The organism is Vibrio sp. La 4.2.2, assembly GCF_027586995.1.
In the GTDB taxonomy this organism is placed as follows: domain Bacteria; phylum Pseudomonadota; class Gammaproteobacteria; order Enterobacterales; family Vibrionaceae; genus Vibrio; species Vibrio mediterranei.
On the sequence record NZ_JAPPTJ010000010.1, the window covers coordinates 1 to 115343 of the forward strand.

The 115343-nt window shown below is 43.8% G+C and carries 101 protein-coding genes, 1 tRNA gene and 1 pseudogene (1 of these 103 running past the window's edge); 35 read left to right on the forward strand and 68 right to left on the reverse strand.

The genetic code is table 11. From position 1 onward, the window contains the following. Positions 1–458: 458 nt before the first annotated feature. From OH456_RS20010 to OH456_RS20025, 4 genes are all read right to left on the reverse strand, one after another. Positions 459–1709 carry an HD-GYP domain-containing protein gene (locus OH456_RS20010; protein ID WP_270034102.1) on the reverse strand — a complete coding sequence of 417 codons (1251 nt, stop codon included), beginning with the start codon at positions 1707–1709 and terminating at the stop codon, positions 459–461. Positions 1710–1838: 129 nt separating this feature from the next. Continuing rightward, positions 1839–2615, reverse strand: coding sequence for a hypothetical protein (locus OH456_RS20015; RefSeq protein WP_062463000.1), 777 nt, complete (start codon positions 2613–2615; stop codon positions 1839–1841). 36 nt (positions 2616–2651) lie between these two features. Beyond that, on the reverse strand, positions 2652–3608 hold the full coding sequence (locus tag OH456_RS20020) for a hypothetical protein (protein ID WP_006074913.1): 957 nt from the start codon (positions 3606–3608) through the stop codon (positions 2652–2654). 249 nt (positions 3609–3857) lie between these two features. Beyond that, positions 3858–3942 (reverse strand) — tRNA-Leu (locus tag OH456_RS20025). 192 nt (positions 3943–4134) lie between these two features. On the opposite strand from OH456_RS20025, the gene OH456_RS20030 reads away from it, so the two are divergent. Next, complete coding sequence (locus tag OH456_RS20030) at positions 4135–4608, forward strand: RDD family protein (RefSeq protein WP_006074938.1); 474 nt, start codon at positions 4135–4137, stop codon at positions 4606–4608. Positions 4609–4676: 68 nt separating this feature from the next. On the opposite strand, the gene pgi is transcribed toward OH456_RS20030, so the two are convergent. Further along, complete coding sequence (pgi, locus tag OH456_RS20035) at positions 4677–6329, reverse strand: glucose-6-phosphate isomerase (RefSeq protein WP_062463009.1); 1653 nt, start codon at positions 6327–6329, stop codon at positions 4677–4679. Positions 6330–6634: 305 nt separating this feature from the next. On the opposite strand from pgi, the gene OH456_RS20040 reads away from it, so the two are divergent. Next, on the forward strand, positions 6635–7057 hold the full coding sequence (locus tag OH456_RS20040; protein WP_031493579.1) for a secondary thiamine-phosphate synthase enzyme YjbQ: 423 nt from the start codon (positions 6635–6637) through the stop codon (positions 7055–7057). A 164-nt stretch (positions 7058–7221) separates the two neighbouring features. Here OH456_RS20040 and alr read toward each other — a convergent pair whose 3' ends face one another. Both alr and OH456_RS20050 read right to left on the reverse strand, forming a co-directional pair. Next, the gene (gene alr, locus OH456_RS20045) at positions 7222–8304 is read right to left on the reverse strand and encodes an alanine racemase (protein WP_236112025.1); all 1083 of its coding nucleotides are present in this window, start codon (positions 8302–8304) and stop codon (positions 7222–7224) included. Between the two features lie 21 nt (positions 8305–8325). Continuing rightward, entirely contained in the window at positions 8326–9720 is a 1395-nt protein-coding gene (locus tag OH456_RS20050) for a replicative DNA helicase (protein WP_006075652.1), read from the reverse strand. Between the two features lie 177 nt (positions 9721–9897). Between OH456_RS20050 and OH456_RS20055 the strand changes: the two genes are divergently transcribed. Continuing rightward, entirely contained in the window at positions 9898–10668 is a 771-nt protein-coding gene (locus OH456_RS20055; RefSeq protein ID WP_062463012.1) for a DUF481 domain-containing protein, read from the forward strand. A gap of 68 nt (positions 10669–10736) precedes the next feature. Here OH456_RS20055 and rplI read toward each other — a convergent pair whose 3' ends face one another. From rplI to kefG, 8 genes are all read right to left on the reverse strand, one after another. Continuing rightward, positions 10737–11189, reverse strand: a complete 453-nt coding sequence (gene rplI, locus OH456_RS20060; RefSeq protein WP_031493946.1) for a 50S ribosomal protein L9 — start codon at positions 11187–11189, stop codon at positions 10737–10739. A gap of 33 nt (positions 11190–11222) precedes the next feature. Further along, positions 11223–11450: a 30S ribosomal protein S18 gene (rpsR, locus tag OH456_RS20065; protein WP_000090472.1), complete on the reverse strand. Its 228-nt coding sequence runs from the start codon at positions 11448–11450 to the stop codon at positions 11223–11225. Positions 11451–11526: 76 nt separating this feature from the next. After that, positions 11527–11907, reverse strand: coding sequence for a 30S ribosomal protein S6 (gene rpsF, locus OH456_RS20070; protein WP_006074804.1), 381 nt, complete (start codon positions 11905–11907; stop codon positions 11527–11529). A gap of 189 nt (positions 11908–12096) precedes the next feature. Further along, positions 12097–13038, reverse strand: a complete 942-nt coding sequence (locus OH456_RS20075; RefSeq protein WP_270034103.1) for an isoaspartyl peptidase/L-asparaginase family protein — start codon at positions 13036–13038, stop codon at positions 12097–12099. 74 nt (positions 13039–13112) lie between these two features. Further along, positions 13113–13694 carry a peptidylprolyl isomerase gene (gene slyD, locus OH456_RS20080; protein ID WP_038223079.1) on the reverse strand — a complete coding sequence of 194 codons (582 nt, stop codon included), beginning with the start codon at positions 13692–13694 and terminating at the stop codon, positions 13113–13115. A gap of 148 nt (positions 13695–13842) precedes the next feature. Beyond that, entirely contained in the window at positions 13843–14046 is a 204-nt protein-coding gene (locus OH456_RS20085; protein ID WP_006074807.1) for a YheV family putative zinc ribbon protein, read from the reverse strand. 48 nt (positions 14047–14094) lie between these two features. Continuing rightward, positions 14095–15891, reverse strand: a complete 1797-nt coding sequence (gene kefB, locus OH456_RS20090) for a glutathione-regulated potassium-efflux system protein KefB (RefSeq protein WP_006074808.1) — start codon at positions 15889–15891, stop codon at positions 14095–14097. Beyond that, positions 15878–16489: a glutathione-regulated potassium-efflux system ancillary protein KefG gene (gene kefG, locus OH456_RS20095; RefSeq protein ID WP_124940354.1), complete on the reverse strand. Its 612-nt coding sequence runs from the start codon at positions 16487–16489 to the stop codon at positions 15878–15880. Before kefG ends, kefB begins: the two co-directional genes overlap by 14 nt. 233 nt (positions 16490–16722) lie before the next feature. Between kefG and OH456_RS20100 the strand changes: the two genes are divergently transcribed. Continuing rightward, positions 16723–18642: an ABC transporter ATP-binding protein gene (locus OH456_RS20100; protein WP_270034104.1), complete on the forward strand. Its 1920-nt coding sequence runs from the start codon at positions 16723–16725 to the stop codon at positions 18640–18642. Then, positions 18642–19121 carry a TIGR02444 family protein gene (locus tag OH456_RS20105; RefSeq protein ID WP_038230928.1) on the forward strand — a complete coding sequence of 160 codons (480 nt, stop codon included), beginning with the start codon at positions 18642–18644 and terminating at the stop codon, positions 19119–19121. The genes OH456_RS20100 and OH456_RS20105 overlap by 1 nt, the downstream gene beginning before the upstream one ends. Here the strand turns inward: OH456_RS20105 and OH456_RS20110 are convergent. After that, positions 19111–19707, reverse strand: a complete 597-nt coding sequence (locus OH456_RS20110; RefSeq protein WP_270034105.1) for a LysE family translocator — start codon at positions 19705–19707, stop codon at positions 19111–19113. The two genes, OH456_RS20105 and OH456_RS20110, sit on opposite strands and share 11 nt — an antisense overlap. A 118-nt stretch (positions 19708–19825) precedes the next feature. Here OH456_RS20110 and OH456_RS20115 point away from each other — a divergent pair, with 118 nt between their 5' ends. The 5 genes from OH456_RS20115 (at position 19826) to crp (ending at position 24319) form a co-directional block, all read left to right on the forward strand. Continuing rightward, on the forward strand, positions 19826–21214 hold the full coding sequence (locus tag OH456_RS20115) for an aminotransferase-like domain-containing protein (protein WP_270034106.1): 1389 nt from the start codon (positions 19826–19828) through the stop codon (positions 21212–21214). Then, positions 21211–22197, forward strand: a complete 987-nt coding sequence (locus OH456_RS20120) for a hydrolase (protein ID WP_107307212.1) — start codon at positions 21211–21213, stop codon at positions 22195–22197. The genes OH456_RS20115 and OH456_RS20120 overlap by 4 nt, the downstream gene beginning before the upstream one ends. Before the next feature lie 38 nt (positions 22198–22235). Beyond that, complete coding sequence (locus OH456_RS20125) at positions 22236–22448, forward strand: YheU family protein (RefSeq protein ID WP_031493588.1); 213 nt, start codon at positions 22236–22238, stop codon at positions 22446–22448. Positions 22449–22573: 125 nt separating this feature from the next. Next, a complete protein-coding gene (locus tag OH456_RS20130; RefSeq protein WP_006074816.1) occupies positions 22574–23443 on the forward strand; it encodes a phosphoribulokinase in 870 nt (289 codons plus the stop codon). A gap of 243 nt (positions 23444–23686) precedes the next feature. Beyond that, positions 23687–24319, forward strand: a complete 633-nt coding sequence (gene crp / locus OH456_RS20135) for a cAMP-activated global transcriptional regulator CRP (protein ID WP_004410522.1) — start codon at positions 23687–23689, stop codon at positions 24317–24319. 68 nt (positions 24320–24387) lie between these two features. Here the strand turns inward: crp and OH456_RS20140 are convergent, their stop codons facing one another. From OH456_RS20140 to pilM, 18 genes are all read right to left on the reverse strand, one after another. Further along, a complete protein-coding gene (locus OH456_RS20140; RefSeq protein WP_006074818.1) occupies positions 24388–25179 on the reverse strand; it encodes a DUF1338 domain-containing protein in 792 nt (263 codons plus the stop codon). Between the two features lie 12 nt (positions 25180–25191). After that, on the reverse strand, positions 25192–26649 hold the full coding sequence (gene astD / locus OH456_RS20145; RefSeq protein ID WP_270034107.1) for a succinylglutamate-semialdehyde dehydrogenase: 1458 nt from the start codon (positions 26647–26649) through the stop codon (positions 25192–25194). Positions 26650–26745: 96 nt separating this feature from the next. After that, the gene (gene astA, locus OH456_RS20150; RefSeq protein ID WP_062463028.1) at positions 26746–27765 is read right to left on the reverse strand and encodes an arginine N-succinyltransferase; all 1020 of its coding nucleotides are present in this window, start codon (positions 27763–27765) and stop codon (positions 26746–26748) included. 73 nt (positions 27766–27838) lie between these two features. Next, positions 27839–29056: an aspartate aminotransferase family protein gene (locus tag OH456_RS20155; RefSeq protein WP_270034108.1), complete on the reverse strand. Its 1218-nt coding sequence runs from the start codon at positions 29054–29056 to the stop codon at positions 27839–27841. A gap of 388 nt (positions 29057–29444) precedes the next feature. Further along, positions 29445–30026: an aminodeoxychorismate/anthranilate synthase component II gene (locus OH456_RS20160; RefSeq protein ID WP_252038449.1), complete on the reverse strand. Its 582-nt coding sequence runs from the start codon at positions 30024–30026 to the stop codon at positions 29445–29447. Between the two features lie 126 nt (positions 30027–30152). Continuing rightward, the gene (locus OH456_RS20165) at positions 30153–32768 is read right to left on the reverse strand and encodes an ExeM/NucH family extracellular endonuclease (protein WP_164491434.1); all 2616 of its coding nucleotides are present in this window, start codon (positions 32766–32768) and stop codon (positions 30153–30155) included. A 278-nt stretch (positions 32769–33046) separates the two neighbouring features. Then, a complete protein-coding gene (gene trpS / locus OH456_RS20170; RefSeq protein ID WP_006074824.1) occupies positions 33047–34063 on the reverse strand; it encodes a tryptophan--tRNA ligase in 1017 nt (338 codons plus the stop codon). Between the two features lie 150 nt (positions 34064–34213). Continuing rightward, complete coding sequence (locus OH456_RS20175) at positions 34214–34894, reverse strand: phosphoglycolate phosphatase (RefSeq protein ID WP_006074825.1); 681 nt, start codon at positions 34892–34894, stop codon at positions 34214–34216. Positions 34895–34911: 17 nt separating this feature from the next. Next, the gene (rpe, locus tag OH456_RS20180; RefSeq protein WP_006074826.1) at positions 34912–35589 is read right to left on the reverse strand and encodes a ribulose-phosphate 3-epimerase; all 678 of its coding nucleotides are present in this window, start codon (positions 35587–35589) and stop codon (positions 34912–34914) included. Positions 35590–35683: 94 nt separating this feature from the next. Further along, a complete protein-coding gene (locus tag OH456_RS20185; RefSeq protein WP_006074827.1) occupies positions 35684–36508 on the reverse strand; it encodes a Dam family site-specific DNA-(adenine-N6)-methyltransferase in 825 nt (274 codons plus the stop codon). A 123-nt stretch (positions 36509–36631) separates the two neighbouring features. After that, positions 36632–38083 carry an SPOR domain-containing protein gene (locus OH456_RS20190; RefSeq protein ID WP_270034109.1) on the reverse strand — a complete coding sequence of 484 codons (1452 nt, stop codon included), beginning with the start codon at positions 38081–38083 and terminating at the stop codon, positions 36632–36634. Between the two features lie 93 nt (positions 38084–38176). Beyond that, positions 38177–39262 carry a 3-dehydroquinate synthase gene (gene aroB / locus OH456_RS20195; protein ID WP_006074829.1) on the reverse strand — a complete coding sequence of 362 codons (1086 nt, stop codon included), beginning with the start codon at positions 39260–39262 and terminating at the stop codon, positions 38177–38179. Between the two features lie 28 nt (positions 39263–39290). Continuing rightward, positions 39291–39815 (reverse strand): shikimate kinase AroK, encoded by a 525-nt coding sequence (gene aroK / locus OH456_RS20200; RefSeq protein ID WP_038231065.1) that lies wholly within the window; start codon positions 39813–39815, stop codon positions 39291–39293. Positions 39816–40009: 194 nt separating this feature from the next. Then, entirely contained in the window at positions 40010–41719 is a 1710-nt protein-coding gene (locus tag OH456_RS20205; protein ID WP_270034110.1) for a type IV pilus secretin PilQ, read from the reverse strand. Beyond that, on the reverse strand, positions 41719–42231 hold the full coding sequence (locus tag OH456_RS20210) for a pilus assembly protein PilP (protein ID WP_270034111.1): 513 nt from the start codon (positions 42229–42231) through the stop codon (positions 41719–41721). The genes OH456_RS20205 and OH456_RS20210 overlap by 1 nt, the downstream gene beginning before the upstream one ends. Then, on the reverse strand, positions 42215–42811 hold the full coding sequence (locus OH456_RS20215; protein ID WP_270034112.1) for a type 4a pilus biogenesis protein PilO: 597 nt from the start codon (positions 42809–42811) through the stop codon (positions 42215–42217). Before OH456_RS20215 ends, OH456_RS20210 begins: the two co-directional genes overlap by 17 nt. A gap of 6 nt (positions 42812–42817) precedes the next feature. Beyond that, positions 42818–43411 (reverse strand): PilN domain-containing protein, encoded by a 594-nt coding sequence (locus tag OH456_RS20220; RefSeq protein ID WP_270034113.1) that lies wholly within the window; start codon positions 43409–43411, stop codon positions 42818–42820. Continuing rightward, on the reverse strand, positions 43412–44395 hold the full coding sequence (gene pilM / locus OH456_RS20225) for a pilus assembly protein PilM (RefSeq protein ID WP_270034114.1): 984 nt from the start codon (positions 44393–44395) through the stop codon (positions 43412–43414). A 146-nt stretch (positions 44396–44541) separates the two neighbouring features. Here pilM and OH456_RS20230 point away from each other — a divergent pair, with 146 nt between their 5' ends. Continuing rightward, positions 44542–47193, forward strand: coding sequence for a penicillin-binding protein 1A (locus tag OH456_RS20230; RefSeq protein ID WP_270034115.1), 2652 nt, complete (start codon positions 44542–44544; stop codon positions 47191–47193). Between the two features lie 93 nt (positions 47194–47286). Here the strand turns inward: OH456_RS20230 and oxyR are convergent, their stop codons facing one another. After that, complete coding sequence (gene oxyR, locus OH456_RS20235) at positions 47287–48171, reverse strand: DNA-binding transcriptional regulator OxyR (RefSeq protein ID WP_270034116.1); 885 nt, start codon at positions 48169–48171, stop codon at positions 47287–47289. Positions 48172–48332: 161 nt separating this feature from the next. On the opposite strand from oxyR, the gene OH456_RS20240 reads away from it, so the two are divergent. Next, on the forward strand, positions 48333–49061 hold the full coding sequence (locus OH456_RS20240; protein ID WP_006071142.1) for a redoxin family protein: 729 nt from the start codon (positions 48333–48335) through the stop codon (positions 49059–49061). Between the two features lie 83 nt (positions 49062–49144). On the opposite strand, the gene OH456_RS20245 is transcribed toward OH456_RS20240, so the two are convergent. The 5 genes from OH456_RS20245 to argC form a co-directional block, all read right to left on the reverse strand. Further along, entirely contained in the window at positions 49145–49501 is a 357-nt protein-coding gene (locus OH456_RS20245) for a RidA family protein (RefSeq protein ID WP_006071144.1), read from the reverse strand. A 307-nt stretch (positions 49502–49808) separates the two neighbouring features. Beyond that, on the reverse strand, positions 49809–51683 hold the full coding sequence (gene argH / locus OH456_RS20250) for an argininosuccinate lyase (RefSeq protein WP_006071145.1): 1875 nt from the start codon (positions 51681–51683) through the stop codon (positions 49809–49811). A 265-nt stretch (positions 51684–51948) separates the two neighbouring features. After that, a complete protein-coding gene (locus OH456_RS20255; RefSeq protein ID WP_006071150.1) occupies positions 51949–53166 on the reverse strand; it encodes an argininosuccinate synthase in 1218 nt (405 codons plus the stop codon). 81 nt (positions 53167–53247) lie between these two features. Beyond that, positions 53248–54036, reverse strand: a complete 789-nt coding sequence (argB, locus tag OH456_RS20260) for an acetylglutamate kinase (protein ID WP_063603938.1) — start codon at positions 54034–54036, stop codon at positions 53248–53250. 15 nt (positions 54037–54051) lie between these two features. Next, positions 54052–55056, reverse strand: coding sequence for an N-acetyl-gamma-glutamyl-phosphate reductase (argC, locus tag OH456_RS20265; RefSeq protein ID WP_038230967.1), 1005 nt, complete (start codon positions 55054–55056; stop codon positions 54052–54054). Between the two features lie 181 nt (positions 55057–55237). Between argC and argE the strand changes: the two genes are divergently transcribed. The 3 genes from argE to OH456_RS20280 all read left to right on the forward strand — a co-directional run bounded on the left by argE (position 55238) and on the right by OH456_RS20280 (position 60118). Then, positions 55238–56377, forward strand: coding sequence for an acetylornithine deacetylase (gene argE, locus OH456_RS20270; protein ID WP_006071156.1), 1140 nt, complete (start codon positions 55238–55240; stop codon positions 56375–56377). A gap of 182 nt (positions 56378–56559) precedes the next feature. After that, positions 56560–59193 carry a phosphoenolpyruvate carboxylase gene (ppc, locus tag OH456_RS20275; RefSeq protein WP_038222284.1) on the forward strand — a complete coding sequence of 878 codons (2634 nt, stop codon included), beginning with the start codon at positions 56560–56562 and terminating at the stop codon, positions 59191–59193. A 385-nt stretch (positions 59194–59578) separates the two neighbouring features. Further along, entirely contained in the window at positions 59579–60118 is a 540-nt protein-coding gene (locus OH456_RS20280) for a PadR family transcriptional regulator (RefSeq protein WP_006071159.1), read from the forward strand. A 122-nt stretch (positions 60119–60240) separates the two neighbouring features. On the opposite strand, the gene metF is transcribed toward OH456_RS20280, so the two are convergent. From metF to OH456_RS20295, 3 genes are all read right to left on the reverse strand, one after another. After that, the gene (gene metF, locus OH456_RS20285; RefSeq protein WP_006071160.1) at positions 60241–61131 is read right to left on the reverse strand and encodes a methylenetetrahydrofolate reductase; all 891 of its coding nucleotides are present in this window, start codon (positions 61129–61131) and stop codon (positions 60241–60243) included. Positions 61132–61468: 337 nt separating this feature from the next. After that, positions 61469–63895, reverse strand: coding sequence for a bifunctional aspartate kinase/homoserine dehydrogenase II (locus OH456_RS20290; RefSeq protein ID WP_270034117.1), 2427 nt, complete (start codon positions 63893–63895; stop codon positions 61469–61471). Between the two features lie 8 nt (positions 63896–63903). Beyond that, complete coding sequence (locus OH456_RS20295; protein ID WP_270034118.1) at positions 63904–65073, reverse strand: O-succinylhomoserine (thiol)-lyase; 1170 nt, start codon at positions 65071–65073, stop codon at positions 63904–63906. A gap of 259 nt (positions 65074–65332) precedes the next feature. On the opposite strand from OH456_RS20295, the gene metJ reads away from it, so the two are divergent. Then, positions 65333–65653 carry a met regulon transcriptional regulator MetJ gene (metJ, locus tag OH456_RS20300; RefSeq protein ID WP_006071165.1) on the forward strand — a complete coding sequence of 107 codons (321 nt, stop codon included), beginning with the start codon at positions 65333–65335 and terminating at the stop codon, positions 65651–65653. Between the two features lie 66 nt (positions 65654–65719). Here metJ and OH456_RS20305 read toward each other — a convergent pair whose 3' ends face one another. Both OH456_RS20305 and rpmE read right to left on the reverse strand, forming a co-directional pair. After that, the gene (locus OH456_RS20305) at positions 65720–66979 is read right to left on the reverse strand and encodes a malic enzyme-like NAD(P)-binding protein (protein ID WP_006071167.1); all 1260 of its coding nucleotides are present in this window, start codon (positions 66977–66979) and stop codon (positions 65720–65722) included. A gap of 286 nt (positions 66980–67265) precedes the next feature. After that, positions 67266–67484, reverse strand: a complete 219-nt coding sequence (gene rpmE / locus OH456_RS20310; protein WP_006071169.1) for a 50S ribosomal protein L31 — start codon at positions 67482–67484, stop codon at positions 67266–67268. A gap of 283 nt (positions 67485–67767) precedes the next feature. On the opposite strand from rpmE, the gene priA reads away from it, so the two are divergent. The 7 genes from priA (at position 67768) to rraA (ending at position 75639) form a co-directional block, all read left to right on the forward strand. Next, complete coding sequence (priA, locus tag OH456_RS20315; RefSeq protein WP_270034174.1) at positions 67768–69969, forward strand: primosomal protein N'; 2202 nt, start codon at positions 67768–67770, stop codon at positions 69967–69969. Between the two features lie 271 nt (positions 69970–70240). After that, on the forward strand, positions 70241–71248 hold the full coding sequence (gene cytR, locus OH456_RS20320) for a DNA-binding transcriptional regulator CytR (RefSeq protein ID WP_006071173.1): 1008 nt from the start codon (positions 70241–70243) through the stop codon (positions 71246–71248). A gap of 82 nt (positions 71249–71330) precedes the next feature. Further along, the gene (locus OH456_RS20325; protein ID WP_236111005.1) at positions 71331–71879 is read left to right on the forward strand and encodes an SPOR domain-containing protein; all 549 of its coding nucleotides are present in this window, start codon (positions 71331–71333) and stop codon (positions 71877–71879) included. A gap of 227 nt (positions 71880–72106) precedes the next feature. Continuing rightward, entirely contained in the window at positions 72107–72640 is a 534-nt protein-coding gene (hslV, locus tag OH456_RS20330; RefSeq protein ID WP_006071177.1) for an ATP-dependent protease subunit HslV, read from the forward strand. Positions 72641–72686: 46 nt separating this feature from the next. Beyond that, positions 72687–74021, forward strand: coding sequence for an HslU--HslV peptidase ATPase subunit (gene hslU, locus OH456_RS20335; RefSeq protein WP_006071179.1), 1335 nt, complete (start codon positions 72687–72689; stop codon positions 74019–74021). Between the two features lie 111 nt (positions 74022–74132). Further along, positions 74133–75050, forward strand: a complete 918-nt coding sequence (locus OH456_RS20340; RefSeq protein WP_198558388.1) for a 1,4-dihydroxy-2-naphthoate polyprenyltransferase — start codon at positions 74133–74135, stop codon at positions 75048–75050. A gap of 79 nt (positions 75051–75129) precedes the next feature. After that, positions 75130–75639 (forward strand): ribonuclease E activity regulator RraA, encoded by a 510-nt coding sequence (gene rraA, locus OH456_RS20345; protein WP_198558389.1) that lies wholly within the window; start codon positions 75130–75132, stop codon positions 75637–75639. 154 nt (positions 75640–75793) lie between these two features. On the opposite strand, the gene OH456_RS20350 is transcribed toward rraA, so the two are convergent. The 3 genes from OH456_RS20350 to OH456_RS20360 all read right to left on the reverse strand — a co-directional run bounded on the left by OH456_RS20350 (position 75794) and on the right by OH456_RS20360 (position 78644). After that, complete coding sequence (locus tag OH456_RS20350) at positions 75794–76960, reverse strand: nucleotide sugar dehydrogenase (protein ID WP_270034120.1); 1167 nt, start codon at positions 76958–76960, stop codon at positions 75794–75796. Between the two features lie 167 nt (positions 76961–77127). Next, positions 77128–77688 (reverse strand): sugar transferase, encoded by a 561-nt coding sequence (locus OH456_RS20355; protein ID WP_270034121.1) that lies wholly within the window; start codon positions 77686–77688, stop codon positions 77128–77130. Next, complete coding sequence (locus OH456_RS20360; protein ID WP_270034122.1) at positions 77685–78644, reverse strand: NAD-dependent epimerase/dehydratase family protein; 960 nt, start codon at positions 78642–78644, stop codon at positions 77685–77687. The genes OH456_RS20355 and OH456_RS20360 overlap by 4 nt, the downstream gene beginning before the upstream one ends. A gap of 198 nt (positions 78645–78842) precedes the next feature. Here OH456_RS20360 and OH456_RS20365 point away from each other — a divergent pair, with 198 nt between their 5' ends. Further along, positions 78843–80711, forward strand: coding sequence for a polysaccharide biosynthesis protein (locus OH456_RS20365; protein WP_270034123.1), 1869 nt, complete (start codon positions 78843–78845; stop codon positions 80709–80711). A 114-nt stretch (positions 80712–80825) separates the two neighbouring features. On the opposite strand, the gene OH456_RS20370 is transcribed toward OH456_RS20365, so the two are convergent. Beyond that, positions 80826–82229, reverse strand: coding sequence for a mannose-1-phosphate guanylyltransferase/mannose-6-phosphate isomerase (locus OH456_RS20370; RefSeq protein WP_270034124.1), 1404 nt, complete (start codon positions 82227–82229; stop codon positions 80826–80828). A 216-nt stretch (positions 82230–82445) separates the two neighbouring features. Here OH456_RS20370 and OH456_RS20375 point away from each other — a divergent pair, with 216 nt between their 5' ends. Next, a complete protein-coding gene (locus OH456_RS20375; RefSeq protein WP_270034125.1) occupies positions 82446–83558 on the forward strand; it encodes a glycosyltransferase in 1113 nt (370 codons plus the stop codon). Beyond that, positions 83539–84624 carry a glycosyltransferase family 4 protein gene (locus OH456_RS20380; RefSeq protein ID WP_270034126.1) on the forward strand — a complete coding sequence of 362 codons (1086 nt, stop codon included), beginning with the start codon at positions 83539–83541 and terminating at the stop codon, positions 84622–84624. The genes OH456_RS20375 and OH456_RS20380 overlap by 20 nt, the downstream gene beginning before the upstream one ends. Positions 84625–84715: 91 nt before the next feature. Here OH456_RS20380 and OH456_RS20385 read toward each other — a convergent pair whose 3' ends face one another. From OH456_RS20385 to OH456_RS20475, 19 genes and pseudogenes are all read right to left on the reverse strand, one after another. Then, positions 84716–85690: an NAD-dependent epimerase/dehydratase family protein gene (locus OH456_RS20385; protein ID WP_270034127.1), complete on the reverse strand. Its 975-nt coding sequence runs from the start codon at positions 85688–85690 to the stop codon at positions 84716–84718. A gap of 31 nt (positions 85691–85721) precedes the next feature. Continuing rightward, on the reverse strand, positions 85722–87653 hold the full coding sequence (locus OH456_RS20390; RefSeq protein WP_270034128.1) for a hypothetical protein: 1932 nt from the start codon (positions 87651–87653) through the stop codon (positions 85722–85724). Between the two features lie 96 nt (positions 87654–87749). Further along, a complete protein-coding gene (locus tag OH456_RS20395) occupies positions 87750–88970 on the reverse strand; it encodes a hypothetical protein (protein ID WP_270034129.1) in 1221 nt (406 codons plus the stop codon). Positions 88971–89113: 143 nt separating this feature from the next. Further along, on the reverse strand, positions 89114–89977 hold the full coding sequence (locus OH456_RS20400) for a sugar nucleotide-binding protein (RefSeq protein WP_270034130.1): 864 nt from the start codon (positions 89975–89977) through the stop codon (positions 89114–89116). Next, positions 89974–91902 carry a glycosyltransferase family protein gene (locus OH456_RS20405; protein WP_270034132.1) on the reverse strand — a complete coding sequence of 643 codons (1929 nt, stop codon included), beginning with the start codon at positions 91900–91902 and terminating at the stop codon, positions 89974–89976. Before OH456_RS20405 ends, OH456_RS20400 begins: the two co-directional genes overlap by 4 nt. A gap of 3 nt (positions 91903–91905) precedes the next feature. Then, the gene (locus OH456_RS20410) at positions 91906–92271 is read right to left on the reverse strand and encodes a polysaccharide biosynthesis C-terminal domain-containing protein (RefSeq protein WP_270034133.1); all 366 of its coding nucleotides are present in this window, start codon (positions 92269–92271) and stop codon (positions 91906–91908) included. Beyond that, positions 92258–92941 (reverse strand): nucleotidyltransferase family protein, encoded by a 684-nt coding sequence (locus OH456_RS20415; RefSeq protein ID WP_270034134.1) that lies wholly within the window; start codon positions 92939–92941, stop codon positions 92258–92260. Before OH456_RS20415 ends, OH456_RS20410 begins: the two co-directional genes overlap by 14 nt. Positions 92942–92944: 3 nt before the next feature. Next, positions 92945–93517 (reverse strand): D-sedoheptulose-7-phosphate isomerase, encoded by a 573-nt coding sequence (locus OH456_RS20420; protein ID WP_270034136.1) that lies wholly within the window; start codon positions 93515–93517, stop codon positions 92945–92947. Further along, positions 93499–94533, reverse strand: a complete 1035-nt coding sequence (locus OH456_RS20425) for a GHMP family kinase ATP-binding protein (RefSeq protein ID WP_270034137.1) — start codon at positions 94531–94533, stop codon at positions 93499–93501. Before OH456_RS20425 ends, OH456_RS20420 begins: the two co-directional genes overlap by 19 nt. A 14-nt stretch (positions 94534–94547) precedes the next feature. Next, positions 94548–95576 carry a GDP-mannose 4,6-dehydratase gene (locus tag OH456_RS20430; RefSeq protein ID WP_270034138.1) on the reverse strand — a complete coding sequence of 343 codons (1029 nt, stop codon included), beginning with the start codon at positions 95574–95576 and terminating at the stop codon, positions 94548–94550. Further along, on the reverse strand, positions 95573–96139 hold the full coding sequence (gmhB, locus tag OH456_RS20435; protein WP_270034139.1) for a D-glycero-beta-D-manno-heptose 1,7-bisphosphate 7-phosphatase: 567 nt from the start codon (positions 96137–96139) through the stop codon (positions 95573–95575). The genes OH456_RS20430 and gmhB overlap by 4 nt, the downstream gene beginning before the upstream one ends. Next, positions 96132–97196 carry an ABC transporter ATP-binding protein gene (locus OH456_RS20440; RefSeq protein WP_270034140.1) on the reverse strand — a complete coding sequence of 355 codons (1065 nt, stop codon included), beginning with the start codon at positions 97194–97196 and terminating at the stop codon, positions 96132–96134. The genes gmhB and OH456_RS20440 overlap by 8 nt, the downstream gene beginning before the upstream one ends. Then, positions 97196–97972, reverse strand: coding sequence for an ABC transporter permease (locus OH456_RS20445; protein WP_270034141.1), 777 nt, complete (start codon positions 97970–97972; stop codon positions 97196–97198). The genes OH456_RS20440 and OH456_RS20445 overlap by 1 nt, the downstream gene beginning before the upstream one ends. 111 nt (positions 97973–98083) lie before the next feature. After that, the gene (cysN, locus tag OH456_RS20450) at positions 98084–99499 is read right to left on the reverse strand and encodes a sulfate adenylyltransferase subunit CysN (RefSeq protein ID WP_270034142.1); all 1416 of its coding nucleotides are present in this window, start codon (positions 99497–99499) and stop codon (positions 98084–98086) included. A gap of 10 nt (positions 99500–99509) precedes the next feature. Further along, on the reverse strand, positions 99510–100475 hold the full coding sequence (locus tag OH456_RS20455; RefSeq protein WP_270034143.1) for a DHH family phosphoesterase: 966 nt from the start codon (positions 100473–100475) through the stop codon (positions 99510–99512). Positions 100476–100480: 5 nt separating this feature from the next. Then, complete coding sequence (gene cysC, locus OH456_RS20460; RefSeq protein WP_270034144.1) at positions 100481–101128, reverse strand: adenylyl-sulfate kinase; 648 nt, start codon at positions 101126–101128, stop codon at positions 100481–100483. Positions 101129–101219: 91 nt separating this feature from the next. Continuing rightward, complete coding sequence (locus OH456_RS20465; protein WP_270034145.1) at positions 101220–102935, reverse strand: SLC13 family permease; 1716 nt, start codon at positions 102933–102935, stop codon at positions 101220–101222. Between the two features lie 86 nt (positions 102936–103021). Continuing rightward, on the reverse strand, positions 103022–103936 hold the full coding sequence (gene cysD, locus OH456_RS20470; RefSeq protein ID WP_443088642.1) for a sulfate adenylyltransferase subunit CysD: 915 nt from the start codon (positions 103934–103936) through the stop codon (positions 103022–103024). Positions 103937–104650: 714 nt separating this feature from the next. Next, a pseudogene (locus tag OH456_RS20475) lies at positions 104651–106002 on the reverse strand (MBL fold metallo-hydrolase RNA specificity domain-containing protein). Positions 106003–106264: 262 nt separating this feature from the next. On the opposite strand from OH456_RS20475, the gene rfaD reads away from it, so the two are divergent. The 9 genes from rfaD to pseI all read left to right on the forward strand — a co-directional run. Then, entirely contained in the window at positions 106265–107206 is a 942-nt protein-coding gene (gene rfaD, locus OH456_RS20480) for an ADP-glyceromanno-heptose 6-epimerase (protein ID WP_198558408.1), read from the forward strand. A gap of 134 nt (positions 107207–107340) precedes the next feature. Continuing rightward, a complete protein-coding gene (locus tag OH456_RS20485) occupies positions 107341–109110 on the forward strand; it encodes a polysaccharide deacetylase family protein (RefSeq protein WP_270034146.1) in 1770 nt (589 codons plus the stop codon). Beyond that, on the forward strand, positions 109110–110135 hold the full coding sequence (locus OH456_RS20490; protein ID WP_270034147.1) for a hypothetical protein: 1026 nt from the start codon (positions 109110–109112) through the stop codon (positions 110133–110135). The genes OH456_RS20485 and OH456_RS20490 overlap by 1 nt, the downstream gene beginning before the upstream one ends. 135 nt (positions 110136–110270) lie before the next feature. Continuing rightward, on the forward strand, positions 110271–111284 hold the full coding sequence (gene pseB, locus OH456_RS20495; protein ID WP_198558411.1) for a UDP-N-acetylglucosamine 4,6-dehydratase (inverting): 1014 nt from the start codon (positions 110271–110273) through the stop codon (positions 111282–111284). After that, positions 111281–112453: a UDP-4-amino-4,6-dideoxy-N-acetyl-beta-L-altrosamine transaminase gene (gene pseC, locus OH456_RS20500; protein ID WP_270034149.1), complete on the forward strand. Its 1173-nt coding sequence runs from the start codon at positions 111281–111283 to the stop codon at positions 112451–112453. The genes pseB and pseC overlap by 4 nt, the downstream gene beginning before the upstream one ends. 3 nt (positions 112454–112456) lie before the next feature. Then, positions 112457–113149, forward strand: a complete 693-nt coding sequence (pseF, locus tag OH456_RS20505) for a pseudaminic acid cytidylyltransferase (protein ID WP_270034150.1) — start codon at positions 112457–112459, stop codon at positions 113147–113149. Then, complete coding sequence (pseG, locus tag OH456_RS20510; protein WP_270034151.1) at positions 113149–114222, forward strand: UDP-2,4-diacetamido-2,4,6-trideoxy-beta-L-altropyranose hydrolase; 1074 nt, start codon at positions 113149–113151, stop codon at positions 114220–114222. Before pseF ends, pseG begins: the two co-directional genes overlap by 1 nt. Then, positions 114200–114850 carry a formyltransferase family protein gene (locus tag OH456_RS20515; protein ID WP_270034152.1) on the forward strand — a complete coding sequence of 217 codons (651 nt, stop codon included), beginning with the start codon at positions 114200–114202 and terminating at the stop codon, positions 114848–114850. Before pseG ends, OH456_RS20515 begins: the two co-directional genes overlap by 23 nt. Beyond that, positions 114840–115343, forward strand: partial view of a pseudaminic acid synthase gene (gene pseI / locus OH456_RS20520; RefSeq protein WP_198558416.1) — the 5' end (the start) only. It continues 555 nt past the right edge of the window; 504 of the gene's 1059 nt are visible here — the first part of the coding sequence; the start codon lies at positions 114840–114842; its stop codon lies off the right edge, out of view. Before OH456_RS20515 ends, pseI begins: the two co-directional genes overlap by 11 nt.

The window sequence follows — 115343 nt, forward strand, 5'->3', positions numbered from 1 at the left end:
GATACCGAAGTATCTAATTTGATTATCATCAACGAGTGCCCACACAGATTGATAGGTTTATATTGTTAAAGAACATTCTCTTCAGAACTCTGCGTTTCGCTTTCCGTTTGAAGAGGCGGCTATTCTAGCGAGATGATTCTCAGTGTCAAACACTTTTTTCTAATTATTTTTGATTTTTTCAAACTTAACTAGAAGACCATCTTGTCAGCTGAACGCCTTACTGACTCTTGCCTTGAACCCTTGTGGGCTCTGCCGTGTCAGTGAGGACGCATTATAGAGATCCGGATCACATTGGCAAGCGTTTTTTAAAGAAAATCTTTAAAAATAGGTCATTTGTAACTTTATTGACCAATAATGGCTAAAACAGAACGTTTTTCACTCATTAATCCTTTAACTTACCCCATATTGCATCTTGGTAAAGCCTCAGATGTCTGTTACACATACGAATTCTATAGTAACTAAAGAGCGTTATTGTCTTCAAAGTAGTAAGAAATTCGAGCTCGTGGGTTTAAGTATTCCCGAATCTCTTCTGGCAGCCTATCAGGGTGAATCACTGACTCCACTTTCAGCTCCTTCTCTTCAAGTGGAACGATGGGAGCTTGCAGTTTGGGTACGGTAGGATCGTAGATGAGTACATTCGGGCACAGTAAATTACCACTATTAATAGAAACGACGAGACCGACCATCTCATTAGAGAGTTTGACTACCGTACCAGGAGGATACACCCCCATATACTTAATAAGAATGTTTAGGTTTTCTTGGTTATACAACGCCTTTGTATGCTTATATAGATAAGACAAGGCGGTAAAAGGAATCTTTTTCTCACTCGGTATTTGGTGATGACATAGGTTATCAAACGCATTGGCAACAGAGATTATTTGTGCGAACGCATCAATTTCATCGCCTTTGAGACCCAACGGATAGCCACTGCCATCCAACAACTCGTGATGTTGTTCGATGACGGTAATGACTTCTTGAGGCAGTGTATCCATCATACCAGCGATGTTGCTACCATACTTGGTGTGAAGTTTTAGGTAGTTAGCTTCTGGCTCCGTGAGCGGCGTAGTTTTTCTCAAAATTGCCGGTGGAATCTTCACTTTACCAATATCATGAAACAGTGCAGAAAGCGCTACTAGTTTGATCTCCTCGGCCTCTAATCCCCTTGCTTTAGCAATCATCATAGACAGCACCGAAACATTTAAACTGTGAAAGTAGATGTCTTCAAATTCACTTTTACTGCCCATTAAATGCAAGGTCACTTCATCTTCAGATAAGAGAGTATCGACAATATCATCTACTAACAAACGTGCTTCTTTCGTCGCTTGTTCTGGCCGACTTCTGAGTTTGGCCATGACATTTCTAATTCGAGCCAAAGAGCGATCAAACTCTTTTTCGCAACGAGAAACTCTTCTTCGATAAGCGCTTAGTTGTTCTATACGCCTTTGCTTTTCTTCCCAGAGTAGATCCGAGCTTGCTTGAACATAAGCATTAGGTTCTTGAGAGGCTTGTTGAATAGGGAGCGGTAAAACATCACTTAAATCAGGGTTAACGTGGACGTACTTCACCCCTAACTGCTTAATAATGTGTACCTGCTCTTCTGATTTAATCTTAAAAACATTAAATAGAAACGGGTGGTCATTCCATTTGAGGGGAAGCCGGACATGAAGCCCAGGCTGAATTCGGTCCACTGAAATCTTGATACTTGCCACAATCCAACTGCAACTGACTGTAAAACACTCAGCGAGTTTAAAGAACTTCGTGCGCTAATTCATCTAATTATTATTAAAGTGTGACCAAATAATAAATTTGTAAACTAGCGCCTTTTCTATTGAGGGACGCTACTCTTGCTCTTTTTCGCGATTACTAAGAATAGCCGCAATTCTAGGATCTAGCGATTTACCATGTTGCTGCTCAAACTCTTCTCGCTTGAGATCAACGAGGTTTTTCACAGAGTGCTGAGCAAGGCCTTTTGGCACTTCTGTCACTAACTTGCCCTTCTCTTGCAAGCTCATCGCCTCACGATAAAACTCTTTAAAGCGACGGACAATCAGAGATTGTGGCAATCGACGAAGCTCATAGCCTTTGTTTTGCATAATCCACTTTTCCAGTTGATTATTGGGCTCTTTATTAACAACACGATTCAAAGCTTCCAAAGACTCTGATTCTGTAAGCTGAGTCTTGAGCAATGTCAATTCACCCATAATAGGTGGCCATTTTTCGCCAGCTTGAAGTCTCTCTCGGCAATGCTGCATGACACGCATTAACTCCGCTTCCGTTAAGCTATCTGCAAAATCGAGAAAACGTCCTGTTGGGCGTCGCCCGTAAGACTTAATCCACGTCGACTCATAAATACTCAGTAATGTACCGAATATATAGTTACACCAGTCACTAGGTTGACGTTCTTGTTCGACCTCGTTGATGCTTAAAGCCTGAGACGATGGCGAAGTTGTCGTTGAGACTTGAGTCGACTGCGGCTCACGGCGACCCTTATCAACTTTTGGAGTAACAGCATTAGAAGCCTTTAAATGCTCAAGGCTACCATTGACCCCCATTTCTCTGAGTTTCTTTTCCATTGTGCCAAAATCAACGTTTTTTGGCTTATTGCTGTTACTCATGTCTATTACCTATGTAAAGTGCGCACGTTGCGAGTCTTAAAAATTCGGATTCTTACCTTGTCCTCGTAAGTACTCACGAAACTCTTCTGAAGGACTCACATCACCAGACTTATTTGACGTTTGGTAAGATTGGCGACGTCTTTCTTCTGCTTGCTTACGTCGATCTTCCGCTTGTTTCTCGTTAACAATCCACAATCGAAGTTTATTAAGCATTTGAGTGACATTGGTGTACTCATTTGCTCGGGTTTTGTAGTAAACCACAAACTTTTCCCAGAACAAGTTAGGATCAATCTCAAGTCGAGAAAAAGCGATCGTCTGCGACGCCCAGTCTGGTATTTCAAACTCATTGAGATCATGAGTTGATAAATATTGGCTGTTGGTGGCAGGCTGCGACTCTTTCTTACTAGAAGAAAACCCACTACTTTTATCCTTACGATAATTGGGTTGCTGCTCGCCAATCACCGCTTGTAAACTTCCCGAGCGTTTCGAGTATTCTAGCCAATCTTCTAGCTGACGCGCCAAACGAGTGATGTTCGTGGTGTTCGTCCCATGTTCACGTACAAAGTTTTGCCATACGCTGTCTCTGCTATTCGGCGGTACTTTATAGAGATCAAAGGAGGGTACCGCCCAACCTGGAGCACTCGATTCTTGCATCGTCGTAACGCGAGATGGCTGACGGACAACTGGAGCGGCACTTGAGGTTTCAATCACTGGCAATCGATTTGGTTCAGAACTCGCTAAAGTAAAGTGGTGCCTTTGCCCTTGGGGGGTAGATTCAACCTGACCTTTGGTCAACAACCCTTTATTCGCAAGCGCAGTGAGCACATCTGCTAGTCCAAACTCTCCAAGTAAGCACTCTTTAGCAACATCTGACAGTGCAAAAGCCACATTCCCATCATTGCCAGAAATATCCGCTAACTTTAATAGTACTAACTTCTCACTAGCTGTGATGTCAGTTTGTTGCCAAGCAATATGGGTAAATTTTGCACTCACAGTAATTCTCCTATCTGTTACCTAGATTCTAGCGCTTCGACTGTTCATAAACAAACAGAGAAAAAGTGACCTTTGAGATTGGAACAGTATCAACGCTTATAAACGAGATCTATCGTCAATAGTTGGTAAGAGTTCGAAAAGAATAGGCTGCTGGATATGAGTCATCTTGCCGCAACGTGTTGGACGTATCACAAGGTTTACATCTCGCAAAACGACGAAAGGCCGCTTAAATAAGCGACCTTTCTAATATGGTACCGGTGGGCGGACTTGAACCGCCACGCCCGAAGGCAACGGATTTTGAATCCGTCGTGTATACCAATTTCACCACACCGGCATCTTGGACTGATGTCCTTTGATGTTTGGCATTATACGTAAGCTCTCGTTGCGTGCAACAACAAAACGCTGAATATTCTATTGTTTGCTGATATTTTCGCCACAATGTGATGCTATTCGGGCAAAGAGGCTTTCTTCACGTCGATAGAATCGCTATCCTGTGGCCAGTTTTGGTTATTAAATGATGTATTCAATGGAAACTCAATCTCTTCCACCAGCGGGCTTTTTCAGACGACTTGGGGCGCTGTTTTATGACAGCTTAATTATACTTGCGGTTGTGATGATGGCCGGTGGCGTTGTTGTGGCAATCATGGAAGCGTTGGTCGCGGCAGGGCTAATGAGCTATGCACCGTATGCCGATGCCAGTGACTTTCTCGGCAGCCATCCCTTTTGGAGTCCTGTTTACACCGCTTACCTAGCGTTCGCGTGGATTTACTTCCTTGTGTTCTTCTGGACTCGCGCCGGACAAACATTGGGAATGCGAGCTTGGAAGATTGAGCTTCAAAACTTAGATGGTGGACGTATTACCGTGACTCAAGCGCTAATCCGTATCGCTACATCCGCGTTTGGTTTGGCAAACTTGTCAGTCCCTATCGACCCTCAAAAGCGAGGGTTTCATGATATTTGGGCGAAGACCAAGGTAGTTGTCTTACCTAAAGCAAAATAAATAGCGACGAATATAAAAAAGGTGCCGAAAGGCACCTTTTTTATTACAAACGGCTAAGCAGACAAAAGTTAAGCTTTGTATGCTTTAAACGCGTTGATTAGACCATTAGTCGAGCTGTCGTGAGAAGTGACTTCACTGTCGTCAGCTAGTTCAGGTAGGATTTGGTTAGCCAGTTGCTTACCAAGTTCTACACCCCATTGGTCAAAGCTGAAGATGTTCCAAATAATACCTTGAGTGAAGATCTTGTGCTCGTACATCGCGATTAGGTTACCTAGAGTACGAGGTGTGATCTGCTTCACTAGGATTGAGTTCGTTGGACGGTTACCTTCAAAAATCTTAAATGGTACAAGATCTTTGACTTCTTCCGCTGTCTTACCTGCTTTTGCAAACTCAGCTTCAACCGTCTCTTTAGACTTACCGAATGCAAGTGCTTCAGTTTGAGCAAAGAAGTTAGACATTAGTTTCTGGTGATGATCACTCACTTGGTTGTGAGAGATAGCAGGCGCGATGAAATCACATGGGATCAGCTTAGTACCTTGGTGAATTAGCTGATAGAACGCGTGTTGGCCATTTGTGCCTGGCTCACCCCAAATAATAGGACCAGTTTGGTAATCAACGGCTTCACCATTGCGGTCAGTGAACTTACCGTTAGACTCCATGTTGCCTTGCTGGAAGTATGCAGCAAAACGGTGCATGTATTGGTCGTAAGGCAGAATCGCTTCAGATTCAGCACCGTGGAAGTTGTTGTACCAAATACCGATAAGTGCAAGTAGTACTGGAATGTTGCTTTCTAGATCAGTTTCAGCAAAGTGCTTATCCATCTCATGAGCACCAGCAAGAAGCTCAACGAAATTGTCGAAGCCTACAGCTAGAACGATAGATAGACCGATTGCAGACCAAAGTGAGTAACGACCGCCGACCCAATCCCAGAATTCGAACATGTTGTCAGTATCGATACCAAACTCAGAAACGGCAGTTGCGTTAGTCGATAGCGCCGCAAAGTGCTTAGCCACGTGAGCGTCATCTTGAGCCGAAGCTAGGAACCAATCGCGAGCAGAGTGCGCGTTAGTCATCGTTTCTTGAGTAGTAAATGTCTTAGAAGCAACCAAGAATAGCGTTGTTTCTGGATTTACTTTCTTAAGAGTTTCAGCGATATGTGTACCATCTACGTTTGACACAAAGTGCATGTTCAGATGGTTCGTGTAAGGCGCTAGCGCTTCAGTCACCATGTAAGGACCAAGGTCAGAACCACCGATACCGATGTTTACTACGTCAGTGATCGCTTTACCTGTGTAACCTTTCCAATCACCAGAAATAATGCGCTCAGAGAAACCTTTCATCTTCTCTAATACTGCGTTTACCGCTGGCATAACGTCTTCGCCGTTAACCATGATTGGCGTGTTGCTGCGGTTACGTAGTGCAACGTGAAGAACAGAACGACCTTCTGTTTGGTTGATTGTGTCACCAGCAAACATGGCTTTGATTGCGCCTTTAAGCTCAGTCTCGTTCGCTAGAGCAAATAGGTTCTTCATTGTTTCATCGTTGATTAGGTTCTTAGAGTAATCAACAAGAATGTCAGAGCCGAAGCGCGTAGAGAATTTGCCAAAACGGTCAGCGTCTTGTGCAAATAACTCTGCTAAGTCCATATCTTGCGCAGATTCGAAATGCGCAGTCAGTGCTTTCCAAGCTTCAGTTTGCGTTGGATTGATGTTTTTCAACATGGTCTCTATCCCAATTTTTAGTCGGTTTTATTCCCAATCCCCCCAAGGAAAAGGAACCCCCAGTTTAGCGAATAATAAACAGTATATTCTAAATACAGCCCAGTGCCTTTTTAGGTTCACTAGACGTTACAAACTTGTCTGTGGTTTACAAAGTGTAGACTTTGTTTTCGTAATAATTTTTCAGGCGTAATTATGAACCAGAGCCATTGCACTCACCTTGAGTTAGGTCACGTAACGGTTCACAATATAAACAAAATAGGTAAACACCCTACCATTAAGCAGCACTATAATACATAGGAGTGATTATGTGGCAACAAAAGACATTGTACCTCAGCGCTAAGGCGCGCGGTTTTCATCTGATTACTGATGAAATTGAACAACAACTGCCACAGTTAAAAGACTACTCTGTAGGTTTACTACATCTCTTTATTCAACATACTTCGGCTAGTTTAACGTTGAATGAAAACGCGGATCCGACGGTACGTAGTGATATGGAAAGTCACTTCAATCGCTATGTCCCAGAGAATGCACCTTATTACAAACATACGTACGAAGGCAGCGACGACATGCCTGCTCATATTAAGAGCTCTCTTCTTGGAGCGAGCGTGACCATTCCAATTAGCCAAGGACAGTTAGCTTTGGGGACATGGCAGGGCATTTACTTAGGTGAACATCGAGACTTTGGTGGGGAGCGACGAATTATTGCAACGTTGCAAGGGCAGATTTGAGGTAAAAACCCTTGCGATGCCTTTGATGGTTTACACCTTGCCTGCCTGTTGTGACGAGGCAGACAAAGGTTGGTTTGAAAGGCGCAGTAAGTAGATCCCTGCCTGCGCAGGAATGACAATACTTGGGTCTGGTATTGAAGTTCGGTATCAAATAGAGACCGACGTCACTTCGTACTGCTATAGCTCATTTCAACGCGGGAAGTGAGCTTAGTCACCAGCTCATAAGCAATAGTACCAATGTGCTCGGCGACTTCTTCAGATGGGAGCGCTTCCCCCCATAAGATGGCTTCATCGCCCACTTGATCTAGGGCATCAGGACCCAAGTCAACAGTAAGCATATCCATCGATACTCGACCGGCTATTGGGACTTTACGACCATTAACTAGTACTGGTGTACCATTGGGTGCTGTTCGAGGATAGCCATCACCATAACCAATCGCAATCACCCCTACTTTGGTGTCCCTTTGACTAGTCCAAGTCGCCCCATAACCCACACTTTCGCCTTTCTTTACATCGCGCACAGCAATCAAGTGAGACTTTAAAGTCATAACTGGCTTAAAGCCCATATCGGCTGCGGTCTTATCTCCAAAAGGAGACACTCCATACATAATGATACCTGGACGCACCCAATCTAAGCGACTTTGCTGCCACTCAAGTAGGCCAGCAGAGGCAGCCATAGAACGCTCCCCATTACAGCCTTCTGTTAGTGACAGAAATAGTTCGATTTGCTGTTGAGTCATGGTGTTATCAAGCTCATCGGCACAACCGAAATGGCTCATATAACGTAGCGGCTTAGCCACGTTATCACAGCGATGTAAACGCTCGACGAACTCTTGGTATTGTTCTTCTCGAACGCCTAGACGGTGCATGCCGCTATCCACTTTAAGCCAAACAACGACCGGAGTTTCTAGCTCTGCCTGCTCTAGTGCATCGAGCTGTTCATAACAATGCACCACCGTTTGAATATTATTGGTCACCAACACAGGGAGATCATTGGGTGAGTAGAAACCCTCAAGCAGTAATATGGGTTTCACCACACCGCTTGCTCTTAGCTGCAGCGCCTCTTCGATGCGAGCTACACCAAATGCATCCGCACCCGTGGCATTTTTAGCAATGTGTCTCAAACCATGACCATAACCATTAGCTTTGACTACCGCCATGACTTTGCTATTCGGCGCTTTCTGTTTAATGCATGCTAGATTGTGCGCCAGCGCATCCAAATTAATGTGCGCTGTCGCTGCTTTCATATAACTCATACGTCTGCCCTACTACTCTTCGTCAAACGCAGGACCTGCGTAGTTATCAAAGCGAGAATATTGACCTTGGAAGGTTAAGCGAACCGAACCGATAGGACCGTTACGCTGCTTACCGATAATGATTTCTGCAATCCCTTTTAATGCACTGTCAGGGTGATAAACCTCATCACGATAAATGAACATAATTAAGTCGGCATCCTGCTCAATAGAGCCCGATTCACGAAGGTCTGAGTTAACTGGACGTTTATCGGCACGCTGCTCCAAGGAACGGTTAAGCTGCGACAAAGCAACAACAGGAACATTCAACTCCTTCGCCAATGCTTTAAGTGAGCGTGAAATCTCAGCGATCTCAAGGGTACGGTTATCAGAGAGTGACGGTACGCGCATCAACTGAAGGTAGTCCACCATGATAAGGCTAAGGCCACCGTGTTCCCGAGCAATGCGTCGAGCACGAGAACGCACCTCGGTTGGGGTCAAACCAGAACTGTCATCAATGTACATATTCTTTTTCTCCATGAGCATGCCCATGGTCGTTGAAATCTTCGCCCAATCCTCATCATCTAATTGACCAGTACGGATCTTAGTTTGGTCAACACGAGACAGCGACGCCAACATACGCATCATGATCTGTTCGGCAGGCATCTCCAAGGAGAAGATAAGTACTGGCTTATCATCCGACATCGCCGCATTTTCACATAAGTTCATCGCAAATGTCGTCTTACCCATCGATGGACGTGCTGCGACAATGATAAGATCCGAACCTTGAAGGCCAGCCGTTTTCTTATTTAAGTCATTAAAGCCCGTAGTCACCCCTGTTACACCATCTTGTGGCGTTTTATACAGGATTTCGATTCGTTCTAGTGTTTTTTCAAGTATGTTATCGACATTTTGAGGGCCTTCATTCTCGCTGGTTCTTTCTTCCGCGATTTTAAAGACCTTACTCTCAGCCATATCAAGCAGATCTTCTGAGGAGCGACCTTGTGGGTCATAACCCGCATCAGCGATCTCGTTAGCCACACCAATTAGATTTCGTACCAGAGCACGCTCAGCAACAATATCCGCATAAGCATTGATGTTTGCTGCACTTGGGGTGTTTTTCGCTAGATCGGCAAGGTAGGCAAACCCACCAACATCGTCCAACTGCTCTCGCAGTTCAAGGAATTCAGATAAGGTAATCAAGTCAAGCGGCTTGCTCTCTTCTAACAGAGCTTGAATGCCTTCAAAGATTAGACGGTGAGGACGACTATAGAAATCACTGCTGATCACCTTCTCGGCAACGGTATCCCATCGTTGATTGTCTAACAACAGACCACCCAGTACAGACTGCTCCGCTTCCAATGAATGAGGAGGGACCTTCACTGATTCCACTTGAGCATCTTTTACTTTTTGATTTCGGATATCCGCCATGACTCTACTCGATAACACATTATGACCAGACATTATATACTCAACTAAGTGTGGGCTAAAGCAAAGAAAACGCGACTAAAACGAGGATTACTCCTTCAAAATTTGACCTATTGCTGACGATGGTCGAATATGCCACACATATAATCCCGAACCCCGTATCCGCTCCGAGAGGTTTTTGTGTCAAAGAAGGTACTTTTTGGTCTAGTATTGCTTGCTTCGCCTGCGATCTATGCTGAAGAATTTCTCCCGCCAAGCGACACGGAAGACTCGCCGCCCTCACCACTTCAATCCGAAGTGGAATTTGGCTATCAAGCACACTCAGGCAATACCGACTCTCAATCACTTAATGCGCGTGTTGCTGCGGAATATACCGAGGGACGCCATCGTACCAGTGGGGAATGGAAATATTACCAACTCTATAAAGACGGTGATGAAGATAAAAATCAGCAGAACTATTTATTGCAAACTGACTACAAGTTAGGCCCTAAAGCGTATTTGTACGGAAACTATAACGGCTTCTCTTCACTTTATAGCTCATATTATGAAGATCATACCGTTTCAGGTGGTTTAGGTTATCAGCTCGCCAATCGAGACAATTTCCTGTTTGAAGTCGAAGTCGGTCCGGGTTTTCGTTATCAAGAACCTAATCTTGATGAGATAGACGATAAAGACATTATTTTTAAGAACGTGGTTAAAGAAGCTATTATTCGAGGCAACATCAATTTGATTTGGAAGCCTTTGGATACTCTCACCGTCGGTACCAAGCTAACCGCTACATCTGGTAAAAGTAACACCCGTTTTGATACAGAATTAAATGTCACCAACGCCATTACTGAAACCATCGCGTTAAAGCTATCTTATGACAGCCAATACCACAGTAAAGTCCCTAGCCCTACTCTAAGCAAGCGCGACTCTATTTTCACCGTCAACCTGCTGTTCAGCTTCTAACCTTATAAAAATTGTAAAAAAAAAACACCAGCCGAAGCTGGTGTTTTTCATTGTTCTTCTGACTGAGATTACTCAGCAGCAACAACTTGTAGGTTGATAGCAGCGAAAACTTCAGAGTGAAGTTGGATGCTGATTTCGAACTCACCAGTTGTGCGTAGAGCACCTTCAGGTAGGCGAACTTCGCTCTTAACTACTTCAACGCCAGCTGCAGTGATTGCATCAGCGATGTCGCGAGTACCGATAGAACCGAATAGTTTGCCTTCGTCACCAGCTTTAGAAGCGATAACAACAGCTTCTAGAGCGTTAACTTTCTCAGCACGAGCTTCAGCAGCAGTTAGTTGCTCAGCAACTTTAGCTTCTAGTTCAGCGCGACGAGCTTCGAACATTTCAACGTTACCTTTAGTAGCCATTACTGCCTTACCTTGTGGGATAAGGAAGTTACGTGCGTAACCAGATTTAACGTTAACTGTATCGCCAAGACCACCTAGGTTACCGATTTTATCAAGTAGAATAACTTGCATTGTTTAATCCTCTATCTAAATAAACGGTGCCGATTACTGATGCTTATCAGTGTATGGCAGTAGAGCTAGGTAGCGTGAACGCTTGATAGCGCGCGCTAGCTGACGCTGATATTTAGCGCTTGTACCAGTGATACGGCTAGGTACGATTTTACCAGCTTCAGTGATGTAGTTTTTAAGAGTTGCTACGTCTTTGTAATCAATCTCTTGTACGCCTTCTGCAGTGAAACGGCAGAATTTACGACGACGGAAGAAACGAGCCATGGGCTATCTCCTGATCTAAATTAAAGTCTTGTTGTCGGCAATTGAATCAATTACCAAGTACTAAATGAGTAACGAATTACTCTGCAGCTGCTTCTGGCTTAGCTTCAGTACGCTCTTCGCGACGTGGAGCACGCTCTTCTTTCTGCTTAAGCATGATAGAAGGCTCAGTGATTGCTGCTTTAGTACGCATAATCATGTTACGTAGAACTGCATCGTTGAAACGGAAAGCAGTCTCTAGCTCATCAATAGCTTCTTGTGGAGCTTCAACGTTCATTAGAACGTAGTGAGCTTTGTGAAGCTTGTTGATTGGGTAAGCCAGTTGACGACGACCCCAGTCTTCTAGACGGTGAACAGTACCGTTAGCTTCAGTGATAGAACCAGTGTAACGCTCGATCATGCCAGCAACTTGCTCGCTTTGATCAGGGTGCACCATGAATACGATTTCGTAATGACGCATTGGTTGCTCCTTACGGATTATTAGCTTCCACGTTTGGCTCGGTCGTCCAGAGGAAGCAAGGAACGAATAAAAAAGACCGAGAATTAAGGACCGCGAATGTTACAGAAAGGACGGAAAATAAGCAAGCAATTTTAGAGGTTTAAGAGGCTAAGCAATACTCCTCAATGCTTAGCCATCCAAAAAGCCTTGTTATTCATCAGCATAGATCTTTACAGTTAATTCACCATGGCAATCTACCGAGGCGCGGTACATGCCTGAGCTATTCATACCAAAATGAACATCACCTTGAGCATCCACTGCAATTAAGCCACCCTCGCCACCCATGGTTTTCAGTTCACCTTGAATTACCGCTTCACACGCCGTATGAACGTCTTCTTTTAGATAGCGCATTCGCGCCGCGACATCACCTGCAACGGTTTTACGGATAAAGTACTCACCCATTCCGGTAGTTGAAACCGCAACATTGCCGTTTTCAGCGAAGGTACCTGCGCCGATAATCGCAGTATCGCCAACACGGCCGTACTTTTTATTGGTTACACCACCAGTACTTGTCGCAGCAGCCAAGTTTCCATGGCGGTCCAGTGCCACCGCCCCTACCGTGCCGTACTTTTTGTCATCTGGATATTTCGATTCAGACAGGGCAAACAATCCTTTCTCTTTCATCGAAAGTAATTGTTCGTAGCGACGCTCAGTAAAGAAGTAATCTTGCTCGGTATATTCGTGTTGATGTTCAAACGCAAACTTCTCCGCGCCTTCTCCGATTAATAACACATGATCGCTATCGCGCATCACATCTCGCGCCAGCTCAATCGGGTTACGAATATGACGAACGCCAGCGACCGCGCCTGCATCCATAGCCGCGCCATGCATCACAGAGGCATCCATCTCAACCATTTCATCATGAGTTAATACCGAGCCTTTTCCCGCATTAAAATGTGGCGAGTCTTCCATCACTTTAACCGCTGCTACTGTTGCATCTAGAGCGTCACCACCCGCTTCCAATATCGCAGCGCCCGCCTGAACTGATTGAGTCAGTGCTGCCAATATCTCTTGCTTCAACGTCTCGGTCATCTGTTCACGCAATATGGTTCCAGCGCCACCATGAATCGCAATTGCAAAAGGCTTAGTCATACCGTTCGTTCCTACTTCCCTACTGTTTAAAACCAAAAAGACCTCCCATAGGGAGGCCTTTCAAAACTCAACGATTAGTGAGAACCACAACCACCGCCACCGCAGCAACCGTCTTCTTTTTTCTCACCGTGGTCGTCACCACCGCAACAGCCACCTTCTTCACCGTGACCTTCGCCGCCACAACAGCCGCCACCTTGGTGAATATGACCATGTTCAATTTCTTCTGCCTTAGCTTCGCGAATCGCAACCACTTCAACATCAAACGTTAGTGTTTGGCCTGCAAGCATGTGGTTACCGTCAACCACAACTTCGTCACCGTCTACTTCGGTTACTTCAACAGGGATTGGACCTTGGTCTGTATCCGCTAGAAAACGCATGCCGACTTCGATAGTGTCAACGCCTTGGAATACATTCGCTGGTACACGTTGTACTAATGCATCATTGTGTTCACCGTAAGCATCCTCTGGAGAAACAGTAGCTGTGAATTTATCACCCGCTTCTTTGCCTTCAAGTTCCTTTTCTAGACCAACGATTAGGTTGTTGTGACCGTGTAGGTAATCTAGAGGTGCTTCTACTGTTGATTGATCAACGACAACACCGTCTTCTGTTTTTACTTGGTACGCTAGGCTAACTACTGCGTTCTGAGTAACTTTCATGTGAGCTCCAAAGGATTGGCCTTGAGAGATCATTAAAGCAAAGCCTTTTTGCGAACAGCAAACCGACTCAAATGATCATCTCATCAAAAATTAATCCGCCTTTAAGCGGCGTGTTCGCATATTATGGGGTCAGAAATAAGAAACTCAATCATTCAGGCTTAAAAATTCCGATTAATTCCTCATCACTGCGTTCAGTTTTCTCTACAGCTTTTGGCGTGCGTTGTTCCTTGAACTCACACTCTACACACTCCACCCACTCAACATTGTTGTCTATCCACCAGCGCAAACTGTCTTGCTGGCTACACTTAGGGCAGCTTGCCCCCGCAATAAAACGTTTCTTGGTACTGCTCATGTTACTTCCTAATTCCGACCTTCAACCGCAATAGCTTTAACTTCAACGTTAATCCCAGAAATTACGCGATTGGCGATCATTTTCCATTTCACGGCCAAAGATTTCTTCGAGTTCTTTACGAGCTTCTTTCGATCTTTGTGCCAATTCTTTATCTTCACTGTGTTGAGGCAACAACTCTTTAAGCATGGCATTATCCAGCTTTCTAAAGTGCGCTTCTGCGCGCTTTGCCTCATAAGGATGAAATCCTAGCTCCACTAATGCCTGTCGACCTAAATCTAGGGCGCCCAAAAATGTCTCTCGCGAATAACATTGCACGCCATGATTCATAAGCTGATAGGCCTCTACTCGACTTCGAGCCCTCGCTAAGACTCTAAGCTTAGGAAAATGGTTATGACAAAGGTCCACCACTTCCATGATCTCCTCAGGAGAATCGGTACAGATAATGATAGCCTCGGCTTTATCGGCGCCCGCCGCTCTTAACAAATCCACCTGAGTCGCATCACCATAAAACACCTTATAACCGTATTTTCTTAACAGGTGAATTTGGCTCGCATCACTTTCTAATACGGTAACTTTGACCTTATTGGCGTACATCAAACGACCGACAATTTGTCCAAATCGTCCGAAGCCAGCAATGATCACTCTAGGCTGTCGATCCTCAACATCGGTTTTAATGGTGGTTTCTTCTACATGATTGAGTGATTTCTCAAACCATTTTTTCTGTCCCATAAGCAGCAATGGTGTGGTTACCATGGACAAACTCACCACAACTAGCAGAAAGGCAGACTCTTCGGCAGGCAATAGCCCTTGCGCACTCGCCGCCGTAAAGATGACAAAGGCAAACTCACCGCCTTGGCTTAAAATCGCCGCCATTTTACTGCGCGATTTCGGTCCGATACCAAACAAACGGGCCAGTACGTACAAGATAAGCCCTTTGATAATGACCAAAGACACCACAGCAAACAGCACAGCGAGTGGTTCAGAAATCAGTAATCCAAGGTTTACCGCCATACCCACCGCGATAAAGAATAACCCTAGCAGCAGACCTTTGAATGGCTCAATGGCGATTTCCAACTCATGCCGGTACTCACTTTCGGCCAGTAACACCCCTGCTAAAAACGTACCTAAAGCCATGGATAACCCAAGCTTTTGCATAAAGGCAGCAATACCAATCACTAGCAGCAATGCGGCCACGGTAAACAACTCACGCACACCGCTCATGACGACATAACGAAACAGAGGACGAATCAGAAAGTGGCCGCCCACCAGCAAGCCTAAAACACCCGCTAACATCCAAATAATGTCTGCCCAGTTGCCCGCTGTGTTGCCTGCTAATAATGGCAGTAATGCCAACATTGGAATAACCGCAATATCTTGAAACAGCAGAACGGCAAAGCCGGACTGTCCGGTCTCGCCGCCTCCTAGCCCTTGTTCTTCAATAACTCGAAGGGCTATCGCGGTAGATGAAAGCGCGAGGCCCATTCCTATCGCTAAACTGGTTTGCCAAGAGAGATTAAATAAAGAAGCAATCGCAGAAAGAATCAAAGTAGTGACGACAACCTGTGCGCCACCTAAACCAAGGATGGGAACTCGCATCTGCCACAGCTTCTTAGGATTCAGTTCCAAGCCAATTAAAAACAGCAGCAGTACGACACCAAATTCGGAGAAATGAAGTATTTCATCCACATCGCTAATAAGCCCTAGTCCCCATGGGCCAATGGCAACACCAGCCAACAGATAGCCGAGAACACTGCCCAATCCAAGGCGCTGGGCAATGGGAACCGCAACCACAGCAGCAGAGAGGAAAATAACACCGCTTTGCAAGAAATCGTTAGTCATCGCCATGTTCCACCTCCGCACCTTGCAGTGTGGACATCATCAAAGATTCATCAAACGGATGCATTAACCATTGGCGGTACAATTCCGCATGTTGATATCGCTCCATATCACCGACACGTCGTGACCAATAGAGCACCAGCGGCTCCATCCACTGCATTTTACATAAGGCAGCCGTCAGCTCGAATGGCTGCAAAATCTGCTCTAACGGGTACTTATTGTAGCCCGATTGACTAAAGGCAGACTCTTTACCACCAGTGGTAATGACGCTGCGCCAGTACTTACCTTCCAATGCGCAATCATCACCAAATGCAAAGCCTTTACCCAGCACACGGTCAATCCACTCCTTTAATAAAGAGGGGCAGGAATACATATAAAGTGGATGCTGAAGCACAATCACATCATGCTCGAGCAAAAGCTGGTGCTCAGCTTTAACGTCAATAAAGAAGTCAGGATACAGAGCGTACAGATCTCTTAGGGTGACATTATCAAGAGATTGAATCTTCTTGAGCATAACCTGATTGGCAATCGAGTTTTGCGGCTCTGGATGGGCATAGATGACCAGAACCTTGGGGGATGTGTTGGTGCTTTCGAGTATGGAAGTCATTCCTAGACGTCTATCCTTAAACCTAGCGATACCCTTAAAGCTTAAGGGTAGATAGATATGATTGTTATTTAAATCATTCTATTTTTGTTATCAGTTTGTTCCATCATAACCCAAACTTACGCCAAGGTGCAGGTTAGTTTGCGATGAGTAGGATCGGATAATGATCGACATTTAAACACTTTGCCCCTAGTATTCGTTGGTCAAAAACTCAATAACAAGCTAGCTGTATTCATATGATCACCTTCTCTGATATTCAATTGCTTCGAGGTGGTAAACCACTCCTCGATCAAGCCTCTGCAACCATTCACCCAGGTGATAAAGTAGGTTTAGTAGGTAAAAATGGCTGTGGTAAATCCACGCTCTTTGCTCTGCTAAAAGATGAGCTTTCCATCGACGCTGGCTCGTTTAGCCAACCTGCGCATTGGGAGTTAGCTTGGGTAGCACAGGAAACCCCTGCGTTAGACCGCAGTGCTATCGAATATGTCATTGATGGTGATAGAGAATATCGTGCACTAGAACAAGATCTGGTTGAAGCCGAGAAACAAGACAACGGCACACTAGTGGCAGAGCTTCACGGTAAGATTGAAGTGATTGGTGGCTACAGCATCCGTGCACGTGCCGCTGAACTGCTTGATGGCCTTGGCTTTAGTCAAGCACAAATGAGTTGGAGCCTAACGCAGTTCTCAGGTGGTTGGCGCATGCGTTTAAACCTCGCACAAGCTCTACTATGCCGCTCTGATCTATTGCTACTCGACGAACCAACCAACCACTTAGATCTAGACGCCGTCATGTGGCTAGAGCGTTGGCTGCAAAACTATCCGGGTACCTTGGTTCTGATCTCGCACGACCGAGACTTTTTGGATCCGATCGTTGGTCGCATTATTCATATCGAAAACCAACTGCTAAATGAGTACACGGGGAACTATTCTTCGTTCGAAGATCAGCGTGCGCAAAAACTGATCTTGCAACAAGCGCAGTATCAGAAGCAACAAAAGCAGATGGCTCACATGCAAAGCTATATTGACCGCTTCCGTTATAAGGCGTCTAAAGCTCGCCAAGCACAAAGCCGTATTAAAGCGTTAGAACGCATGGAGAAGGTACTTCCCGCTCAGTTTGATAATCCATTCAGTTTCGAATTTAGAGAGCCAGCCGCGCTTCCTAACCCTATCATTATGATGGATGATGTCTCGGCCGGTTACGACGATAACGTCATATTAGAGAAGATTCGTTTAAATCTCGTTCCCGGTAGCCGCATTGGTCTGCTAGGTCGTAATGGCGCAGGTAAATCGACACTGATTAAGCTGCTTTCTGGAGAGCTCAACGCAAAGGGTGGCGATCTCAACTACTCGCAAGGCGTGAAAATCGGTTACTTTGCTCAGCATCAATTAGAGACACTTCATCCGGAAGAAACACCTTTACAGCACATGATGCAAATTGCGCCTCAACATACCGAGCAGCAGCTTCGTGACTACTTAGGTAGTTTTGGTTTCCAAGGCGAAAAAGCGCTGGAGAAAGTCGCGCCTTTTTCTGGCGGTGAAAAAGCACGTCTGGTGTTGGCTCTGATCGTGTGGCAAAAACCAAACTTACTACTACTCGATGAACCGACCAACCACTTAGATCTTGATATGCGCCAAGCGCTAACTTTGGCACTGCAAACCTTTGAAGGTGCGATGGTTATCGTCAGTCACGACCGCTATTTATTGCGCGCGACCACCGATGATCTTTATCTTGTGCACGATCGCCAAGTGGCACCATTTAATGGTGATTTGGTGGACTACTATAAGTGGCTCACCGACCAGCAGCGACTAGAGCGCAAAGAAGCCCAAGAGAACGAGCCAGAGAAAAGCTCTAACAATAGCGCAGCAGCGAAGAAAGAACAGAAACGTAAAGAAGCTGAGTTTAGAAAGCAAACTGCACCAATTCGCAAAACACTGACAAAACTTGAAGAAAAAATGGATAAGTTATCCGCCCTTGTCGCTGAGGCAGAAAAGCAATTGTCCGATACTTCTCTGTATGATGCGGAAAATAAAGCTAAACTCAATGAAGTACTTGCCAAACAGGCTTCTAGCAAATCCGAGCTCGAAGACGTAGAAATGGAGTGGATGGTCCAGCAAGAAGTTCTTGAGCAAATGGAACAGGAATTTAATCAGTAATGACAACAGAGCACGTATCTTCCACACTCACCCTAGAACACCTTTGGCAGTTTAGCCTGCAATATTACGGTGTGCGTGAAGTGAAAGAAGCGTGCTTAAATTTGCAAAATCAATTTCATGGTAATGTGAATCTGCTGCTGTTGCTGAAATGGCTCGATGAACAATCGGTTCGCTTTCAATCTGAAGACTGGCATCTAGTCCAGTCTTGCTTAGGGCGAACCGAACAGCTCCTGCACCAATATCGCGATATCCGTCGCCAACTCAAACATAACGTAGTTGATAGCCTTTATCGTGAAGCCCTAGAATTTGAGCTCAGTCTGGAAAAACAACAGCAGTCCGATCTCGTTGACTGCATCAATAGCCTTGCACTGATCCCCCACGATCACGAGCCACTAGTATTGATCTACTGTCGACAACTTGGCGCCGAACATCTGGGATTGATCTTTGCTAAGCCTATCAGCGAACTCCCTACCAGATAAACACCACACAAGAAGCCGTCAGCGCCGCCATGCTAGAGTTAAAGCGTCGCCACGCAGTGGGAGTCGACAACCAACGACGAATAAAGGTGCCAAAACCAACCCACACAGACGAAGTTTGTAGCTGAACCACTAGAAAAATCACCGAAATGCCAATCAAGGACCACCAATAATACTCACCAGTAATGGCAAATGAACTGACCGCCGTAACTGACATAACCCACGCCTTAGGATTCAGATATTGAAACAACATGGCTTCCAAGCATGTCATAGGCTTTGCCTGCTGAGCACCCTCTCCTTTGTTAATGCCAGCGGTTAGAATGCGCCAAGCCAAATACAACAAGTATGCACTACCAAGCCATTTCAAAACTTCTTGCACCACTGGGTAAGTCTTAAACACCACACCTAAACCCACCCCATTGAGCAAGATGAGGCTAATCAAGCCAAATCCAATACCGAAAAAATGAGGTATCGAGCGCATGTAGCCAAAGTTCGCGCCTGAAGCTGTCAGCATGACATTATTTGGGCCTGGGGTCCCAGTCATGACAACGGCAAAAAGTGCCACAGACAAGAAAAATGACCAATCCATATGATTCCTCCAAAATTGTACCGATACAATTACAAAAATTACGTTGCTTTATTGTTAATTAGCGACCAAAATAACCCTAACAAACGATCAAAACAGACGCAAAAGGTTTATTGTCACCATGACAATCGAAACAATTACGGTATACAAGCAGGATCCAACACCGATCTACAAACAGATCGCCGATCAGATCGCACATCAAATTGAGTCAGGAGAATTGGCAAGCAACAGCAAGTTGCCGACCCATCGTTGGCTTGCTGATCAGCTGCATGTCACGGTTGGCACCATTACTCGCGCCTATTCTGAAATTGAGCGTCGTGGCTTAGTTGAAGCTCGAGTAGGTGCCGGCACTTATGTGGCTGATAGCAATAAACCCAGCTGGGCGTTTGAAGAAAGCAGTGTCGATCCAAATGAATACAATTTTGGTTATAACATTCCACCGCAGCTGGATCGCAGTGACATGCTGAAGCAAGCGATGCAGAGGATCTCCACCTCTCCGGCTCATTTGAACCAACTAATGATCTATCAGCCTCCTTCTGGTCTGGATGCACATCGTTCAATTGTCACTAAGTGGTTAAACAGCAAAGGCATCAAACTGCACGCCCACAAGTTACTATTTAGCTCAGGGGCTCAACATGCCATTCAAATGGTTTTAGATACTTTCACCAGAGCAGGTGATACGGTGTTGGTTGAAAAGTACACTTATCCAGGCGTCATTAGCCTAGCGCGCCAGAACCAATTGACCCTAAAAGGGGTTGAGATGGATGAGTTTGGTGTCACTCCAGAATCGCTTGAAGTCTGTTGTCAGCGCTATTCACCACGATTTATTTATCTCACGCCGACACTACAAAACCCGACCACGGCAATCATGCCTGAAGATCGTCGACTCGATATTATTCGTGTGTGTGAGCAGTACAATGTTTACATCATTGAAGATGAAATCAACGGATTGCTACTCGAATCTCCACCCGCCCCTATGGTGAATTACGCCCCAGAACGAGTGGTTCATATTGGCGCTTTCTCAAAATGTCTCGCTCCCGGGTTAAGGGTGGGCTATATCCATGCACCAGAAAAACTGTATCAAAAGCTATTGGTGACGCTACAAACTCATAGCTGGATGATTAGCCCTCTACTCACTGCACTAACCTGTGAAATGCTCACCTCTGGTGACGCAGAACGTAACTTAACGCTCATACACAGAGAGATGAAAGCGCGTATTGATATTGCGACACGTGCCCTCGATGGTTTTGAGCTAGGCTATCAAACAGGTGGGTTTCATATTTGGTTAACCCTCCCAGAAAACTGGCGCCTTAGTGAGTTCGTAAGCAAAGCCCAAGACATGGGTATTATCGTTAAATCCGGTGAATTATTTGCCCCACCCGGTGGATCGGTAGCACCAGCAGTGCGTTTGTCGTTAAGCTCACCACAAACGATCGAACAACTTCAAATCGGCGTAGACAAATTAAAAGCCCTGTTATTATCCAACACAGTCGATGAATTCACCTTATGAGTACCGCTAAATTTATTGCCGCCAAAGGACTTGGTAACCCACACATACAAACCTTGATTCCTCGCTTCGTAAGAAGAAAGCCTCTGTTTGAACCAATTTGGGAGACGTTGGACACGCCAGATGGTGACTTTGTTGAGCTTGCATGGAGTGAAGACCCTCATTCATCAAGCGCAAAAAGCAAACCTGTTTTTGTTCTGTTTCATGGGCTAGAAGGTTGTTTCAATAGCCCTTATGCCAATGGCTTGATGCACGCTTTTGCTCAGCAAGGCTGGCTCTCTGTTATGATGCACTTTCGCGGCTGCGGTCCCAACCCGAACCGGCTAGCTCGTGCCTATCACTCTGGTGAAATTGGTGACGCTAGGCAGTTCATCGAGCTTTTGGATCATCGTTACCCAAATGCCAAAAAGGCTGCTGTGGGCATTTCGTTAGGGGGCAACATGCTGACGAATTATCTTGCTCACTACCAGAATGACAGCAAGCTGGATGGTGCGACGATTGTCTCTGCACCATTGGACCTTGGTGCATGTGCTCGACGAATTGAACAGGGCTTTTCCAAGCTATATCGCTCATACCTACTCAGCTCAATGAAAAAGAACGCGCTAAACAAACTGCACCTTCTCAGTGATGTATTAGGTCTTACGGCAGAAAAAATCCAAAACATGCGCAAACTGTACGAGTTTGATGACCTAATCACCGCACCACTGCATGGTTTTCGGGATGCTGAAGACTATTACAATCAATGCTCTGGATTACAAAGAATGTGTGATATTACTGTTCCCACTCAATTTATCCACGCAAAGGATGACCCATTTATGAGCCATGAAGTCATTCCAAACTTCGCCCTCCCTGCTCATATTGACTATCGCTTACACGAACGTGGCGGCCATGTGGGTTTTATGTCTGGCAGTCTGCGTCAACCTAAGTTTTGGCTAGAAGAAACCTTACCAAACTACTATCGCCACCTACTCCACTCGTCCACATGACGGTATACTCTCCCGTATCATAGAGTGATGAGGTATTTATGATTATTCCATGGCAACAAATCGCAGCAGAAACGCTGGATAATTTGATCAAAGAATTCGTATTGCGTGAAGGTACTGACTACGGCGACACTGAGTGGTCGTTGGACGATAAGGTATCGCACGTCAAAGCTCAACTAGAGAGCGGAGAGGCTGTAATTGTCTTCTCCGAATTACATGAAACCGTCGATATTCAGCTACGTCGTTCGATGTAAATGACGTGAGCATGACAATCTAGTGCTATAGTAAAACGCTATTGAACCTAAATGAACAAACAACGTCTAAATAGTTCATAGGATTAGCAAAACAAAATTATAACTATCATTACACAGGAAGTGTTATGTCTGCAAAACACCCCATTATTGCGGTGACCGGCTCTTCTGGAGCAGGTACAACAACAACATCAGAAGCGTTTCGCAAAATGTTCAACATGATGAGCGTGAAGCCCGCTTTTATTGAAGGTGACAGCTTTCACCGCTTTACTCGTCCAGAAATGGATATCGAGATCCGCAAAGCCAAAGAGCAAGGAAAACACATCAGTTACTTTGGCCCGCAAGCAAATGACTTCCCTGCGTTAGAAGAATTCTTCCGCAACTACGGACAAAATGGCACAGGTCAGTTCCGTCGTTACCTGCATACGTTTGATGAAGCTGTACCATACAATCAAATGCCTGGCACATTCACGCCTTGGCAAGATCTGCCTGAAAATTCCGATGTACTGTTTTATGAAGGCTTACACGGTGGTGTTGTCGACGGAGAGGTAAACGCAGCTCAACATGTCGACTTACTTATCGGCATGGTGCCGATAGTCAACTTGGAGTGGATTCAGAAATTTGTTCGTGATACTCGCGATAGAGGGCATTCCAGAGAAGCGGTTACCGACTCTATTGTCCGTTCAATGGATGATTACCTTAGTTATATTACCCCGCAATTCTCACGCACTCATATTAACTTTCAACGCGTCCCTACGGTGGATACCTCCAACCCACTCAACGCCAAAGGCATTCCAAGCTTAGATGAAAGCTTCGTGGTGATTCGTCTACGTGGTATCAAAAATGTCGATTTCCCTTATCTATTGGCAATGATAGATGGCTCGTTCATGTCGCGACATGACACCATAGTGGTACCGGGCGGTAAGATGAGTTTTGCGATGGAATTAATCGTCAGACCAATACTTCAACAGCTCATAGAAACTGGAAAAATAGGTTAGCTTTCACGCTTTAACCGTAGATGATTTTTTATACCGTGATCATGTGCACAGTTTTGTATAGAAAAATGGTCTGATGACACGATTAAAATCAAGAAAAATGGCGCAAAAAAGGATACTATTTCTAGGAAACAGAAGATCGCTTGCGCCATCTTCAAAGTGCTTTTATGCTAGTAAGTCTTAACCAACGGGCTTGCTAACAAATATGGAAAGCAGCAAGCATACCCTGCAGAGGAAGTAAGATATATGGTTCTAGGTAAACCTCAAACCGACCCAACGTTAGAGTGGTTCCTTTCACACTGCCACATTCACAAGTATCCTTCTAAAAGCACGCTAATCCATGCGGGCGAGAAAGCGGAAACTCTTTACTACATCGTAAAAGGTTCTGTAGCGGTACTGATCAAAGATGAAGAAGGCAAAGAGATGATCTTGTCTTACCTTAACCAAGGTGACTTCATTGGTGAACTTGGCTTGTTCGAAGAAGACCAAGAACGTACGGCATGGGTACGTGCAAAATCTCCTTGTGAAGTTGCGGAAATCTCATTCAAGAAATTCCGTCAGCTGATTCAAGTTAACCCTGATATTCTAATGCGCTTATCTGCTCAAATGGCAAGCCGTCTACAAGTGACTAGCCAAAAAGTAGGTGACTTAGCGTTCCTAGACGTAACAGGCCGCATTGCTCAAACGCTACTAAACCTAGCGAAGCAACCAGACGCAATGACTCACCCAGATGGCATGCAAATCAAGATCACTCGTCAAGAGATCGGCCAAATTGTTGGCTGTTCACGTGAGACAGTGGGACGCATTCTTAAGATGCTAGAAGAGCAGAACCTAATCTCTGCTCACGGTAAGACTATTGTTGTTTACGGTACTCGTTAATTTCTAGCGACGTTACTTTTACAAAAGCTAATAGCTAAAAAGCCACCGCAAGGTGGCTTTTTTATTATTTATTGGTGCGTACTCTCAAAAATCTTATCCGCAGATGCTGCGACGAAGCCTTGATAGTAACTGCCGTCCGCCATTTGATATCGCTTAGCAAACTCATAGAAGCCGCCAGGGATAGCCTGTTCACCATCGGTGAACATCACCGGCACTTTATCCGCCATTGTTGAAGACTGCTCAAGTAACACCTCAGGAGAACCTTTCACTTCGCCGCCAGATTCATTGATAGCAAAACCGGCCTCACGAAGGTGTTGGTTTACTTCTACGACTTCCTGAAAACGATCCAGCTGATTTACGCTCACCGTAAAGTGGTTCGCGCCATAACCGTGGGCAGCCAACCACGATGCATACTCGCTCTCTTCGGCTAGCGTCTGAAAATCAGCGTAACTCAAGTCCCATAGACGCCCACCATAAAGGAAGTCTGCGCTATCCAACTTCGCTGCTTCAACTTGAGCCACCAGCTTAGCGACAATATCTTGCAGCTGCTGCGAACACAGTTCGACTCTAAGCTCACTAATAAACACTTTTGGTAATAGAGCATTACTATGCTCTAAATGAATCGCAGAGAGCTTCTTAGCCTCAAACACATAATCACCAGAGACTTTGTAGCCAAGAGCGATAAAGTGCTTTGCCAACGAATCGATGCCCAGAGGGCCGACATTAAAAGTACGTAGCGCAATGTGGTCGTTAATCAGCGCTTCATCCTCTTTGAGCAGAGCGTGGACTTTATCAGCAGAAGGGCAAAGACGGCGAATATAGTCTTGCCATAAATGGTTAAATAGAGCGTCTACAGTCATAACAGAAGTTCCTTAGAGTTCAATACCAGGGCTTAGCGTTGCAGGAAGCACGGTATTGTCTCCTTCCATGGACGCCATAGGGTATGCACAGTAATCGGCCGCATAGAAAGCACTTGGTCTTAGGTTACCTGATGCACCAGGTCCTCCGAATGGCGCATCACCACTCGCTCCAGTAAGCTGACGGTTACGGTTTACAATGCCTGCACGAATATGGTCAACGAAGTACTGCCACTCTTCATCGCTTTGCGAAATCAAACCTGCCGACAAACCAAAGCGAGTATCGTTTGCGAGTTCTACTGCTTGTGGTAGCGTTTCATAGCGTACTAGCTGTAACAAGGGACCAAAGTACTCTTCATCTGGTAGCTGCTCGATATTCGTTGCATCAATCAACGCAGGCGTAACGAAAGCGGCTTGTAGGCGTTTCGCTTCCACTAAGCTCTTGCCACCTAGTTTCAGGAGCTCAGCTTGCGCCGCAATAATATGATCAGCTGCTTGTTCAGAGATTTGTGGCCCCATAAATGGTGCTGGTTCGGCGAAAGGCTCATCGATACGAATCTTACCAATTGCAGAAACTAAGTGTTCAACCAGTTGATCACCTCTTTGCCCAAATGGTACATAAAGGCGTCTTGCACAGGTACAGCGTTGTCCAGCACTGATGTATGCCGATTGCAAAATGGTATAAACCGCAGCATCAATATCCCCAAAGTCTTCACTGATCACCAGCGGGTTATTGCCGCCCATTTCTAGCGCTAACATCTTGCCCGGTTGCCCCGCGAATTGCCTATGCAGAATGTGTCCCGTATTGGCGCTACCTGTGAACAGTACGCCATCAATGCCTTTTGAATCAGCAAGCGCAATACCCGTCTCCTTGCCGCCCTGAACAAGATTAATGACACCAGAAGGAAGACCAACCTCTTCCCAAAGTTTCATGGCTAACTCACCAACTAGCGGCGTCTGCTCAGACGGTTTAAAGACCACTGTGTTCCCTGCTAGTAACGCAGGCACAATGTGACCGTTAGGTAGGTGACCAGGGAAATTATAAGGCCCAAAGACAGCCATGACACCAAGAGGCCTGTGACGGAGGACGATTTGGTTGCCAGCGGCTTCGCGTTGGGTCTCGCCGGTACGCTGATGATAAGCACGAATAGAAATCGCAATTTTGCCAGCCATCGCTCCCGCTTCAGTGCGCGTTTCCCATAACGGTTTACCCGTTTCTTTGGCGATGGCGATGGCAATATCTTCACTACGTTCTTTCACTTTCTCTGCGAAAGACAAAACGATGGCTTCACGCTCTTCAAATGGACACTTCTTCCACTCGACAAATGCCTGACGAGCAGCAGAGACGGCGCTTTCAACCTGTTGAGCAGTGGCTGACTGACCTTCCCAAATAGTTTGATTGTTGTATGGGGATAGTGACTGAAAAGTGTCACCTTGGCCTGCAACCCAGTTACCTGCGATCCATTGAGTCATAGTGAAGTTCCTTAAATTGAATGAGCTAAGAGCAAGCGGAACTTCCGCTTCTCTTAAACCGTGGTGGTAATCGACCACCATCTTATTATTTGACTGTTATTGAGCCAGCATACGCACCATATCGCCCTCGGCGACATTCAGTGCTTGAGCTGCTTCTGCTGTAAGTAATACCTTGCCACTTTCTGGGTCGTATGCCGCTTTGGCGGCGACCGCTCGGAAGTTCTCAAACGAGGTATTTGCCACCAAATAATCTTGAGAGCTCGAATGCTCTGCAATCGCTACTTGAGCTCGGAAAGAGTCACGAACCGCTTGAATATTGCGAAGGTCACATTCAACCGTTGGGCCAGCATCGAAAATGTCGACATAGTTACGGCAAGTAAAGCCTTCGTTTTCAAGCAGCTTCAAAGCCGGACGCGTATTCTCATGCACCTGCCCAATCACCTCTTGCGCTTCTTTGCTGAGCAAGTTGATATAGATAGGAAGCTTTGGCATTAGATCTGCGATAAAACCTTTTTTACCAATTCCGGTCAGATAATCTGCCAAGGTAAAATCGATAGAAAAGAAATGCTCTTGTAACCACTTCCAAAATGGAGAATTGCCTTCCGCATCGGACACACCGCGCATTTCAGCAAAAATCGTTTTAGAGAAACGTTCTGGGTGCTCTGCCATCATCAAAAAGCGGCATTTAGACATCAATCGACCATTCAATCCGCCACGGAATTCAGGGCGTAAGAACAGGGTACAAATCTCACTGCATCCAGTGTAATTATTCCCAAAAGTCAGAAGCTTAACAACATTGTTGACGTTGAGTTTTGGTGACGAGTGCACCACCGTACTAATGTGATAAGAATAGAAAGGGACATCCCAGCCAATCGCACCTTCTATACCTGTGGTACCCGCCACTTCACCAGTTTCTGTATCAACACCCACCATCAAATAACCTTCATCGGTCGGCGTCGTCACGTCTTGCTTGGCAAAACTGTATTCAGAATGGGTAATTCGGTTAGTAAGAAGCTCTTCATTCACAGGAAGAGAAGTAAAACCGTGTCCTGATTCTACCGCGCAAGTATGCAGCGCGTCGTAATCAGACATAGAGATAGGACGAACAACAAGCATCAATAATCCCTCCTGACGCAAACTCTCCCGGCACATCCAAACATCCGAGAGAGTATTTAATTGCTAACTAAGTTTACGACGCCACTAAGGTGCTGATCGCTTTATCTAGTTTAGCTAATCCTTCTTCAACTTCTTGTTTGGTAATCACCAATGATGGGGTAAAACGAACCACATTTGCACCCGCAACCAAGACCATTAGGCCTTGTTGGCCTGCAGCTACTAGAACATCACGAGCACGACCTTGCCACTCTTCATTCAGCGCAGCACCAAGAAGTAGGCCTTTTCCACGAATTTCGCTGAAAATACCGTATTTTGCGTTTATTTTTTGTAGACCATCGCGGAACCACGCTTCGCGCTCAGCGACACCAGCCAGAACATCTGGGCTCGACACCACATCTACAACCGCTTCTGCTACCGCACACGCTAACGGGTTACCGCCATAAGTAGAACCGTGCGTCCCCACTTTCATGTGTGCAGCAAGTTTCTCAGTCGTTAGCATAGCGCCAATCGGGAAACCACCACCAAGAGATTTCGCAGTGCTCAAAATATCGGGCGTTACACCTAGACCTTGATAGGCATAAAAGTGACCAGTACGGCCATTACCCGTTTGCACTTCATCAAAAATAAGCAGTGCATTATATTTATCACATAACTCACGAACTGCTTGAACAAACTCAGGCTGAGGAGAAACAATACCACCCTCACCTTGTAGCGGCTCCATCATCACTGCACAGGTTTTCTCTGACATCTGAGCTTCAAGCGCAGCGATATCATTATAAGGAATGTGTGATACGTCGCCCGGCTTAGGACCAAAACCGTCAGAATAAGCGGCTTGACCACCAACAGTGACCGTAAAGAAAGTACGACCGTGGAAACCTTGGTTAAAAGCAATGATTTCTGACTTTTCAGTACCATGAACATCTGCCGCCCAGCGGCGTGCTAGTTTCAGCGCCGCTTCATTGGCTTCCGCACCTGAGTTAGCGAAGAAAACTCGTTCAGCAAAGCTAACTTCCGTGAGTTTTTTCGCCAAGCGCAGTGCTGGCTCGTTGGTCATGACATTACTCAGATGCCAAATCTTGTTAGCTTGTTCAGTAACTGCAGTTACCATCGCCGGATGGCAGTGGCCTAAACAACTCACGGCAATACCACCCGCGAAGTCGATATATTCATTCCCCTGCTGGTCCCAAACGCGAGCACCCTCGCCTTTTACTGGAATCATTTCCATTGGGTTGTAGCAAGGTACCATTACCTCATCAAACCACTCGCGAGTTACCGCTTTTTCCGTTGTCATAACACATTCCTTCTCATTACAGCATGTTGGAGAAAGGCGCTTCACTCTTCCATTTTAAGTTACGGACCAAGAGCGATCCCTCGAACTCATAAAGAAAGAAAAGATTTTCTATCGCTTTTCCACAGATGCAGCATTGTATTTACAATTATTTAACCATAGCAATAGTGAAAAATACTTTTTAAGTAGCTAAAGAACAAAATTCACCGCTGCCTCATGAGTATTTATGCATCAAAATTGAATGGGAATGAAGCGTTTTTTCCTGCATCAACCAAGAAAGTCAGCAAATAAGGTTTTGCTCACTTTGATATCAGTAAAGACGAATAATCTTTCAATTTAATAAGTAAAACTTATGATGGATAAGAAAACAGAAAAGAGTGATCAAGATCGACTATTTTTGAGACAGGAAATTGTTAAGAAGCTCGTGACCTTGTTCAGTTTTGATAGATTCTGGGTGAAATTGAACCGCATGTAGACAAAGCGACTTGTGCTGGTAACCCATAATTTCGTCGAAATCGCCACTCTCTAACTCAGTCCAAGCCGTTACTTCAAAGCAATCAGGAAGCGACTCTTTTTCGACGATTAATGAGTGATAACGGGTAACAATTAATGGGTTATTGAGGCCAGCAAACACACTTTTGTTGTTATGACGAATTGGTGAGGTTTTGCCATGCATCACTTCACGAGCACGAATCACCTTACCACCAAAGACCTGAGCGATCGCCTGATGACCTAAACAAACACCGAGTAGTGGCAATTTACCAGCAAAGTGCTTGATCACCTCTAAGGAGATCCCTGCCTCATTAGGTGTACAAGGTCCTGGAGAGATAACTATATGAGAAGGGTTTAACGCTTCAATACCAGCAATATCAATTTCATCATTGCGCACCACTTTTACTTCGGCACCCAGTTCAGAAAAATACTGAAACAGGTTAAAAGTAAAGGAGTCGTAATTATCAATGATGAGTAGCATAGCGCTCGCTGTGGTATTGAGTTTGCGAAAAATAAGGCGGTATTTTGCAACAAGATGGCAGAAAGGCAAGTAAAAATGGGGAGAAAAAAAGCAGCAAGGCTGTAAACACCTTGCTGCAGAGGATAATTATCCTTGTTTACGTCGACGTAGACCTAACAGCAGCATCGCTGATAAACCCACTAAGCCAACCGAACCACCACGCATATTCAGATCAATTACCGCAGGATCATGGTCAGAAGAACGGTAATGGTCTTGATACTTAGGCAAATCACCTTTGTACTCATCGTTATAGTCAAACAGCGTCGACTCCGCCGCATTGATGTGCCACTCAGTGGCATCAACGACACGCTTCGACAAGCTTGGACTAATAAGGATATGGTCGAGCGCGCCGACTTCATCATTGTATGAGTAACTCCAACCTTGTGGATGCATCTCTCCGAGTACGTTGACGTAACCATAGCTGTGGTCAATGACCGCACCGTCATCACCAAATTGCTCTTGCTCACCAATAAAGGTATTGCGAGCAGCACGAATGGTTTTGCCATACTTCTCTTGACTGTAGTCAGTCAGAATTAGCAGTGGATCTTCTTTTCCATACGCATTGAAGTCACCCAAGACAATTTTATGTCCTTTAATCGCTTCCAACGCATCACCTAACGCAACAGCCGCTGCGACACGGAAGTTTTCACATGACCCTTGCTGATCAGTATCTTTGCCTGCTTGACCACCTTCAGCAACAGGAGCTGCATCTTCCCAACATTTAGAGCCTTTTGATTTGAAGTGATTGACCGCTACCGTCAGCTTCTCCTTCGCCCCTTTCACCTTAAAGGTTGGTGCCAGAGTATTACGTTGATAGTTCTTACCGTCTTCAATGACTTTGCCATCGTCATCCAGCACTTCAGGCGCAACCTGACGAGGCATTTCCAGTACATTAACTTGTTTTAGTTTCACTTGCTTAGGACGATAAATAACGCCAGTTGTAATGGCATCGGTACCCACTGCATCAAGCTTATCAATGACACCATCTTGATTGCTGTCTACCGAAACGAAGTCATAGTGCAATTTCTTGTTATCTATACGAGCGTTAAGCTCTCTGACTAACTGAGCAATGGCTCCATTGTCACCAAAGCCGTTGTTCTCTATTTCCATCAAACCAACAATGTCGGCATCAAGCTTGATAAGCGCATTGAGTATTTTCTCTTGCTGAACTTCAAACTCAGCAAAGTTGCTAGCACCTCGATTGCTGCCGAAGCGGTTTTCATCACCACCGAATGGCGAGGTAAAGTAGTTAAGAACGTTAAAGGTCGCAACACGTAGGTCTTTCTTGTTCCATGGCTGCTCAGCAAGCTCAGGAGCTTCAGTGCGCGGTGTATTACGAACGAAGTTATCAGCAGAAATAGTATTCGTCACAAACAGGCGGTAATCACCGTAGCTGTACCCAATGACCCCTTCAATATCGAACAAGGTATCGTTGATACGAATATAATCTTCCGTGCTGCCATCTTGGTCCACATCGGTACGACCAAATTCAGGGTAGTACGGCACTTTGCCATTTGGTGCTGCCGTTGGTGACTCAACAAATAGTCGACGTAAGCCGTTATCTTCGCTTTGCGCTTTAGCTTCATCAGAACCTGCGGCAAACTGCTGATTTGGATGCAGATTCACGCGTTCATGCGCCAACACCATATTGTTGCGACGTGCGCCATAGTCATAACCAAAGGTGCGACTAATACGCATATCAAGCGCTTTTGGTAGGCGCACTAGCATGCCTTCGTAACGCTCTAATGTCTGCTCAAAGTTCTCATCAGACTCAAGCACTTCAATTGCTGTTGCTTGTGGGGCTGCCTGTTCTCCTTGCTTAAACCAATCTTGTTCATTGAGCTTAAGCTGAGTCTGTCCATAGAACTCTTGGATTTGACCACGAACACAAACCACATCGCCAGCAGCTAGGCTTGGATTTGCTTGAGTGTAAACATACAAACCATTAGACGTTAACGGGTTATGATCATCCTGCAATGCCTCTAAATAGAAGCCTTGATTAATGCCCGTGCTTACCGCCGAGACCACGCCTTGAACAAAATACTGTTCACTAGTGATATATGGGTAGCCATTGATATAAGGAGAACTGCTGCCTTCACCCTGAATCGCTTGAATGTCAGTAAAGGTTGGTGCAGAACCGTTGTCGAGACATTGGAAAGGTGCTGGTGGTGTTAGGTCCTCCAACTGACCTAAACCGGTAACATCGTTCTTACTCAATGTTGCCCATTGTTCTGGTTGGTAAGTCACCGATGGTTGATGATAAGGCGTGTAACGCACTAAGGTTTTATCTGCACCAAAGTTGTCGCCCATCGTGCCAATCATATCGATGATTTGACCATTGCTATCCATCAGTGCAATCGGGTCGTCACCATTAAAATTCAATACTTGATCAGAGGTTGAAAGCGTTGCGACACCCAGAATGGCATCGTCTGCGCGAGAGTTTGCGAACACAAGTACTGACTTAGCTGGAATGACATAACTAGAGAGATCTAGTGTGCTCCAACTGCCGTTCCCATTTGGCGATTTAGCCAGTTGGTAACCCACCAACTGAACTTCTGAGTCACCAGAGTTGGCTATCTCAACTGCCTTGTTATAACCACTTCCCTCCACATATTGCGAAAGAAAGATCTCTGCGTTGGCACCTCCGGCTAATGCGGACGCTATCGCTAACGCTAACCACTGCTTTTTATTTGTGCGTGTCATCATTCACCTCGAATTAACTGGCAATGTTATCCCTTGCCTTTATTGCACTTTGTTGAATATAAAAATGATTATTTTCGAGACGAGTGTTGTCATTTAGAGTGCAAATGAACAATGAATATTCAGTTAACTGAGATACAGCTCTCATTCAAAGTTTGAACAATTTAGCCTGTGCCAAAAATTCAACAGGAAACGTTAGTAAGAGAATGCAGTGCGATAACACAAAAAAAAAGCCCTTTGGCGAACCAAAGGGCTTTTCAATATCTGGAGTATAACTTGTGCTATGGGCGAGTCACAAAACCTACCGCTTTGTAGGCTTCAGCCAGTGTCACTGCTGCACGAGCAGAGGCCTTTTCAGCGCCTTGGCGCATGACTTCATCCATATAAGTACGGTCGGCACGAATACGGTGGTATTCCGCTTGAATTGGCTCAAGCATAGCAACCAGCGCTTCACCTACATCTTTCTTAAACGGACCGTACATCTCCACACCAGCATATTGCGCTTCAATTTCTTCAAACGTTTTGCCCGTTGCTGCAGAGTAAAGGCCCATTAGGTTAGAGATGCCCGCTTTGTTTTCCCAATCGTTGGCAATGCGTGGCGGTGTCTCGGCATCGGTTTGCGCTTTATTGATCTTCTTGATGATCGACTTAGGCTCCTCGAGCAGAGTAATCACGTTCTTGCGGTTATCATCCGACTTAGACATCTTCTTAGTCGCATCTTGTAAGCTCATAACACGAGCGTTCACCGTTGGGATATAAGGCTCAGGAATAGTGAAAATCGGTGCTTCAGGGCTGTAGATATTGTTGAAACGAGTCGCGATATCACGCGCTAACTCTAAGTGCTGCTTCTGGTCACTACCCACTGGTACTTGGTGTGCACCGTAAAGCAGAATATCTGCAGCCATTAGCACTGGATAATCATAAAGACCAACGTTAACGTCATTAGCGTAACGCTGTGATTTGTCTTTAAACTGAGTCATGCGATTCAGTTCGCCCATTTGGGTATAACAGTTAAGAAGCCAACCAAGTTGAGCATGCTCAGGTACGTGTGACTGTACAAATAACGTGCTCTTCTTCGGATCAACACCAACTGCAAGGCAGATTGCGAGTGCGTCTAGTGTCGCTTCATGCAGTGCTTTTGGATCTTGACGAACCGTAATCGCATGAAGGTCAACAACGCAGTACTGGCAATCGTAATCATCTTGCATCTGTTGCCATTGACGTAGAGCACCCAAGTAGTTTCCGATACTTAGTTCACCTGACGGCTGAACACCACTCAATACGATGGGTTTGCTCATGATAATGATTCCTTCGACTTCTTAACGAGATAATTAGGATAATGAAAAACCGCGTAATTCCTTACGCGGTTCTAGCAGTGTACTCATTGGCGAGTATATTTCTAGTACTTTACTTGGCTTTTCACTCAGCAACGCACTTTTTGTCGAGATTTAGCCGTCAATTCCCACGGCTTCAAGCACGTCCGACACGATATCAGCAACAAAGTCAGGATTCGCATTGGCAATAGGTTCACCGTGGTTGTAACCATAAGTGAGTCCGAACGCTTGGCAACCTGCGTTACGCGCCGCCAAGATATCGTTTTTAGAATCCCCGACCATCAACACTTGTTCGGCAGATAACTGCTCTTGTTCCATCAACCAATGTAATGCAATTGGATCCGGTTTGCGTTTCGGGAACGCATCGCCGCCCAGTACATGCTTAAAGTACTTATCGAGCTTATGTTGCTCTAGCAATTCTGGAACAAACTTCGATGGTTTGTTGGTGAGCAGAGCTAAAGTAAAGCCATTCGCTACCAAGGTATCCAAGGTTTGATGTACAGCTGGATATAAGTGACTTAGCTTATGCCCACTGGCTTTATAAAAGTCATCAAACAAAGTACGAGCCTTCGCGAGCAACTCCGGCGACAGCTCAGGGTCAACAGTGATGCTTTGGCTTAATGAGCGACCAATTAAAATATCGGCACCGTTACCTACATAGTCACGAACTTGTTCTTCGGTGACACTCGGATAACCTAACTCTTGAACCGCCTGATCAGCCGCTAATGCCAAATCAGGTACGCTGTCGAGTAACGTCCCATCTAAATCAAAAACAACGAGTTTAATTGCGCTCATTTCTACTAATTCCAAATCTATTTGCTGTTTACTTTTGCCAGTTCAGCACGCATCTCGTCGATAACTTCTTTGTAATCTGGACGATTAAAGATAGCGCTACCGGCAACAAACATGTCTGCGCCCGCTTCGGCAATTTCTCGAATATTATCGACTTTCACGCCACCATCAATTTCTAAGCGAATGTTACGACCAGAAGCATCAATGCGTTTACGAACTTCACGTAACTTGTCTAGTGTCGACGGAATGAAAGATTGACCACCAAAGCCTGGGTTCACTGACATCAGTAGAATCAAGTCCACTTTGTCCATAATGTAATCAAGGCAAGAAAGAGGTGTGGCTGGGTTGAGTACTACACCAGCCTGACAACCGTGTTCTTTGATAAGTTGCAGTGTACGATCTACGTGCTCAGACGCTTCAACGTGGAAAGTAATCATACTCGCACCTGCTTTAGCAAAATCAGGAACAATGCTATCGACAGGTTTAACCATTAAGTGGACATCGATTGGAGCGGTAATGCCGTAGTCGCGTAGTGCTTTACAGATTGGTGCACCAAACGTCAGGTTAGGAACATAGTGATTGTCCATCACATCAAAGTGAACCACGTCAGCACCCGCAGCGAGTACTTTTTCAACGTCCTCACCTAGGCGAGCAAAATCTGCAGAGAGAATGGATGGAGCAATTAAAAAGTCTTTCATACCTAACCTCAGTTGAATTCAAAGCAAGCGAGTATCGCCAAGTTCGCGCAATTCTACCGAAGCGGTTGATTAAATCCTAGCCCTTACCAAGCAGTTATTGATCTTGCGGCTCAAATAACGCCAATAATTCGTCAACCTTATTACGACCTGCACCATTACGGCTGATGGTTCGCTTAACCTTGACCACATTCAGTTGCGCACCGTGATACAGGCGACGTGTCAAAGTGGTGTCGTGGTTAGAAATCAGCACCGGAATACCACGATCAAACGCGGCGTGCTCAGCCACGTCAGCAAGCGCTGCTTGGTCATCAAGACTAAACCCATTACCTGCATAAGAGGTAAAGTTGGCTGTGTTCGATAGTGGTGCGTATGGCGGATCGCAATATATTACGCTGCCTTTGCGCGCTCGTTTAAAGGTGTCGTGATATCCTTCGCAAACAAACGTGGCTTTCTTCGCTTTCTCAGCAAAGAAAATCAGCTCATTTTCTGGGAAATACGGTTTTTTATAAGAGCCGAAGGGCACGTTAAAGCCACCTTTTTTGTTGTAACGGCACAAGCCGTTAAAACCAAAACGGTTCATATAAAGAAAGGCGACGGAGCGAAACAAGACGTCGTCAGTCTGATTAAACTGGGCGCGAATATCCAAATACACTTCTTTGCGATTGTGTTCAGCAGTGAATAGGCGCTTTGCTTCAGCGACGTAGGTCTCGGGATCTGTTTTTAACAGATTATAGAGGTTAATTAAATCGGGATTGATATCGGCAAGTAAATACTGATCGTAGTCCGTATTTAGGAAGATAGACCCAGCACCAACGAAAGGCTCTACCAGCTTTCTTGCGTCTGGCAAATGCTTTTGAATGTCTTCAACCAAGCCATATTTTCCACCAGCCCACTTAAGAAAGGCGCGTTGCTTTTTCATTACTTGCTCTATCTACTGCCACCCCAAAAATTAAGGCTGGGGAATATATCATAATTCAATTTGTTATGTTGACCTTTCTAGCAGAAAGGTCAGCGAAAATCACCCACAGTGTTCACTGGAAGGTTACTCTTTCCAACGAGTAATTTCTCGCTGTACTTGGCTAAGAGATTTTGGCCAAGGTCCAAGAGACTGGATTTCTTCCGGTAACGCTTCCGCTGCATCACGTGCCGTTTGAATACTTGGATACACATCGTAAGTCACGATGTACCACTTCTCATCTCCACGCAACGTTGGATAAACACGGACTGGTTTGTCAAACGTGTGTTGGTTCAAAAACAACTGAACGTCTTTTAGCTCAGTCATCGCGGCGATTTGCAACGTGTAGTTATTTGCAGGCAAGGCATTGAGTTCTTCACGCGCGAAGGAAAACGTAATTGGAGTCTGCAGTTTCTGCGTACTATCCACATCAACTACTTCCACTTTTGGTGTGACCACATTTTGAACCTCAGCCGCTTTTGCCACTGCGACAGCAGTATTGTCATCTAATAAGGCATCTACAACGTCCGAGGTAATTACTACGCGCTCACCAGATTCTGCTACACCGACACTCGCGGTTTCTGATGTTACCGAAGGCGGTAGCGAAGCGGTATCATCCGTGGGCTCTAACTGGGACGGCATTTCTTTGTTAGCCCCTTCCGCTTGTTCTTCAGTAGCGGCATCGACTGGCCCATCTAAGGTAGGAATCACCGTTTGCTCAATCGTTACTTCGCTAGGCTCTGTGCTCTGCGGCGTTGGCGATTTTAGTAGCCAGCTGTAACCTAAAAATAGCAGCAAAACGATAACTGCCACTGTTGCTGCAATCTTGGCAGGTGAACCAACCAATGAACGAATAATCACCTTCTTTTCCATTTTTTGCTCTCCTAACGCCAAAATTTCACCCGGAAGCGGTTTAATGCTAGTAAACGCGCTTTTGACTCTTTTTTCAACGCTTTCATCAATATAGCGCAACACAAGAGTATCAAAAAAACGCTCAGCCTCCGCGTCGGTCAGTTCATCAACATCCAACTCTACCGGTTTACTATCAAGGCCATGACTCAATCGCGCTAGTCGGGAACTGAGCGAATCGCTAGCACTGAATAATACGATACTGATGTTCTGTTTAGTGACATGCAAAGAGGCGGTATACAGCAGCCATAGCTCGGCAAGTAAGGCTTGTGAGATGTGCTGAGCATCATCGACAACAATCACAATATTGCTCGCCTCACCCTCCAGAATACGCTCAACGCTGTCATGCAGTGAGTCGGTAGCGCTGTACATTGAATGAGGAAAGAGTTGACGAAGAATATTACTGCGGTTCACTTCATCATCTTGATTCGCGAAACAGGTAATCAGTGATTGGTTTTTGCCATGTGCCCAGGCTTCGAGATAGCGGTGTGCAAGCCAAGTTTTTCCGGCGCCAGACTCACCTTTGATAACGACAAAACTCGACGCAAATTGAGTCAGTAGCTGCACACGCTCTAGTAGTTGGGTCTGCGAATCTAATTCCAATACTCGCAGCTCATACGACAAACTCATTCTGATCCTATCTACCTAGTCATTAAACCTAAAAAAGGCCCCATTACGGAGCCTCACATCTAACTTACCTTCAATAGCATCGACAATATCGAACTACTGTCGGCACAAGTCGATAGCTTGTTTGATGATGTCACTCGGAACGTCAGAAACCACCTGAGCAGTACCAACAGACGTTGGTAGCACGAGACGTAACTTACCCGATAAGACTTTTTTATCACGCATCATATGCTTGATAAAGTCTTCAAAACTCATTGATTCCGGAGTGTGTACAGGCAATTTAGCGCGCTCTAGCAAAGTGATAATACGTGTCACTTGCTCTGCGGTTATATCACCAAGCAAATGCGCGGTATGGGCGGCCATAGCTGTACCGGAAGAGACTGCCTCTCCATGTAACCATTTACCATACCCTAGTTCTGCTTCAATCGCATGACCAAATGTATGACCTAGATTCAATAACGCGCGAATACCCGACTCTTTCTCATCTTGAGCCACAACCTCAGCTTTAATCTGACAGCAGCGAGCAATAGCATAAGTCAGGGCTTGTTGATCCAATGCATAAAGCTTATCGAGGTTTTGCTCTAGCCATTCAAAGAAGGCTTCATCATAGATGATGCCATACTTGATCACCTCAGCAACACCCGCGGCGAATTCACGCGCTGGTAAGGTCTTAAGACAGTTGGTATCAATGATGACAGATTGAGGCTGATAGAAAGCACCAATCATGTTTTTGCCAAGCTCGTGGTTAACGGCGGTTTTGCCGCCCACAGATGAGTCGACTTGGGATAATAGCGTGGTTGGGATTTGAACAAAATCCACGCCACGTTGATAGCAAGCGGCAGAAAAACCGACAAGATCGCCAATCACACCACCACCAAGGGCAACAACTACTACATCACGACCATAGTTACCTGACAGTAAATGTGTCATAACCGTATTGAAGGTGTCTAGTGTCTTGTATTGCTCACCATCAGGCAGTTCGAGTAATGAGGTTTTGCAACCTTTATTATCAAGCTGCTTCAGAATAGCATCAGCGTAGAGGGGGGAAACGGTGGTGTTAGTGATAACAACCACTGATTTTCCATCTGGAATTTGGGCAAATTGAGCCGAGTCATTAAATAACCCGGCACCAATTGAAATTGGGTAGCTACGCTCACCAAGTTCGACCGTAATCCGTTCCATGGTTTGCTCTCCTATTGAAGAAAGAAAGTTAGACTTGACCTTCTTCTAGCATTTTTACGATCTGGTTGGCTACCACTTTTGCACTTTGATCATCAGTACGAACCACATAGTCCGCCACATCTTTGTAAAGATCATTGCGCTCGTCCGCTAAAGACTCAAGTACTTCGCGCGGGTTGTCCGTTTGAAGCAGCGGTCGTTTTTTGTCGCGATTTGTGCGAGCAAGCTGTTTTTCGATGGTTGTTTCCAGATAGACAACAATACCACGCGCAGAAAGGCGATTACGGTTGTCTTTACTTTTAACTGAACCACCACCTGTAGCAAGTACAATACCTTGCTGTTCGGTTAGATCGTTAATAACGGTTTCTTCGCGTTTGCGGAAACCTTCTTCACCTTCAACGTCAAACACCCATGCGATGTCTGCGCCTGTACGCTCTTCAATTACTGTATCAGAGTCAACAAACTCCATGTGTAGTTGTTGAGCTAGGTGTCTACCGATTGTACTTTTGCCGGCACCCATAGGGCCAACAAGAAAAATATTACGTTTCTCAGCCATGTTTAGCATTAATTTACAACGTTAATTCAATGACATCGCCACAAGAAAAGACCGAAAAGGAGCCTCGGAAAAAGGGCTTGTGGCACCAATTCCTCACAGATAAGTCGTGATAAGACCCGAAATTATCAAGGTAAGGTGCCTTGAATGCAACTTTATTTTTAGTCCTTTTGAATTATTTGATACTTTACAGATAGTTACTGAGTAATAATCTTAGGAGTTACGAAGATCAGTAACTCATTCTTACCGATGTTTTCATAGGTTCGTCTAAATAATGCCCCTAACCCCGGAATATCACCAAGAACTGGCACTTTATCTACCTTGCTGGTCATGGCATGTTGAAAAATACCGCCTAGCACCACAGTTTCGCCATCATTAACCAGAACTTGAGTCCCTATCCTTTGAGTATCAATCGCCACAGTTTCACCCTCTAGGGTTTTCAGCACTTCACCAACCCTGTCTTGAGTCACATCTAAGTCGAGAATAAGTCGATTGTCGGGCGTGATCTGCGGAGTCACCGTCAAGGAAAGCACCGCTTTTTTGAACTCAACTGCTGTCGCTCCACTCGATGTCGATTTCAAATATGGAATTTCTGTTCCCTGCTCTATATAAGCAGACTTTTTATTGGTAGTGATAAGACGTGGACTGGATATGATTTCGGCTTTCGATTCACTTTGTAATGCGGACAACTCTAGATCAAGTAACGTATTTGAGCCGAGGCTTGCTACTTGAAATGCGATACTGGCGGCATTGTCAGACAGCGCCCCCAAGTTAACATTAAGGAAGTCATCAATGTCCACTTCTCCCCCACCGATGCCAGACGAAGCAAGGTTGCCTTCTATCGTACTGCCGATCGTGGTGTCACCATTTATCGATGTATAACCCCACCGTATCCCCAACTCTTCAATATTACCCTCTTTGATAGTGACCACTCGCGCTTCAATTTGTACCTGTTTCACGGGTATATCGAGTGAGGCAATAATCTCTTTAATCACGCGAAGATTTTCAGGCAGTTCTCGCACCAATAAGGCGTTGGTGCGCTCATCGATAGCCACTGAACCTCGTTCAGATAACATACTGACATCACTATCTCCACCAATCATGGCCGCTACATCCGCCGCTTTAGCATAGTTAATATTAATGATTTCCGATTTTAGTTGACCGATTTGCTCGGCCAAGCGACTCTTTTCTAACGCCTGCTTCTCTTGTAAATCTAACTCTGTTTTAGGGGCCACCATGATGATGTTGCCCTTGACCCGTTTGTCTAACCCTTTTACTCGCAGGATAATGTCGAGGACTTCCGTCCATGGCACGCCATCTAAACGCAAGGTTAAGTTACCTTGGACACTATCGGATACCACTAAATTAAAGTGGTTATAGTCAGCCAGAAGCTGTAATACACTGCGCACAGGAATGTCTTGGAAATTGATTGAAGTGAGCTTGCCACTATGACTACCAAACAATTTTTGTTCATCACTTTGTTGCTGAGACAGAGGTAAAATTGTCACTTTCAGTTGTTTACCATGCATCGTATATTGATATTGAACTGCCATAGCGGTCTCGACAAAGATCCGAACATCGGGACTATCATCAAATAGTTCTATCTGATTCACTGCGGTAGAAAAATCCGTGACATCCAAAATCGCCAGCTTGTCTGACGCTATTTGGGTTTGCTTTACCACAATCTTTATTCCTTGCGACTCTGCGCTAATATCTACGACACTGCCAACATGAGAAAGCTCAACAACGACTACTGCGCGCTTCTGTTTATCCAGTTCAAATGAGACATCAACAAGTTGATTAGTTTGGGGCGTGGCGATCAAATCAGTACTGATGATTAACACCCACAAATAGACAGTCCCCCTCCAAGTGGACAACTTTTTTCTCGTCACTGTTTGTATCTCCATTACTTCAGTGCCAATGTAATTTGCCTTTGACGCCAACACCCTAATCCATCGGGAAGCGTCTCATGAATAATTAGCTTATCTGCTGTTATCTGTTTAATTAGGCCGCTGTTTTCACCTATGTATTGTCCCGCGCTAACTGTCACTATTCGATTTATAGGTAAAGCCACTAGTCCTCTGCGCTGCTCCCCTTTCCCCATCACTCCTTTCAATTGCATGTCATTAAGCGAGTAACGCTCTAAAGGCACTTTGCTACGGATCTTAGGCTGCCAGCAAGATAAGTTGGCCACAGATTGAGAGTGATTCTGAATCATTGCAGGCAAGTCAAAAGGCGAGCTCCGATTTGTGGGCGTAAACTTAATAACCTCGATAGTAGAGAAAAGCGGCGTATCGGCTTGTGTTGTTTTCGCCTCTCGCAACACCTGAGTAACGAACTCATTCAATGGGTCCTGTTTTGCTCGACAACCCATTAACACTGAGGTGCTGATAAGCATCAAACTAATTCTTACCAGCATCGCCTTTCTCCCCAAAATCCTCATGCAGTTGATAGGTTGCAGCTTGAACTCGGAAATGTAATACACTGCTTTCCTGACTCACTCGCTGCCACTCAGCATCTTCGATAAGCACCATTCGAGACAACTCGGCAATGGCCTGACTAAAGTGACCAATGTCGTTGTAATTTCCGGTGAGTTCTATATTTATTGGCAGCTTATAGAGAAAGTGCTCCGAAGCGCGCTTGCCCCAGTCAATTCGAGTGAAAGTGAGTTGGTTGTGCAGCCCTTCTTGGTTGACACCGGCAAGTAGTGTCGCGAGTTCTTGTTGAACTGGTAGTAAATGAAGTAACCGTTGATAGCGACTTCTCACCAGCTCAAGTTGCTGCTTTTTATTAGGCAGGTTCGCCGTTTGCGCAACTACTGTTTTTAGCTCTAGTTTTAACCGTTGTTCCAACTGCACAGCTCGTTCTAACTCATCAGAATTAGACTTTGTTGAAAACCAAAACCATGCATAAGTCGATGACATGAAAACCAATAGGCCGATAACAAGCTGGTAGTTAAATGGCCAATCTTTTATGTCATCCAGTTCAAAGTCCAACACTTGTCGTTACCCTACTTCTTTCGACTGAAATATCTTTAGTGCTGGCGGCAACAAAGTACTCAGAGATACTTGAAACGAGAGTTCAAATGCTTGGTAGCTTTTATCAAACCGCTGACGCCCATGAACAATAGAGTGAATTTCGACATAACTAACGGTGGGTTCCTGTTCAAATCGTTCCAACATTTCGGCCAGCAGCGCTGTATTTTCACTGATACCAAACAATTTAAAGCGCTGTCCTCGCATACGAATCCTATCGATGTACACACCTTGAGGAATCAGGGCTGGAATCAGATTCATTACTGCTGTTGTTTTTCCCCGCTCCGCTTGCAGTGTTTGCACCAACTCTAGACGCTGCAGAAGATTTTCGTATTGAGTGGTTACATCCGATAGCTGATTCATCCGCAGCCTTTGCTCAGTGATAGCCTTTTGAAGATAGACAACACGCTGATTCTGAATCGCCACCTCCGACTCGAAATGGTGCAGCGCCAATGTAGAAATAAAGTAGCCACCTAATACAGCAGTGATGATCAATATTACAAAGCGCTGTCGGTGATGATGACGCTGCTGCTCACGCCAAGGCAGTAAATTAATCACTGACATTTAGTGCTCCTGAGTCCAGTGAATCGCGTTAAGCGCGATGCCCAACGCAGTAGCATAAGTACTGCCTAATTTATATTGGTTATCACTCAGCGAGGTGAGATAGTCACTGATGCACTCAACGCTCATATTGGTGCGGGTGGTAATCAAGTCCACCACATCGCTGTCTTGAACATGACCACCGGTAAGGAACAGCCCTCCAACTTGATGTCCTTCAAGCATGGAACGGAATAATTGTAATTGCGCACTCACTTTATGCAGCACGGTCCCAAACTGCGTTGAAATTGCGGAGTTATAAGGCGCTTGAATAGCGAGATGAGCGTCTTGATCGCACGTTATGCTCCAAGCTTTGTGCAGCTCTAAAGGCAGTTGAAGCGGCGGCAGTAATGACACATTTTTCTGTCCTACATCTAGTAACACCCAATTACTGAACTGTGGGTAGGTCGTCAACACTAACTTCTGAACACTGCGCAACGCATGAATATTAGTGCTAATCAGTTGTGGTTTAAAACCAAGTGCTTTCACTACTTGAATCCGATTATCAATGATATTGTGACGCGCTACATGAACTTGATAGGCTGCTGTCTCTTGATTGGGATTTGGCTCGTTTTGGGGTGGCACAGCGACATAGTCAATCGCTAAAGCCTCTGAATCATACGGCGTTTGATAGCTCATTGCTTGGTGAACGGCGTACTCAAGTTCATCATTAACAAGTCTAGCGTCCAGGTTAATCACTTTGCTCACCACGGTACTTTCTGGAATCGCTATGGCTGCCTGTTTACGAAAAATGGGCACGATCTTTCGGAGAATTTTAAGTTTCTTAACAGTTTCTTGATGTTTGAGCGTATAGGGATCAGCGAAAATGGCGGCGCAACCATTAAGCTCTAGTTGGTTTACAATTTTGATGTCAGAACCTTCATACGCCAGCACGACTGCTTTCGTACTGTGATGACCGATATCGATACCTGTAATCCATTTTCTTGCCATTTAAATAACCTCAACGAATGCATTAACAACGTGAAAAGGTTGAGATCGACGCTCAAATAAGCGTTAATTAACCCTAATAGGTAAATTTTTGGTCTAGAGTACAAGTAATTGCCTACCCATAACCTTAATTAATCAGGGAATCTCCGGTGAAGTTCATAAAGAGACTGTTGGTTTTTGCATTGATTTGCATGCTGCTTGGAGTCGGTACCATCTTCGGGTTTTACTACTACGTAAAACCTGAGTTACCCGACGTTGCAACGTTAAAAGATGTACAGCTACAAACTCCAATGCAGGTGTTTAGCCAAGATGGGAAGTTGATCGCACAGTTTGGCGAAAAGCGTCGTATTCCAATATCTTACGATGAGATCCCTCAAGAGCTTATCGATGCGCTGATTGCGACGGAAGACAGTCGCTACTACGACCACTATGGTTTTGACCCAATTGGTATTACACGTGCTGCAGTAGCCGTCATTGCTTCAGGTAGCGCGTCTCAAGGTGCGAGTACCATTACCCAACAGTTAGCTCGTAACTTCTTCTTATCTAACGAGAAGAAGGTCATGCGTAAAATTAAAGAGATCTTTATTGCGGTACACATTGAGCAATTGCTAAGCAAGCAAGAGATCATGGAGTTGTACGTCAATAAAATCTTCCTAGGTTATCGCTCATACGGCTTTGGTGCAGCAGCACAAGCTTATTTTGGACGCGACCTTAAAGATCTAACGCTAAGTGAAATTGCTGTGCTGGCTGGTTTGCCTAAAGCGCCATCAACAATGAACCCGATCTATTCGGTCGAACGTGCAACGCAGCGCCGCAACGTGGTGCTGTCTCGTATGTTGTCAGAGAAGTACATCACTCAAGCGCAATTTGATGAAGCTCGTGCCGAACCTATTATTTCTCAATATCATGGTGCAGAGATCGAACTCAGCGCACCTTATGTAGCAGAAATTGCTCGAGCTTGGATGGTAAATCGCTATGGTGAAGCAGCATATGAATCTGGTATGCGCATCACCACAACAATTGACTCTAAGCTGCAAAAAGCGGCTCATATTGCAGCCATCAAAAACTTGCTTAGCTACGATGAACGTCACGGTTATCGTGGTGCTGAAAAAGTACTTTGGAAACCAGACCAAACAGCAATGAGTCAAGAAGAGATCGCCAAACATCTTCGCAGCCAACCAACGTATGGCGAGCTACGCCCAGCCGTTGTTGAGAAGGTCGAAGGTAAAACAGCTACGGTATACGTTAAGAGCTACGGCGAGCAGACCATTGATTGGGACAACATGAAATGGGCACGTAAGTTTAGAACCGATGACCGTCAGGGCGATGCACCAAAAACAGCGTCAGATATCGTAGCGGTTGGCCAGCAAATTTGGGTGCGCGCTGCCGATTTAGACGGTACGCCAGATGTGGCTCCTGAGGATAAAGAAGTACAAACCGAAGAAGGCGAGACACCAGAACCTGTAGCGATTACATGGCGCTTAAGCCAAGTTCCGAATGCAAATACCGCTTTCGTCGCTATCAACCCTGAAAATGGTGCTGTGCTTTCTTTAGTTGGTGGCTTTAACTTTGTTCACAGCAAGTTTAACCGTGCTACTCAGTCGGTGAGGCAAGTAGGTTCTAGTATCAAACCATTTATCTATGCCGCTGCATTGGATAAAGGGATGACACTGGCAAGCCTAGTCAATGATGCCCCAATCAACAAATGGGACAAGAGTGCAGGTACCGCATGGCGCCCGAAAAACTCACCACCGACCTATACTGGCCCTACTCGTCTAAGAATTGGTCTAGCACAATCTAAAAACGTCATGGCTGTACGCGTACTACGTGAAGTTGGTTTAGATGAAACTCGTGATTACCTGACTCGTTTTGGCTTTGATAAATCGAAGCTACCACGTTCAGAAACGATTGCTTTAGGTGCAGGTAGTTTGACACCTATCCAGATGGCACAAGGTTTCTCAGTGTTTGCCAATGGTGGCTACTATGTAGAGCCCTATTACATCAGTAAGGTTGAAGACCCATTTGGTAAGGTCGAGTTCGAAGCGAATCCAAAAGTAGTGTGTCACCAAAACTGTCCAGAAATGCAAGCACCAGAAATGAACAGTGCAAGCTATGATGACAACAGTGCAGCACCAAGCATTGAAGAAGCGACAAATGCGACAGAGCTAACACCAGTCGACATCGCTCAGTTCAATGAGGAGGACATGAACTCGGACGAACCACGCTATGCGCCAAAAGTTCTATCGGAACAAACTGCGTTCTTAACTCGAGAAATGCTCTACAGCAACGTCTGGGGTGGCGGTAACTGGCGAGAAGGCACTGGCTGGAACGGCACTGGTTGGCGAGCTCAGAAGCTCAAGCGTCGTGATATCGGCGGTAAAACCGGTACGACTAATGACTCGAAAGATGCATGGTACAACGGTTATGGTCCAGGTATTGTTGCCACTGCGTGGGTTGGCTTTGATGACCACCAGCGCAAGCTAGGTCGTACCACAGCAAACCCGAACCTAGGTAAAGACCAAATTACTGGCGCAGAAGCTGGTGCTAAGACTGCGCAACCAGCTTGGGTTGACTTTATGCATGTTGCTTTAGAAGGTCACCCTCAACAAGCGAAGCAAATCCCGAATGACATTACTCGTGTTCGTATTGATCGTGATTCAGGAATGCTAACCAATAAGACCGATGGTTCTACCATGTTTGAATACTTCAAAATTGGTACCGAACCAAAAGAGTATGTCCAAGACAGCCTTACTGACACCTTATATTCAAGCGATGAATCGGGTGGCGATAGTCTGTTCTAAGTTTGAACGATAAATAAGAAAAAAGGGGCGTTTACGCCCCTTTATGATATCTGAGAGTTGCTATTTAGAGCAGTCTCAAAGCTAGCCTGATCGTTAGCTTAAATACTCGCTAATCGCCTTAGCCAACTTTTCAAACCTTGCGCGAAGCGGCGAGCCTGGTCGATAAGCAAGGACAATACTTCGAGAAGGCGTTGGATTAATAGCAGTCACATAACAAACACCATCTTTCACTTTTTCTGTCGGTAAGGAGAGCTCCGGCAATAAAGTAATACCTGCACCAGCTGCCACCATATTTCGTAGAGTCTCAAGGCTCGTCGCTTTAAAACGCTCATCATCCCGAGCGCCAGCAGCAAAACAGAAACCCAACGCTTGGTCGCGTAAACAGTGTCCATCGCCTAATGAGAGTACGGTCTGACCATTCAACTCTGCCATTTCGATCTGGTCCTTGTTAGCCCATTCATGATCACAAGGTACAGCCACACTCATTGGCTCGTTATATACTTCAATTTCTTTAAAAGGTGCCGTTTCGGGTACCGAAGCCAGAACTAAACAGTCCAATTTACCTTCTTCCAACTGTCTTACTAGCTGATGAGTTTGCGCTTCATGCAAATAAAGCTCTAGCTCCGGAAACGCATCTTTCAGTTTAGGGATGATTTTAGGAAGTAAATAAGGTCCAACGGTGGGAATGAAACCAATATGCATAGGTCCAGTCATTTCACCACTCTGCCCTGCCGCCATCTCACGAAAGGTTTTTACTTCTTTTAACACACGCTTAGCCTGCTCCACCAACTGCAAACCCGCATCGGTGAACAACACTCTTCGACTGCTGCGTTCGAGCAGTGACGTGCCAATTTCATCTTCGAGTTTACGAATTTGACCACTTAAGGTCGGTTGACTGACAAAACATGCCTCAGCAGCCTTACGAAAGTGCTTATGTTCCGCTAGAGCGACGAGGTACTCAAAATCGCGAATGTTCATTGCTGACTCCGATAGAATATAGCTATCGATACCATAACAATAAACGATTAGAACTATCAATCCATTTTTTTGATAATGGTCTCAACGAAGCACAGCAGTAAGCGCTAAGCTCACAGAGATTTTCAAGTTAATCGAATTTAAGATTCCATAAGGACAAGATTATGTTTGCATCTAAAGAAGGCCAAGCCGTTCCTCAAGTGACATTTCCAACTCGTCAAGGTGACGCATGGGTTAATGTAACCACTGATGAACTTTTTAAAGGTAAAACGGTTATCGTATTCAGCTTGCCGGGTGCTTTCACACCAACCTGTTCTTCTAGCCACTTACCACGTTACAATGAACTTTTCCCAGTCTTCAAAGAGCATGGCGTAGATGAAATTCTTTGTGTGTCTGTAAATGATACATTTGTAATGAACGCTTGGAAGAACGACCAAGAAGCTGAGAACATCACCTTCATCCCAGATGGCAATGGTGACTTCACTGAAGGCATGGGTATGCTGGTTGAGAAAAACGATCTTGGCTTTGGTAAGCGCTCGTGGCGCTACAGCATGTTGGTGAAAGATGGCATCGTAGAAAAAATGTTTATCGAACCAAACGAGCCGGGTGACCCGTTCAAAGTCTCTGACGCAGATACTATGTTGGGCTACATTGCACCTGATTACCGAACTCAAGAATCAATCACAGTATTCAGTAAACCTGGTTGTCCGTTCTGTATGAAAGCAAAACAGAACCTGATTGACCACGGCTTGCAATATGAAGAGGTCATTCTGGGTAAGGATGCAACAACGGTAACACTGCGCGCTATCTCTGGCCGTACAACAGTTCCGCAAGTCTTTATCGGCGGTAAACACATTGGTGGTAGCGAGGAACTAGAAGCTTATCTAGGCTAAAGTTTCTTATACTCAAATAGACACTAAAAAAGCGAGTCCCATATGGGCTCGCTTTTTGGTTTCATCTTAGGATAGCTTTTGGCTTACTTTGTCTCAATTTCAGCGGCAATAACAGAAATCTCTACCAACAACGCTTCACGCGCCATATCACCAGTCACACACGCACGAGCTGGAGCAAAACCAGCGGGGACCCAAGCATCCCATACCGCGTTCATTGCTTGGAAATCTTGCATGTCTTTTAGGTAGATAGTTGCCGACAGCATGTGCTCTTTGTCACTACCTGCTTCCAAGAGCAACGCTTCAACCTTATCGAGCATGGTTTGTGTCTGCTCTGTAATATCTTTCGTCGCGTCTGCACAAACCTGACCACATAGGTAAATAGTACCGTTGTGCTTAACAATGCGGCTCATGCGCTCTTTCGTATGGATGCGTTCAATCATTCTTCTCTTCTTAGTCTCAGGGGACGGCTTATAGTGAAACAGGAAAGCGTATTCTAACGGATTCAATAGAAGTTCAACACGGCTACACTGTGACATGCTTGGCGATAACAGAATTCAATCAAGGATTTACCGAACGGCAGAAAGAAAAAAGCCCCGTAGTCAACCTTGACTCGGGGCCTTCTTAGATTCTTCTAAGAAAAAGCAGTGGTACTTTAATAGACCGCGCCTTTTCTTATTTGTTCCCAGAAAAATGATCTTTTTTTAAAATTTTTTCGATCTTTTTCTTACTCAGTTATTTTTCAATGAGTTAGGCAACATTCATCTTAGTAATTATTTGCTCTACTAAGTTAACTTCCAGCGCTACCTCATCACAAGCATGCTGTCTTGGACACTGATCACAGTCTTTCAGAACTTTCTCAGGCAATAGCGTCTTCGACGTTGGAATGAAATCATGCTTCATAAAGAACTCTGGCGTACGGGTCAGTACAAAGACCTTCTTAATCGCCATCTTACGCGCTTTCTCAACCAGGTGTTGCACAATAGCAGTACCTTGCCCTTGACCTTGCCAACCTGCTTCAACACCTAGCGAGCGAATTTCAGCCAGTCCTGAGTCATACACATACAAGGATGCACAGCCTGTTACTTCCCCATGATGTTCTGCTACCGCAAATGAGCCAATGTCACGCACCAATTCATTACGACTGCGCGGTAAGTTCTCTCCAAGGTTGGCCCAATAAGCCACCATGCTTTCCAACGCATCGATATCAGTGAGTCTTGCAGAACGGACTTTCACTGCCGAGTTATCACGAGCACTTAGACGCTTTTCTGCCTGATCAACTGCATAAGCCACTTGCTGAGGCGCAACACCACCTAAGGCACTACGTTTCTCAAGACAGCTTTCAATAGTAAGAATGTCATACACGTCTTGTTCAATGACTGGAGAGAACTCTTGCAGCTCAGCAATAGATAATTCTTCTAAAGCACAGCCCTTAGCAATTGCACTCACCACCGCAACGCCAACAATATGGTGCGCCTCACGGAACGGAATACCTTTAGCAACCAGATAATCAGCAAGCTCGGTCGAGTTTGCGTAACCTTGCTTCGCCGCTTCAAGAGTACGTTCACCATTTACCTTGATACCATCAAAACACAGTGCTGCCATTTCCATGCAGTCGTTCCAGGTATCTAGTGCATCGAATAGACCTTCTTTGTCTTCCTGCATATCTTTGTTGTAAGCAAGTGGCAACGCCTTTACTGTCATCATCATGCCAGCCAATGAACCGTAAACACGGCCCGTTTTACCACGAATTAACTCAAGCGCATCCGGGTTCTTTTTCTGTGGCATTAGAGAAGAGCCAGACGTCACTGTATCTGCGAGCTCAATGAAATTAGATTCACCAGAATTGTAGAAGATCATGTCTTCAGCGAGACGAGATAGGTGCAACATCGAGATAGATGCGATAGACATCAGCTCCATAACATGGTCACGGTCTGATACGGAATCCAGACTATTACGTGTTGCTCTTCTGAAACCAAGGTTATGAGCTAGCTGCTCACGATCCATCGGATAAGCTGTCCCAGCAAGTGCTCCTGAGCCTAATGGGCATGTATCCAGACGCTTGATAGCATCTTCCAAACGCGAATAATCACGCTCAAACATCTCTACGTAAGCCAAACACCAATGTGCAAATGTCACCGGTTGAGCACGCTGCAAGTGAGTGTAGCCAGGAAGCACAGTATCTTGATGGACTCTCGCCACCTCAACCATTTGCGATTGCAGCCTATCTAAACCGAGTAATAGCTGTTGACCTTGCTGACGACACCATAACTTTAGATCGGTCGCTACTTGGTCATTACGAGAACGTCCAGTATGCAGTTTTTTGCCGAGGTCGCCGACTTTGCCAATAAGCTGTTGTTCAACCCAGCTATGAATATCTTCCGCATCAGAGCGTAAGATTTGCTTAGGGTTTTCCATGACCTCAAGCTTAAGTTCGTTTAATGCTAACTCAAGCTTTTGCTGTTCTTCCTCAGTTAATACATCCACCGATACCAGCGCTTTTGACCAAGCAATTGAACCAACAATGTCTTGCTCAGCAAGTCGGTAATCAAAGCGCAATGAATCATTAAAGTCTTTGAATCTCGTATCTGCTGCTTGGGTAAATCTTCCGCCCCATAATGCCATCGTGTCTCTCCTAACTGCTCAATCTTCACTGCTTTGTTCGGCTTGAATCTGATGCAACTCAGTTTCTTTATTGTTAGGTTTCAACTTACGGCAAATTGAATTAAAAATAAAGTAAAAATTCATTTATTTCACATAAATATTCAAAATAAATCAATTTAGTGACTGACGTTGCGGCAAAAAACAAGAAACCCATTTGATATCAAATGGGTTTCGTTATTTCAATCAGTATAGCGAAGCATGCGATCTCATGCAGGGTGATATGAGATTACTTTCTCTTCACTTCGTTAAGAGCACGGATACGGCTTGAAAGTGAGTACAGGCGGATAAAGCCTTCTGCATGACTTTGGTCATACACTTCATCTTCACCAAACGTCGCAAACTCTTCGCAGTACAGGCTGTTCACACTGCGTTTTTGCGTCACAATCGCTTGACCTTTGTATAGTTTGATAACAACTTCGCCGTTAACGTCTTGAGCAAGCTCTTCTGACGCCGCGAGAATTGACTTACATAGCGGTGTAAACCAACGACCATCATAGACAAGGTGCGACGCTTTAATGCCTAGCTCTTCACGGAACTCAAACGACGTTTTATCCAAAACAAGTTGCTCAACCGCACGCAGCGCTTCCATCATAATAGTGCCCCCCGGAGTTTCATAACAACCACGAGACTTCATACCAACCAAACGGTTTTCAACGATATCAATACGACCAACACCGTGCTTCGCGCCTTTCTCATTTAGGTACACTAGCGCATTGTATGGCGTCATTTGCTCGCCATCGACAGCAACGACTTCACCTTGTTTCACTTCTAAAGTCACATACTCCGCCTCGTTTGGCGCTTGCTCTGGGTCAACAGTCCATACCCAGCAATCTTCATTTGGCGCATTCCAAGTATCTTCTAGAACACCACCTTCTGTAGAGATATGCCATGCGTTCGCATCACGTGAGTAAATCTTGGTCAGAGAAGCAGTACACGGAATGTTACGCTCTGCCAGATAGTCTAAGCACTCCTCACGGCTAACGAGATCCCATTCACGCCAAGGTGCTATCACTTTTAGGTCAGGGGCAAGCGCTGCAAATGCACCTTCAAAACGAACTTGGTCATTACCCTTACCTGTACAGCCATGACACAGTGCGTCCGCGCCTACTTTACGTGCCACTTCAACCTGAGCCTTCGCAATGATAGGACGTGCCATTGACGTGCCTAGTAGATATTTGCCTTCGTAATACGCACCCGTTTTTAACGTAGGGAAGATATAATCTGCGACCATTTCTTCTTTAAGGTCAGCGATGTAACACTCTGATGCACCCGATGCTTTGGCTTTTTCTTCAATGCCGATAAGCTCTTCTTCGCCCTGACCAACATCCGCCACAAATGCTACAACTTCACAGTCATAGTTTTCTTTTAGCCATGGAATGATCACAGACGTATCCAGACCGCCGGAATAGGCTACAACAACTTTTTTTACAGATGGTTTGCTCATGTTTCTCTCCTTGTCCGAGCCTGATTTTGGCGGTCAGTGCCTCGGGTTACTCAACTATTCAGATAACTGTTTTAACAAAAATTAATTGGGTACGAACTGGGTGCCGATGCTTTTACCAGCAAACAATTCGACTAACTTATTCGGATAGCGCCACGTGGCGACTTCAATTGGACGGCCAAGATCGTTCGCCGCTTCCAGAGCAGCTTGAACTTTAACGATCATGCCGTCGGTAATCACTTTGCCTTCAATCAAGGCATCCGCCTCTTGCTGAGTTAAGCTCGGCAACAAATGACCTTTGCCATCTAATACTCCACTCACGTCAGAGAGCAGGACTAATTCCGCATCTAATGCACCCGCTACAGCAACAGCCGCTTGGTCCGCATTAATATTCATTAGCTGACCTTGGTTATCAAGACCGATGGAGCTAATGATAGGCAGAGCGCCGGTTTTGAGGACAGCTTGTAATACCGCAGGGTTACCTGGTTTCGCACTACCAACAGCACCTAGTTCAGGATCTAACTCGCTCACTTCACACAAGCCGCCATCAGCAAGGCTCAAACCTACCGCATTAATACCCGCTTTGATGGCATCACCTTGAAGCAACTTGTTGGCCGTACCAGCCAGTGCGCCAGCAATTAATGGAATTTGGTCGTAAGGAGTAACACGTAGCCCTTGCTTTTTTACTGTTGGAAGATTCAATTGCTTCATTAAATCATCCACCAGGTAGCCACCACCATGAACAATCACAATCTCTCGTTGTGCTTGTTTCTGATAGTCGGAGATTGCTGCAAACAGTTGCCCCAGTGTCTGTGAACAAGACAGCGCAGCACCACCTAATTTGATAACTAATGGTGTATTTTGATTACTCATTCCGCGTTCCTCGCTCTAGATAAGTGCCGTTAACTGGGCAAACTGGTTTTTAATGTTTAGGCACTGCATTGCTTGGCTCGATGCCCCTTTTAGCAAGTTATCAATGGCTGAAACAACGATGATATGTTGACCCTGTAGCTTCCAACCTAAGTCGCAGAAAGGGGTGTTCTCAACATCTTGAATTCTTGGAATCACATTACCTTTAACGCGTACACCAGGCTGTCCTTGATACGCTGACGCGAATGCAGCTTCAACTTGTTCCTCAGTCACACCCTCATTGAGCTTCATGGTAATCGTTGCAAGGATGCCACGTTTAAAGTTGCCTAAATGAGGCGTAAAGATCACATCACAACCTAAGTGTGTGGCAATCTCTGGCTGATGTCTGTGATTGAACAACCCGTATGGTTGCAGGCTCACTTCACAAAAACTATTGGTCATGGTCGCTTTGCGGCCCGCACCTGTCACTCCACTAGTGGCGTTAATCACTGGCCACATTTGGGTATCGATAATGCCAGCTTCCAGCAAAGGCTTAATCGCCAGTTGCGAAGCGGTTGGATAACATCCCGGAACAGCAACTAATTGAGCCTGCTCGATATCTTGTGCATTCCATTCAGCTAAGCCATACGCCGCCTTGTCCAACCAGCTTTCATTTTGATGCTCAAAGCCGTAGAACGTGGTATAAAAATCGTCGGCTTTAACCCTATAAGCACCTGATAAGTCAAACACTTGGCAACCTTGTTCTAAAAATTCTGGTGCCAAGTCATGACTGACTTCATGCGCTGTGGCAAGAAAAACAATATCGCATTCACTTGCCGCCTTTTTGACGTCGTTTAATGGTTGAACCGACATATCGACTAAGCCTGCAAGTTTGCCATGCAGTTGTGAAATCGGCTTACCTGCATCCACACTATTGGCGGACACGTATAAACCTGATAGCGTGAGTTCAGGGTGTTTTGTGACCATAAGAGCGAGCTCCGCTCCTGTGTATCCTGTTGCGCCAATAATGGTGGTTTTCAGCATTTCTCTACATCCGTTAATGAGTCTGTTGAACTAGGCTTGTTATATCGGTTTATGAATATGGCAATTAATGACTATAAATATAAAAAAAAGCTCTTTAATTGATTTTTTATTCATTAATTTTGATTTAATATGTGTTTTACCGTCTTAAGATTAATCTGTCAACAGTAGAAGCGAAGATAATATGCAATTACCCAGTTTTTTAGAGGTCTACAAAGGCCTAATTAGCACTCCTTCGATCAGCTCCACCGATCCGAGTTGGGACCATGGCAATGCAAAAGTCATCGAAAAGCTGGCGACTTGGATGAAGGATCTTGGCTTTGACGTTGAAGTTATCGAGGTAGAGCCAAACAAATTCAATATGATTGCGAAGAAGGGCCAAGGTGAAGGTGGCTTACTCTTAGCTGGCCATAGCGATACCGTACCTTTTGATGAAGGCCGTTGGAGCTTTAACCCTCATGAGCTAACCGAAGCCAACGATCGTTTCTATGGTCTAGGAACGGCAGATATGAAGGGCTTCTTCGCCTTCGTTTACGAGGCAGTGAAGAAAATTGATTGGAGCAAACAAACCAAACCTCTTTATGTCTTAGCGACGTGCGATGAAGAAACCACAATGCTTGGCGCACGACACTTTACGGATAATGCACCTTTCAAACCTGATTATTGCATTATTGGCGAACCAACCAGTTTAGTGCCTATCCGCGGTCATAAAGGGCATGTGGCTAACGCCATTCGTGTAACAGGAAAGTCTGGTCACTCATCAGATCCTGCGCTTGGCGTCAATGCGATTGAGATTATGCACGAAGTGTTGTTTGCCATGATGAAGCTGCGTGATCGCTTAATCAAAGAATACCATCACCCTGGATTTGCAATACCTAGCCCAACCTTGAACCTTGGACATATTCACGGTGGTGACAGTGCCAATCGCATTTGTGGCTGCTGTGAGCTGCATTATGACGTCAGACCGCTACCGGGAATTAGCTTAGATGGACTGGATAATTTGTTACGAGATGCATTAAAAGAAGTCGAAGCTAAATGGCCAGGCAGGTTATCCATCACTGCGTTGCATGAACCTATTCCCGGATACGAGTGCGATCACCATCATCCGTTTGTTGGTGGCATGGAGGCACTGTGCGAAATCCCGTCAGAAACGGTTAACTACTGTACTGAAGCACCGTTCTTACAGCAATTGTGCCCAACTTTGGTGCTTGGACCTGGCTCTATTGACCAAGCACACCAACCTGATGAGTTCTTGAGTTTCGATTTTATCGATCCAACCATCGATATTTTAGCTAAATCTATACGCCAATATTGTTTCGAGTAACTTACAAGCTGTAATAAAATTTCAACAATTCAATGAATAAAGTTCACTAAGTGTGCGGATTTCGTGCCAACACGATAAACGCAAACTTGGTTTACTTTATTTGACTCGCACTAGCATTTTTAGCTAGATTGTGAGGCTGAGAAGGAATAATGGATGTAGTTAAATTACAAGGCAGGACGACTATGAACGAAAAATATGCCCCATTGAAGAGCAATGTTAGGATGCTAGGGCACTTGTTGGGTAACACCATCAAGGAAGCGCATGGAGACGAGATTCTCGAGAAAGTAGAGAAAATTCGTAAGCTTTCCAAATCCGTTGTGCGTGCAGGCAATGAAGCCGATCGTGAATTACTAATTGAAGAGATTACCAACCTGCCGAATGAGCAACTCACACCTGTCGCTCGTGCATTCAACCAATTTCTAAATTTGACCAACATTGCCGATCAATACCACACCATTTCACGTAGCTGTGAAGCAGATGTGTGTGAACCGGATCCAATTTCGTCATTATTTTCAAAACTAAGCCAAGAAAACATCAGCAAGCTCGATAGCGCTCAAGCGGTTCGTGATCTTAATATCGAACTTGTGCTAACGGCTCACCCAACCGAAATCACTCGTCGCACCATGATTAACAAGCTGGTGAAAATCAACGAGTGCTTATCTAAATTAGAGCTAAACGAACTTTCGGTTAAAGAACGTAAAAGAACCGAGCGTCGTCTGGAGCAATTGATTGCCCAAAGCTGGCACTCAGATGTAATTCGTCAGCAACGCCCAACGCCACTTGATGAAGCAAAATGGGGCTTTGCGGTTGTTGAAAACTCGCTTTGGGAAGCAGTACCAGAATTCTTACGTGAATTTGATGAGAAGCTGAAAGGCTTCCTTGGTGAAGGTCTGCCTATTGATGCGCGTCCAGTGCATTTCTCATCTTGGATGGGGGGCGATCGCGACGGTAACCCATTTGTGACTCACAAGATCACGCGTGAAGTCATGCTTCTCTCTCGCTGGAAAGCAGCAGAACTTTACCTGAAAGATTTCCAAGAGCTGATCACTGAGCTCTCGATGGTCAAATGTAACGACCAAGTTCGTGAGCTTGCTGGCGAACAGCACGAACCATACCGTGCAATTCTAAAACCAGTACGTACGTTGTTAATGAATACCCTTGAAGTGATTGAAGCGCAAATCAATCGTCAAGAGGTGCCAAACAAACCGATTCTCGAAGATGCCGACCAACTTTGGCAACCGCTAATGGCGTGTTACAAGTCACTGCGTGAAAGCGGTATGGCTATCGTTGCCGACGGTTCATTGCTGGATACACTACGCCGTGTTAAAGCGTTTGGTGTACACCTAGTACGTCTCGATATTCGTCAAGAAAGCACTCGTCACTCAGACGTTATCTCTGAGCTTACTCGCTACCTAGGTCTAGGCGACTACGACCAGTGGAGCGAGCAAGACAAAGTATCTTTCCTTATCAATGAGTTGAGCTCTAAACGTCCATTGCTTCCTCGCGATTGGGAGCCATCGGAAGATGTTCAAGAAGTATTGGATACTTGCCGTGTTATCGCTTCACAATCTCGCGAAGCCTTCGGAGCCTATGTCATTTCTATGGCACGTACTGCCTCAGATGTACTGGCTGTACACCTAATTCTTCAAGAGTGTGGTTGCAAGTTCCGTATGGACGTGTGTCCGCTCTTTGAAACGCTAGACGACCTGAATAATTCTGAAGCTGTTATGAAGCAGCTGTTCGATATCGATTGGTATCGCGGCTATATTCAAAACCATCAAATGGTAATGATTGGTTACTCAGACTCCGCTAAAGATGCCGGTGTTATGTCGGCAGGCTGGGCACAGTACAGCGCTATGGAATCCTTGGTCGAAGTGGGCGAACAGGCCGGTATCGATATTACACTCTTCCATGGTCGTGGCGGTACCATCGGTCGTGGTGGTGCGCCTGCACACGCAGCACTGTTGTCTCAGCCACCTAAGAGTCTGAAAGGCGGCTTACGCGTAACTGAGCAAGGCGAGATGATCCGCTTTAAGCTTGGTTTACCAGAGATTGCTGTAAACAGCTTTAACTTATACGCCAGTGCGATTCTAGAAGCTAACCTTCTGCCACCACCAGAACCAAAACAGGCATGGCGTGACCTAATGGAAGTGCTCTCTGAAGTGTCTTGCGAAGCTTATCGTAAAGTAGTTCGTGGTGAACCTGACTTTGTTCCGTACTTCCGTCAAGCTACCCCTGAACTTGAGCTGGGTAAACTACCACTAGGTTCTCGTCCTGCGAAACGTAACCCTAATGGCGGCGTAGAAAGCTTACGTGCGATTCCTTGGATTTTCTCATGGAGTCAAAACCGCTTAGTTCTGCCTGCTTGGTTAGGGGCCGGAGAAGCGATTCAATACTCCATTGATAAAGGTCACCAAGCTCTGCTGGAAGAAATGTGTCGTGAATGGCCATTCTTTTCGACTCGTCTTGGTATGTTAGAGATGGTGTACACCAAGTGTAATATGGAAATCTCACGCTATTATGACCAACGCTTGGCCGCACCAGAGCTATTACCATTGGGTGATAAACTGCGAGCTCAACTGCAGCAAGACATTAAAGCGGTACTTAATGTAGAGAACCATAACCACCTAATGCAGAGTGATCCTTGGGGTCAAGAATCAATTCGCTTGCGCAACACCTATGTCGAACCACTCAATATGCTTCAAGCTGAGCTGTTGTATCGCACTCGTCAAAGCGAAGACACTGAAGCTGAACTAGAAGAAGCACTCATGGTAACTATCGCTGGCATCGCAGCAGGCATGCGAAACACCGGTTAGACGATATATAATTTTACAAAAAAGACAAAAGGTCGCACATTGCGGCCTTTTATTTTTAGTGGCATACTTATTGAGAGTTTTGTTAGTTTTTTGAAGTGGTATCACGTTCTATTCCACTTCTTGCTTATAGAATTCGATATACTTACTTACCACTGTTCGATAAAACAAAAATACTATTATATCGACAGTGCGGGTCACGTGATCACGTGGCTTCCTAGGTGACAAAGGCTTAAAACAAGGTTACACGTGCCAACATGATTGGCATTGCTCTTTTGCGCGAGTTTCCTGGAATCATTTTTGAATTCCAAGGCGCTTTCGCAGTCGTACATCTGCGACGTGGAGCAACATAATTATTATTACGTTATTGACCATTTGGACTTAAGACATGTCACTACCACACGTAATCCTTACTGTTCTTAGCACTCGCGATGCGACTGGCTATGACATCACTAAGGAATTTTCTGCGAGCATCGGTTACTTCTGGAAAGCAAGCCACCAGCAAGTTTATCGTGAGCTAAACAAAATGGCCGACAAAGAACTGGTTACTTGCAAACTTGAACCCCAAGAAGGCAAACCAGATCGTAAAGTTTACTCAATCACTGACTCAGGCCGTAGCGCGTTAGGCGAATGGTTTGAACAACCAACAGTACACCCTACTGTACGTGATGAATTCTCAGCGAAGCTAGCGGCCTGTGCGGTACAACCATCAGCTGCATTCCGCATTCAACTTGAAGAGTTGATCGAAGAGTCGAAAAAGCTTGTTGCGCACTACCGTGAAATTGAAGCGGCCTACTACGCAACACCAAACACATTAGACAAACACGCTCGCCTTGAGCGTCTAACACTGCGCCGTAATCTACTTGCTCGTCAAGCATGGTTAGAATGGGCAGAAGAAGCGCTGTCTGAATTAGAAGCGTTAGCGTAAAACAAATAGACAAGCTAGGGTCGCTATCGACCTAGTTTGGTTCTTGAGTTCAAAAAAGCGTCAGGAGTATCGTAATACACCTGACGCTTTTTTGTTTTAATTGAGGAAGTCTTAAGAAATCACTAAACCTGAGGACGTACACCTAATGTATGGCATAGTGCGTAAGTCATTTCAGCACGGTTTAGCGTGTAGAAATGGAAGTCCTTTACCCCTTCACGACTCAATACACGAACCATATCAATCGCCTGACTCGCACCGACTAACTGGCGAGTCACTGGGTCGTCATCTAAACCTTCAAACTGCTTTTGCATCCAACCTGGTACTTTTACCTTGTTCATGCCAGCAAAGCGTGACGCCTGCTTAAAGTTTGAAACTGGTAGGATACCTGGAACAATTTCCACATCGATACCAGCGGCCACACAACGGTCGCGGAAACGCAGGTAACTTTCTACATCAAAGAAGAACTGAGTAATCGCTCGGTTTGCACCTGCATCCACTTTGCGCTTTAGGTTCAGTAGATCTGCTTGAGCACTCTTCGCTTCTGGATGTACTTCTGGGAAAGCCGCTACCGAAATATCGAAATCATGACGCGACTTTAGCAGTTCGACCAGATCAGAGGCATACATATCCGGTTGGCCACCACCCGCAGGGATATCACCACGTAGGGCAACGATGTTCTTGATACCGTTGCTCCAATAATCCTCAGCAATATCAATAAGCTCATCACGAGACGCATCAATACAAGTCAGGTGCGGCGCCGCGACAAGTCCGGTCTCTGATTTAATTTCTTTGATAATTGAGTGAGTACGGTCGCGCTCGCCAGAGTTCGCTCCATAGGTCACAGAAACAAACTTAGGTTGCAGCGTTTTAAGACGGTGAACAGACTTCCAAAGGGTTTCTTCCATTGTTGGCGTGCTCGGTGGAAAGAACTCAAATGAAACGTTGATATTGTCAGAAAGCTCAGCAATATTCTGGTTCAAAGCATCGATGTGTCCAGCGTGTGTGTATCCCATGGTTCTCTCCCTAAATACCAAGGTTGGTTATCCCATCCAACCTTAGATAAAACCTGTCTGTCTATATCTGAATTTTATGTTTTGACGTTTAGACGTCTATATGTCTACAGAATGAAATGAATGGCATTTAAAGTCAATAGAGTCATTATGAATTTTTTTCATGTGCTTAGTTAAGGAAACTAAAGCAGAGTCACGCGTTTCAGGAGATCTTCACTTTCGAGAAAGTAACGAGTGCTGGGGTAAGAAGGGACATAAGGCAAAAGCAGCAAATAAAAAGACTAGCGGTTATCGCTAGCCTAGAGATAGAACTAATTTAAAACCAACAACTTGTTGTGCGCTAGAAGAAACTCGACATTAGATTTAAATCCGACTGAATCGCACCGGCAGTTACTTCACGTCCCGCTCCCGGACCACGAATTACTAATGGGTTATCTTTATACCACTTACTTTCGATAGCAAAGATATTGTCACACGGCAGCAGATTGGCAAGTGCATGCTCTTTAGACAAAGCTTCAATACCGACACGAGCTTTACCTTGGCGATCAAGACGCGCCACATAACGCAGCACTTTGTCTTCACGCTGCGCCTTCTCTAGACGTTCTTGTAGGATTTCACTCAGTAGCTCTGCCTTTTCAAAAAAGCCATCTAGAGACAACTCCTCAAGCTCCTCCGGAACCAGTGACTCCACCGCTACTGCATCAGGCTCAATATCTAAACCAGATTCACGAGCAAGAATAACCAACTTACGCATCACATCTGAGCCATCCAGATCAGCGCGAGGGTCCGGTTCGGTCAAACCTTGTTGCCAAGCCAAATCTACCAGCTCACTGAAAGGCACGCTGCCATCAAATTGCTGGAACAACCAAGATAACGTCCCAGAAAAAATACCGGACAACGCCACAATATCGTCACCGCTTTCACGCAAATCGCGCACTGTATGGTTAATTGGTAACCCTGCGCCTACCGTCGCGTTATACAGCCAGTGACGCCCCGTCTTCGAGAATGCATCTTGCACTGCGTGATAACTAACACTTGGTGCAGAACCCGCTACTTTGTTGGCCGAAATTAAATGCATGCCATTTTCCGCAATGCTCTGATACCGCTCGGCTAATGCAGGACTCGCCGTCACATCAAGAACAACAACTTCATCGTAACCTTGAAGATTAGCAAGCTGCTGTAACCAAACATCGCCTTGGTACGCCACAGCTTCATCCTCGTAACGCTCCAGCACGGTTTGTTCATTAATGCCTTGGTCATCAAGCCAATACGTTTGGCTATCCACCACGGCAACTAAGTTAAAACTCATTCCACGGCGCTTTTCTAGCTCGCTTTTCTGCTCTTTAAACAGCGCCAGCCAACTAGAGCCAATGTTACCCTTGCCACATAAGGCGACAGCAACGCGTTTTTGAGCTTGGAACAGCTGGGTGTGCACGGACTTAAGCAGAGGTTGAATGTCAGACTTTCTCAACACAGCAGCAAGACTTAACTTAGATTCTGCTTCCGAGAAAAACTCTACCGGCGCATGTTTAAGCTGCTGATAAAAACCAAAACAGTGGTTGGCATTCTTAGTCACACCAGCCCCTACAGCGGCCAGCATAGAATACCCTTCTCTTAGCTTAATCTCCGCTTCAATGGCTAGGTCTTGTAACTCATTGAGTGCACCTGACGCAATTTCTGCAGTATAAGCAAGGCGCAAACGTGCTTGGTCAGACTGCGCTTCAAACGCTAGCGGCTCAAGCTGTGCTCGCTTCAAACCATTCAGCACTTCGTTTTGCGCGCGAGCAAAATCATGACCACTGGCGAATGCGAGGTCAATCAACAGTACTTCATCTAGCGAGGTAATGATCTTAGCACCGCGCCCAGACGCCAGCACTCGTTCTATACGCGTAGAGCCTGACTCAGGTTGATAACTGCAACGTAAGTTCAAATCCATAACACTTTGCGCCACAGGTTGAAGCGTACGGCTATGTAGCACAGGGGCGGCCAAGCGAGCCAATTCACTGGCTTCATCCAGCCTTAATAATGGGAGAAGACAGGCATCGCTCACCACACGAGGGTCAGCACTATAGACCCCTGCAACATCACTCCAAATTGTCACGCAAGAGACTTCGGCAAGTGCTCCAATCACAGTCGCCGAATAGTCAGAACCATTTCGCCCTAACAAAACCGTCTCACCTTCATCGCTTTGCGCCATGAAACCGGTAATCACAATACGATGATGAGCATGCTGAGCTAAGACATCTTTAATCAAGGCATAAGACTTCGCACGATCGACTTCCGGCTGCGTGCCAAATTCTGCTCGTAAGAAAGCGCGAGCGTCTTGCGCCACCGCAGGCAAATCAGATTGACGTAAAAGCGCCGCCAGCAATCTAGAAGACCATACTTCACCGTGACCAAGCACAGCCGCACGCTGCGCCTCACTCAAGGGATAGCCCAGTTCACCTAAAGTACTGAACTCATCACTGAGCAGCGATTTAAGCTGCTCCGCTTCATCACCTTGCAACAGTTCATCAATGAGCTCGATTTGGAACTGCCTTAAAGACTGAAGGTGTTCGTGAGCAATACGACCATCTTTATTGAGTGCATCGAGAAACTCAATTAAACGGTTTGTGGTTTTGCCTGCAGCAGACACCACAATTAGATCTTCATTGTGTGAGTAATCTTTAAGAATGGAAACGACACGACGATAACACTCAGGATCCGCCAAGCTACTGCCGCCAAATTTATGTAGTTGCTTCTTCGCCGGAGCGGGTGTGGTACTCATAACTCAACTTATCCTTGGAACGTTTTCGCTTTATCAAATGCTTGCTGTAAGTCGTCAATCAGATCGGAGGCATCTTCTAGCCCCACAGACAGACGCAGTAGTTGCTGAGAAACGCCCGCCTCTTCTAAGGCTGCTTCTCCCATAGCTCGGTGTGTCATAGAAGCAGGGTGACAAATCAAACTCTCGACACCACCTAGTGATTCAGCCAGTGAGAACAACTTGAGTTCACCCACAAAGTACTTCAACTGTTCAAAGCTTCCTGCAAACTCAAAGCTCAACATAGAGCCAAAACCTGACTGCTGTTTCTTGGCAATCTCATGTCCAGGATGTTCAGGCAAGCTTGGGTGATAAATCACTTTAACCAGTGACTGCTGCGTTAAGAACTCGAGAATATGTTGAGAGCTCTCTTCATGCACACGCATGCGAGCACCTAACGTACGAATACCACGCAGCGTCATATAACTATCAAACGGTGTCCCCGTTGCCCCAATACAATTGCCCCACCATGCAAGCTCTTCCGCGTGCTCTTCTGTTTTGGTGATCACAACGCCACCAATCACATCAGAGTGACCATTGATGTATTTGGTGGTTGAATGGATAACAAAGTCAGCGCCAAGCTCTAAAGGCTTTTGGTACACAGGTGTCAGAAAGGTATTATCAACCGCCACTAGCGCGCCGACTTGTTTGGCTTTTTCGCAAACAGCAGCGATATCGACGACTCGAACCAACGGGTTGGACGGCGTCTCAAGTAAAATGAGCTTTGGTTTCGCTTCAAGTGCAGCATCTAACGCCGCCTCGTCGCTTTGGTCGACAAACTGAACTTTAAAATCACCCTTTTGCGCACGAGTATTGAATAGTCGGTAACTACCGCCATAGCAGTCATGCGGAGCCACGATAGTGTCTTCAGGCCCTAAAAAAGCCGACGCCCACAAGTTTAGCGCAGACGTACCACAGTTAGTGACAACGGCTCCTTTACCAGATTCGAGCTCATATAATGCTTGCTCCAGCAAACCACGGTTTGGGTTTCCAGAGCGGGTATAGTCGTAAGTAGGCACTTCTCCAAACGCAGGGAAACCATAGTTAGTAGAAAGGTAAATTGGCGGTACCACAGCATGGTGCTGGGTATCTGATTCGATACCAGTACGTACGGCTATTGTCGCTGGCTTCCGATTGCTCATAGAAACTTCCTTTATCAAATCGCATTGGGCTGATGGGCTGTTATTCAGTGTCTACTTTTGTCAGTGAATATGGAACCAACAAAAGTGGCAAACATTAAAAAATTAACATTGCGTTAAAATGAATGTCCACTTTACTTTCCATTTTGTGAGACGTCAACACTTCTAGACGTCTATATGTCTTTGCTTATGGCAGTAAATCCCGCTAAAATTGCAGCATTCTTATTACTACTACTTATGATTAATAGAGCGAAGGTGTGCAATGGCAGATTGGAACGGCGAATACATTAGCCCATACGCGGAGCACGGAAAAAAAAGCGAACAAGTAAAAAAGATCACGGTGTCTATTCCGTTGAAGGTGCTAAAGGTATTGACTGATGAACGCACTCGTCGCCAAATCAATAACTTACGCCACGCAACCAATAGTGAACTATTGTGCGAAGCCTTCCTACACGCCTACACTGGTCAACCGCTTCCAACCGACGAAGACTTGAGAAAAGACCGTCCAGACGACATCCCAACAGAAGCTAAAGAGCTGATGACAGCAATGGGAATTGAGTTTGAAGCGTTCGATGAAGAGTAAATTCTGACGTAGAATGAAAAAAGACGGCATTTATGCCGTCTTTTTTATTTGTTCGAGTATGAGAAATTAAGCCATATAATTTTCTGGCATCTCAATTCGCGCAACACCGGAATCGACTGCAGCTTGAGCAACCGCTTTGGCTACACGTGGCAGCAAACGTGGATCCATTGGTTTTGGAATGATGTACTCCTTGCCAAAAGTAAGTGACTCTACACCAGCCGCTTTTAGCACCTCTTGTGGTACTTCTTCTTTGGCAAGCTCACGAATTGCCTCAACCGCAGCTAGCTTCATTTCGTCATTAATTTCACTTGCACGTACATCAAGCGCACCGCGGAAGATAAATGGGAAGCACAGGACATTGTTTACTTGGTTAGGGTAGTCAGAGCGCCCTGTGCCCATAATCAGGTCATCACGTACGTCATGAGCAAGCTCAGGTTTGATTTCTGGATCTGGGTTTGAGCAGGCAAACACGATTGGCTTATCCGCCATCAGTTTCAAAGCTTCTGGTTCAAGTAAATCAGGGCCCGATACACCTAGGAACAAATCTGCACCTTCAATGACGTCTTCTAAGGTACGCATGTCGGTGTTGTTAGCAAATAGCTCTTTATACTCGTTCAAATCGTCACGGCGAGTATGAATCACACCTTTACGGTCAAGCATGTAGATCTTCTCACGCATCGCGCCACATTTAATCAATAGCTCCATACACGCGATAGCTGCTGCACCAGCACCAAGACATACAATGCGCGCTTCTTTCAAATCTTTACCTTGAAGTTCAATCGCGTTTAGCATACCTGCTGCCGTTACAATCGCAGTGCCGTGCTGGTCATCGTGAAACACTGGCACATCACAGCGTTCAATCAGTCGACGTTCAATCTCAAAACAGTCTGGGGCTTTAATATCTTCTAGATTGATACCACCGAAGGTATCAGAGATGTTTGCTACCGTATCAACAAACTCATCAATCGTGCGATGTTTCACTTCGATATCAATAGAGTCTAGACCAGCAAAACGCTTGAACAGTAGCGCTTTACCTTCCATAACAGGTTTCGACGCCAGTGGGCCTAAGTTACCTAGCCCCAAAATCGCAGTACCGTTAGAGATGACCGCAACCATGTTGCCTTTGGCTGTGTACTTATAAACATTTTCAGAGTTTTGTGCGATTTCACGCACTGGCTCAGCCACACCTGGGCTGTATGCAAGGGCGAGATCAGCCGCTGAGTCAGCAGACTTAGTCAGAGCAATTTCAATTTTTCCAGGGACGGGGTTGGCATGATAATCAAGCGCTTGTTGGCGAAATTCGTCGATTTGTTGGTCATCGGACATGGTGGCAATCCTGCTTATTCTACGAGTATTAAAGACTGAATGTGTGAGTATAAACCGCTTTGTAATTATTAGCTTTGCTTCTAAAGGGTTACAGACTCAACAGAGTGGACAACACGAACGGGGATACTGACGCATGGTCTGTGTGACAGCGGTTCGTCACTCTGATTTATTAATACTACGCTAGATAGTTAGAATTTTGAATGGATTGTATACAGAATTGTTTTATTTTTGCCTCAAAACAAAAAGGACGCCGAAGCGTCCTTTTCTAGAATCTGCAAAAGTAAGATTACTTCTTGCTAGATAGAGCACCGAAACGCTTGTTGAAGCGATCAACACGGCCGCCTGTATCAACGATACGTTGCTTACCAGTGTAGAATGGGTGGCACTTGTCACATACGTCTAGGTGGATAGAATCTTTACCTAGAGTAGAGTTGAATTCGAATGTGTTGCCGCAAGAGCAAGTTGCTGTTACTGCTTTGTATTCTGGGTGGATACCAGCTTTCATGGGGAAACCTCAAAGTTTAGGCCGTGTCGCCATCCGATTCTAAGCCGGACACCACACGTAGTTTAATAAAAGACTTATGATATCGCTGTTACTGCAATAAATGTAGAACAAGCCATACCATCAAGGCGCAGTATAGTAATGAATAGTGCCTTTAGGATCAACTAAAATTGCCACTTTTTTCGCCACCTTTAGGTGGATTGACTCAGTTTATTCAATTAACGGTTTCTCCTAACGGACATAGCTAGGTAGAATGGCGCTCTCTTTGAACAATACCGATTCCATTATGCGCCCAAACGTAGCTCGTGTTGCACTGCCAGTGCCACTGGATAAACAGTTCGATTATCTAGTCCCAACGCACCTTTTCCCTGTGGTGGGCGGCCGAGTATCAGTGCCTTTTGGACGCCAGACCTTAGTTGGTATTGTCACTCAATTCAGCCACCAATCAGACTTCCCTATTGATCAGCTTAAGCCCATCAAAGCGGCACTTGATACCAGCCCAGTCTGGCCAAAGCCACTATTCGAGCTAATCTCTTGGTGTAGCCAATACTATCAACACCCATTGGGCGACACGTTAAACAACGCTCTACCCTCGTCATTGCGCAAAGGAAAGCCTGCAGAGTTTGCTGCTACCGTTGAGTGGCGTATTACAGAAGCAGGCAAGAATCAACTCATGGCTGGGTTTGGACGAGCTGTGCAACAAGCAAAAGTCATGCATATGCTGGAGTCTGGCCCTTGTGCTCATCAGGCTTTCATTGATAATGAAGTCAGCTCTAGTGTCTTAAAAACACTGACTGAGAAAGGCTGGATTGAATCGCATGAGAAGCCAGCCCCTACTCCACGTTGGCCAGAAACGATGACCAACCCACCGACAGAGCTGAGGCTGAATGCTGAACAAGCTGTAGCGATCGCGTCAGTGAATAGCCAAGCCGAATTCGGCTGCTACCTGCTGGAAGGGGTGACAGGTTCGGGGAAAACCGAAGTTTATCTGCAAATGATCGCACCAGTACTTGAGCGCGGCCAGCAAGCGCTTGTCTTAGTGCCAGAGATTGGTTTAACACCACAAACCATTAACCGCTTTAAAAAGCGTTTCAACGTGCCTATTGAAGTAATTCACTCAGGGCTTAACGATACCGAACGGTTGAATGCATGGTTGAGTGCTCGTGATAAAGTCGCGGGTATTGTTATTGGTACACGCTCGGCGTTACTCACACCATTTGCTGATCTCGGCATTATTATTGTCGATGAAGAACACGACACATCATATAAGCAGCAAGACAGCCTGCGTTACCACGCGCGTGACGTCGCCGTTATGCGTGCCAATAAAGAACAGATTCCAATTGTACTAGGTTCTGCAACACCATCGATAGAAACTCTGCAAAACGCGCTGAGTGGTAAGTATCACCATTTGATTTTGAGCCAACGCGCAGGTCTTGCAGTGCCAACGACCAACAAGGTTATCGATGTCAAAGGGCAATACTTAGAAGCGGGCTTGTCCGCTCCCCTTATTGCTGAGATACGTCGCCACGTAGAACTGGGCAATCAGGTAATGCTGTTTCTTAACCGTCGAGGTTTCAGCCCAGCTTTGATGTGTCATGAATGCGGATGGACCGCTGAGTGCCGTCGCTGCGACGCCTATTACACCTACCATCAATCTAGTAATGAGATTCGCTGCCACCACTGTGGTTCACAGCGACCCACGATTCATCAGTGCGAAAGTTGTGGCTCCAATCAGCTTGTCACTGTTGGTGTGGGTACCGAGCAGCTTGAAGCACAGCTTGAAAGTCTATTCCCTGATTTTAATACCATTCGAATTGATAGAGACAGCACTCGTCGTAAAGGCAGCCTTGAGAGTGCGCTTGAGGCGATTAAAAAGAATGAATACCAAATACTGATTGGCACGCAAATGCTCGCCAAAGGTCACCACTTCCCGAACGTGACCTTAGTAGCATTATTAGATGTGGACGGCTCGCTATACAGCAGCGATTTCAGAGCGTCGGAAAGACTGGCACAGCTCTTCATCCAAGTGGCCGGCCGCGCAGGCCGAGCGAGTAAGCCCGGTGAAGTGCTGCTGCAAACGCACCACCCTGACCATCCTCTGCTGCAATCACTACTGCATAAAGACTATCGTCATTTTGCAGAAACCGTGATTGAAGAGCGTAAATTGGCCATGCTGCCACCGTTTAGCTTCCTAACTTTGATTCGTGCCGAAGCTAACAACAGCAATGACGTTGAGGCGTTTTTGCGTCAAGTGAGACATTCACTTGAGGCGCATCCGTTATTTGATCATCATTCGATAGTGTTAGGCCCTACACCAGCACCTATTGCTAAGCGAGCAGGGAAAGCAAGATGGCAGCTAATGCTTCAAGTACCCACGCGTCCATTGATGCAGAAAATCATCACCAGCGCTAAGCCCGTTATCGCGCAACTGCCACTCGCAAAGAAAGTTCGCTGGTCGATGGATATCGAGCCACAAGATCTCAGTTAAACGGTAAGAATTGATTAATTTCAAAACTATAACTAGCTCTAGTTGTGATAAGCTTCACAATTGCAATGCAAAATATGTTAATCAGCCCGTAACTTTCCGTAGATAAATGAATAATATTTATTAATAGTTCATCATTAAAGCAAACGTTTCATTCGCGCTATTTATTAGATAAATGAAACATTTAACCAAGTTATAACCCGTTAGATTGCATAATAAAACATAATAAGTCGCAGTCTAATTAGTCACACTGAAAATAAGAGGACTCACGTTTATGGCGACAATGAAGGATGTTGCCCAGCTTGCAGGCGTCTCAACGGCTACGGTATCAAGAGCATTGATGAATCCCGAGAAGGTCTCATCATCTACTCGAAAGCGAGTCGAAGATGCCGTTCTCGAAGCTGGCTATTCTCCTAATTCTCTGGCGCGTAACTTACGTAGGAATGAATCCAAGACGATCGTTACCATAGTGCCAGACATCTGTGACCCGTACTTTTCGGAAATCATTCGTGGTATCGAAGATGCGGCAATGGAACATGGGTATTTGGTTCTACTAGGAGATAGCGGACAATCGAAAAAGCGTGAAACCTCGTTTGTGAACTTGGTCTTCACTAAGCAAGCGGATGGCATGCTGTTACTCGGCACCGACTTGCCTTTTGATATCAGTAAGCCAGAACAGAAAAACTTACCTCCCATCGTTATGGCCTGTGAGTTTGCCCCTGAGCTTGAGCTCCCTACCGTTCATATCGACAACCTGACTTCAGCCTTTGAAGCAGTAAACTATTTGTCGCAATTGGGACATAAGCGTATCGCACAGATTTCAGGACCTGACACCGCATTTTTATGCCGCTTTAGACAGCAAGGTTACCAGCAAGCGTTGCGAAGAGCCGGACTGCAAATGAACCCTGCGTACACGGTGAAAGGTGACTTTACCTTTGAAGCGGGTGCACGTTTGATTCGCAGCCTACTTGCCCTGCCGGAGCCTCCAACAGCCATTTTCTGTCATAACGACATCATGGCCATTGGCGCGATGCAAGAAGCGAAGAAACTGGGACTGCGAGTTCCTCAAGATCTTTCCGTAGTTGGTTTCGATGACATTCAGTTCGCTCAGTATTGCGATCCTCCGCTTACCACAGTCTCACAACCTCGTTATGAGATTGGCCGCCAAGCCATGTACATGATGTTAGAAGTACTGAAAGGCGCCGATGTTCGAGCGGGATCGAGGTTACTTGATACTGAACTTGTGATCCGCGACAGTGCTGCTCCTCCAAGAATCCTATAGTTAGCACGATACTGACTTGCAACTTGACCTTGTGGTATTTACCATGAGGTCAGTTATTTAATTCAATTTAGAACCTATCTTCGTGGCAAACCGAGACTATGTAAGGCGTGGCAAAGGCACCAGTCGCCGACCAGCAAAAAAGAAACCTTCCGGCAAAAAACCATGGCGCAGTGGGCTATTGGCGATCGTGCTCGCGGGCGTTTTTGGCTATGGTCTTTACACATTAAGTAATGACCCAGAGCCACCAAAGCCGACACCAGCAACGACAAAGCCAGTCACCAAACCAAAGCCTAAACCAGCTAAGCCAATTCCACCTCCGCCAGAAGAGAAGTGGGACTATGTCGATACCCTGCCGCAACGCGAAGTTGAAGTAAAAGCGAAAGAGCAAGTGGTTTCGAAGATTCCGTACATCATGCAGTGTGGCGCCTATAAAACCATGGCTCAAGCCGAAGCACGTAAGCTTGATATTGCCTTCCAAGGGCTCTCAAGTACGATTCGCAAGAAAGAAGGCAGCAGTTGGTTCCGAGTGGTTTTAGGCCCTTACCCACTCAAACGTGACGCTGAGCGAGATAAACACAAACTGCAACGCGCCAAAATAGAGCCGTGTGCGATTTGGAAGGATTCGCAGTAGCTTACTCCTAAATGCGACATTTCCTGCCCCCTGTAAAAGCAGGGGGCTATTTCCGCAACGCAACAAGCCTCTAGAAGATTCCTGTATGCGCAGGTGAACAACCAGCTGAATAACAAAACCTATAAAAAAATTCTCCCTCAGGATAACTCCACTTCCCCTTGAAATCCCTTTTCTTCGTCCACATATCCCTTTCATAACCGAATTGAAACCAATATGAGGCAAACGTCGTGACTACTATTGTATCTGTACGCCGAAATAACAAAGTCGTGATCGCTGGTGATGGACAAGTATCCCTAGGCAACACTGTAATGAAAGGGAACGCTCGCAAGGTTCGTAGACTTTATAATAACCAAGTATTGGCAGGCTTCGCTGGCGGTACGGCTGACGCGTTTACTCTTTTTGAGCGCTTTGAAAGCAAGCTGCAAATGCACCAAGGCCACCTAACTAAGGCCGCAGTCGAACTGGCGAAAGATTGGCGTAGTGATCGTGCGCTGCGTAAACTGGAAGCGTTATTGGCCGTCGCTGATGAAACCGCATCACTGATCATCACTGGTAACGGCGATGTTGTTCAGCCAGAAAACGACCTTATCGCTATTGGCTCAGGCGGCAACTTTGCTCAAGCAGCAGCAACAGCATTACTTGAAAATACCGATTTAGATGCACGTGAAATCGCAGAGAAATCCCTGAAAATCGCTGGCGATATCTGTGTCTTCACCAACCATTATCACACTGTTGAAGAACTAGAAAGTGACGCGAAATAACGTCCAAAAAACAAAATAGTGTCTGAATTTTTGTAAGGAATTAATTATGTCTGAGATGACTCCACGCGAGATTGTTCACGAACTAAACCGCCATATTATCGGTCAAGATAAAGCAAAACGCTCAGTGGCGATTGCACTACGTAACCGCTGGCGTCGTATGCAGCTTGAAGAGAGCTTGCGTGCGGAAGTATCACCGAAAAACATTCTAATGATCGGCCCAACGGGCGTTGGTAAAACCGAAATCGCTCGCCGTCTAGCTAAGCTTGCTAACGCACCGTTCATCAAAGTAGAAGCAACTAAGTTCACCGAAGTGGGCTATGTGGGCAAAGAAGTTGAAACCATCATTCGCGACCTTACTGACGTCGCGATTAAGATGACACATCAACAAGCGATGGAAAAAGTCACCTTCCGCGCTGAAGAGCAAGCCGAAGAGCGCATTCTTGATGCCCTACTTCCACCAGCTCGTGACGCTTGGGGCCAAAACGAACAGCAAGATGAGAGCTCTTCTAACACTCGTCAGGTTTTCCGCAAGAAACTGCGCGAAGGTAAGCTAGACGACAAAGAGATCGACATCGAAACAGCAGCTCCACAAATGGGCGTTGAAATCATGGCGCCTCCTGGTATGGAAGAAATGACCAACCAGCTGCAAAGCATGTTCCAAAACCTAGGTGGCGATACTAAGAAAAAGCGCAAGCTGAAAATTAAAGATGCCTTCAAAGCACTCACTGAAGAAGAAGCCGCTAAACTGGTAAACCAAGAAGAGCTTAAAGAGCAAGCGATCTATAATGTTGAGAACAACGGTATCGTGTTTATCGATGAGATCGACAAAATCTGTAAGCGTGGCGAAGCCTCAGGCCCTGATGTATCTCGTGAAGGCGTACAGCGTGATCTACTGCCTCTGATCGAAGGCAGCACAGTATCAACTAAACATGGCATGGTTAAAACTGATCATATCCTGTTTATCACATCTGGTGCATTCCAAGTGGCGAAGCCATCGGACTTGATCCCTGAGCTGCAAGGTCGTCTCCCTATCCGAGTAGAACTGGAAGCACTGAGCAGCGATGACTTCAAACGCATCCTAACCGAGCCAAAAGCATCACTAACCGAACAATACATTGCTCTAATGAAGACTGAAGAAGTTGATGTCGAGTTCACTGAAGACGGCATTCAGCAAATCGCCGATGCAGCATGGACAGTCAACGAAACTACCGAAAATATCGGTGCTCGTCGTCTACATACTGTTATGGAGCGTTTGATGGACGAGATCTCATTTGATGCAACAGATAAACCTGGTTCAAAGCTGACAATTGATTCAGGCTACGTAAAATCGAAGCTTGGTGAATTTGTAGAAGACGAAGATTTAAGTCGCTTTATTCTGTAGATTTAAGCAATCTTAAGTTTGATGAGGTGTCATCTCCAAAAAGGCGGTGACACCTTTTTTTGTGCTACATTTCCCGTATACTAAAACGAACTGAAATTAGAATGCTTGGCTATGAATCAATCTGTTCGTATTTGGCTCGATGCAGCCAGACCTAAAACACTACCACTCGCTTTAGTCTCCATTATCACAGGCAGTGCACTCGCTTTCTCTACTGGCAACATGTCTTGGAGTGTCGCTTTACTTGCTCTGCTTACCGCGACCCTACTGCAGATTCTCTCTAACCTAGCCAATGATTACGGTGATGCCGTTAAAGGCACCGACAACGACAACCGTTTAGGTCCAATGCGTGCAATACAGTCAGGCGAAGTGTCACAGCAAGAGATGAAGAAAGCCATCGTGCTGAATATCATTTTGACTGTGATTGCAGGACTAGGTTTAGTCTTTCATGCGCTGGATTCAATGCAAAACATTTTAGCGTTTATAGGACTCGGCGTATTAGCCATCATCGCTGCCATTGCCTATACCGTCGGTAATAAGCCCTACGGCTACGTAGGACTAGGCGACATTTCAGTATTTATCTTCTTTGGCCTGCTTGGTGTCTCAGGTACCTACTTTTTACACACTGGCCATATCGACTCTCTACTCTTCTTACCGGCTGTCGGCTGTGGATTACTCGCGGTTGCCGTACTTAACGTCAACAACATGCGTGACATCGAAAATGATAGCGCCTGCGGTAAGCGTACTGTCGCGGTGAGACTGGGTGAGCACAACGCTAAGGTTTACCACTTCACACTGTTATTATGCGCAGTCATCGCCTTTGCGGCTTATCTCGTTCTACAACAATCACCTTTGTGGATCAGCCTGCCTTTTGTCATCAGTCTTATTGTTGTCATCAAACACGGTAGAGCGGTTTGGCACGCAACACAGCCTGCGCAAATTGCCCCTATGATGCCGATTGTGGTGAAGTGTTCATTAGTCACTAATATCCTGTTTTCAGGAGTGGTTATAGCTCAAACTCTGATGACTTAATTGAGCCTTGTCATTGCATTGACCTATTCACCCGATATACTCGATTTATACCTTTTGTAAACTGCAAAGAAGAGTCGCCATGGAATACAGTACTTCAGCCCTATGTGATATCTACCTAGACCAGGTAGACGTTGTTGAGCCAATGTTTAGTAACTTTGGTGGCCGAGCCTCATTTGCAGGTCAAATCACTTCGGTAAAATGTTTTGAAGACAACGGCGTTATCCGTGAAATTTTAGAGCAAGATGGTGTGGGTCGAATTCTACTTATCGATGGTGGTGGTTCACTGCGTAAAGCTCTTATCGATGCAGAGATCGCTCAGCTGGCAGAAGATAACGAATGGGAAGGCATCATCGTTTACGGCTGCGTGCGCGAAGTTGATGAACTGGAAGACATGAACCTTGGTATCCAAGCCCTTGCTTCTATTCCTGTGGGTGCAGCTCAATCCAATGTTGGTGAAGTAGATGTGCCAGTTAACTTTGGCGGAGTGACCTTCTTACCGGAAGATTATGTGTATGCCGATAATACTGGGGTGATTCTTTCTCAAGAGCCGCTTGATGTGAATTTTGAGGATGAAGAGGCGGTTGAATAACTGTCATAGTACTTATCAGAATTGTGCTCGCTGAGGCAAGGTCCCTGCCTGCGCAGGGATGACGACAGGGTTTCTTTACGCCCAACAGTGGTAAATAACAGACATAAAAAAACGAGAACTCTAGGTTCTCGTTTTTTATTCAAATCAGTAATAGTTAGTCATTACCAAATAAGTCGCGCGTATACACTTTGTCGGCAACGTCAGCTAACTCAGGCAACATACGATTCGAGATAATCAAATCGGCTTCTTGCTTAAACGCATCGACATCTTGAATCACGCGAGAGTGGAAGAAGTGCTCTTCTTTAAGCACTGGCTCATAAACAATGACTTCAATACCTTTCGCCTTCAGACGCTTCATAATGCCCTGAATACTTGACGCTCGGAAGTTGTCTGAACCTGACTTCATGATAAGGCGATACACGCCAACAACCTTAGGCTCACGCTTCAAGATAGATTCCGCAATAAAGTCTTTACGAGTACGGTTAGCGTCAACGATTGCACCAATGATGTTATTTGGTACTTCTTGGTAATTAGCAAGCAGCTGCTTAGTATCTTTTGGTAAACAGTAACCACCATAGCCAAAAGATGGGTTGCAGTAGTGGCCACCTATACGTGGATCCAGCGCAACACCTTCGATGATTTGGCGTGTATCCAATCCAAGCGCTTCAGCATAAGAATCTAACTCATTGAAGTATGCAACGCGCATTGCAAGGTAGGTGTTTGAGAACAGTTTCACCGCTTCAGCTTCAGTTGAATCAGTGAATAGCACATCAATATTCTCTTTTTGAGCCCCTTCCACCAATAGATCAGCGAACACTTTTGCCCGTTCACTGCGCTCACCGATAATAATGCGAGACGGATTTAGGTTGTCATAAAGGGCGCTACCTTCACGTAAAAACTCTGGAGAGAAGAACACGTTCTCAGTACCCAACTCTTCACGAACACGCGCACTGTAACCAACAGGTACAGTGGACTTGATAACAATGACCGCATTAGGGTTAATCGCCATCACATCTTTAATCACCGCTTCAACAGAGCTGGTATTAAAGTAGTTGGTTTGTGGGTCATAATCTGTCGGAGTAGAAACAATCACATAGTCCGCACCAGAATACGCTAAGTCTTTGTCCAGAGTAGCCGTAAAGTTTAAGTCATCACGCTTCAAAAACGCTTCAATTTCACTATCAACAATCGGCGATTGCCCATTGCACAGCATGTCCACTTTTTCTGCGTTAATATCAACCGCTACTACCTCATGATTCTGAGCTAGCAACATCGCATTTGATAGGCCGACATAGCCTGTTCCTGCAACCGCTATTTTCATAGTTTCATCTTACAAATTGATTATCATTTTAGCTAGTTATCTAAGGCGTCATAATTTATGTGGACACACTTAGTCAAATCACCAGTTTCTCTAGCCTTGTATTATTGACAGCGAGCGCTAAGCAATCAAGTAACACTTTGTCTCACTTGTTATTTAGGCGTGCTTGGCTAACGTATACGATCTCCAGCGCCCTTACCAATGGCTGTCGCGATAATTAGCCTAAAGTACTGAGATAGTGAGTGGTTGCTTATCATTCTCGCATCTACTTGCGCTAACTTTTTCGGCTCAGACATATCGATGCCATTTACCTGAGCCAACCCAGTAATGCCTGGCAGTACTCTATCCACACCTAACTCGCGTCTCTCTTCAATGAGTTCTTCTTGATTAAACAAACAAGGCCTAGGGCCTACAAAACTCATTTCACCTCTAAGCACATTAACCAGTTGAGGCAACTCATCAAGCTTAGTTTTTCGAAGAACAGACCCCAACTTAGTGACCGATTGAGCATCTACCATATGCGTCGCTACCGATTGTGTTGATACCACCATCGTTCGGAATTTGTACAAGGTAAAAGCTTTTCCTTCTTTACCAACTCGCGTCTGGCTGAATATCGGAGAACCACTATCCATTCGGCCAACAAGATAGACAACAAGCATCACTGGCCATAAGAGACATAGCCCTGTTATTGCAAATACAAAATCTAAAAGTCGTGTTAAAGGGGTGTTCATTGCGCTTCGCTATCCTTTACTAATTTTAATATACCTTGCTTAAAAGAGTATGGAGGGGTCCAGTTCAAAGTCTGCTTTGCATGGCTGATGTCAAACTGAAGGTTACCAAACATTCGTTCAGCAATATTCTTCTTCCCTAGTACTTTAAGCAAACCACCTAGAATAGAGGTGGGAATAGGGAGCAGCTTGATACGATTTTCATAGGCATTCGCTAACTCTTTTATCAGCTCAGTGGTAGAGACATCATCATCATCCGAGACCAAAAATGTCTGATTGGCTGCTGAAGGGTGCTCAAGACAACAACAAATAATATCAATCAAATTTTCAAGGGAGATAAGGCTTCGCTGATTATCGATCGCCCCGAATGGCAAAGGTAGAGCGGTTTGACTCAATTTTATTAAAGCAGCAAAGTTCGCTTTGACTCCGGATCCATAGACCAAAGGTGGACGTATGACAACAATTTCCATACCGGTCTCTTTCGCAAGTCTTGCTAGCCCAATCTCAGCTTCATACTTACTAATCGCGTATGGATCGATAGGAGACTTAACAACACACTCCGTCATCGGATGCCCTAGTTCACTACGTTCGCCATTCACTTTAGCAGTGCTGATGAATATAAATCGCTTTACACCTGCGGTTGCAGCTTGTTGAGCCAGTCTAATTGTCGCATGTGTGTTCACTTCCCTATATTCGTTTATCGGACTCTGAACCGTATCATTCAGAATATGTGCTCGAGCAGCGCAATGAACAAGCACTTCTACTTGTTGTTCACGTAAAGCTTTCGCCACTTCAAACGAGGTTGATAGATCAATTTCGATTGTATCGTTAGCACAACCCTTTCGTATCATTGGTACTGGAGTATACTTAGGAGATTGCTTTAACGTCCTCACCAGAGCTTTACCCAGAAAGCCAGAAGCTCCAGTAACCGCGATGTTATTCACACTAATTACGCTCATTGTCTACTTTGCTGTGTATTATGCCTCAAAACCACAAAATTGCTTAGCTAAGTCCTCATTCTCATGAACTTAATTGCCTTTGTGAACCACTTCGTACTTCTATCTAGCGCCCTAGCCCCTATCATCTAGCTAGTTTAACCAACAGCAGGTAGAATATAGGAAAACATCATAATATATTCGTTAACAGCTAGGTTTATCATGCTATTTCACATGCCTTTCGATTTTCTTCTCTCTGCAGATAGAAAACTAAAGCGAGCAATAACAATAACATACGACATTATTGCCATTGCACTATCTCTGTATTTGGCGATCGCCTTACGTCTCAACGTGTATATTTTTGAGTTACATGTTCCCGAAGTTCTGAGCCTTGTCAGTACTATCGTAGTTACCATTGTCTGTTTTATAAATTTAGGTATGTACCGCGCGGTATTGCGCTATATGATGTTACCGGCTCTAAGTACCATTTTCTTTGCTGTTTTTCTCTCAGCAATGACTCTCGCCCTCTCTGGTTTCTTTTTTCACACCTTTATTCCAAGAAGTGTTCCTTTTATCTATGCGGGCTTAGCTATCATAACGCTCGGTGGTCCAAGAGTGTTAATTCGTTCTATCTATTATCAGATGTATAAACGTAAAAAACCTAACGTATTTATCTATGGCGCAGGATCTGCTGGAAGAGATTTAGCTAGCGCCCTAATTCAAGGAGAAGAGTTTCATCCAGTCGCGATACTGGACGATGACTCAACCAAAGTTGGTCAGATTTTCTACGGCGTTCGTGTTTACCATAGCAATGAATTTAGTGAGCTATGTTCACTGTACAGCCCAGTAAAAATGCTGCTCGCAGTAAACAACATAAGCAAAGGAGAACGATTAAGACTTTTGGAGAAAGTATCTCATTGGCCAGTGGAAATATTATCTGTTCCCTCAGTAGAAGATATTGCGATGGGGAAAGCAGAATCTACGGAAATAAAAGACCTAGATATTGCCGATTTGTTAGGCCGTGAAGCTGTAGAACCTGATGAAGCGCTAATGAAGCAAAACATCACCGGTATGAGTGTAATGATAACTGGAGCTGGCGGTTCTATTGGTTCAGAGCTCTGTCGACAAATACTTAGTCTTAACCCTAAAACACTAGTTGTTTTTGAGTTGAATGAGTACAACCTATATGCGATCGATCAAGAGCTAAATCTAATGAAAAGAAGGCTAAATTTGAGAGTAGAAATAGTCCCTAAACTTGGCTCTGTACAAAGACAAAATCGACTAGAGAAAGCGATGCGAGCGCACAACGTTGAAACAGTATTTCACGCCGCAGCTTATAAACACGTCCCAATTGTTGAGGACAATATCATAGAGGGAATACGTAACAATGTCTTCGGAACCCTAGCTTGCGCAAACGCTGCTATCGAGTGCGGGGTAAAAAGCTTTACACTCATATCAACAGATAAAGCCGTACGACCGACTAACATAATGGGTGCAAGCAAACGATTGGCAGAACTCGTACTACAAGCACTTGCCGATAAACAGCAAAATACTACTTTTACAATGGTTCGATTTGGCAACGTACTTGGATCATCCGGTTCAGTAGTTCCACTGTTCAAGGAACAAATTCGTAAAGGAGGTCCGCTTACAGTAACTCACCCTGATATAACACGTTACTTTATGCTCATTCCAGAGGCGGCTCAATTGGTTATACAAGCAGGTGCTATGGGTAATAATGGTCAAGTATTTGTCCTTGATATGGGAGACTCAATAAAAATTCTCGACCTGGCGAAACGTATGATTCACCTTATGGGAATGATAGAGCACCAACCTGGTTCTGAGGAAGGTGACATAGAGATACAGTTTACAGGTCTCCGTCCTGGCGAGAAACTATACGAGGAGCTATTGATTGGAGAAAACGTTCAGGGTACATGTCATCAAAGAATAATGACAGCTAAAGAAGACATGCTTTCTTGGTCTGATATGGAACAATTAATTGCGGAACTCGATGTATGTTGCCACAACTTCGATGAAACTTGTATCAAAGACATTCTTCTAAGAGCGCCAACAGGGTATGTCACGAACCGCTAACCAAAAAAATGGACGACAGGAGGTAATGAACCTCCTGTCTTACCAAGCCTAAACGTATTAAGCATAACAGATGACTTAAATACAAACCGATTTATTTGATTCTCTGTTAACTCATCAGGTTTTATTTTCGAACCGTAATATATCTTTCTCATCGAGGTAACTACCAGTTTGAACCTCAATCATTTCAAGAGGCACAATCCCTGGATTCTCGAGAGTATGAATTACTCCAAGAGGAATATATGTGGATTCATCTTCCCCAAGTAAAAAGCTAACCTCACCCTTAGTAACTTTTGCCGTGCCAGACACTACAATCCAATGCTCAGCTCGATGGTGATGCATTTGAGTCGACACTTTTTGGCCGGGTTGTACAGTTATTCGCTTTACAAGATCTCGCTTCCCTTGACAGATAGTATCGTATTTTCCCCAAGGTCGATAAACATCCCTATGAACCTTATACTCGGGCCTACCAAGGTCCTTTAACTCATTTACAACACATTTTACATCCTGGACGCGAGCCTTATCAGCAACTAAAAGCGCATCCTTAGTGTCTATTACAACTAAATCACTAACTCCCAGAGTAGCTACTAATTTATTGTCTGACTGCACATAGTTATTGTTAGAGTCGATACTAATCACATCGCCTTTACTAACGTTCCCATCTCGATCTTTAGGTGTTAACTCCCAAACAGAAGACCATGACCCCAAATCATTCCAACTTGAGTCGAGGGGGACGACGACAGCTAACTCAGTCTTTTCCATGACCGCGTAATCTATAGATTCAGCACGGCATTTTTTAAAACTATCTATATCAAACCTTACGAAATCCAAGTCTCTCTTGGCGAGAGATATTGTTTCCTTGCTAGCCGCCAAAATATCATTACAAAACTTATGCATTTCTTTAATAAAAGAAGATGCCCTAAACAGAAACATTCCGCTGTTCCAAAAGTAATCACCTGAATCGAGATACTCAGTAGCCAATGCTAGGCATGGTTTTTCAACAAATTTATCAACAGCACAGACATCTTCACTGTTGAGGCTGTTACCTTTCTTAATATAACCGTAACCAGTTTCTGGAGACTGTGGTTTGACTCCAAACGTAACCAATTTCCCTGACTCAGCGAATGGAACAGCTTTAAACACCGAATCATTAAAACTTTTCGCATCACTAATCATATGATCCGCTGGAAGAACCAAAATTAGCGGGTCCATATTCTTTCTATTCTGTGCAAACAATGTTGCGAGCGCAATAGCAGGGGCAGTATTTCGTCCTATGGGTTCTAAAAGAATCCCGCCATGATCCTTACCTACCGACCTTAGCTGCTCAGCTGCAACGAATCGATGGTCTTCGTTACAAACTACAATGGGATCGAGGCATTCTAACCCTTCAAGACGAAGAAGTGTTTCTTCAAACATAGTATTATCACTAGTCAAGCTCAAAAACTGCTTCGGATAAAGCTCTCTTGACATTGGCCACATTCGAGTTCCTGTACCACCTGCCAGAATTACTGGTTGGATCATATCAACTCCATTGTTCAATTCATCTTCGTTGTTGGTCACTCAAAATCGTCAATCACAAGTGAAAAACACGCCTTAACACTAGATAAGTGAATAGTAACATTGCTAGAATGCCTGTAACAGCGTAAGTACACCTTTAGAAATCCGTATCTATTCTCTGCAGTCATACATACTCCGTTGAAATTTGAATTTAACATACCACCTAGGAATCAAGATCAAATGAAAGTCCTTCACGTTTACAGAACATGTTACCCTGAAACAAGTGGAGGGGTTGAGCAAGTCATACGCTCAATTACCGAAGGATGCATAGCACATGGGGTAGAAAGCAAAGTTCTAACATTGGCAGATGAAAGCAAAGACGACTATAAGCAAAATAACGTGACTATTGTCACTGTAAAGAAGAGTTTTCAGGTGGCGTCTAACGGGTTTTCATTTCAGTTGATTTCAAGATTTCGAGAACTAGCCAAATGGGCAGATGTCATTCATTTTCATTACCCTTGGCCAACTGGTGACTTATTGGGTTTTTTCTTGGATAAACCGAGTATTGTTACTTATCACTCCGATATTATCCGCCAAAAGTTCTTAAAGGTCTTATATCGTCCACTTGAACTAAACTTCCTTGGAAAAGTAGATAAGCTAATTGCAACCTCCCCTCAGTACGCTACATCCAGCAACAACCTTTCAAGATTTAACAGCAAAGTTGAAGTAATTCCATTAGGCATAGATGAAAACCATTATAAACAACCTTCCAATAGTATATTGAGGAAGTGGAAGGAAAAAGTTGGTGAGCAGTTTTTTCTATTTATAGGAGTACTAAGATACTACAAGGGGTTAGATCATCTCTTAGATGCAGCTTCATTATCAAAGCTGCCAATTGTTATCGCAGGGAAAGGTCCAATGGAAAAACAACTTCATGCTAAAGCTAAATCACTTGGTTTGAAAAATGTGTTTTTCGTTGGGTTCATAAGCGAAGACGATAAAGTCGCTTTACTAACTTTGTGCAAGGCTTTCGTATTTTCATCTCATTTACGTAGTGAAGCTTTTGGTGTTTCTCTGTTAGAAGCTCAATTATTTGGCAAACCACTAATTAGCTGTGAAGTAGGAACAGGCTCTAGTTACGTAAATCAACACCGGAAAACAGGACTAATAGTTGAGCCATCCAACCCCTTAGCTCTTGCAAATGCATTAAAAGAAATAGATGAGAATCCTAAGTTAGCAGAGCAGTATGGACGAAACTCGTATGAAAGATTCAAACGATTATTTACTAATAAGCAACAATGCGAACAATACTTTCAAATATATAGAGGTTTAGGTGAAAAGAATAGCAATTGACGCTAGACCACTTAGCGACAAATTAACAGGCATTGGCAGATACTTAAACGAAGTTCTACGAGAGATTTTTGAACAAGATAGAATTAACCAATACTATCTATACTCAAGTAAACCATTGTTGATCGACTTTAGTGGCTACGCAAATGTAAGGGTTGTTCATTGTAATACTAAGCACAAACTTATTGACTTCTTAATAAGCCAAACGTTATTCCCTATCTGGTGCTTAAGAGATAAAATTAATGTTTACTGGTCTCCTAGACATCACTTACCAATGATGCTTTCTTTAAATAAAACGATTAAAAAAGTCGTTACTATACATGATATCGTATGGTTCAAACACCCTTCGACAATGAATAGGAGTGGATTATTGTTAGAAAGAATGTTATTCAAACCTAGCGTGCGACAAAGTAATACCATAATCACACTCTCAAAGTTCACAAAGAAAGAGCTAATAAATGAACTAAATGTTAATGAAAATAAAATAACCACTACAGGAGCAGGTAGCTTTGTAAATGAATGTAGTCTACAAGGTAATTACAAAAGTCATTTTTTTAAATCAGCTTCAATTCCCTATTTTCTCTTTGTTGGGACATTAGAGCCAAGAAAGAACTTACATAACATCATTCTAGCCTTCCATGAGTTTTCAAAAAAAAATAAAGAAGTTAACCTTGTCTTAGTTGGGAAAGATGGCTGGGGAGATTTGAAAATATCAGATCTTATTAGTCGATATAATCTTGAAGATAGAGTAGAGCAATGTGGGTTTGTATCTGATGACCAACTTAAACAGCTTTACGAAAATTGCCATACATTATTGATGCCTTCTATATACGAAGGGTATGGATTCCCTGCGTTAGAAGCCTTAGCTCTGAAGAAAAACGTAATTGTGTCTAAACATAGCGCAATAGCAGAAATTCACGGCGACAATATTTTAATATCAGAGACTGACAACGTGAGCATTCACGAAGCTCTATTGCAAACTCTTGATATAGTTCCTACTAATCATGCAAAAATAGTATCATCGTGGAAAATACCAGCAAAGTTAACACTTAATAATTTATTAGGCTAATAAAAAATCACCGTCGGTGCCTCACAAGTAAGGAGGCACCAACATATGCAAAGAATTAAACTACTTAATTCATCGTGCACTAATACTAATTTTAATTTCGACTAAACGTTTTAAAATACCACTGACGCATTGAAAGCAAACCTTCATCTAACGAAACTAATCCATCATCATAATCAGGATATAAGGTCCTCAGTGAAGTTTCATCACAAATTTTATTGAGACGCCCCTGTGGCATATCATGTAGATATACAAACTCTGGTTCCAAACCATATAGTTTGCACATTCTCTCAGCGAGTTCCTTCAAGGAAATTGTCTCTTTAAGTCCTACATTATAAGTGCCAGAGTCAGTAGTCTGTAGCTTGGGCAACTCACAAATTATTCGAGCGCAATCCGAGGCATGCATATAATTTCGCCTTTGACTTCCCGTCCCCCAAATTTCCAGCTTCCCGTTATTGTCAAGTAGCTTCTTCACTAGCGATGGCAAACCTTGAGAGTTTTTACCAGCCCAAGTATATCGCTCTCCATAGATATTAAATGGTCGAACAACTACTAACTTTAGTCCTCTTTCCTTAGCATATAACCTACATTTGTCTTCCAAGAAACGCTTTGCTAGTCCATAGCCAACATTCGCAAGTTCGGGAGTTCCAGTAAGTGGAGAATCATCACTACAGTCGGTAACATTGTCGTCATAGACACAAGAAGAACTTATTATTACTAGTTCCTTCAAATCTGGAAAATGATCAAGATAGGATAGCAACGCATTGGTGATGTCATCATTATGTGTCATCATCTCAACTTGATTGGAGGCAGAATAACCTATTCCCAATACCTTGCTGGCTGTGTGGATCACTTGGGTAACACCTTCTATCGCGTCACCACTGGTTAATTCTCTTATATCTTTCTCTATGAATGTTACCGATTTTTCATTCGATAAATATTCCTTTCTCCCACGATAGAGATTATCTACGACAGTAACATCACAGCCAGTTTTAATAAGATGATCACTTATATAGGAGCCAATTAAACCCGCCCCTCCAGTTACAATAACTTTATTATTTCTACACATACTTAATCTAATCTATTTACCATATTAGCAATTACTTTACTTTAAGCCTAGAAACTATTCGTGCAAGGAAACGTTTTAATCTAATCATTGCGCTTTGACTTCTAACCATCACAACCTCATTCCTTAGTCTCCCTAACTCTTCTTCAAGCTTATCTATCTTCACTGACAGTTCACGATTGACATCAGACATGGTTTGCATAGCGGACAAACCATGTGTTTTGCGAATAACATGAGGGCTATGAATAACAGTATCGAGTATTGCACCCTTTGGCGTTGCAAAGCTTTTGTTCGTGAAAATCTCAGCATTGCGATTCAAATAATCTATAAATACATCTCTATCGATTGACAAAGAGACTTTATTTCCATACAAAATAATATCATCATCGACCAATGCAGCAGTTAGTAATAAGTAACTAGGGTCGTCAAGAATAATAGCACTATTTAAATATTCCTTTGAGAATATTCTTGAAGAGAACATCATTGATGATGTAGGTAACAAATGAGAAAGTTCGAGTAAACTTGATTCTTCTCGAAACAGTTTTGTTATATATTCTGACAACCCAGAGATCGGCCTAAAAGTGAGAGCTGTATTATAAAGCCCTTCACTTTCTTTAATATACGAACCGCTGTATACTACCGTAGCCTCTTTGTTTGTTTTGTAAACCCTGACTAGATTACTAACATGATTTCTATGCCAATGTTCAAACTCATTGACAAACAAAAAGCACTCTCCTGAAATATTATTTCTAGAGACACTCAGCATTGAATATTTTTCATTGTGAGAGAATAGACTTTGACATTCAACTAACAAAAAGTCAAACTCGGAAAGAAACTCCTTCATTTGGCCTGATAGTTGCTCTCCAGTTTCTATAGCTACAACCACTCTAATTTTTCTATAATATTGTGACTTCAGATTCTGTCGAACTAGTGATTTTTCAAGCTGTCTATTCGTGACAAAGATATCAACAAGTACCGGAGTATCTTCATCATTTACAAGTCGCGTACTATGACTATCAACAACTTTAGACACCGCATCATCAAGGAGGAATTTAGAAAAAAAGATATCCTGACTTTTTTTAGCTTTCTCGTAAGCCGCTTCGGGATTATTATTTGCCCACATTACAACGGAAATTATGTCTTCTGCAACCTCACTTGAAGACTTACCTTTTTTATCTAGATAAAAAACTGAATCACCAAAGTTATCTCTAACAAAAGGGGTGTCATCAGTGATAATTAAACAACCTGCAGCGCACCCCTCGAAAAGCCGATTGGTCATCATACCGTAGATATTATGCAAATCATGCTGCAGTACTAAATAAACCCCACATGAGGCGGCATACTTTACTACTGAACTACCATCAAAGGGGATCTCCCCCTTGTATGAATCAATTCCTTCCCAATTCTTCCTCTCTCCTATATATTCAGGCCCAAAAATGTGTAATAACCCTGAATTGTCAAGATTCGAAAATAGTTCGCTATGTCGTATCGTACCAGTACCATCGTTATTTACTCCACAATAAAAGAGCTTATACTCTTTTCTACAAACGGCCGGAATAACAAATTCTTTAGGGACCGAAGGATACAAATATGACTCAGAATTAGAAGTAATCATATGACTACTAACTAGATTACCATTTACAATCTTTGAAGAAGGAAACAACAAATGGAAGTCACAATTTAATGAAGAATAATTATAATTAAGCTTCACTGAATTAGAAGTAATACCAGGACAGAACCAGTGCACATGATAAACAAACGAATCGATGAACGTATGATGTGAAGGATCAAATAGAAAGACAAAATCTAAACTTGAAGTTATATCTTTATTTGATTCTATATCATAACCTCGTGGTGTTATGTAACTACATCGACATCCTATTGCATTCAAAGCTACTTTTATACGTCTCATTATTTCCATTTCTGGGTGGTCAGGAGATAAGTACAGTAGTCCAACATGATACATAATGAGAATATTCCTTTTATCGAGCAACGACTTGTGGTTAGTAACTTAAAATAAACAGCTATCTTAATGTGAAGACACATGCAAAGATTATAATACCTAGTGAATATTCAGTAGTTTCTTTAATTTAACAATTAACCTAGATAAAGAACTTGCCTTTTTATAATCAGGAGATGGAATAATAGTTGTCGTATATTTACTTTTATTACTATCTAAGTCTGCATTCCTTGAATTATCGTTTTTAGTTTGCTCTACCAACGCTTGCTGAGCCTCCAACGCTTGCTGAGCCTCCAACGCTTGCTGAGCCTCCAACGCTTGCTGAGCCTCCAACGCTTGCTGAGCCTCTCTTCTCTTTCTCGCAGTATCTCTAGCTAGGCTTGATTCTTCCACAAGCTTCTTGTCATGCTTAAGAACATTTTCTTCGAAAAGTTCAAGAATCAAAGCATGAGTCAGCTGCACAAGTTGCATATCTAATTTGGTAGAAACAGAAGGAACAGCACTTTCATCTGATGGAGAGTGTTCAAATAAATTTTCACGTCCTAAGTACTTCTTCGCCAACTTTTCGTTAGAGTCACTATAGGTATTATAGAACTTAATTGATTCCTGAATCATTAGTTCAGAAGCACCGTCTTGTAATGCAAAATATTTAATAAAATACCCATTAAAACGTAGACAATATCTATTTCCTGAATCCTCATTCATTTTATTAAAAATACGACACAATTCTAGTGTTGTTGGAGATAGTGAAGCATTTACCATTCTTGATTCTGGCACAGGAAGAGAGTGTTCATGTATATCATAATTAATCGTACTCATGAAGTCGTGAACTGCATCACCATTTACTAGTTGACATCTCTCAAATGGTCTTACTTTTATTGTTGCATTTGGATAGTTATCCTCTAAGCGAGAAATTAATGCGTTATAGTCGTAGAAGTTAAAGCCTTCGGGAGGATGCTCAAATGAGAAACTATCATACCGCAACCCTCCCTTGACGTTCTGATTGTAACATGAATATGCATACAAATCTTGACGTCGTAGATAAACAACAAACTCGACATCTCTATCACCCAGTGCGAAATTAATATCCTTAATTGCTTGCTCAGAACGAAAAAAAGATAGGCAAAGAGCTTCAGTAGATACTAATAGACTACCTTCTACACTATCGAACTCTCGTGCTACTTTTGTCCATTCTTCTATCGGGTCAAGGTTCAACGTGTTTGAGTTTTGATATCCTTCCCACAGCAATGCAAGATTATGATGTCCTAATGCGCGATTTTCATTTATACCAACGTATTCTCTATGTACCTGAGATATGTACAACCCTACTTTTTTAGTTCCTCTTCATATTTAGTAAGATAAACCTGATTTGCAGTGGAACCGGTTTTAAATGTTCCAATATGAATAATAATTTTCTTTTTTTTCATCACAACAGTTACTTATATAATATCAAAACAATAAATCATCTAAATATAAAACTTGAGTTCATCTTTGAGCAGTAGCATCTTCAACTTATCGTTACATAGAATGACATTCTCAGGCCTCTTGGCTTTGAAAACAGATGAGTTTCTAATACTAATCTTCGATATTTTATCGTGATATTTTTTATCCACAATTTTAAACCCAATATCATATTTTGACATTACATCGTCAGAAGAAATATTTATAGGCCCAATATCAACCTGATAGAACTTTTTCATTAACTCCACCGAGTACTCAGCAGCTTTATCAAAGGAAATAACACTTCGATATGAGTCAGTCATCAGTCCAATCCCATCGCCTGAAATACATGATTCAATGATTACATCATAGAAATGAGGCTTTGATATCTTAGATGGACCAATCAAGAAACAATATCGTGCAACTTTAAGCCCTCTCGATAGTACCATACTCTCGGCCAAGAGTTTTTGCTTGCCATATTCATTGACGGGATTTTTAATTGAGCTTTCATCCAAGGCTACAAAATTCTTGCTCTCTCCATAAACATTATCTGTCGAAGAGTAAATAAGATCTGAGTTGTCTGGGAGTCTACTTAGAAAGTAAGCTAGCCCTGTAATGTTTATGTCCCAAGCCAGTTGCCAATCCTCTTCAACCTTATCTGGGTGATGCAGTGCTGCTAGATAATAGAAGGTATATTGTTCATCGGCATCAAGCTCTGAGAAAAACTCATCTATCGAGGTTAGGTTACCAACATCTAACTGTTTCCATTCTTCATTAGCAATTGGTTCTTTTTTCGTTCTATATGTTGCAATTACATGTTCCTCACTAGATAGACAAGATAGTATACTGCTACCTAAATACCCACTCGCACCTACTACTACATGAATCATTTTTTGAATACTCCTTTAATGAACCTAAATATTTTCTGACACACTCGCTGGAATTTCGGGTATTTAGAGAAGAAATCCCACATTATTCTTTTTTGAGTACGTACGAATAGTTCATCTGTTAAAATAACATTAGTTGAGCCTCCTCCCGACTGTGCAATAGCGGCATGAGGGTTAAATCTATAAGTGTCACGAATCGTTTCTAACTGTTTTATTAAATCGAACTTAACTCTATCTTGTACTTTATAGTCTTTGATAACTGTTGTCGGAGAGTTACTGAATGCCATTGTATTGTTAATTGCAGCATTTGCACTAAATACACTTGGTAGTTCTTCATCAAGATACCAAGTATTAAAACTCTTCTTGTATCTAAACATTAATGCAGAAAGCCTTGGACGATGAGCTAAACTAATCATATTATCTCTCGCAGCGGGTTCGCCAAAATATTCCACTTCACGCTTACCTTCACTATCTTCCGTTATCCAACCGGAGCATACCGCATCAGCTCCCTCGTTGATTATTGGGTACGCTAGTGAACTCAAATGATTAGAAAATATTACATCGCCTTGAACCATATATAAAGTTAGAGATAGTTCGTTTTCCGCTGCTATTTCCTGTAAGACTCTGCCTTTAAGAATGATACGCTGCTTCTCTACAGTAGTACCAATTGATTCTTGATCTACAGTCTTTATATAATACTCGCCATTCAGATTTTCTAATATTGACTGTAATTCAGATTCTTGTTGGGTCTCCACTACAACGAATGTCTTAACTTTTGGATATGTTTGCTTATCTACAGAGATAAGAGTTTGCGCTAATTGCTCCTTGTCAACTCCTGCGGTCGCATCCACGATCACTGTTGTAGTTTCAACATCTCCCTCAGTAACCTGACAAATACTTTCTACTTGCTTCTTTCTATTGTCGAAGCTATTTACAATAGTCTTCAATTGATGTTCAAGACCAAATATTTCTCTGTATCTCTCATGGCCTTTTTTTGCAAGTTGCTTGGCCTCATCTGGGTTCGCTTTTATCCAGTTAACATGGCTTACAATTTGATTGCAGGTTTCCTCATAATTTTTTGAATAAGAAATTGGTAGTACTACGTCACCAAAATTATCCATGACGAATTTATTATCGTCAGAAATGATGATAGCGCCAGCTTCTAAGCTCTCATATAGTCTATTAGTCGCAGCATGACTATCTCGATGAACATCGGAAGAGAGTACTAGTGATATTCCACATTCTTGTATAACTTTTATCGTTGAAACTCCATCAAAAGGAATTTCACCATAGAAGCTCTTAAAGCCCGCCCATGGTTTATGTCCAAGAAATAGCTCTGGTCCATGAAACCGCATGAAACCTTGTTGATCCAACAATTGGAACAGTTCATGATGGCGACCGTTTTTATTAGCAATCCGTTCCCAGTTTATACCGGAATAAAATACTTTGGGTGAATTGCTATCAAGGCCATGCAACACTTCTCTTTCAACATAAGGTACAGAAGGTACCATGTGAAGAGCTTCGTCAATATTTCTCCGTGAAGAGCCAATTAAGTTGTGTAAATGAGAAAGTATTGGTTTTGAGTTATATACTAGATAATCGTCTGCTGTTGCAAACTGACGACTTGCTACCGGATACCCCCAATCGAAAAAGAATGGTGGCGGGTTCCAAGTTGTAGCAAATGTAAATTTATCAAATACTTTTGGTGATGCAAAATGAAGGTTCAGAACAAATGATACTTTATCTAGGTCACATACTCTTGGCCCAAGCTTTTCATAACCTTGATCATTAAGTTCAATGACCAAGCCTTGAGGGTCTATCACAAGACATTCATAACCACAACGATCAGCGGCCAATTGAATACGTTTAATTACTTCATACTCTGCATTTTTAACTTCTGGCCAATCTGCCAATACTGCAAACTTCATATTTTACCCTTGATGAATATCCATTCCTTCGTCAGACTCAACTCCTCTATCATAAGCTGAGATTAGCTGACATGACGTCAGAAACTCAAAGCTGTGAGATATATTAGCTTTAATTTTAAACATATCACCAGCTACAAGGGTATGCTCTTCAATTGTACTATTATCAAGAGTATTGAGTTTTAGTCTTATCTTTCCAGAAATGATATAGAACATTTCCACATTATTCTTGTGATAATGTCCACCTCTTAACGCACCAGCTTCCGAGGTAATATAATTTACCTGTGACCATCCATCTCGAAAAAGCTGAGTTAATTCTCCACGGTCATCCTTAAACTCGAAGTCAGGTTTAATAAACTCAATTAATGACATGTTGTGCTCGTTCATAGTCTTCTGGAACTCCTATATCAATAAAGTCAGTATCATCAATAGGTTTATGGCGAGATACGCTAATGCTAGCGCTTTCCAATCCACTCTGCATAAACTCTTCAAATGAAAAATTTCCTGTCGGCATATTCATTATTAGGTTTTTAGACATAAGATAGATACCAGCGTTGATATCACCAGATGATTTAGCTTTTTTCTCGTCAAATCCTATAATCTTGTCATCAACTGTCCTTACTAAACCGTATCTATCGGCCACCTCTATGAATTTTGTAGCGATCATCAAATCATTTTTCGAGTAGTTTTCAAGCATGTCTGTTAATGATATGGGGTAATAAGTATCGCCATTTACTACGAAATACTGTTCTTCTGCGCATTCCTTAGAGGCCAAACAAATAGCACCACCAGTTCCCAAAGGTTGCTCTTCAATTACATAACGTATTGGAATACCTTTAAACTCATCCTTAAAGTGTTCTGTAATCATCTCATATTTATATCCTACAGAGACAATTAACTTGGAAGCTCCTTGAGAGATTAACCAGTCAAACTGCTTCTCAAGAAATGGAACACCATTGATTAAAGCCATCGGTTTAGGGCTTTCGCCAATAACACTACGTAAGCGGGTGCCTTTACCACCCGCTAAAACAATTACTTCCATCTGTTATCCAAATATCTCATTTTCAACGATGCCACAAATAATATGGCCTACAAGAATATGGGATTCTTGGATACGAGGCGTTTTATTGGATGGAATGGACAGCACATGATCAGAAATTGAAAGAATTTCGCCTTGATTGCCACAAAGCCCGACTGTTGTTACACCTAGCTCTTTAGCTCTATGAAACGCTTTGAGGACATTTTTCGAATTGCCAGACGTAGAAATACCAATAAATATATCACCTGGTTTACTGTTGGCTTCTAACTGCCTTTCAAATAATTTTTCGAATCCATAGTCATTTCCGATAGCTGTAATCATTGAAGTATCTGTCGTTAAAGCTATAGACGGTAGCCCTGGTCTATCAAATTCAAATCTACTAACAAACTCTGCTGCGATATGCTGAGCATCAGCAGCACTTCCACCATTACCGGCTAAAATAACCTTATTACCGTTTTTAAATGCTTCAATACACAATGCAGAAACTTTTTGTATTGACTCAATTAGCTCTTTGTTCTCTAAGATAAGCTTTTTAGTTTCGATCGAATCGTTGATCGACTTTAAGATATAACTTTCCAACTTGTTGCTCCTTCACTTTCAAATTTTACTGGATATGCACTACCGGGTAATTCACTTAAGTTAGTAATAACATCAATTATGTAGGTAGGTTTTACAAACATCATGACAAATCCGCCACCGCCAGCACCGGACACTTTGGCTGAGATAGCTCCATTTTCAACTGCTACATCATAAATTTCTTCAATTAGTGGATTGGATATTGATTTGGAAGTTTGCTTCTTAGCTTCCCATGATCTTTTTAGAATATCTGCCATAGAAGACACTGATGACTTCAGTAATGCCTCTTTCATATCGACAGCAGACTGCTTGATTGCATGCATAGCGTTTAATGCATCTGAGCTGTCTTTTGAATGAACTGACTTTTTCTGCTCCTCGATAATTTTCGCTGAAGCACGTGAAGAGCCTGTAAAGTATGTCAATAAACATGTTTCGAGTTCATTCTTAAACTCTTGTTTTATGTTTAATGGATGAACTATTACATCATCTTCTTTAAACTCTATGAAATTAAAACCACCAAATGCTGCTGCGTACTGGTCTTGTTTACCCCCTGCCAAGCCACAATCTTTGCGTTCGATATCATAGGCAAGTTCTGCAATTCCATATTCATCAATCGGAATATTGAGTAACTCTTGAAACGCTTTAATGACCGCAACGGTAATTGCAGAAGAGGTGCCAAGGCCACTGCCCAATGGAGAATCTGCATAAGTCGTAATTCCCACGGATAGAGGCTGACCGTCATTGTAGTCTTTAACTATTCGGTTATAGATAGCTTTTATAAGCTGGAGATTATCATTGGTACATTCTAGTACCGAGACTGCACTGCCATTCCAGGTCTCCTCAATATCTTTTGCGTGGAAGTAGAGCTCTCCCTCCTCTACCGTTTCAATCGTGCAGTGTGCATAAAGAGAGATTGTTGTATTGAGTACGTACCCACCAAATTGATCACAGTAAGGAGAAACATCCGTCCCCCCCCCAGCGAGCCCTAGTCGTAAGGGAGCTCTAGATCTTACTTTCATTTTTTAAAATCCTTTTATCTATTCAACGGAACTCGACCATTACTCAACTCATCTCGCCAATGTTGTAGTAGGTCTTTGAACATATCTTTCGTTTTGATTTCTGGTTTCCAATCAATGAACTGCTTGATCTTAGTATTATCAAACATCTGATAATCAGCATCGATAGGTCTTAGGCGATCTTCGTCTGTAACTACAGATATGTCCTCCTTGGTACTCAAAGAGATTAAGAGCTTTATAACTTCCGGCAATTGATATGCTTCTTCTCCGGCAATATTGAATGCTTCTCCGCAAGGAACGTTTCCTTTTTCACTCTCTAAAGCTAGGAGATAATATGCACGGACCGCATCTCGAGCATCTTGGAAGGTACGCGTACTAGCCAAGTTACCGACCTTTATTTTGGGCTCTTGAAGGCCTGCTTCAATCAATGCAATCTGCTTAGCCACTGTGCTCTCGAAAAATACATCACTACGTCTAGGACCACTGTGAGTCCCCATTCTAGTTACGAATGTTTTAAGACCATATGCCTCACCATAGAACTGACCCAGATAGTCAGTTCCAATCTTACTGATGCTATACGGACTAGCTCCATGAAATTTAGTATCTTCATTGAGAGACGTACCCACTTCAGCTTTTCCGTACACTTCACTAGAAGAACACACGTGAATAACTGGATTGTATGCATCACTTAACTTCAGAGCTTTAATACTTTCCAAAAGGTTTGCAGTACCCATTATGTTAGTTTGGAGCGTTTCTAATGGAATATCAAACGACGTTCTTGGGAACGATTGCGCTGCCAAATGGAAAATATAATCAGGTTTCTCTTCAAGAAGTAACTTAAATAGCGATGAGTAATCATTTAGGTCTGCATAGCGAATACTTACCCTGTCGTTGTTATTGATACGTTCAGTTAAATGGTAAATATTGTCCATTGGTTCTTGCCAACGCATCATTCCTACTACATTTAGACTAGTGTTTTCTAAAATATAATCGGCCATTTGAGAACCTACCTGACCGGTAAAACCTGTTATCAGTACTTTTTTCACTTTTTATTCTCCAACTTAGCTCTAATAGAGCTACATTCAAATTCTTCAACAACATGACGTAGCGAATCATACACTTTGGATTGCTCCGTTGTTAAATATTTACTATTAATTAGATAGGTTTCACCTAATCCAGCTCTCTCTGCAGCTAGAATATCGGAAACCTTATCTCCAACTAAAACCGACAAATTTAAGTTCAGTTTGTGTTTTTCAGCTGCATCCAATATCATTCCAGGATTAGGCTTGCGGCACTGACAATCTCTTAGGTATTTACCGTTCCCTTTTTCGGGATGATGTGGGCAATAGAAAACATCATCTATTTTTACATCATTTTGCTCAAACTCTCCAATCATCCAATTCGTTAGAGTATTAAAATCTTCTTCCGTATAGTAGCCACGCGCAATGCCTGCTTGATTGGTTACTATTATGATTTTAAAGCCAAGCTCATTGATTTTTCGACATGCTCCAAATACCCCTTCGATGAAATCAAATTCCTTAACGCTTCCAACATGTCCATGATCAACATTAATCACACCATCTCTATCTAGAAAAAAAGCTTTATTCACTGACTTCTCCAAATTCAATCCTTAGCATTTTGCCAATACCTTCTTCATGCTCTATGATTATTTGAAACTCACCATTTAATAGCAATGAAGCATTTCTATAGCGTGCACATTTTGCAGATTCATATTTTGGATATCTCGTAAAATAAGCTGGTGATGCTGACGGCCCACTTAAAAAGATAGAGTCTTTTTTATTGTCATGTATTAATTTTACAGATTTAATTGGCCTTTGTTTTTTGTCAATAATCACAATATTAAACTTGAATTCAAGTTCTGATTCATTGCTTTCCAACGGTTCAATTTGAAATATATAATCATCAGAAACTTCACAATCCAGCACTTCTACACCAAACTTAGAAAACAATAAATGCATATTATAGGTATTATATATTTCATCTGGTAAACCAACAGCACGAACCACACCATTTTCGATCCAAGCTATTCGATCAGAAAGTCTAGATACTTGATTTTCAGAATGTGAAACCAAAACCACTGTAATATTTGATCTTATTTTACTTTCTAACGCTAGTTCTGCTTTCTGCCTAAAGTTCACGTCTCCGACACCTAATACTTCATCAATTAACAAAACATCAGGAGAAATATTCATTGCAATAGAAAAAGCTAGCCGAGCTCGCATTCCTGATGAGTATGCTTTCGTTGGTTTATCGAAAAATTCTCCCAGTTCGGAGAAATTTTTGATTTCACTTAGCACATATTCAACCTCACGCTTCCTATAGCCCATTAACATACCGCTAATAATAGCATTTTGTCTGCCAGAAAGATTCGGATCAAAACCCGCAGCTAAAGCCATTAAAGATACGCTTTTAGTATTATGTTTAATTTCTCCTTTATCTGGCTCAATTATACCGGCTAAAAGTCTTAAAAGAGTTGACTTACCTGCTCCATTGCGACCAATAATACCAAGTGTTTCTCCTTTGTAAACTTTAAAAGAGATGTCCTTCAATGCGTGATATTCATCAAACCTAAATAGGGTTTTCCGCTCTCTATAAGTAATAGCAACATTATTAAGTTCGATCATAGTTTTGGGGAAATCGCTCATTACTCAAGTACCACCCTTGGTAGAACAAATTCTAACTTCTTATACAAGTATGCTGCGAGCAATACCATAATGGAACCAAAAATCGCCACATAGCCTAGCTGAAGGAAATTAGGTGCTATACCATCGAGAAGAGTATCTCTGTAGGCAGCTAACAATACAGCTACAGGGTTAAGGAAAAAATAACTGTGAAGTGATACGGGAACATCGTGATGACTAAAAAATATGCCAGAGCAGAACATTAGAAATTGAAGCCCTGTAGGTATAACAAAAGTCATATCTCTAACAAAGGGAACTACTATGGCTGAAAGTAGTGCAAAACCTACTAAAAGAATCAGTTGGATCACTATAATAGGAATAACGTATAGTGCTGTAAGTGGAAGTCCTCCCAAATAATAATATAAGAAAACAAGAAGTAAAACGAATACGATTATTTGTTTTACGAAATCTTGAATTACGAATGTCAAAGGAAAGAATATCTTTGGTATGTGTAACTGATTTATTAACTGCTTCCCTTGTAAAATACTTCCCATACTATGACTTATAGTTTTGGCAAACCAAAGCCAAGGAATTAAACCGGTTAACAAAAATGCTATATAGCCATCTCCACCTCTGTTTAACAGAAATGAGAATACCAAGAAATATACTACCATATGCATTAGCGGCTCAATGACCCACCATGCATAGCTGAGATAATTTACTGACGCTTCTGATCTTAGGTTCATCATTGCTTTGACCCAAATCAGCTCAACAGTTTTTTTTAACTCTATTGAATACATAATTTTAATAACTTATCAGTGCTGTATTACGTTAGTTTATTTAGTTAATCGTTTTTGATTAATAGAAGATAATAATCGTGTGTTTTCGTTACATACTCGCTACAGCTTCAATTAGATTTCTTCGCAGCCCCACTCGGGGAAGTGTTGGCGAACAAACGCATTGAGTGCCTTTTCACTCTCGGTATAAATACGACTAGACTGCTTCTCTTCTGAAATACCAACAACGTCATTGACCATCCCAGCACCAACAGTGACATTAGTAATTTTATCGATAACCACAAACGCACCTGTTTGAGGGAGCTCTTTATAAGAGTCCATAACCACCCTATCGGTTAGCTTAATCGATGCCAACGCAATTTCGTTAAGCTCTAAACTGTCGACCTGCTCCGCATGTTTCTCTAATGTATTCACATCAACCTTGTGTAAAATGCTACCAACCTTACCGGAGCAACTCTTTGTCGAGAACTTAAACAGATACTCTTTGTGGGTAAGCATCGGTGTTTCGCCCATCCAAACCACGTGGGCTTCACATTCATTCGATACACTAGGTTCGTGACCAGAGTGAACCAACATGTCACCGCGCGACACATCAATTTCATCCTCGAGCGTGATCGTAATAGCTTGACCTGGCTGTGCTGTATTGATTTCACCTTCATAAGTGAAGATAGATTTAATTTTTGAGGTTTTGCCCGAAGGAAGCGCAGTAATGTCATCTCCAACTTGAACAATTCCTGATGCTAGCGTTCCACAAAAACCACGAAAATCTAGGTTAGGACGGTTCACATACTGCACCGGAAAGCGCATTTGCTCTAGGTTCTTATCCTTAGATACTTTTACGGTTTCCAGAAGCTTCATTAATGTCGCACCTGGATACCAATCCATGTTTTCACTTGGAGTAACAACGTTGTCGCCTTTAAGAGCCGAGATAGGTACGAAACGGATATCATCGATATTGAAACTCTCTGCCATCTCACGATAGTCCGCTTTGATTTGCTGGTATACCTCTTGGCTATAATCCATCAAATCCATCTTGTTGATGGCAACAATAACGTGCTTAATGCCCAGAAGAGAGCAAATGTAGCTATGGCGACGTGTTTGAGTTTGAATTCCACGACGTGCATCCACCATAACAATCGCAAGGTCGCAAGTAGAAGCTCCCGTTACCATGTTTCGTGTGTACTGCTCATGCCCTGGAGTATCCGCGATAATAAACTTACGTTTATCGGTTGAGAAATAACGATACGCGACGTCAATAGTGATACCTTGCTCACGCTCAGACTGAAGACCATCTACCAACAACGCCAAGTCAAACGCTTCGTCCGTGGTATTGAACTTCTGCGAGTCTTTCTCAATCGCCGCCATTTGGTCTTCGTATATCAGTTTTGAATCATAAAGCAGACGGCCAATCAGGGTAGACTTACCATCATCAACGTTACCGCAGGTAAGAAAGCGAAGTAGGTCTTTGTTTTCATGTACTTTTAGATACGCTTCGATATCTTTTGCTATGAGCTCTGACGAATGTGACATATTGCCCCTATTAACTATAGAATTGTTGTAATACGTTGATGAAATTATCTTTATCAGACATCGGTAGTTGGTTAATCCCTGCAGCAGCCTTTCTACCGCCACCAGTTGGAAATTGCACACATATTTCGTCTGCGCCATTGCGGTTGTTTAGTGGTGCTCTAACGCTCACTGTATAAGATTGACCGTCCTGGTTTTGAGTAAGTACAGCATGAGCTTTGTCTGGGTTTCGGTTTGCAAGTTCGTTCCCGAACACGCCGCTGATTCTTCTTGCCCAACTTTCACAGGGGAGCTGATAAACTTCGCAAATTTCATCACTAAATACTGGGCTTAGCTCGGAAACATGCAGGTAGTCTTGTTCATAACCTTTCTTGAGAACATAGAAAGGTGAAGATTGGTCGTCTCTCAACATCAATGGACTTTCGAACTCCACAAGTTGACGAAACAGGATTGCAGGCTCAATATGCAGGTCAGCTTCACTCGCACCGTAACCATTGTAGTTTATCAGTGTCCCAAGTTCTTTTAGAAACTCGATATCAGGCTCAGGGAGCCCCTCTGAGGTCGCAAGGCTAAGTGCTGGTTTAAATAAGTTGTCACCAAATGCACCAGCGATAGCCCAGTGACTATGCTTTCCATCTAGTCTCTTATTAATAAGCAGGCTTGTGCAGACTTCGGCATCAAGATTAATGTCCGCAGTAAGCAAACTCGATTGCGGTATATCGCCACTTCTGTGGTGATCACAATAGAAAACAGGCACATTCCGTTCAGTCAGAAGCATCTCGAGCGCTGGCATGTTCTTTTCCATAGAAATGTCCAACGCAGTAACTGAGGAAACATCTTTCGAGTCAACCACTTGTGCTAGTAGCTTAATGTCTCGCTTAACACCTGTGATTAAAATACTTTCTTTAGGATCATCCAGTCTAAGCTGGATGAGAGCGATAATGCCATCCGCATCACCATTAAATACGTCATAGTGCATTCTGCTTAACCCTGCTCTGAATAAGTGAGGTAACCAAGCTGGCGAAGCTGTGCAACGATTTGCTCTGCACACGCCTCAATGGACATGTCCTGCGTTTTCACCACGATTTCCGGATTCACCGGCACTTCATAGTCGGAATCAATACCGGTAAAGTTAGGGATTTCACCCGCTCGAGCTTTTTTGTAAAGCCCTTTTGGATCACGCTGTTCACACACATCTAGCGGCGTGTCAATAAACACCTCAAGGAACTGCTCTGGCTCAAATAAATCACGTACTTTTTGGCGCTCTGATTTAAATGGTGAGATAAAGGCAGAAAGCACGATAGACCCTGAATCTACAAACAGCTTCGCAACTTCTCCAATACGTCGAATGTTCTCAACACGGTCTTCATCGGTAAAGCCGAGGTCTTTGTTTAACCCATGGCGCACGTTATCGCCATCCAACAGATAGCTATGACGACCAATGCTCATTAGTTTACTTTCTACCGCGTTTGCGACAGTGGATTTTCCTGAACCACTTAATCCAGTGAACCAAAGCAACACAGGTTGCTGAGACTTGAGTTTTTTTCTATCTTCATGAGTCACGGTAGTGTGATGCCAAACAATGTCGTCACTCTTGGAATCATTGTCGAGTTTTGAATATGGATTGTTCATTTAATCATCGAGCGTCGCATCGAGCGTCACTCTCTTCCTTGTTTATAAATAAAGTTGCTTTTTCAACTGAATCGAGATAATGATCAACAAGTTAAAATGGGAAGAATAGAGGTATACAAGTTAAGGCTACTAGGCAATAGGTCAAAGAAACCTTCCAACCAACCCGGATAAAGTCCTTGAAGGTATACCCACCAGCATTCATGACCATTAAGTTCGTCTGATACCCATAAGGGCTAATAAAGCAAGCGCTCGCCGCGTAGGCAACAGCCATGATGAATGGCATTGCGCTCACCTGATAAATATTTGCTAGCGAAAGCCCTATCGGCAACATTATCGCAGCAGCAGCAGTATTGGTGATAACTTCTGTCAGTAATACTGTAACTAAAAATGCCACAATTAGAGCAATATAGGGGCTTTGCTCACCCAATAGTTCATAAAGCGTGGCGGTAATAAACTGTGCCAGTCCAGATTGACTGAATGCTTGGGCGATGGATAAAGCACAAACCAAAATAAGCCAAAGTTCAAACGGAAACCGACGCCGGATGGTTGTGCTATCCAAAATGTTACACCCAACCATCGCCAATAAATAAGCTGCCACGGTCTCCAGTAACGAGAGTGGTGTCGCAACCGATACTAAAATTGCTGCCACAAAACCAGCAACTGCCATCCAGTTCTGAGCTTTGGTTAATCGGTTATTGAGCTGAATACCACTGAGGATGTAGAAGTTTCGAGAGATATTCTGTCGCTTGTGAAAATCTTGCCCCACAGCAAGTACAAGCTTGTCGCCAGCCTGAATTCGTTGTTCTCCAAGCTTCCCTGACAAGCGCTGGTTTTCACGGTTAATAGCCACCACAGCAGCATCAAACCTAGAACGGAAATCCGTAGACTTAAGTGTTTTGCCAACAAGTACAGATTCTGAACTAACGATAACCTCAGTTAAATTCGACTCGAGAAGCTCATTCGTTTCCGCAAAAACCTCTACACCATCTAACTCACTTAATTGTTTTAGATTCTCGACTTCACCGGTAAAAATTAGCTTATCTCCGCCCTCAATAACTGTATCGGGAGTAACAGGAGAAATAAGTTGCTTTCCACGCACAATTTCCGCCAAAAACAAACCATCGAGCGATCGAAGCTTGTTTTGTCTGACAGTATGACCGATTAACTTACTACTAATGCCGACTTCAGCGTCAATAAAATAACCTTTGTCTTTCTTTTCGACTTGATCGTGAGAGGACAGGGAGCCACACGCTAACGCAATAGCGGCTCCGACAAAGACAAGAATTACTAATCCAATAGGAGTAAAACTGAAAAAACGCAACGGTTCAACAGCATGGTCAACCAACACTGCATTGATAACCAAATTGGTAGAGGTACCAATCAAGGTCATTGTGCCACCAATAATAGCAAAGTAAGAAAGCGGCATGAGTAGTTTTGATGGTGAGTGCTCTTGATTACGTAATACACTACCCATTAGCGTAGCCACAACGGCAGTATTGTTTAAAAGTGCTGAACTTATCGCGGTGGACACCCCCATCCTAACAACCGTTTGCTTGTAGCTGGGATGGAATATTTTACTCGACATCCACACTAACAGGTCGCTACGCTCTAACGCCAGAGACGCGAGCATTAAAGCCACCAATGTCAAAACGGATGTATTCGTGATATTAGTTAAAATACTCGCTTGACTGATTTGACCAGTGACATACAGCACGAGTATCGCCCCTATAAACAGTAAACTAGAGCGATACCGAGTACACACTAGGCTAGTCAGAAGCCCTACAATTACAAGAGCAGTTATCAACATCGAATTTGCTAAACTCTATCTGGCGTGCCTTAGCGTGTCACTAAAGCCGTTGGTTCATCGTCGAGTATAATTACTTGATATAAAGCTTAGAAATACCCTTCGCGTTTTTTCTTCTCCATCGAACCTGAAGAATCATGATCAATAGCTCTACCCTGGCGCTCAGAAGTCGTGGTTAGTAGCATCTCTTGGATAATTTCTGGAAGCGTAGTTGCTTCTGATTCTACAGCGCCAGTCAATGGATAACAGCCTAATGTACGAAAGCGAACCATCTTCTGTTGCACTTTTTCACCTTCGCGAAGTTCCATACGCTCATCATCTACCATGATCAACATGCCATCACGCTCAACAACCGGGCGTTTTTTAGCAAGATACAGCCCCGGAATTTCAATCTGCTCTAGGTAGATATATTGCCAAATATCCAACTCAGTCCAATTGGAAAGCGGGAACACGCGAATGCTTTCACCTTTGTTAACTTTGCCGTTGTAGATATTCCAAAGCTCTGGACGCTGATTTTTAGGATCCCAACGATGGTGCTCATCTCGGAAAGAATAGACACGCTCTTTAGCGCGAGATTTTTCCTCGTCGCGACGAGCACCTCCAAAAGCAGCATCAAAGCCGTGCATGTCTAGTGCCTGCTTAAGACCTTGTGTCTTCATGATATCCGTGTGTTTAGAGCTACCATGAACAAAAGGGTTAATGTCCATTGCCAAACCCTCAGGATTTTGATGAACAATCAGTTTCATACCCAATTTCTTCGCCATATAGTCACGAAACTCAATCATTTCTTTGAATTTCCACGTGGTATCAACGTGCATCAAAGGAAATGGCGGAACACCTGGAGCAAAAGCCTTATTGGCAAGGTGTAACATTACTGATGAATCTTTACCTACAGAGTAAAGCATTACCGGGTTATCAAACTCGGCAGCTACTTCCCTCATTATATGGATAGACTCCGCTTCCAACTGCTTCAGGTGAGTAATACGCTCTTGCGTAATTGCCATGAATAATTTTCCTCTTAAATACTAAAGATTTGAGAACAACGTCGACAGACAATATGGATCATTCATATCATCTCAACAAAACTAAAAGCTTAACGTTTTCGCTATTGCCTCTTTCTTAAAACGCCATTCCACTCTCAACATAGGTATGTTGACGAATTTGTCCTAGTTTTACATCCCTTTAATTTGGACACGCTACCGCCCTTGAGTAAAGCCCTCAAAAGCTGAGATTTTTATGTTGTGAGTCTTGACAATACGAGCGTCACAAAGATAATTTGCGGAGATTATATAGGAAACTAAGTTCAACCGCGATAGCACACACCATGCCTAGAGGAACAAATCGGACTCAGATAAACGTCATTGAATTCAATGTAACGATTATCGAATGAAGGGAGAAGAGAATTACACAATTAACTGCTACAACTGACATCATATCAAGTTCAAAAGCAATCATCCTTGCTAAGTTCGCTCTATCGCTTGATTTTTCCTTGTGGGTACACGGCACTTATATGCTCTTTTCACCCTAATTTTCCATTTCTGAAAGCATTGTTTATTAAATTCCCTTTAAGATAAAGGCCAATCCTCCACTTAATATGAGCTGAATTAACGAAAGTATGAGGTAGTTCAAATTTACACAATTATGACATTAAAGCATAAAATCAACACGCTGCTGTCATTAATGTAGGCCAGAGCAAGAGTCTGATTTATATATGATGTTCATTTAACCACTTCCACATTCAATAGTTCTTTTTTGAGCAACCGTGCAAAATCCGCTTTAACTTCACTATCTCCATGAATCAGATACAATTGTTTTAAGTACTCCCTGCAACCTTTTACAAACATTATGAGATCATCTCTATCGGCGTGCGCTGAATAACCTGATACTGTATGAACCATTGCATTCATTTCGATACTAGTACCGTCTATCCAAACTTGTTCCTTACCTATTTGAATATCACGACCTAACGTTTCATTCGCTTGATAACCACAGAACACTATGTCTGTCCGTCTGTCTGGAAGTAAAGCTTTTAGATAATCAACTACTCTGCCTCCTTGGCACATACCAGGTGCCGAGATGACAATCGCAGTCTCTCCTGTCGATGCTAGTCTATTCACCACTCGACAATGTTCTTGATGACTTTCAATAACTACACACTGCGAAAAATTCAAAGGTTGGCGACCTTGCTGGATCTTCAGCTTCGCTTCTTTAGACCATAACTTACGATAACGACGATAAGCCTTAGTAACTTTGACCGCCATGGGAGAGTCAACAATGATAGGAATCGTCGATTGTAGTTGGTTTTGATGCAGTAGTGACTCAATATCAAACAACAACTCCTGTGTTCGGCCAACACTAAAGGCAGGCACAATGATCACACCTCAATCCTTTAAACTTCGTTTAATAATCGTCAATAACCTCTCATTGCGTTTATCGACCGATTCATGGCGTTTGTCACCGTAGGTAGATTCTAGAAAAAGGTAGTCAGCACGTTTTGGGGGAATGGGGCTGGTAGTAATGGCGTATGATTAGGTCCTAAATCTCCAGAGAATACTGCTATTTCATCTTTTGGCAGTTTTAACTCAATATAGGCACTACCTAAAATGTGTCTGGCGGGATTGAATCTTACATAAGTGAAATAACCTCCATAGTTCGACTTAATAGGTGTCCATTCTGAGTAGTTTATAGGTTTCAGATGCTTAAAAATTAAATCAATGAATTGCGTTCTTTTGCTTTTAGATAGATCCAGCGTTAGTTTAAGACCATCGGATAACATTAATGGAACTAAATAAGCCGTTGCGTGGGTGCAATAAATAGGCCCACGAAACCCTGCGGCAAACAACCACGGTAACCTACCAATATGATCGATGTGGGCATGCGTCAGAATCAAAGCACGCGCATGCTTTAAGCTGAAATCGATCTTCAGAGTCTGATTGTAAGAATCCGCTCCTTGAAAAAGCCCACAATCAATTAACACAGATTCACCATTTATTGCCAATTCATGACAGGAACCTGTCACTGTGTCTTTGCCTCCATGATGTGTCACTTCTACATTTGGTGCTAACTGCATACCTATCTCCAGTTGTCATGCCTATCAACATAGACCTACTGTAGGCCGGTAGCGAACGTCAATGCTCTAGTTCATAACATTCTAACTTCTGTCGCATAGAACCAAACAATTGTCAGTCTCAGAGTAGAACCTGCGTCAACATGCTTTGGAAAAGCATTAATTTCTACTCTGGTACTTCCTGAGAACTTAGTTCCCTTGCTTTGAAGCTACGTGGAAATCTTATATACTCAACTGAATTATCCTATTCAAATGGAACCGTTTTATGATCATTGTAACTGGCGGTGCTGGCATGATTGGCAGCAACATTATCAAAGCGCTTAACGAAGCAGGCTTAAATGATATTCTGGTAGTCGACAACCTTAAAAATGGACGTAAGTTCAAAAACTTGGTTGACCTTGATATTACTGACTATATGGATCGCGATGACTTTTTAACGCAAGTTATGGCTGGCGATGATTTTGGACCTATCGAAGCGGTATTCCACGAAGGAGCATGTTCAGCTACGACAGAGTGGGATGGTAAGTATGTGATGTTGAATAACTATGAGTATTCAAAAGAGTTACTTCACTACTGTCTAGAGCGTGAAATTCCGTTCCTTTATGCCTCTTCTGCGGCAACTTATGGTGAGACGACTGTATTTAAGGAAGAGCGCCAGTATGAAGGTGCACTAAACGTTTACGGTTACTCTAAACAACAGTTCGATAACTATGTCCGTCGTCTAACTGCTGACGCGGAAGCACACGGCGAAAAACTGTCACAAATTACTGGATTCCGTTACTTCAACGTTTATGGCCCACGTGAGCAGCACAAAGGCAGCATGGCTTCTGTGGCATTCCATTTGAATAACCAAATGAATGCTGGAGAGAATCCAAAACTATTTGAAGGTAGCGCCCAGTTTAAGCGCGACTTCGTTTATGTTGGTGACGTAGCTAAAGTAAATCTATGGTTTATGGAAAATGGCGTTTCGGGCATTTTTAACTGCGGTACCGGCAATGCAGAGACATTTGAGGCTATTGCAGAAGCGGCGATCAAGCACCACGGTAAAGGGGAAATTGAAAACATCCCATTCCCTGACCATTTGAAAGGTGCTTATCAAGAGTTTACTCAAGCTGATTTAACCAACTTACGTGCTGCTGGTTGTGATATCGAGTTTAAGACTGTTGCTGAAGGTGTTGCTGAGTATTTGGCGATTGTGAATAAGTAACAAGGTGCTTCTACGTTTAAGAATTTTGGTTGAAGTTTAGTCATCCTGGAGAGTAAATCCCTGCCTATACAGGGATTTACTCAAAAAATAACCCTGACGGCATGAAAACTGAATAATCTAGAAAGAGTTTATTGATGAATATTCTTATGGCCCTGTCCCAGCTTGAAGTCACTGGGGCTGAGGTTTACGCTACTACGGTAGGTAACGAACTCACCGCTCGGGGTCATAATGTGTTTTATGTCTCTGATACGCTGACAAAACCTCATGACGGCCCATTTTTCTCATTGCGATTTAACAAACGTAGTGTGCCGCGTCGTTTTTGGCATGTGGGTTATCTCATATACCTAATCAAAAAACATAATATTCAGTTAGTCCATGCTCACTCTCGTGCATCAAGCTGGAGCTGCCATGTGGCCTGTAAGCTAACTGGTACCCCTGTGGTAACAACTGTGCATGGTCGTCAACCTGTACATGCATCGCGTAAGAAGTTTCATGCTATGGGTGATAGAGCGCTACCCGTTTGTGAGGCGATTCGTGATCAACTACACAACGATTTAGCGGTACCTTTAGAGCAGATGGAGGTGAGTCGCAATGGTATTGAGACTGACAACTTCAAATGGGTTGAAGCACCTAACAACGCAAAACCTGTGATTACTATTGTAGGTCGCTTGACGGGCCCGAAAGGTGACTTATGTTATCGCCTGCTTGATGAGTGTTTAAACGCTGACAAATATGACATTCGTGTGGTCACTGGCTCTAAGTTTGAAACAAGATTCGAAAAGTTTAAATCAACCGTCAACTTTGTTGGTTATACCAATGATGTACCGACAATGCTAAGTGAAGCAGACTTAGTGATTGGAGCCGGACGCGTTGCGATGGAATCCTTGCTTTGTGGCCGCCCTACTCTGGCTATCGGTGAAGCGAAGTGCATTGGTGTTATCGACGAAGCAAATGTTTCAGAAGCGATGGCCACAAACTTTGGCGATATAGGGCCAAAAGATCTCGATATCGACTTTGGCTCGATTCCTTCCTTTGTAGAGCAAGGACTCACGACTGCACATTGTTCAATGGCCATCAGCGATACTATACGCGAACACTATACTCTCTCTTCGATTGTTGACCAAATAGAGCGTATTTATCAAGACGTCTATGTCACTACACTAAAGCGTGAAATGCCTGTAATCATGTATCACCGCTTTATTAAAGATGACAGTGGCAAAGGCGTTCACGGTACCTACCTTCATATCGATATGTTTGATAAGCATATGGCTCTATTGAAAAGGATGGGATTTGAAACACTGACGTTTGAGGATCTTCAGGATGGGCGTTTAATTCGCAGGCTCGAAGCGGGTAAGCGTTACATTATGTTGACGGTCGACGATGGCTATGTCGATAATTTAGAGCTGATGCTCCCTGTTTTACAAAAATACGACTTCAAAGCCGTGGTTTATGTGGTTACTGGTGAAACTTTTAACCGCTGGGATGTTGAAAACCCAAGTAATCCTGAGACGTCTGTGCCATTAATGAATACTGACCAGGTTAAGTTACTGTCGCAATCCGAGCTGATTGAGATTGGCGGGCATACCCTGACTCACCCTAAACTTAACACTTTATCGAATGAACAGCAGCTCCATGAAATCATCGAGAACAAAGCGGCGTTAGAGGCGACCATCGGCAAACCCCTAACTTCGTTCGCTTACCCATTTGGTGAGCATAATCAGACATCAAAAGATATCGCTAAAGAGGTAGGTTATCAGTACGCAGTCGCCACCAACTCGGGACCACTGCAATTTCATAAAGATCCCTATCAGATCCGCCGTATTGCGATTTTCCCGAAAACAGATGTGTTTGGGTTGTGGCGCAAAGTGCGTGGCAATTATTTGTTTAGAAAGGCAAAGAAATAATGAAAGTAGCAAATGTATTCTATGTGACTTCACCGTTGCAGTATCTATGTGCATTTGAAGCAAGAAAAGCATTTAACGCATCTTGTAATATTTTAATTCTAGAAGTGGGTGATACCGTAAGAGGTTTGGAACAACTGCAACAACTGATATCCCGAGATAACTGGGATTGTACCTTTGAGTTGAAGACCGGAAACAGAACCTTTACCACACCCGCCTTTATTAGAAAATTAAAGCGTTATCTTTCCAGCCACGGATTATCTATTGATCACTTTTGCTTTGGTGAGTTTGCTAGCTGGCGAGTGAACCTGGTTCGCAAGAACCTTTCGTTCCGCCGTACCGTTTATTTTGATGACGGCACCCTTAGCATCAATGAAGTTGAGAAGTACATTAAGCCCGCCATACCCTACTCCCGCAAACGTTGGTTTCATGACTTGCTGCTTCGCCTGCAGGGCGTTCAACCTGTGGGTGTGTTACCCGTACCTGATAACCTGTTGGTTTACTCTATGTTCGATTTTTCTGACGAACTTTTTGACAGTCAGATTAACCAATTTGCCGACCTGCTCAGTCGCTTTGACTCTTTTAATGCGTATGATGCACAGGGACCAGTGGCATTTATTGGTCAGGGTGCTATTGGGCATAAAAACCAAAAATCGCTGGATGCCCACTTAAAAGAAATCATGCTTTTTACTGAGAACAAAGCTCAGAAAGTGGTTTATTTTCCGCATCGTAATGAGAGTGAAGCCGTGACAAAAGCCGTAAAGGCCATTAAGTCGGTCGAATATCACACTCCTGACCGTCCGATGGAGCTTGAGATACTGACCAAACGCCTGACTTTTTCCAGAGTGGTTGGCCCTTACTCTACGGCCCTGTTCACCTTAAAGAAACTTTTCCCAGAATTACCTGTCACTCTCATAGACGATGGACGACAAAGTCAGGTCATTTTGGAGATAAGAAATCAGTTAAATAAAGAGCAGATCTTAGACTCCATTATTACCAAAGATGGTCATTTTGAGTCTTTGAATTAAGCTCATCCCCCTAAACCTGCGTCGCCTTCTGGCGGCTAGCAAAGCACATGACTGTCGCAATGTGCGTGTTATACTAGTAACAAAGCAACTGGCAATGTCACAAGACCATACGTTGCAAGCAAAGGATACTTTTTCATGTTAAATAACAAAACCGTGCTGATTACTGGTGGCACAGGCTCATTCGGAAAACAATTCATCAAAACGATTCTTGAACGTTATGAGGATGTAAAGAAGATCATTATCTTCTCAAGAGATGAACTGAAGCAGTTCGAGCTTAAGCAGCAATATCCTCACAAAGATTTTCCTCAGCTGCGCTTCTTTATCGGTGATGTTCGTGATCGAAACCGCATGATTCAGGCGTGTGAAGGCGTGGATGTGATTATTCACGCAGCAGCAATCAAACAGGTAGATACAGCAGAGTACAACCCTACAGAATGTATTCGAACCAACGTTGATGGAGCGGAAAACGTGATTCAGGCAGCCCTGCAATGTGGCGTTCATGATGTTGTGGCACTCTCCACTGATAAAGCATGTGCTCCGATTAATCTATATGGCGCGACTAAGCTTGCCTCTGATAAATTGTTCACTGCAGCCAATAACATTAAGGGTTCTAAAGACATCCGTTTCAGCGTGGTACGCTACGGTAACGTCATGGGCTCAAGAGGCTCTGTTATCCCATTCTTCCTGAAGAAGAAAGAAGAAGGCCTGTTACCTATCACTCATGAAGAGATGACTCGATTCAACATCTCTTTGCAAGACGGTGTGAACATGGTGATGTACGCGTTGGAACACCACCTTGGTGGCGAGATTTTTGTACCGAAGATCCCTTCTTACAAGATCATGGATATTGCCGAAGCGGTAGCACCTGAGTGCAAAACGAAAGTTGTAGGTATTCGTCCTGGAGAAAAGCTCCATGAAGAAATGATCACCGATACTGATTCTCTCAACACCATTGACTTGGGTAAGTACTACGCCATTCTGCCCTCTGTATCATTTACATATACAGAGGAAGAGTACTTGAATCACCACAAAGCTGAGAAAGTACCGTTTGGTTTCAAATACAACTCAGGAACCAATACCGAGTGGGAAACCATTGAAGGGTTGCGTGCACTGATCAAAGAGCATGTTGATCCAAACTTTATAGTGTGAGAAGTAACGTGATTCCATACGGCAAACAAGAGATTACTCAACAAGATATCGACGCTGTTGTTGACGTTCTTAACTCTGACTTTTTGACTCAAGGACCAAAGGTACCCGAGTTCGAGTCAATGCTTACAGCTCATACCGGCGCGGCGCACGCATTGGCAGTCAACAGCGCGACCTCTGCTTTGCACATCGCTTGTCTGGCTTTAGGCTTAGGTGAGGGTGACTGGTTGTGGACCTCGCCTGTCACCTTTGTCGCATCAGCAAACTGTGGCCTGTACTGCAGCGCCAAGGTTGACTTCGTCGATATCAACCCAAAAACCTACAACATGTGTCCCGAGAAGCTTGAGCAGAAGCTGATTCAGGCAAAAGCTGAAGGCAAGCTGCCAAAAGTGGTGGTTCCAGTGCACCTATGCGGTCAGCCTTGTGACATGAAAGCCATTGGCAAACTTGCCAAAGAATATGGTTTCAAAGTGATTGAAGACGCTTCTCATGCGATTGGTGGAAAGTATCTCGGTAAGCCTATTGGAAACTGTGAGTACTCGGATATCACGGTGTTTAGCTTCCACCCGGTAAAAATCGTGACGACGGCCGAAGGTGGTGCGGCACTGACCAACAGCCAAACACTCGCGGATAAAATGGCACTGTTACGTAGCCACGGTATCACACGAGATCCTGCAATGATGCAGGGAGAATCGCATGGTGCATGGTACTACCAGCAGATAGATTTGGGTTTTAACTATCGAATGACTGAATTGCAAGCTGCATTGGGTGTCACCCAAATGCAGCGTTTGACGCAATTTGTCGCGGCTCGTCATAACTTGGCCTCTCGATACAATGCGTTATTAGAAGCTTTACCCGTTGTGCGCCCGTATCAGTTAGAGGATACCTACTCTGGTCTGCACCTGTACGTTATCCGTTTGAAGCTTGATGAGATCACTCTGACTCACCAACAAGTATTCAATGCATTACGTGAGCAAGGCATTGGGGTCAACTTGCATTATATTCCGGTACATACTCAGCCATATTATCAACAAATGGGCTTTGCCATCGGTGATTTCCCTGAATCTGAGCGCTACTATCAAGAAGCTATTTCGTTACCAATGTTTCATGGTATGACTGATAGTCAGCAAGATACCGTTGTTGCCATCTTGACTGATATTTTAGCGAGCTAGCACATGAAAATTGCCATTATCCCAGCGAGAGGCGGAAGCAAAAGAATACCGCGCAAAAACATTAAGTTATTTCACGGTAAGCCCATGATAGCCTACTCAATTGACGCCGCGTTGAGTTCAGGCTGCTTTGATAAAGTCATTGTGTCGACAGATGATCAGGAAATCGCTGAAGTTGCTAAGCAGTGTGGTGCTGAGGTTCCTTTTATTCGTCCAGATGACATATCTGATGATCATGCGACTACAATCGACGTCATCCATCATGCTATTCAATGGTATGAGCATCAGCAGGTCGAGGTTGACCACGTCTGTTGTTTATATGCGACAGCACCATTTGTTACCGCTAAGGACTTAAAACAGGGGTATCAAAAACTGGTATCCGATAAGAGAATTGAGTTCGTATTCAGCGCGACATCTTTTCCTTTCCCGATTCAACGAGCTATCAAACTCTCGACATCTGGTGCAGTAACAATGTTTGCACCTGAAAATGAGTTGGTACGCTCTCAAGATTTGGAGGAAGCATATCACGATGCAGGGCAATTCTACTGGGGGAAAAAATCGGCTTTTCTTGAAAGGAAATCCTTCTTCTCACCTCACTCTAGAGTCGTTCTACTTCCAAGGCAAAGAGTGCAAGACATTGATACCGATGAAGACTGGCATTTTGCAGAAACGTTATATTCATTGATAGAAAAATCGTGATGAAAAAAGTCGTTTTCAGGACTGACGCTTCGATTTGGATAGGTAGCGGACACGTTATGAGGTGCTTGGTACTTGCTACTTCTCTGAGGGAGCATAATTATCAAGTCAGTTTCGCTTGCTTACCACAAAAAGGCGACATGATAAGCTACATTCAAAGCCGTGGATTTGATGTTATTAAGCTCACACCACCCAAGGTTCCTGTTGTCCCAAGCAGTGACAAAGACTACATTGCTTGGCTACAACGCACACCAGAAGAGGATGCGAACGATTTCTTGCGTTCTGTGGAAGATGCCCAATGGGTAATTAGCGATCACTACGCTATCGACAAGCTTTGGCAAAAAATCGTTCGTTCTCGACAGAAAAGCCTACTAATGAGTATTGACGACTTAGTTAGAGTCCATTCTGCCGACCTAATCATAGATCAAACCCTAGGAAGGAAAGCGTCAGACTATCAGTCTAAAGGCACAGTATTAGCCGGCAGCAATTATGCACTTTTAGATGAGAAATTCTCACAGCTACACCCTTCTGGTAAAAATAGAGTAAAGCCTGAAAAGGCTCCCAAAGTCCTAGTTTCTATGGGTGGAATTGACGCGCCGAATGCTTCACTCAAAGTTCTAGAAGCCTTAAACGGGGAGGTAAATGCCAGTTTCACCGTGCTGTTAAGTAACCGCTCTCCAAATTATCAGCATCTGCGAGATTGGTGTCAGGGTCGCGATAAAGTAACTCACATTGATTTTTCCGAAAATATGGCAAATCTGATGTTAGAGCATGATATTGCTATTGGGGCGCCCGGTAGTACTAGTTGGGAGAGAGCTTGTTTAGGTCTGCCAAGTATTGTCATTCCTCTTGCAGACAACCAGAAAGAGATATGTGCTCAATTGGTAAATCAAGGTGTCGCATTACAAGTCAATTTAGAGAATATTGAATCTGACCTCCTCAATGCATACGAACAACTTCTTACTAAGTGGACCTCGTTACACCAAGCAAGCCTCCAGATTTGCGACGGTAAAGGTGTTTATAGAGTGACCGAAAAAATACTTGAGTTAGATTATGAAAATAGCCATTGTCTGTAGCAGCAACACACACCCTGTTTTTCCTTATTTGGAGGCATGGGTAGCGAACAATGCTGCCAATCACCAAATTGAGCTGGTAACCAACATCAGCGAACTTAGCGGCTCTGGGGATATTCTATTCTTGGTATCCTGCTCTGAAATTGTGCACAAACAGACAAGGGAACTATTTCGCTATACGCTTGTGCTTCACGCGAGTGACTTACCTCAAGGTCGTGGCTGGAGCCCTCATATATGGGAAATAGTCAATGGCGGTAATGAGCTAACCCTTTCTCTTCTAAACGCCGAAGACGGAGTCGATACTGGTGACGTTTGGCAGAAAATAAGCATTCCATTGTCTGGTCATGAATTGTTTGATGAGATTAATCACAAGCTTTTTTCAGCAGAAATTGAACTTATATCATGGGCATGCGAGCACATAGATCAAAGTAATGCCACGGCTCAGTCAGAGAATGTCGAATCCTGCTACTATAGAAAAAGAACGCCAGAAGATAGCCAACTAGACGCCGACGCTTCTATTCGCTCTCAATTCAACTTGCTTAGAGTATGTGACCCTGAGCGATTTCCGGCATACGTTATAATCAATAACATCAAATACTACGTCCGATTGGAGAAAGATAATGAGCAATGAGCATATTCAGATTGAAGGACGTAAGATTGGTCCTAATTTCGAGCCATATATAATCGCTGAGCTGTCAGCAAACCACAATGGTGATATCAATAACGCATTCAAGATTATTGAAGAAGCCAAGAAGGCTGGAGCGGATGCAATTAAGCTACAAACTTATCGCCCTGACACAATAACTATCAATTGTGACAAAGAAGACTTCCAAATTCACGGAGGCTTATGGGATGGCCGTTCTCTATATGAGCTCTACGAATGGGCGCATACGCCATGGGAATGGCATCAAGCTCTGTTTGAGAAAGCGAAGGAGATCGGAATCACGATATTTAGCTCTCCGTTTGACTTCACCGCCGTGGACTTGCTGGAAGAGCTGGGAGCTCCTGCTTATAAAATCGCCTCCTTCGAACTTGTTGATCATGCGTTGATAGCGCGCGTAGCTAAAACTGGTAAGCCGATGATCATGTCCACAGGAATGGCAAACGAAGAAGAGATACATGAG

Coding starts and splice junctions, on each gene's coding strand:
- OH456_RS20405 (WP_270034132.1), bottom strand. CDS start 91,902: ATGAAGTTTGCAGTATTGGCAGATTGGCCAGAAGTTAAAAATGCAGAG.
- OH456_RS20085 (WP_006074807.1), bottom strand. CDS start 14,046: ATGAGCAGTACCAAGAAACGTTTTATTGCGGGGGCAAGCTGCCCTAAG.
- cytR (WP_006071173.1), top strand. CDS start 70,241: ATGGCGACAATGAAGGATGTTGCCCAGCTTGCAGGCGTCTCAACGGCT.
- rpsF (WP_006074804.1), bottom strand. CDS start 11,907: ATGCGTCATTACGAAATCGTATTCATGGTGCACCCTGATCAAAGCGAG.
- OH456_RS20350 (WP_270034120.1), bottom strand. CDS start 76,960: ATGAAAATAGCGGTTGCAGGAACAGGCTATGTCGGCCTATCAAATGCG.
- OH456_RS20105 (WP_038230928.1), top strand. CDS start 18,642: ATGACAACAGAGCACGTATCTTCCACACTCACCCTAGAACACCTTTGG.
- OH456_RS20375 (WP_270034125.1), top strand. CDS start 82,446: ATGAAAGTCCTTCACGTTTACAGAACATGTTACCCTGAAACAAGTGGA.
- OH456_RS20445 (WP_270034141.1), bottom strand. CDS start 97,972: ATGTATTCAATAGAGTTAAAAAAAACTGTTGAGCTGATTTGGGTCAAA.
- aroB (WP_006074829.1), bottom strand. CDS start 39,262: ATGGAACGGATTACGGTCGAACTTGGTGAGCGTAGCTACCCAATTTCA.
- OH456_RS20100 (WP_270034104.1), top strand. CDS start 16,723: ATGATCACCTTCTCTGATATTCAATTGCTTCGAGGTGGTAAACCACTC.
- OH456_RS20125 (WP_031493588.1), top strand. CDS start 22,236: ATGATTATTCCATGGCAACAAATCGCAGCAGAAACGCTGGATAATTTG.
- OH456_RS20415 (WP_270034134.1), bottom strand. CDS start 92,941: ATGGAAGTAATTGTTTTAGCGGGTGGTAAAGGCACCCGCTTACGTAGT.
- OH456_RS20370 (WP_270034124.1), bottom strand. CDS start 82,229: ATGATCCAACCAGTAATTCTGGCAGGTGGTACAGGAACTCGAATGTGG.
- OH456_RS20050 (WP_006075652.1), bottom strand. CDS start 9,720: ATGGCGGATATCCGAAATCAAAAAGTAAAAGATGCTCAAGTGGAATCA.
- OH456_RS20140 (WP_006074818.1), bottom strand. CDS start 25,179: ATGACTGTAGACGCTCTATTTAACCATTTATGGCAAGACTATATTCGC.
- astD (WP_270034107.1), bottom strand. CDS start 26,649: ATGACTCAATGGATCGCAGGTAACTGGGTTGCAGGCCAAGGTGACACT.
- OH456_RS20455 (WP_270034143.1), bottom strand. CDS start 100,475: ATGCACTATGACGTATTTAATGGTGATGCGGATGGCATTATCGCTCTC.
- OH456_RS20030 (WP_006074938.1), top strand. CDS start 4,135: ATGGAAACTCAATCTCTTCCACCAGCGGGCTTTTTCAGACGACTTGGG.
- cysN (WP_270034142.1), bottom strand. CDS start 99,499: ATGTCACATTCGTCAGAGCTCATAGCAAAAGATATCGAAGCGTATCTA.
- rfaD (WP_198558408.1), top strand. CDS start 106,265: ATGATCATTGTAACTGGCGGTGCTGGCATGATTGGCAGCAACATTATC.
- OH456_RS20115 (WP_270034106.1), top strand. CDS start 19,826: ATGACAATCGAAACAATTACGGTATACAAGCAGGATCCAACACCGATC.
- OH456_RS20485 (WP_270034146.1), top strand. CDS start 107,341: ATGAATATTCTTATGGCCCTGTCCCAGCTTGAAGTCACTGGGGCTGAG.
- OH456_RS20185 (WP_006074827.1), bottom strand. CDS start 36,508: ATGAAAAAGCAACGCGCCTTTCTTAAGTGGGCTGGTGGAAAATATGGC.
- argH (WP_006071145.1), bottom strand. CDS start 51,683: ATGGCATTATGGGGCGGAAGATTTACCCAAGCAGCAGATACGAGATTC.
- crp (WP_004410522.1), top strand. CDS start 23,687: ATGGTTCTAGGTAAACCTCAAACCGACCCAACGTTAGAGTGGTTCCTT.
- OH456_RS20160 (WP_252038449.1), bottom strand. CDS start 30,026: ATGCTACTCATCATTGATAATTACGACTCCTTTACTTTTAACCTGTTT.
- OH456_RS20110 (WP_270034105.1), bottom strand. CDS start 19,707: ATGGATTGGTCATTTTTCTTGTCTGTGGCACTTTTTGCCGTTGTCATG.
- alr (WP_236112025.1), bottom strand. CDS start 8,304: ATGAAAGCAGCGACAGCGCACATTAATTTGGATGCGCTGGCGCACAAT.
- argB (WP_063603938.1), bottom strand. CDS start 54,036: ATGAGTAATCAAAATACACCATTAGTTATCAAATTAGGTGGTGCTGCG.
- argE (WP_006071156.1), top strand. CDS start 55,238: ATGCAATTACCCAGTTTTTTAGAGGTCTACAAAGGCCTAATTAGCACT.
- OH456_RS20075 (WP_270034103.1), bottom strand. CDS start 13,038: ATGACTAAGCCTTTTGCAATTGCGATTCATGGTGGCGCTGGAACCATA.
- astA (WP_062463028.1), bottom strand. CDS start 27,765: ATGCTTGTTGTTCGTCCTATCTCTATGTCTGATTACGACGCGCTGCAT.
- OH456_RS20190 (WP_270034109.1), bottom strand. CDS start 38,083: ATGAGTTTGTCGTATGAGCTGCGAGTATTGGAATTAGATTCGCAGACC.
- OH456_RS20155 (WP_270034108.1), bottom strand. CDS start 29,056: ATGACAACGGAAAAAGCGGTAACTCGCGAGTGGTTTGATGAGGTAATG.
- oxyR (WP_270034116.1), bottom strand. CDS start 48,171: ATGAACATTCGCGATTTTGAGTACCTCGTCGCTCTAGCGGAACATAAG.
- rraA (WP_198558389.1), top strand. CDS start 75,130: ATGGAATACAGTACTTCAGCCCTATGTGATATCTACCTAGACCAGGTA.
- rpsR (WP_000090472.1), bottom strand. CDS start 11,450: ATGGCTCGTTTCTTCCGTCGTCGTAAATTCTGCCGTTTCACTGCAGAA.
- OH456_RS20245 (WP_006071144.1), bottom strand. CDS start 49,501: ATGATTGAACGCATCCATACGAAAGAGCGCATGAGCCGCATTGTTAAG.
- ppc (WP_038222284.1), top strand. CDS start 56,560: ATGAACGAAAAATATGCCCCATTGAAGAGCAATGTTAGGATGCTAGGG.
- rpmE (WP_006071169.1), bottom strand. CDS start 67,484: ATGAAAGCTGGTATCCACCCAGAATACAAAGCAGTAACAGCAACTTGC.
- trpS (WP_006074824.1), bottom strand. CDS start 34,063: ATGAGCAAACCCATCGTATTGAGTGGTGTTCAGCCGTCAGGTGAACTA.
- OH456_RS20015 (WP_062463000.1), bottom strand. CDS start 2,615: ATGAGTAACAGCAATAAGCCAAAAAACGTTGATTTTGGCACAATGGAA.
- OH456_RS20355 (WP_270034121.1), bottom strand. CDS start 77,688: ATGAACACCCCTTTAACACGACTTTTAGATTTTGTATTTGCAATAACA.
- hslU (WP_006071179.1), top strand. CDS start 72,687: ATGTCTGAGATGACTCCACGCGAGATTGTTCACGAACTAAACCGCCAT.
- OH456_RS20205 (WP_270034110.1), bottom strand. CDS start 41,719: ATGGAGATACAAACAGTGACGAGAAAAAAGTTGTCCACTTGGAGGGGG.
- metF (WP_006071160.1), bottom strand. CDS start 61,131: ATGGGATACACACACGCTGGACACATCGATGCTTTGAACCAGAATATT.
- OH456_RS20400 (WP_270034130.1), bottom strand. CDS start 89,977: ATGATTCATGTAGTAGTAGGTGCGAGTGGGTATTTAGGTAGCAGTATA.
- OH456_RS20210 (WP_270034111.1), bottom strand. CDS start 42,231: ATGCTGGTAAGAATTAGTTTGATGCTTATCAGCACCTCAGTGTTAATG.
- kefG (WP_124940354.1), bottom strand. CDS start 16,489: ATGACTTCCATACTCGAAAGCACCAACACATCCCCCAAGGTTCTGGTC.
- priA (WP_270034174.1), top strand. CDS start 67,768: ATGCGCCCAAACGTAGCTCGTGTTGCACTGCCAGTGCCACTGGATAAA.
- pgi (WP_062463009.1), bottom strand. CDS start 6,329: ATGTTGAAAAACATCAATCCAACGCAAACTGAAGCTTGGAAAGCACTG.
- OH456_RS20130 (WP_006074816.1), top strand. CDS start 22,574: ATGTCTGCAAAACACCCCATTATTGCGGTGACCGGCTCTTCTGGAGCA.
- OH456_RS20490 (WP_270034147.1), top strand. CDS start 109,110: ATGAAAGTAGCAAATGTATTCTATGTGACTTCACCGTTGCAGTATCTA.
- pseF (WP_270034150.1), top strand. CDS start 112,457: ATGAAAATTGCCATTATCCCAGCGAGAGGCGGAAGCAAAAGAATACCG.
- OH456_RS20465 (WP_270034145.1), bottom strand. CDS start 102,935: ATGTTGATAACTGCTCTTGTAATTGTAGGGCTTCTGACTAGCCTAGTG.
- OH456_RS20305 (WP_006071167.1), bottom strand. CDS start 66,979: ATGTCCGATGACCAACAAATCGACGAATTTCGCCAACAAGCGCTTGAT.
- pilM (WP_270034114.1), bottom strand. CDS start 44,395: ATGGCAAGAAAATGGATTACAGGTATCGATATCGGTCATCACAGTACG.
- OH456_RS20360 (WP_270034122.1), bottom strand. CDS start 78,644: ATGAGCGTAATTAGTGTGAATAACATCGCGGTTACTGGAGCTTCTGGC.
- OH456_RS20390 (WP_270034128.1), bottom strand. CDS start 87,653: ATGTATCATGTTGGACTACTGTACTTATCTCCTGACCACCCAGAAATG.
- OH456_RS20295 (WP_270034118.1), bottom strand. CDS start 65,073: ATGAGCAATCGGAAGCCAGCGACAATAGCCGTACGTACTGGTATCGAA.
- kefB (WP_006074808.1), bottom strand. CDS start 15,891: ATGGCGATGACTAACGATTTCTTGCAAAGCGGTGTTATTTTCCTCTCT.
- pseG (WP_270034151.1), top strand. CDS start 113,149: ATGAAAAAAGTCGTTTTCAGGACTGACGCTTCGATTTGGATAGGTAGC.
- OH456_RS20120 (WP_107307212.1), top strand. CDS start 21,211: ATGAGTACCGCTAAATTTATTGCCGCCAAAGGACTTGGTAACCCACAC.
- argC (WP_038230967.1), bottom strand. CDS start 55,056: ATGCTGAAAACCACCATTATTGGCGCAACAGGATACACAGGAGCGGAG.
- OH456_RS20515 (WP_270034152.1), top strand. CDS start 114,200: ATGAAAATAGCCATTGTCTGTAGCAGCAACACACACCCTGTTTTTCCT.
- slyD (WP_038223079.1), bottom strand. CDS start 13,694: ATGAAAGTTACTCAGAACGCAGTAGTTAGCCTAGCGTACCAAGTAAAA.
- OH456_RS20255 (WP_006071150.1), bottom strand. CDS start 53,166: ATGAGCAAACCATCTGTAAAAAAAGTTGTTGTAGCCTATTCCGGCGGT.
- OH456_RS20340 (WP_198558388.1), top strand. CDS start 74,133: ATGAATCAATCTGTTCGTATTTGGCTCGATGCAGCCAGACCTAAAACA.
- OH456_RS20040 (WP_031493579.1), top strand. CDS start 6,635: ATGTGGCAACAAAAGACATTGTACCTCAGCGCTAAGGCGCGCGGTTTT.
- OH456_RS20220 (WP_270034113.1), bottom strand. CDS start 43,411: ATGTCAGTGATTAATTTACTGCCTTGGCGTGAGCAGCAGCGTCATCAT.
- OH456_RS20280 (WP_006071159.1), top strand. CDS start 59,579: ATGTCACTACCACACGTAATCCTTACTGTTCTTAGCACTCGCGATGCG.
- OH456_RS20440 (WP_270034140.1), bottom strand. CDS start 97,196: ATGAGCGATTTCCCCAAAACTATGATCGAACTTAATAATGTTGCTATT.
- OH456_RS20410 (WP_270034133.1), bottom strand. CDS start 92,271: ATGTCATTAATTGAGTTTATTAAACCTGACTTCGAGTTTAAGGATGAC.
- rpe (WP_006074826.1), bottom strand. CDS start 35,589: ATGAAAGACTTTTTAATTGCTCCATCCATTCTCTCTGCAGATTTTGCT.
- aroK (WP_038231065.1), bottom strand. CDS start 39,815: ATGGCTGAGAAACGTAATATTTTTCTTGTTGGCCCTATGGGTGCCGGC.
- OH456_RS20425 (WP_270034137.1), bottom strand. CDS start 94,533: ATGAAAGTAAGATCTAGAGCTCCCTTACGACTAGGGCTCGCTGGGGGG.
- rplI (WP_031493946.1), bottom strand. CDS start 11,189: ATGCAAGTTATTCTACTTGATAAAATCGGTAACCTAGGTGGTCTTGGC.
- OH456_RS20290 (WP_270034117.1), bottom strand. CDS start 63,895: ATGAGTACCACACCCGCTCCGGCGAAGAAGCAACTACATAAATTTGGC.
- OH456_RS20240 (WP_006071142.1), top strand. CDS start 48,333: ATGTTTGCATCTAAAGAAGGCCAAGCCGTTCCTCAAGTGACATTTCCA.
- OH456_RS20165 (WP_164491434.1), bottom strand. CDS start 32,768: ATGACACGCACAAATAAAAAGCAGTGGTTAGCGTTAGCGATAGCGTCC.
- OH456_RS20385 (WP_270034127.1), bottom strand. CDS start 85,690: ATGTGTAGAAATAATAAAGTTATTGTAACTGGAGGGGCGGGTTTAATT.
- cysC (WP_270034144.1), bottom strand. CDS start 101,128: ATGAACAATCCATATTCAAAACTCGACAATGATTCCAAGAGTGACGAC.
- OH456_RS20175 (WP_006074825.1), bottom strand. CDS start 34,894: ATGAGCGCAATTAAACTCGTTGTTTTTGATTTAGATGGGACGTTACTC.
- metJ (WP_006071165.1), top strand. CDS start 65,333: ATGGCAGATTGGAACGGCGAATACATTAGCCCATACGCGGAGCACGGA.
- cysD (WP_443088642.1), bottom strand. CDS start 103,936: ATGGCAATTACGCAAGAGCGTATTACTCACCTGAAGCAGTTGGAAGCG.
- pseB (WP_198558411.1), top strand. CDS start 110,271: ATGTTAAATAACAAAACCGTGCTGATTACTGGTGGCACAGGCTCATTC.
- OH456_RS20365 (WP_270034123.1), top strand. CDS start 78,843: ATGCTATTTCACATGCCTTTCGATTTTCTTCTCTCTGCAGATAGAAAA.